The 112,900-nt window shown below is 71.8% G+C and carries 98 protein-coding genes and 3 tRNA genes (2 of these 101 cut by a window edge); 49 read left to right on the top strand and 52 right to left on the bottom strand.

All coding sequences use genetic code 11. From position 1 onward, the window contains the following. The 6 genes from trxB to ACWGSR_RS03550 form a co-directional block, all read right to left on the bottom strand. Window positions 1-503, bottom strand: partial view of a thioredoxin-disulfide reductase gene (trxB, locus tag ACWGSR_RS03575; RefSeq protein ID WP_453563274.1) — the 5' portion only. Its footprint begins 481 nt before the window's first position; the window shows 503 of its 984 coding nt (coding positions 1-503); the start codon lies at window positions 501-503; its stop codon lies off the left edge, out of view. 139 nt (window positions 504-642) lie between these two features. After that, the gene (locus tag ACWGSR_RS03570; protein ID WP_453563272.1) at window positions 643-1,575 is read right to left on the bottom strand and encodes a hypothetical protein; all 933 of its coding nucleotides are present in this window, start codon (window positions 1,573-1,575) and stop codon (window positions 643-645) included. Next, window positions 1,572-2,306: an RNA polymerase sigma factor SigM gene (gene sigM / locus ACWGSR_RS03565; protein ID WP_453563640.1), complete on the bottom strand. Its 735-nt coding sequence runs from the start codon at window positions 2,304-2,306 to the stop codon at window positions 1,572-1,574. Before sigM ends, ACWGSR_RS03570 begins: the two co-directional genes overlap by 4 nt. After that, entirely contained in the window at window positions 2,303-3,997 is a 1,695-nt protein-coding gene (locus ACWGSR_RS03560) for a protein kinase family protein (protein ID WP_453563270.1), read from the bottom strand. Before ACWGSR_RS03560 ends, sigM begins: the two co-directional genes overlap by 4 nt. 117 nt (window positions 3,998-4,114) lie before the next feature. Next, complete coding sequence (gene murJ / locus ACWGSR_RS03555) at window positions 4,115-6,367, bottom strand: murein biosynthesis integral membrane protein MurJ (protein ID WP_453563269.1); 2,253 nt, start codon at window positions 6,365-6,367, stop codon at window positions 4,115-4,117. Window positions 6,368-6,412: 45 nt separating this feature from the next. After that, complete coding sequence (locus ACWGSR_RS03550) at window positions 6,413-8,839, bottom strand: DUF6049 family protein (RefSeq protein WP_453563268.1); 2,427 nt, start codon at window positions 8,837-8,839, stop codon at window positions 6,413-6,415. A gap of 226 nt (window positions 8,840-9,065) precedes the next feature. Between ACWGSR_RS03550 and ACWGSR_RS03545 the strand changes: the two genes are divergently transcribed. Continuing rightward, window positions 9,066-10,532: a CCA tRNA nucleotidyltransferase gene (locus ACWGSR_RS03545; RefSeq protein ID WP_376230937.1), complete on the top strand. Its 1,467-nt coding sequence runs from the start codon at window positions 9,066-9,068 to the stop codon at window positions 10,530-10,532. 89 nt (window positions 10,533-10,621) lie between these two features. On the opposite strand, the gene ACWGSR_RS03540 is transcribed toward ACWGSR_RS03545, so the two are convergent. The 3 genes from ACWGSR_RS03540 to ACWGSR_RS03530 all read right to left on the bottom strand — a co-directional run bounded on the left by ACWGSR_RS03540 (window position 10,622) and on the right by ACWGSR_RS03530 (window position 13,766). Beyond that, the gene (locus ACWGSR_RS03540) at window positions 10,622-11,881 is read right to left on the bottom strand and encodes an MFS transporter (protein WP_453563265.1); all 1,260 of its coding nucleotides are present in this window, start codon (window positions 11,879-11,881) and stop codon (window positions 10,622-10,624) included. A gap of 73 nt (window positions 11,882-11,954) precedes the next feature. Beyond that, a complete protein-coding gene (locus tag ACWGSR_RS03535; protein WP_376230939.1) occupies window positions 11,955-13,037 on the bottom strand; it encodes an inositol-3-phosphate synthase in 1,083 nt (360 codons plus the stop codon). A 48-nt stretch (window positions 13,038-13,085) separates the two neighbouring features. After that, window positions 13,086-13,766: a PadR family transcriptional regulator gene (locus tag ACWGSR_RS03530; RefSeq protein ID WP_376230940.1), complete on the bottom strand. Its 681-nt coding sequence runs from the start codon at window positions 13,764-13,766 to the stop codon at window positions 13,086-13,088. Window positions 13,767-14,134: 368 nt separating this feature from the next. Here ACWGSR_RS03530 and ACWGSR_RS03525 point away from each other — a divergent pair, with 368 nt between their 5' ends. Together ACWGSR_RS03525 and ACWGSR_RS03520 are read left to right on the top strand one after the other, a co-directional pair. Further along, window positions 14,135-16,891, top strand: a complete 2,757-nt coding sequence (locus tag ACWGSR_RS03525) for a transglycosylase domain-containing protein (RefSeq protein WP_453563263.1) — start codon at window positions 14,135-14,137, stop codon at window positions 16,889-16,891. Window positions 16,892-17,061: 170 nt separating this feature from the next. Beyond that, entirely contained in the window at window positions 17,062-18,564 is a 1,503-nt protein-coding gene (locus ACWGSR_RS03520; protein ID WP_453563261.1) for a glycosyltransferase family 87 protein, read from the top strand. Window positions 18,565-18,609: 45 nt separating this feature from the next. Here ACWGSR_RS03520 and ACWGSR_RS03515 read toward each other — a convergent pair whose 3' ends face one another. The 3 genes from ACWGSR_RS03515 to ACWGSR_RS03505 all read right to left on the bottom strand — a co-directional run bounded on the left by ACWGSR_RS03515 (window position 18,610) and on the right by ACWGSR_RS03505 (window position 21,395). Continuing rightward, entirely contained in the window at window positions 18,610-19,641 is a 1,032-nt protein-coding gene (locus ACWGSR_RS03515; protein ID WP_366373192.1) for an alanine racemase, read from the bottom strand. A 122-nt stretch (window positions 19,642-19,763) separates the two neighbouring features. Continuing rightward, window positions 19,764-20,882, bottom strand: a complete 1,119-nt coding sequence (locus ACWGSR_RS03510; RefSeq protein ID WP_376230943.1) for a lipid II:glycine glycyltransferase FemX — start codon at window positions 20,880-20,882, stop codon at window positions 19,764-19,766. Between the two features lie 198 nt (window positions 20,883-21,080). After that, window positions 21,081-21,395: a hypothetical protein gene (locus tag ACWGSR_RS03505; RefSeq protein ID WP_376230944.1), complete on the bottom strand. Its 315-nt coding sequence runs from the start codon at window positions 21,393-21,395 to the stop codon at window positions 21,081-21,083. A 295-nt stretch (window positions 21,396-21,690) separates the two neighbouring features. Between ACWGSR_RS03505 and rpsF the strand changes: the two genes are divergently transcribed. From rpsF to rplI, 4 genes are all read left to right on the top strand, one after another. Continuing rightward, window positions 21,691-21,981 (top strand): 30S ribosomal protein S6, encoded by a 291-nt coding sequence (gene rpsF, locus ACWGSR_RS03500; RefSeq protein ID WP_015034882.1) that lies wholly within the window; start codon window positions 21,691-21,693, stop codon window positions 21,979-21,981. 74 nt (window positions 21,982-22,055) lie between these two features. Continuing rightward, window positions 22,056-22,646 carry a single-stranded DNA-binding protein gene (locus tag ACWGSR_RS03495; protein ID WP_376230945.1) on the top strand — a complete coding sequence of 197 codons (591 nt, stop codon included), beginning with the start codon at window positions 22,056-22,058 and terminating at the stop codon, window positions 22,644-22,646. Between the two features lie 57 nt (window positions 22,647-22,703). Further along, a complete protein-coding gene (gene rpsR, locus ACWGSR_RS03490) occupies window positions 22,704-22,940 on the top strand; it encodes a 30S ribosomal protein S18 (protein ID WP_005315025.1) in 237 nt (78 codons plus the stop codon). Between the two features lie 18 nt (window positions 22,941-22,958). Further along, on the top strand, window positions 22,959-23,405 hold the full coding sequence (gene rplI / locus ACWGSR_RS03485) for a 50S ribosomal protein L9 (protein ID WP_053640001.1): 447 nt from the start codon (window positions 22,959-22,961) through the stop codon (window positions 23,403-23,405). 184 nt (window positions 23,406-23,589) lie between these two features. Here the strand turns inward: rplI and ACWGSR_RS03480 are convergent, their stop codons facing one another. Next, window positions 23,590-24,927: an MATE family efflux transporter gene (locus ACWGSR_RS03480; RefSeq protein WP_453563258.1), complete on the bottom strand. Its 1,338-nt coding sequence runs from the start codon at window positions 24,925-24,927 to the stop codon at window positions 23,590-23,592. A gap of 439 nt (window positions 24,928-25,366) precedes the next feature. On the opposite strand from ACWGSR_RS03480, the gene dnaB reads away from it, so the two are divergent. Then, on the top strand, window positions 25,367-26,827 hold the full coding sequence (gene dnaB, locus ACWGSR_RS03475) for a replicative DNA helicase (protein WP_063885203.1): 1,461 nt from the start codon (window positions 25,367-25,369) through the stop codon (window positions 26,825-26,827). Window positions 26,828-26,839: 12 nt separating this feature from the next. On the opposite strand, the gene ACWGSR_RS03470 is transcribed toward dnaB, so the two are convergent. After that, a complete protein-coding gene (locus tag ACWGSR_RS03470; protein ID WP_453563257.1) occupies window positions 26,840-27,169 on the bottom strand; it encodes a putative quinol monooxygenase in 330 nt (109 codons plus the stop codon). A gap of 77 nt (window positions 27,170-27,246) precedes the next feature. Between ACWGSR_RS03470 and ACWGSR_RS03465 the strand changes: the two genes are divergently transcribed. After that, window positions 27,247-27,606, top strand: coding sequence for a MerR family transcriptional regulator (locus ACWGSR_RS03465; RefSeq protein WP_453563255.1), 360 nt, complete (start codon window positions 27,247-27,249; stop codon window positions 27,604-27,606). 162 nt (window positions 27,607-27,768) lie between these two features. After that, entirely contained in the window at window positions 27,769-29,151 is a 1,383-nt protein-coding gene (locus ACWGSR_RS03460) for a serine hydrolase domain-containing protein (RefSeq protein ID WP_453563254.1), read from the top strand. 69 nt (window positions 29,152-29,220) lie between these two features. Here ACWGSR_RS03460 and ACWGSR_RS03455 read toward each other — a convergent pair whose 3' ends face one another. From ACWGSR_RS03455 to ACWGSR_RS03445, 3 genes are all read right to left on the bottom strand, one after another. Then, complete coding sequence (locus tag ACWGSR_RS03455; protein WP_376230949.1) at window positions 29,221-29,673, bottom strand: GNAT family N-acetyltransferase; 453 nt, start codon at window positions 29,671-29,673, stop codon at window positions 29,221-29,223. A 71-nt stretch (window positions 29,674-29,744) separates the two neighbouring features. Further along, a complete protein-coding gene (locus ACWGSR_RS03450; protein ID WP_376230950.1) occupies window positions 29,745-30,203 on the bottom strand; it encodes a MarR family winged helix-turn-helix transcriptional regulator in 459 nt (152 codons plus the stop codon). A 226-nt stretch (window positions 30,204-30,429) separates the two neighbouring features. After that, window positions 30,430-31,293, bottom strand: coding sequence for a GNAT family N-acetyltransferase (locus ACWGSR_RS03445; protein WP_453563253.1), 864 nt, complete (start codon window positions 31,291-31,293; stop codon window positions 30,430-30,432). Between the two features lie 101 nt (window positions 31,294-31,394). Here ACWGSR_RS03445 and ACWGSR_RS03440 point away from each other — a divergent pair, with 101 nt between their 5' ends. Then, window positions 31,395-32,771 carry a globin domain-containing protein gene (locus ACWGSR_RS03440; protein WP_453563252.1) on the top strand — a complete coding sequence of 459 codons (1,377 nt, stop codon included), beginning with the start codon at window positions 31,395-31,397 and terminating at the stop codon, window positions 32,769-32,771. Between the two features lie 52 nt (window positions 32,772-32,823). Here the strand turns inward: ACWGSR_RS03440 and ACWGSR_RS03435 are convergent, their stop codons facing one another. From ACWGSR_RS03435 to ACWGSR_RS03420, 4 genes are all read right to left on the bottom strand, one after another. Further along, entirely contained in the window at window positions 32,824-33,303 is a 480-nt protein-coding gene (locus ACWGSR_RS03435; RefSeq protein ID WP_453563250.1) for an NUDIX domain-containing protein, read from the bottom strand. A 55-nt stretch (window positions 33,304-33,358) separates the two neighbouring features. Beyond that, window positions 33,359-34,255: a LysR family transcriptional regulator gene (locus tag ACWGSR_RS03430; RefSeq protein WP_453563249.1), complete on the bottom strand. Its 897-nt coding sequence runs from the start codon at window positions 34,253-34,255 to the stop codon at window positions 33,359-33,361. A gap of 236 nt (window positions 34,256-34,491) precedes the next feature. Further along, window positions 34,492-35,664, bottom strand: a complete 1,173-nt coding sequence (locus ACWGSR_RS03425; protein WP_453563247.1) for a cystathionine gamma-lyase — start codon at window positions 35,662-35,664, stop codon at window positions 34,492-34,494. 9 nt (window positions 35,665-35,673) lie between these two features. Then, the gene (locus ACWGSR_RS03420; protein WP_376230956.1) at window positions 35,674-36,051 is read right to left on the bottom strand and encodes a phage holin family protein; all 378 of its coding nucleotides are present in this window, start codon (window positions 36,049-36,051) and stop codon (window positions 35,674-35,676) included. A 50-nt stretch (window positions 36,052-36,101) separates the two neighbouring features. Between ACWGSR_RS03420 and ACWGSR_RS03415 the strand changes: the two genes are divergently transcribed. The 4 genes from ACWGSR_RS03415 to ACWGSR_RS03400 all read left to right on the top strand — a co-directional run bounded on the left by ACWGSR_RS03415 (window position 36,102) and on the right by ACWGSR_RS03400 (window position 38,569). Next, window positions 36,102-36,419 carry a cupin domain-containing protein gene (locus ACWGSR_RS03415; protein ID WP_030206848.1) on the top strand — a complete coding sequence of 106 codons (318 nt, stop codon included), beginning with the start codon at window positions 36,102-36,104 and terminating at the stop codon, window positions 36,417-36,419. A 200-nt stretch (window positions 36,420-36,619) separates the two neighbouring features. Further along, window positions 36,620-36,838 carry a DUF5326 family protein gene (locus tag ACWGSR_RS03410; protein ID WP_030206851.1) on the top strand — a complete coding sequence of 73 codons (219 nt, stop codon included), beginning with the start codon at window positions 36,620-36,622 and terminating at the stop codon, window positions 36,836-36,838. A gap of 381 nt (window positions 36,839-37,219) precedes the next feature. Next, window positions 37,220-37,990 (top strand): IclR family transcriptional regulator, encoded by a 771-nt coding sequence (locus ACWGSR_RS03405; protein ID WP_376230957.1) that lies wholly within the window; start codon window positions 37,220-37,222, stop codon window positions 37,988-37,990. A 138-nt stretch (window positions 37,991-38,128) separates the two neighbouring features. Beyond that, entirely contained in the window at window positions 38,129-38,569 is a 441-nt protein-coding gene (locus tag ACWGSR_RS03400) for an SsgA family sporulation/cell division regulator (RefSeq protein WP_030206856.1), read from the top strand. A 166-nt stretch (window positions 38,570-38,735) separates the two neighbouring features. Here the strand turns inward: ACWGSR_RS03400 and ACWGSR_RS03395 are convergent, their stop codons facing one another. After that, window positions 38,736-40,160 carry a YibE/F family protein gene (locus ACWGSR_RS03395; RefSeq protein WP_453563245.1) on the bottom strand — a complete coding sequence of 475 codons (1,425 nt, stop codon included), beginning with the start codon at window positions 40,158-40,160 and terminating at the stop codon, window positions 38,736-38,738. Window positions 40,161-40,371: 211 nt separating this feature from the next. Between ACWGSR_RS03395 and thiC the strand changes: the two genes are divergently transcribed. Next, a complete protein-coding gene (gene thiC, locus ACWGSR_RS03390) occupies window positions 40,372-42,174 on the top strand; it encodes a phosphomethylpyrimidine synthase ThiC (protein WP_453563243.1) in 1,803 nt (600 codons plus the stop codon). A gap of 424 nt (window positions 42,175-42,598) precedes the next feature. On the opposite strand, the gene ACWGSR_RS03385 is transcribed toward thiC, so the two are convergent. The 3 genes from ACWGSR_RS03385 to ACWGSR_RS03375 all read right to left on the bottom strand — a co-directional run bounded on the left by ACWGSR_RS03385 (window position 42,599) and on the right by ACWGSR_RS03375 (window position 46,383). Then, on the bottom strand, window positions 42,599-43,243 hold the full coding sequence (locus ACWGSR_RS03385) for a hypothetical protein (RefSeq protein ID WP_453563241.1): 645 nt from the start codon (window positions 43,241-43,243) through the stop codon (window positions 42,599-42,601). A gap of 173 nt (window positions 43,244-43,416) precedes the next feature. Further along, window positions 43,417-44,583: a metallophosphoesterase gene (locus ACWGSR_RS03380; RefSeq protein WP_453563637.1), complete on the bottom strand. Its 1,167-nt coding sequence runs from the start codon at window positions 44,581-44,583 to the stop codon at window positions 43,417-43,419. A 693-nt stretch (window positions 44,584-45,276) separates the two neighbouring features. Next, window positions 45,277-46,383: a LacI family DNA-binding transcriptional regulator gene (locus tag ACWGSR_RS03375; RefSeq protein ID WP_366373172.1), complete on the bottom strand. Its 1,107-nt coding sequence runs from the start codon at window positions 46,381-46,383 to the stop codon at window positions 45,277-45,279. A 451-nt stretch (window positions 46,384-46,834) separates the two neighbouring features. Between ACWGSR_RS03375 and hisC the strand changes: the two genes are divergently transcribed. The 5 genes from hisC to ACWGSR_RS03350 all read left to right on the top strand — a co-directional run bounded on the left by hisC (window position 46,835) and on the right by ACWGSR_RS03350 (window position 56,282). Beyond that, window positions 46,835-47,932 carry a histidinol-phosphate transaminase gene (gene hisC, locus ACWGSR_RS03370; RefSeq protein ID WP_453563240.1) on the top strand — a complete coding sequence of 366 codons (1,098 nt, stop codon included), beginning with the start codon at window positions 46,835-46,837 and terminating at the stop codon, window positions 47,930-47,932. Between the two features lie 360 nt (window positions 47,933-48,292). Continuing rightward, window positions 48,293-49,801 carry a cytochrome ubiquinol oxidase subunit I gene (locus ACWGSR_RS03365; protein ID WP_453563238.1) on the top strand — a complete coding sequence of 503 codons (1,509 nt, stop codon included), beginning with the start codon at window positions 48,293-48,295 and terminating at the stop codon, window positions 49,799-49,801. Between the two features lie 18 nt (window positions 49,802-49,819). Then, on the top strand, window positions 49,820-50,824 hold the full coding sequence (gene cydB / locus ACWGSR_RS03360; protein ID WP_376230964.1) for a cytochrome d ubiquinol oxidase subunit II: 1,005 nt from the start codon (window positions 49,820-49,822) through the stop codon (window positions 50,822-50,824). Between the two features lie 26 nt (window positions 50,825-50,850). Beyond that, window positions 50,851-54,546 carry a thiol reductant ABC exporter subunit CydD gene (gene cydD, locus ACWGSR_RS03355; RefSeq protein WP_453563237.1) on the top strand — a complete coding sequence of 1,232 codons (3,696 nt, stop codon included), beginning with the start codon at window positions 50,851-50,853 and terminating at the stop codon, window positions 54,544-54,546. A 23-nt stretch (window positions 54,547-54,569) separates the two neighbouring features. Continuing rightward, a complete protein-coding gene (locus ACWGSR_RS03350; protein ID WP_453563235.1) occupies window positions 54,570-56,282 on the top strand; it encodes a sensor histidine kinase in 1,713 nt (570 codons plus the stop codon). Window positions 56,283-56,513: 231 nt separating this feature from the next. On the opposite strand, the gene ACWGSR_RS03345 is transcribed toward ACWGSR_RS03350, so the two are convergent. Next, complete coding sequence (locus tag ACWGSR_RS03345) at window positions 56,514-57,404, bottom strand: Cof-type HAD-IIB family hydrolase (protein ID WP_376230967.1); 891 nt, start codon at window positions 57,402-57,404, stop codon at window positions 56,514-56,516. A gap of 322 nt (window positions 57,405-57,726) precedes the next feature. On the opposite strand from ACWGSR_RS03345, the gene ACWGSR_RS03340 reads away from it, so the two are divergent. Continuing rightward, on the top strand, window positions 57,727-57,996 hold the full coding sequence (locus tag ACWGSR_RS03340) for a hypothetical protein (RefSeq protein WP_453563234.1): 270 nt from the start codon (window positions 57,727-57,729) through the stop codon (window positions 57,994-57,996). Between the two features lie 48 nt (window positions 57,997-58,044). Here ACWGSR_RS03340 and ACWGSR_RS03335 read toward each other — a convergent pair whose 3' ends face one another. From ACWGSR_RS03335 to ACWGSR_RS03310, 6 genes are all read right to left on the bottom strand, one after another. After that, complete coding sequence (locus tag ACWGSR_RS03335) at window positions 58,045-58,941, bottom strand: LLM class flavin-dependent oxidoreductase (protein WP_376230969.1); 897 nt, start codon at window positions 58,939-58,941, stop codon at window positions 58,045-58,047. 10 nt (window positions 58,942-58,951) lie between these two features. Continuing rightward, complete coding sequence (locus ACWGSR_RS03330; protein WP_453563232.1) at window positions 58,952-59,824, bottom strand: DUF72 domain-containing protein; 873 nt, start codon at window positions 59,822-59,824, stop codon at window positions 58,952-58,954. 138 nt (window positions 59,825-59,962) lie between these two features. Further along, complete coding sequence (locus ACWGSR_RS03325; protein ID WP_376231079.1) at window positions 59,963-60,505, bottom strand: RNA 2'-phosphotransferase; 543 nt, start codon at window positions 60,503-60,505, stop codon at window positions 59,963-59,965. Window positions 60,506-60,682: 177 nt separating this feature from the next. Beyond that, the gene (locus ACWGSR_RS03320) at window positions 60,683-61,612 is read right to left on the bottom strand and encodes a MerR family transcriptional regulator (protein WP_453563231.1); all 930 of its coding nucleotides are present in this window, start codon (window positions 61,610-61,612) and stop codon (window positions 60,683-60,685) included. 117 nt (window positions 61,613-61,729) lie between these two features. Next, entirely contained in the window at window positions 61,730-63,520 is a 1,791-nt protein-coding gene (locus tag ACWGSR_RS03315) for an SDR family oxidoreductase (RefSeq protein WP_376230972.1), read from the bottom strand. After that, a complete protein-coding gene (locus ACWGSR_RS03310; RefSeq protein WP_376230973.1) occupies window positions 63,520-64,365 on the bottom strand; it encodes a M24 family metallopeptidase in 846 nt (281 codons plus the stop codon). Before ACWGSR_RS03310 ends, ACWGSR_RS03315 begins: the two co-directional genes overlap by 1 nt. Window positions 64,366-64,706: 341 nt before the next feature. Here ACWGSR_RS03310 and ACWGSR_RS03305 point away from each other — a divergent pair, with 341 nt between their 5' ends. Genes ACWGSR_RS03305 through ACWGSR_RS03290 form a run of 4 tightly spaced genes read left to right on the top strand, consistent with a single transcriptional unit; the run spans window position 64,707 to window position 68,231 of the window. Further along, a complete protein-coding gene (locus tag ACWGSR_RS03305; RefSeq protein WP_376231080.1) occupies window positions 64,707-65,681 on the top strand; it encodes an ABC transporter ATP-binding protein in 975 nt (324 codons plus the stop codon). Next, entirely contained in the window at window positions 65,678-66,589 is a 912-nt protein-coding gene (locus tag ACWGSR_RS03300; RefSeq protein WP_453563230.1) for an ABC transporter permease, read from the top strand. The genes ACWGSR_RS03305 and ACWGSR_RS03300 overlap by 4 nt, the downstream gene beginning before the upstream one ends. Beyond that, the gene (locus ACWGSR_RS03295) at window positions 66,586-67,497 is read left to right on the top strand and encodes an ABC transporter ATP-binding protein (protein ID WP_376230975.1); all 912 of its coding nucleotides are present in this window, start codon (window positions 66,586-66,588) and stop codon (window positions 67,495-67,497) included. Before ACWGSR_RS03300 ends, ACWGSR_RS03295 begins: the two co-directional genes overlap by 4 nt. Window positions 67,498-67,511: 14 nt before the next feature. Beyond that, on the top strand, window positions 67,512-68,231 hold the full coding sequence (locus ACWGSR_RS03290; protein WP_366373157.1) for an ABC transporter permease: 720 nt from the start codon (window positions 67,512-67,514) through the stop codon (window positions 68,229-68,231). A gap of 178 nt (window positions 68,232-68,409) precedes the next feature. On the opposite strand, the gene ACWGSR_RS03285 is transcribed toward ACWGSR_RS03290, so the two are convergent. Together ACWGSR_RS03285 and ACWGSR_RS03280 are read right to left on the bottom strand one after the other, a co-directional pair. Then, a complete protein-coding gene (locus ACWGSR_RS03285) occupies window positions 68,410-69,651 on the bottom strand; it encodes a CynX/NimT family MFS transporter (protein WP_453563228.1) in 1,242 nt (413 codons plus the stop codon). A 137-nt stretch (window positions 69,652-69,788) separates the two neighbouring features. Further along, window positions 69,789-70,469, bottom strand: coding sequence for a FadR/GntR family transcriptional regulator (locus ACWGSR_RS03280; protein ID WP_366373155.1), 681 nt, complete (start codon window positions 70,467-70,469; stop codon window positions 69,789-69,791). A gap of 123 nt (window positions 70,470-70,592) precedes the next feature. On the opposite strand from ACWGSR_RS03280, the gene lpdA reads away from it, so the two are divergent. Together lpdA and ACWGSR_RS03270 are read left to right on the top strand one after the other, a co-directional pair. Next, on the top strand, window positions 70,593-71,996 hold the full coding sequence (gene lpdA / locus ACWGSR_RS03275; RefSeq protein WP_453563226.1) for a dihydrolipoyl dehydrogenase: 1,404 nt from the start codon (window positions 70,593-70,595) through the stop codon (window positions 71,994-71,996). Window positions 71,997-72,125: 129 nt separating this feature from the next. Next, complete coding sequence (locus ACWGSR_RS03270) at window positions 72,126-72,731, top strand: rhomboid-like protein (RefSeq protein ID WP_376230978.1); 606 nt, start codon at window positions 72,126-72,128, stop codon at window positions 72,729-72,731. A 109-nt stretch (window positions 72,732-72,840) separates the two neighbouring features. On the opposite strand, the gene ACWGSR_RS03265 is transcribed toward ACWGSR_RS03270, so the two are convergent. The 9 genes from ACWGSR_RS03265 to ACWGSR_RS03225 form a co-directional block, all read right to left on the bottom strand. Continuing rightward, a complete protein-coding gene (locus tag ACWGSR_RS03265; protein WP_376230979.1) occupies window positions 72,841-73,647 on the bottom strand; it encodes an HAD family hydrolase in 807 nt (268 codons plus the stop codon). Further along, window positions 73,644-74,933: a serine--tRNA ligase gene (gene serS / locus ACWGSR_RS03260; protein WP_453563224.1), complete on the bottom strand. Its 1,290-nt coding sequence runs from the start codon at window positions 74,931-74,933 to the stop codon at window positions 73,644-73,646. The genes ACWGSR_RS03265 and serS overlap by 4 nt, the downstream gene beginning before the upstream one ends. 486 nt (window positions 74,934-75,419) lie before the next feature. Beyond that, entirely contained in the window at window positions 75,420-76,355 is a 936-nt protein-coding gene (pheA, locus tag ACWGSR_RS03255; protein WP_376230981.1) for a prephenate dehydratase, read from the bottom strand. A gap of 159 nt (window positions 76,356-76,514) precedes the next feature. Further along, window positions 76,515-77,786: an iron uptake transporter deferrochelatase/peroxidase subunit gene (efeB, locus tag ACWGSR_RS03250; protein ID WP_453563634.1), complete on the bottom strand. Its 1,272-nt coding sequence runs from the start codon at window positions 77,784-77,786 to the stop codon at window positions 76,515-76,517. An 81-nt stretch (window positions 77,787-77,867) separates the two neighbouring features. Next, complete coding sequence (locus ACWGSR_RS03245) at window positions 77,868-79,889, bottom strand: copper resistance CopC/CopD family protein (protein WP_453563223.1); 2,022 nt, start codon at window positions 79,887-79,889, stop codon at window positions 77,868-77,870. Window positions 79,890-79,978: 89 nt separating this feature from the next. Then, window positions 79,979-80,446, bottom strand: coding sequence for a copper chaperone PCu(A)C (locus ACWGSR_RS03240; RefSeq protein ID WP_453563222.1), 468 nt, complete (start codon window positions 80,444-80,446; stop codon window positions 79,979-79,981). Then, window positions 80,443-81,180, bottom strand: a complete 738-nt coding sequence (locus ACWGSR_RS03235) for an SCO family protein (RefSeq protein WP_376230984.1) — start codon at window positions 81,178-81,180, stop codon at window positions 80,443-80,445. The genes ACWGSR_RS03240 and ACWGSR_RS03235 overlap by 4 nt, the downstream gene beginning before the upstream one ends. 39 nt (window positions 81,181-81,219) lie before the next feature. After that, window positions 81,220-82,050, bottom strand: coding sequence for a YcnI family copper-binding membrane protein (locus ACWGSR_RS03230; RefSeq protein ID WP_376230985.1), 831 nt, complete (start codon window positions 82,048-82,050; stop codon window positions 81,220-81,222). Between the two features lie 119 nt (window positions 82,051-82,169). Further along, entirely contained in the window at window positions 82,170-82,952 is a 783-nt protein-coding gene (locus tag ACWGSR_RS03225; RefSeq protein ID WP_453563221.1) for a hypothetical protein, read from the bottom strand. 228 nt (window positions 82,953-83,180) lie between these two features. On the opposite strand from ACWGSR_RS03225, the gene ACWGSR_RS03220 reads away from it, so the two are divergent. Further along, a complete protein-coding gene (locus ACWGSR_RS03220; RefSeq protein WP_453563219.1) occupies window positions 83,181-83,651 on the top strand; it encodes an ATP-binding protein in 471 nt (156 codons plus the stop codon). 170 nt (window positions 83,652-83,821) lie between these two features. Here ACWGSR_RS03220 and ACWGSR_RS03215 read toward each other — a convergent pair whose 3' ends face one another. Next, window positions 83,822-85,282: an aminopeptidase P family protein gene (locus ACWGSR_RS03215; RefSeq protein WP_376230988.1), complete on the bottom strand. Its 1,461-nt coding sequence runs from the start codon at window positions 85,280-85,282 to the stop codon at window positions 83,822-83,824. Window positions 85,283-85,416: 134 nt separating this feature from the next. After that, window positions 85,417-86,895 (bottom strand): PP2C family protein-serine/threonine phosphatase, encoded by a 1,479-nt coding sequence (locus tag ACWGSR_RS03210; RefSeq protein ID WP_453563218.1) that lies wholly within the window; start codon window positions 86,893-86,895, stop codon window positions 85,417-85,419. Window positions 86,896-87,429: 534 nt separating this feature from the next. Between ACWGSR_RS03210 and ACWGSR_RS03205 the strand changes: the two genes are divergently transcribed. Further along, on the top strand, window positions 87,430-88,170 hold the full coding sequence (locus ACWGSR_RS03205; protein WP_376230990.1) for a bifunctional DNA primase/polymerase: 741 nt from the start codon (window positions 87,430-87,432) through the stop codon (window positions 88,168-88,170). A gap of 206 nt (window positions 88,171-88,376) precedes the next feature. Beyond that, window positions 88,377-89,009, top strand: a complete 633-nt coding sequence (locus ACWGSR_RS03200) for a hypothetical protein (RefSeq protein ID WP_453563216.1) — start codon at window positions 88,377-88,379, stop codon at window positions 89,007-89,009. 220 nt (window positions 89,010-89,229) lie between these two features. Here the strand turns inward: ACWGSR_RS03200 and ACWGSR_RS03195 are convergent, their stop codons facing one another. The 3 genes from ACWGSR_RS03195 to ACWGSR_RS03185 all read right to left on the bottom strand — a co-directional run bounded on the left by ACWGSR_RS03195 (window position 89,230) and on the right by ACWGSR_RS03185 (window position 92,026). Next, complete coding sequence (locus ACWGSR_RS03195) at window positions 89,230-90,207, bottom strand: DUF5926 family protein (protein WP_376230992.1); 978 nt, start codon at window positions 90,205-90,207, stop codon at window positions 89,230-89,232. Between the two features lie 286 nt (window positions 90,208-90,493). Beyond that, the gene (locus ACWGSR_RS03190) at window positions 90,494-91,096 is read right to left on the bottom strand and encodes an ATP-binding protein (protein ID WP_376230993.1); all 603 of its coding nucleotides are present in this window, start codon (window positions 91,094-91,096) and stop codon (window positions 90,494-90,496) included. 108 nt (window positions 91,097-91,204) lie between these two features. After that, complete coding sequence (locus ACWGSR_RS03185; protein ID WP_376230994.1) at window positions 91,205-92,026, bottom strand: glycerophosphodiester phosphodiesterase; 822 nt, start codon at window positions 92,024-92,026, stop codon at window positions 91,205-91,207. Between the two features lie 344 nt (window positions 92,027-92,370). Between ACWGSR_RS03185 and ACWGSR_RS03180 the strand changes: the two genes are divergently transcribed. Next, window positions 92,371-93,954, top strand: coding sequence for a S1C family serine protease (locus ACWGSR_RS03180; protein WP_453563214.1), 1,584 nt, complete (start codon window positions 92,371-92,373; stop codon window positions 93,952-93,954). A gap of 161 nt (window positions 93,955-94,115) precedes the next feature. Then, a tRNA-Ser gene (locus tag ACWGSR_RS03175) sits at window positions 94,116-94,202 on the top strand. A gap of 76 nt (window positions 94,203-94,278) precedes the next feature. Here ACWGSR_RS03175 and ACWGSR_RS03170 read toward each other — a convergent pair. Further along, complete coding sequence (locus ACWGSR_RS03170) at window positions 94,279-95,649, bottom strand: hypothetical protein (RefSeq protein ID WP_453563212.1); 1,371 nt, start codon at window positions 95,647-95,649, stop codon at window positions 94,279-94,281. Window positions 95,650-96,099: 450 nt separating this feature from the next. Between ACWGSR_RS03170 and ACWGSR_RS03165 the strand changes: the two genes are divergently transcribed. The 5 genes from ACWGSR_RS03165 (at window position 96,100) to ACWGSR_RS03145 (ending at window position 100,955) form a co-directional block, all read left to right on the top strand. Continuing rightward, window positions 96,100-96,633 (top strand): O-acetyl-ADP-ribose deacetylase, encoded by a 534-nt coding sequence (locus ACWGSR_RS03165; RefSeq protein WP_453563211.1) that lies wholly within the window; start codon window positions 96,100-96,102, stop codon window positions 96,631-96,633. Between the two features lie 334 nt (window positions 96,634-96,967). Further along, entirely contained in the window at window positions 96,968-97,099 is a 132-nt protein-coding gene (locus ACWGSR_RS03160; protein WP_453563210.1) for a hypothetical protein, read from the top strand. A 219-nt stretch (window positions 97,100-97,318) separates the two neighbouring features. Beyond that, complete coding sequence (locus ACWGSR_RS03155) at window positions 97,319-98,485, top strand: DUF1906 domain-containing protein (RefSeq protein ID WP_453563208.1); 1,167 nt, start codon at window positions 97,319-97,321, stop codon at window positions 98,483-98,485. Window positions 98,486-98,609: 124 nt separating this feature from the next. Then, window positions 98,610-99,155: a SigE family RNA polymerase sigma factor gene (locus tag ACWGSR_RS03150; protein ID WP_366373131.1), complete on the top strand. Its 546-nt coding sequence runs from the start codon at window positions 98,610-98,612 to the stop codon at window positions 99,153-99,155. Window positions 99,156-99,302: 147 nt separating this feature from the next. Then, entirely contained in the window at window positions 99,303-100,955 is a 1,653-nt protein-coding gene (locus ACWGSR_RS03145) for a long-chain fatty acid--CoA ligase (protein WP_453563206.1), read from the top strand. A 129-nt stretch (window positions 100,956-101,084) separates the two neighbouring features. Here the strand turns inward: ACWGSR_RS03145 and ACWGSR_RS03140 are convergent, their stop codons facing one another. Beyond that, on the bottom strand, window positions 101,085-104,912 hold the full coding sequence (locus ACWGSR_RS03140) for a PAS domain-containing protein (RefSeq protein ID WP_453563205.1): 3,828 nt from the start codon (window positions 104,910-104,912) through the stop codon (window positions 101,085-101,087). Between the two features lie 216 nt (window positions 104,913-105,128). Next, entirely contained in the window at window positions 105,129-105,557 is a 429-nt protein-coding gene (locus ACWGSR_RS03135) for an SSI family serine proteinase inhibitor (RefSeq protein ID WP_376231002.1), read from the bottom strand. A 267-nt stretch (window positions 105,558-105,824) separates the two neighbouring features. Here ACWGSR_RS03135 and ACWGSR_RS03130 point away from each other — a divergent pair. Both ACWGSR_RS03130 and ACWGSR_RS03125 read left to right on the top strand, forming a co-directional pair. Continuing rightward, window positions 105,825-105,915, top strand: a tRNA-Ser gene (locus ACWGSR_RS03130). Between the two features lie 200 nt (window positions 105,916-106,115). Next, window positions 106,116-106,188: transfer RNA gene (locus tag ACWGSR_RS03125), tRNA-Arg, on the top strand. 112 nt (window positions 106,189-106,300) lie between these two features. On the opposite strand, the gene ACWGSR_RS03120 is transcribed toward ACWGSR_RS03125, so the two are convergent. Beyond that, entirely contained in the window at window positions 106,301-107,425 is a 1,125-nt protein-coding gene (locus tag ACWGSR_RS03120) for a LuxR C-terminal-related transcriptional regulator (RefSeq protein ID WP_453563203.1), read from the bottom strand. Window positions 107,426-107,559: 134 nt separating this feature from the next. On the opposite strand from ACWGSR_RS03120, the gene ACWGSR_RS03115 reads away from it, so the two are divergent. The 9 genes from ACWGSR_RS03115 to ACWGSR_RS03075 form a co-directional block, all read left to right on the top strand. Beyond that, window positions 107,560-107,769 (top strand): hypothetical protein, encoded by a 210-nt coding sequence (locus ACWGSR_RS03115; RefSeq protein WP_376231004.1) that lies wholly within the window; start codon window positions 107,560-107,562, stop codon window positions 107,767-107,769. A 113-nt stretch (window positions 107,770-107,882) separates the two neighbouring features. Beyond that, the gene (locus tag ACWGSR_RS03110; RefSeq protein WP_453563201.1) at window positions 107,883-108,032 is read left to right on the top strand and encodes a hypothetical protein; all 150 of its coding nucleotides are present in this window, start codon (window positions 107,883-107,885) and stop codon (window positions 108,030-108,032) included. 212 nt (window positions 108,033-108,244) lie between these two features. Beyond that, on the top strand, window positions 108,245-108,865 hold the full coding sequence (locus ACWGSR_RS03105) for a stress protein (protein WP_453563200.1): 621 nt from the start codon (window positions 108,245-108,247) through the stop codon (window positions 108,863-108,865). 77 nt (window positions 108,866-108,942) lie between these two features. Beyond that, on the top strand, window positions 108,943-109,470 hold the full coding sequence (locus ACWGSR_RS03100) for a stress protein (protein WP_376231007.1): 528 nt from the start codon (window positions 108,943-108,945) through the stop codon (window positions 109,468-109,470). A 151-nt stretch (window positions 109,471-109,621) separates the two neighbouring features. Next, on the top strand, window positions 109,622-109,987 hold the full coding sequence (locus tag ACWGSR_RS03095; RefSeq protein WP_030204774.1) for a PH domain-containing protein: 366 nt from the start codon (window positions 109,622-109,624) through the stop codon (window positions 109,985-109,987). Between the two features lie 128 nt (window positions 109,988-110,115). After that, window positions 110,116-110,940: a BRO family protein gene (locus tag ACWGSR_RS03090; RefSeq protein WP_376231008.1), complete on the top strand. Its 825-nt coding sequence runs from the start codon at window positions 110,116-110,118 to the stop codon at window positions 110,938-110,940. A 65-nt stretch (window positions 110,941-111,005) separates the two neighbouring features. Continuing rightward, a complete protein-coding gene (locus tag ACWGSR_RS03085; protein WP_453563198.1) occupies window positions 111,006-111,881 on the top strand; it encodes a DUF2797 domain-containing protein in 876 nt (291 codons plus the stop codon). 303 nt (window positions 111,882-112,184) lie between these two features. Then, a complete protein-coding gene (locus tag ACWGSR_RS03080; protein WP_453563196.1) occupies window positions 112,185-112,520 on the top strand; it encodes an antibiotic biosynthesis monooxygenase family protein in 336 nt (111 codons plus the stop codon). Next, on the top strand, window positions 112,507-112,900 hold the 5' end (the start) of the coding sequence (locus ACWGSR_RS03075; protein WP_453563194.1) for an amidohydrolase family protein. Its footprint extends 518 nt past the window's final position; 394 of the gene's 912 nt are visible here — the first part of the coding sequence; its start codon is at window positions 112,507-112,509; its stop codon lies beyond the right edge, outside the window. The genes ACWGSR_RS03080 and ACWGSR_RS03075 overlap by 14 nt, the downstream gene beginning before the upstream one ends.

Raw genomic sequence — 112,900 nt, 5'->3', positions numbered from 1 at the left:
AAGCGCGAGAGGAAGGTGGCCTCCTCGATCGCGGTGTCGCCACCGCCGACGACGGCGATGTCCTGGTCCTTGAAGAAGAACCCGTCGCAGGTGGCGCACCAGGAGACGCCGCGGCCGGAGAGGGTGTCCTCGTTGGGGAGGCCGAGCTTGCGGTGCTGGGAGCCCGTGGTGACGATGACGGCCTTGGCGCGGTGCACGGTGCCGGCGGTGTCGGTGACGGTCTTGATCTCACTGGTCAGGTCCACGGCGACGACGTCGTCGGGGACGAGTTCGGCGCCGAAGCGCTCGGCCTGGGCCCGCATGTTGTCCATCAGGTCCGGGCCCATGATGCCGTCACGGAAGCCGGGGAAGTTCTCGACCTCGGTCGTGTTCATCAGGGCGCCACCGGCGGTGACCGCACCCTCGAAGACCAGAGGCTTCAGCGACGCTCGGGCCGTGTAGAGCGCAGCGGTGTATCCCGCGGGCCCCGAGCCGATGATGATCACATTACGGACGTCGCTCACGGGTTTCTTCCTCGTCTCTGCAGACTGCCACTGCCTACGGGGGTGGTTGTCTCGGTTGCTCACCCCACCCAACGGATCCTAAGGGGCGTGCATTCCCGAGACCGCCGCGCGGCACGTGACAGGGGCGGGAGAGAGGGGTTCAGGAGCGGGGGTAGGCCTTGCTGAGGAGGATCTCGGCGGCGGGGGCCCCGCTCTCCGCCCGGTCGGCGCAGGAGGCGTCGACCACATAGGCCTGGACGCGTGTGGTGTCGGTGGGGTCAGGCAGGACGAGCAGATAGGCGGCCTTCCCCTGGTACTCGCCCCGCTCGTGGCCAAGGACCGTGTCGGTGCGGCCGGTGCCGGCGAGGACACAGGCGGGGACGGCACTGTCGCCGCTCCGCCGGGGGGACGTGGCCCCGGTGTCGGAGGACATCGATTCGGGCCCGACCCCCTGGGGGGTTCTCAGCGTCTTGTCCGGGACCAGGAGGTCCTGGACCCGCTTCTCGACCGGTGATCCGGAGAAGGGGGCGGCAGCGGCCTCGACGGAGGCGTCGGCCTTCCTCGTACCGTTCGCCACGCCGTCGCCGGCCGTGTCGCCCGCCTGGCTGAGGTACAGGCTCGTTCCGAAGATCACGGCGCCGAAAGCGGCACCGACCGTGGAGAGCAGGGCGATCCGGCGGCGGTGCCGCCGGGGGCGCCCCGGGCCGGTGGCCGCGCGGGGACGTCCGGCGGGACGGTCCGGGACAGGAGAGGAGGAGGGGGACGGCTCTACGGAGGAGTGCGATGTTTCACGTGAAACGGCGGTCTCGCCGTCGTTGTCCGGGGCGGTGGCGTCGAGGAGGGCCTCGGCGGCGAGGGCGGCGTCGATCCGGCCCGCGATCTCGGCGGGCATCCGGGGCGGCCCGGGCAGGGTGCCGAGCAGACTCCGGATCTCCTCCAGGGAGGACCGCACGTCCGCACAGAGAGGACAGTCGTCCACGTGCCGGCGCACGGCCGCGGAACGGGACGGCGAGAGCAGCCCCTCGGTCAGGTCGGAGATCTCCGAGACGTCCGGGTGCTGTGTGGTGTCAGCCCTGTCGGCCGTGGAAGTCACGTGCGCCCACCTCCGCCCTTCACAGCAGCTGGATCAGTCGGTCCGGTGTCCGTCGGCCCCGGCACCGGTGGGACGGATGTCCCCGGCGTCCGGTTCCTTCCCCCTTCGGCGGCCTCGTTACCCACGGTGTCGGCACGCAGATGAGTGACCAGGGGAAGGAGGCGTGCCCGGCCCCGTGCGCAGCGGCTCTTCACGGTTCCGGCGGGAACGCCGAGGATACGGGCCGCTTCCGCGACCGGGTATCCCTGCATGTCGACCAGGACGAGGGCGGCCCGCTGGTCGGTGGGGATCGAGGCGAGCGCGGCCAGGACCTCGCGGTGGAGGTCCCGGCGCTCCACAGGTGCCTCGGCGGACTCGTGGGGGTCGAGGAGCTGTTCGAAGCGGTCGTCGTCGTTGACGGGCGAGGTCCGGCGGGAGGCGGTCTTGCGCGCCCGGTCGAGGCAGGCGTTCACCGTGATCCGGTGGAGCCAGGTCGTGACGGCCGACTGGCCGCGGAAGGTGTGGGCGGCGCGGAAGGCCGAGAGGAGCGCGTCCTGGACGGCGTCAGCGGCCTCCTCGCGGTCCCCCAGGGTCCGCAGGGCCACCGCCCACAGCCGGTCACGGTGCCGCCGCACGAGCTCACCGAAGGCATCGTGATCCCCGGCGACGTGACGGGCCAGGAGCTCCCGGTCGTCGGTGGCCTCGTCTATCGGATCGTCCAACGGTGAGCCCCCTCCCTGTGCGGTCGTCAGCCCAGGATCTTGATTTCCGTCAGCTTGCCGCGGAAGCCCCCGTCGTTGGCGGGCAGCTCGGTGAGCCAGATCAGAACGTAGCGGGTGGTGACGGGCCCGGTGGTCTTCAGCGTCATGTCGGTACCGGATGTGGATGCCCGGGTCGTGAACTGATCGGGCATGGTCGGCGCCGACACCGCGTCCGCGGGTGCGGTCCGCAGCTCCGCCGAGGTGTGTCCCAGGAACGACAGGTCGACCGAGCTGACCTTCTGGGCCTTGCCCAGGTCGAGGACGATGCCCACGCCGGACTTCAGGTTCCCGAAGCGGGCGGAGTAGTAGCTGTCGGTGTACCAGTAGGTGCCGGGGTCACCGTCGTAGGCCTTCGGTATGGCCTGAGGCTTCTCCGAACCGCCGCCCAGCGGGTCGAAGTCGTGCGCGGATTCGATGGAGATCGGCTTGGGCTGCACCGGCTTCTCGTCGGTCACGACCGTCGGGGGCGCTTCCGGTGTCTTGGGGGTGGCCTCCTTCGGGCCGAGGAGCCGGTCGGCGATCTGCCAGCTGCCCAGGCCCAGGGCGGCGATCAGCAGGGCCGAGACGGTCCACTTCAGCGCCCTGCCGGTGCGGCTCTGGAGCGGGGGCGGCGGGACGACGACCGTCTGGGTGGCCGCCGGGTGCGGCTGCGGACGCCCGTACGTGCCCTGCTGGTACGTCGTGCGCTGGTACTCGGGCGGGGCCGCGAACTCCGGCTCCGGCGGCTTCACGCGGGGCATCGTGGACACGGCCCTGGCCAGCTCGTCCGGCGTGGTGCAGGGCTGCTCCTGGCGCGAGGCGGTGGCCCCGTCGTTGGCGAGGGCGCGCATGGCGATCTCGGAGAGGCCCCGGTGGACGCCGGCGCGGACCTGGTCGGGGGGCAGCAGTCCGACGCCCTTGGGGAGCCCGGAGAGGCCGTGGGCGTCGCTCTCGTACGGCCAGCGCTGGGTGAGCGACGCGTACAGCAGGGCGCCGATGGCCTCGGTGTCGGTGCGCTGCGGACGTTCGGCCGTGATGCCGCGCAGGGCGGCGTTCACGGCGAGCCCGCGGATCCGGTACTGGCCGGTGGAGCTGCGCAGGACCGCGCTCGGGGTGAGCCGGAGGTGGGAGAGGCCTTCCCGGTGGGCGGCGGCCATGGCCTGGGAGACCTGGCTGACGAGCTGGTAGGCGTCGTGGGCCTCCAGCGGGCCGGCCGCGAGCAGCGCGGTCAGCTCGACGGAGTCGGGCAGCCACTCGTGCACGACGTACACGAGGTCGTTCTCCTCGACGGCGTCGAGGACCTGGACGAACCGGGGGTCGCCCAGGAGGGCGGCGGAGCGGGCCGCGGCCAGGACCGAACGTGCCCGGGGGTGGTCGGCGGGCAGCAGATGGACTCCGACGGCGCGCCGGAGCTTCTCGTCGACGGCCCGCCAGCTGCTGAAGCCGTCCAGACGAGTGACGCACTCCTCCAGCCGGTAGCGCCTGGCCAGTTTGTGGCCGCTGTGCAGTTCCGGAGCCGGGAGGGAGGGCTGTTCACCGCTCTGTCGTTCGACCGCCTTGTCGTCCGTGGCCTCGGCGGTCTTCCCCGCCGTTTTCTGTTCTTCCGCCACCCCGTCGGTCGCGGCCTTGTCCGCCTTGGCGGCCAGCGGGTCGTCACCGCTGTTGTCGGCCACGTCGACGGCAGCCGTGCTACGTTCCGCCACCGTCGTTCCTGCCTCCCCATCCGTTGCGCCACATCCAACAGCCAAGCCAATTGTGCCCACAGTCGGACGCTATGCACGACACGCGGTCCCCGTCGATGGTTGTGCGGGACCTCCGGTTCAGCGTCCCAGGCGGCCGCGGACCATGCCGACCAGGGTGTTCAGTTCCGTGATCCGCATGCGCTTGGCCGCGACGAAGAAGACTCCGAGGAGCACGGCCCCGCCGGCGACCAGGGCGACGAGCGAGCCGAGCGCGCCCTCGCCCAGGAGCTTCAGGAGACCGAACCCGACGGCACCGGCGACGATAGCGGCGGGCACGGAGGCCATGCAGAGCCGGGCGTAGGTCCGCAGCACGTGGGTGCCGTCCAGGTCGCCGCCCAGCCGGTTGCGGAGGCGGCGCCAGGCGACGCCGACGCCGACCGCGTAGGCGAGGCCGTACGAGGCGGCCATGCCGACGACGGCCCACTGGGCGGGCAGGACGACGTAGCAGACCGCCGAGGCGGCCGCGTTGACGGCGGCGACGATGACCGTGTTGTAGAAGGGCGTCCGGGTGTCCTCGTAGGCGTAGAAGCCGCGGAGCACGACGTACTGGACGGAGTAGGGGATCAGGCCGAGGCCGAAGGCCATCAGGATGAAGCCCATGCCCTGGGCGGCCTCGATGCCGCTGGAGGCGTAGAGCAGGGTGCACATGGGGACGCCGAGAGCCAGGAACGCGAAGGAGACCGGGACGATCGCGACGGCCGAGTTCCGCAGGCCCTGCGAGATGTCGTCGCGGACGGCGCCCGGGTCGTCGTCGTGGGCGGCGCGGGAGATGCGCGGCAGCAGCGCTGCCATCACGGAGACGGTGATGATGGCCTGCGGCATGCCCCAGATCAGCTGGGCGTTGGAGTAGGCGAGGAAGCCCGCGCCGTTCTTCCCGGACTCCTCGCCCGCGGCGGTGGCGAGCTGGGTGACGACCAGGACGCCCGCCTGGTTGGCGAGGACGAAGAGCACGGTCCACTTGGCGAGCTTGACGGTCTTGCCGAGCCCGTGGCCCTTCCAGTCGAAGCGGGGCCGGAAGCGGAAGCCCGTCTCGCGCAGGTACGGGATCATCGCCAGGGCCTGGACGACGAGGCCGAGCAGGGTGCCGATGCCGAGCAGGCGGATGCCCTCGTCCGGAATGGTCTGCACGCCCATCTGGGACTCGGCGGAGGTGCCGTAGACCCAGATGAACAGGCCGAAGGTGACGATCATGACGATGTTGTTGAGGACCGGGGTCCACATCATCGCGCCGAACTTGCCGCGGGCGTTGAGGATCTGCCCCATCACCACGTGCACGCCCATGAAGAAGATCGTGGGCAGGCAGTAGCGGGCGAAGGTGACGGCCACGCTGTTGGCCGCCGCGTCGTCGGCGATGGTGTTCGACATGAGCCGGATCAGCAGCGGCGCGGCGAAGACGGCCAGGGCGACGATCGCGGCGAGCGCCACCATGACCAGGGTGAGCAGACGGTTGGCGAAGGCCTCGCCGCCGTCCTCGTCGTTCTTCATCGAGCGGACGAGCTGCGGGACGAAGACCGAGTTGAGGCCGCCGCCGACGGTGAGGATGTAGATCATCGTCGGCAGGGTGTAGGCGATGGTGAAGGTGTCGCCGAGCAGGGCGGCGCCGAGCGCGCCGGTGATCACCAGGCTGCGGACGAAGCCGGTGAGGCGGGAGACCAGGGTGCCGGCCGCCATCACCGCGCTCGACTTGAGCAGCCCGGAGGCACGGCCGGTCTTCTTGGGGGCGGGCGCGGGCAGTGGGTCCGGCTCCGGGGTGGGCGGCGGCACCTGGCCGGGCGCCTGCTGGTCCCGGTAGAGGTGCGCGAAGGCGTCCGGCTCGGGCGCCTCCTCGCTCGCCCGGGTCACCAGGTCGTCGACGCCGGTGAACTGGACCGTGCGCGCGTCGTCGCCGTACGGAAGGTGGCGCGAGGGGCCGTCGGGCTCCGGCGCCGGGGTCTGCGCCCACACCCGGGGATCGGGGGCGTGCGGGGGCACGGCCGGCTGCTGGTAGAGCGCCTGGGGGTCCTGGTAGGTGCCGGGGGGCGGCGGCGGGTGCGCGGCACGGTCGTAGAGCGCCTCGGTCACCGGGTCCTGCGCGGAGAGGTCCTGCGCCCGGTACGGATCGTGGGCGTAGGCGTCCTGGACGTAGGGGTCCTGGGGGTAGGCGCCCTGGGCGTACGGATCCTGGGCGTAGGGGTCCTGCGCGTACGGGTTCTGCCCGGGCGAGTGCTGTGCCGGGGCACCCTGCTGAGGGGCCGGCGGGTGGCCGGGACCGGAGGGTGCCGCGGGCGTCCCACCGGACGGCGCGGTGCCGCCCGCGCCCTGGCCGCGGTCACCGTCGTACGGCGCGTTCATGGTTACCCCACCTCATCGTCCCCGGCCGACCGGCCACGACATCGCTCAACGGTCCACTTTCTCACCCGTGGCCGACGGGTCGCCGCTTTCGGGCCCGGTGTCCGGTGTCGGGTCACTCGGCTGCTCGGGTCCGTCCGCGCCGTGCTCCCCCGGCTCCGCGACCGGCCCGTCCGCCCCGGCCTCTTCCGACTCCCCGGCCTCGTCGGTCTCTTCGGTCGCCTCGGCCTCTTCGGCTTCCGCGGCCTGGGCCGCCAGTCGCTTGCGCTGGGTGTACATCCGCACACCGGCGAGGACGAGGAGGAGGACGCCTCCGGCGATCACCAGCATCACCGTGGGGGTGATCTCGGAGACCTTCACGGTGAACGACATCGGCTTCCCGTACGGGGTGCCGTCCTCGGTGTAGAGCTGGGCCGTCACCGGCACCTGGCCGTTCACGGCGGCCGTGGCGTCGAACTTCACCGACTGGCTGTGTCCGGCGCCGACCTTCACGGGCAGTTCGGCGATCCGTTCGCCGTTGATCTTCAGCCGGTTCCTGTTGTTGGAGGTGAGGCGGAGGACCAGGTGGTCCACGCCCTGCAGCAGCTTGTTCTGGACGGTGACGGGGATCGTCGCGCTGCGGCCGGAGAGCGTGAGGTCCGACTTGTCGACCAGCTGGATGCTCTTGGTGAGCCGCTGCAGATAGCCCTGGACGTTGCCCCGGTAGATCGCGGCCTCCCTGGTCCGGTCACGCCAGGACGTCGACATCTCGCGGTTGACCGCGTTGCCGAACGGGGTCACGACGCGGTCCGGGAACGTCAGGACGACCTTGAAGTCGTTCAGCTCGTCCCGGGTGGTCTTCATGTCACGGAAGGCCTCGACCGGCAGCTCACGGTCGCGCAGCTTCTTCGGGTACCGCGAGGCGGCGGGCACCGCGGTGGAGGCGTCCGGATCGGGCTTGGCCGTCGCCGCCGCGACGAGGTCGCTCGGCTGGCTCCAGCGCCGGCCGGAGAGGCCGCGCAGGGCGGTCGCCATGGTCTGCGCCTGGGCGACGGTCGGCACCCGCTGGGGGGCGACCACGACGTTCCGCTGCTTCTCCGGCTGCTCCAGGGTGATCGCGAGCGACTGGGAGAGGAACTCCTGGACGGCGAGCGTGGAGTTCTCCGCGCGGACCATGTCGCCCTCGAAGGCGGTGGACAGGAGCGCGTCGCTCACCACGGCCGTGGTGCTGCCGTCGCCCAGGGGGCGGGCCGCCGTGGGCGTGTAGGGGAGCTCGTCGCGGACGCTGTCGCTGCGGGCGATCACCTTGTCGGCGCCGGCCGAGGTCGCGACCGCCACGATGGCGGGGTCGACGGCCCCTTCGACGGGCCAGGCGAAGTCGGTGGAGGGCTGCACGTGGAGGACGGTCTCGACCGTCATCCCGGCGAGGGCGGTGGCCGACTGGAGGTGCCCCAGGGAGCCGGGGACGTCCTTGCCGCGGTGGGCCAGGGAGGCGAGGTCGGGGTCGGCGAAGGGGAGGGCGACGACCTTGTGCCCCTGCACCGCCTTCTCCAGCGCGTCCAGCCACCGCCCGGCGAGTTCCTTGTGGGTGCCGGGGACGTGCAGGGAGCCGTCCTTGATGCGGTAGCCGTTCGCCATGGCGTCGACGGTGGCCAGCAGATCGGGATCGATCACCCAGGTGACCGGCAGGTCCTTGCCCAGCGCCACCATCTGGTCGAGGCGCCCGCCCGGGCGCAGCTCGGTTACCAGGGCGTCGTCCTCGAAGACCGGGGTCTGCTGGTCGTCCGTGGCCGTCTCCGCCGAGACGTGGGCCGAGGCGATCAGCGGCCAGAGGTAGGTGATCTGGGTCTTCTTCTCGGTGGGCTCGGGCTGGTACGGCAGGAAGGTCCGCTCGATGCCGAGCACCCGGGGGTAGGAGCGGTCCGGGGTCTGCCCGGTGAGGGAGACGCCGAGCTGGTAGACGCCCGCCCCGTCGAGTCCGAGGTCGGCGACCGGGACGGAGAGGGAGAACTCCGCACTGAGACCGGCGCCCAGCTTGGGGATCTTGGCGGTGGGGGCGTCCGGCACGGGAGCGGGATCACTGTCGTCCCGGTAGCCCGTGCGCCCCGTCACCTGCTCGATCTCGCTCCGGCTGGTCATCAGGGGCCCGACGCGCAGTTCGACGGACGCGTCGGTGACGGGCTTCTTGCCCCGGTTGGTGACCGTGCCCTTGAGGGTGACGGTGTCGCCCTCGACGGGGGTGTTCGGCGTCAGGGTGTCGATCGACACGTCGACGGTCTTCGATCCGTTGGCGTCCTCGGCGGTGATCGCCGAAGGAGCGGTGACTGCGGAGGAAGCTGTGACTGCGGAGGGGGCGACTGCCGCGGGGGAGGCGGAGACCGGAGCCTGGAGCAGTCCGGCGAGAAGGGGTGCTCCTACGGTGACGGTGAGTGTGCGCCGCAGCCATCGGCGGGCAGGTGAGGGAGCGGTCCCCTTGATGTCTGCCGCCTCGGCCACGCGTTCGCCCGTCCTCGTCGTTGTCTGTGGTGTCGGGGGTTCCCGGTTGCTGTGTCCAGGCATGGTAACGAGGCATGCTGGGAGCAAGTGCCGGGGACTGCTCCAGGCGATCTTCGACCGGCCGCCGGCGCACGCGGACCGGTGTCCCGCACCCGGGAAGTGGGGCGGCCCCGCTCCCGGAAAACGAGGACGTCGGGGTGAGCCGGGGCACGTACCCTTTTCTGTTGTGCCGAACGCCAACGAAGACACCCCGACTGCACTGAGCCAGGTGCAACGCCGCGCGGTCAGTGAACTACTGCGCGTGTCCCCCGCCGCCGACGACCTCGCCCGCCGCTTCGAGGAGGCCGGGTTCAGCCTCGCGCTGGTCGGTGGCTCGGTACGGGACGCCCTGCTCGGCCGGCTCGGCAACGACCTGGACTTCACCACCGACGCGCGCCCCGAGGACGTACTGAAGATCGTCCGCCCGTGGGCCGACGCCGTGTGGGAGGTCGGCATCGCCTTCGGGACGGTCGGCTGCCAGAAGGACGCCCGCGTCGGGGACACCGTTCAGCGCTTCCAGATCGAGGTCACCACGTACCGCTCGGAGGCGTACGACCGGACCTCGCGCAAGCCCGAGGTCTCCTACGGCGACTCGATCGAGGAGGACCTCGTCCGGCGTGACTTCACCGTCAACGCCATGGCCGTGGCGCTCCCCGCGAAGGAGTTCATCGACCCGTACGGCGGCCTTGAGGACCTGGCCGCCCGGGTGCTGCGTACGCCGGGCACGCCGGAGGAGTCCTTCTCCGACGACCCGCTGCGCATGATGCGGGCCGCGCGGTTCGCCGCGCAGCTGGACTTCGAGGTCGCCCCCGAGGTCGTCACGGCCATGAAGGAGATGTCCGGCCGGCTCGAGATCGTCTCCGCCGAGCGCATCCGCGAGGAGCTCAACAAGCTCCTCCTCTCGGCGCACCCGCGGAAGGGCCTCGGCCTTCTCGTGGACACCGGTCTCGCCGAGCACGTGCTGCCCGAGCTGCCGTCGCTGCGGCTGGAGAGCGATGAGCACCACCGGCACAAGGACGTCTACGAGCACTCGCTGACCGTGCTCGACCAGGCGATCGACCTGGAGGAGGACGGCCCCGACCTGGTGCTGCGCATCGCGGCCCTGCTGCACGACATCGGCAAGCCGCGCACCCGTCGCTTCGAGAAGGACGGGCGGGTCTCCTTCCACCACCACGAAGTCGTGGGCGCGAAGATGACCAAGAAGCGCATGACCGCGCTCAAGTACTCCAACGAGATGATCAAGGACGTCTCGCGCCTCGTGGAGCTGCACCTCCGCTTCCACGGTTACGGGACCGGAGAGTGGACCGACTCGGCCGTGCGCCGCTATGTGCGGGACGCCGGTCCGCTGCTCTCGCGCCTGCACAAGCTGACCCGCTCGGACTGCACCACGCGCAACAAGCGCAAGGCCGCAGCGCTCTCCCGCGCCTACGACGGCCTGGAGGAGCGCATCGCCCAGCTTCAGGAGCAGGAGGAGCTGGACGCCATCCGTCCCGACCTCGACGGCAACCAGATCCAGGAGATCCTGGGCATCGGCCCCGGCCCGGCCATCGGGCAGGCGTACAAGTTCCTCCTTGAGCTCCGGCTGGAGAACGGCCCCATGGAACACGACCGGGCCGTCGCCGCGCTCAAGGAGTGGTGGGCGACGCAGGGTTGAACGGATCCCGACGGGTGGGCCGGTGTTTCACGTGAAACACCGGCCCACCCGTCGGGAGCGTGACGAGGGGTGGCGTTTCACGTGAAACATCACCCCTCTTTGCGTGCTCCGTGCAGGGCCACGGCGATCGATCCGTAGATCACGGCCACCAGGACGATCAGCGGGGCGGAACGCCCGTCGGACGGCAGCATCAGGGCCGCGACCCCCGCCGCGCCGACGAAGGCGACGTTGAAGAGTACGTCGTAGAGCGAGAAGACCCGGCCCCGGTAGGCGTCGTCCACGGACGTCTGCACCACCGTGTCCGTGGCGATCTTGGCTCCCTGGGTGACGAGTCCGAGCAGGAAGGCGGCGACGAGGAAGGGCACGGGGGCGAAGGTCAGGCCGAGTGCCGGTTCGAGCACGGCCGCCATCGCCGTGCACACGGTCATCCAGCCGAAGGGTCCGAACCGCCGGACCGCCCACGGGGAGAGGATCGCGGCGGCGAAGAAGCCCGCTCCCGACAGGGCGACGGCCAGTCCGAGGAGGCCGAGTCCCTCGGACTCGGTGGAGCTCCAGGTGTAGCGGCAGAGCATGAGCACGGTGACGAGCAGGGCGCCGTAGCAGAACCGCATGAGGCCGACCGCGGTGAGCGCCCGGAGGGCGGGCCGCCGTTCTGCGAGATGGCGCAGCCCCTCGGCCAGGCCGCGGGCCGTCGACCGCAGGGCCGTGGTGAGGCGCTGGGACACGAGGTCCGGATCGGGCCCGAGGAGCTCCCGGGACATCCGCAGGGAGGCGAGGGCCGCGCAGAGGTAGAGGACGGCGCCGAAGGCCACCACGGCGGCGTCGGAGCCGTCGGCGAGCAGGCGGACGCCGAAGGCGAGGCCGCCTCCGACGGTCGCGGCGAGCGTGCCGGCGGTGGGGGAGAGCGAGTTCGCCACGACCAGCCGTTCGTCGTCGACGACGCGCGGGAGCGAGGCCGAGAGCCCCGCGAGGACGAAGCGGTTGACGGCCGTGACGGAGAGCGCGGAGGCGTAGAAGAGCCAGTCGGGCACGGAGGCGAGGACGAGCAGCGCGGTCCCGCACGCGAGCAGGGCGCGCAGGAGGTTCCCGTACAGGAAGACCTGGCGGCGTTGCCAGCGGTCGAGGAGCACACCGGCGAAGGGCCCCACGAGCGAGTACGGGAGCAGGAGCACCGCCATGGCGGAGGCGATCGCCGTGGGGGAGGTCTGTTTCTCGGGGGAGAAGACGACGTACGTGGCCAGCGCCACCTGGTAGACGCCGTCGGCGCACTGGGAGAGCAGCCGGACGGCGAGCAGGCGCCGGAAGTTCGTCAGGCGCAGGAGTACGCGCAGATCACGTACGACGGACATGGCAGCAAGACTCACACACGAGGAGGGCCCCGGGCAGTGCCCGGGGCCCTCGATCGTCAGGCGTGCGGCGTGATCAGCGCTCGACCTCGCCCTTGATGAACTTCTCGACGTTGGCGAGGGCCTCGTCGTCGAAGTACTGCACCGGCGGGGACTTCATGAAGTACGAGGACGCCGAGAGGATGGGGCCACCGATGCCCCGGTCCTTGGCGATCTTCGCGGCGCGCAGGGCGTCGATGATGACACCGGCCGAGTTCGGGGAGTCCCACACCTCGAGCTTGTACTCCAGGTTCAGCGGAACGTCACCGAAGGCGCGGCCCTCGAGGCGCACGTACGCCCACTTGCGGTCGTCCAGCCAGGCCACGTAGTCCGACGGGCCGATGTGGACGTTCTTCTCGCCCAGCTCGCGGTCCGGGATCTGCGAGGTGACGGCCTGCGTCTTGGAGATCTTCTTGGACTCCAGGCGCTCGCGCTCCAGCATGTTCTTGAAGTCCATGTTGCCGCCGACGTTGAGCTGCATGGTGCGCTCGAGACGGACACCGCGGTCCTCGAACAGCTTCGCCATCACGCGGTGCGTGATGGTCGCGCCGACCTGCGACTTGATGTCGTCGCCGACGATCGGGACGCCCGCCTCGGTGAACTTGTCCGCCCACTCCTTGGTGCCGGCGATGAAGACCGGGAGGGCGTTGACGAAGGCGACCTTGGCGTCGATGGCGGCCTGCGCGTAGAACTTCGCGGCCTCCTCGGAGCCCACGGGCAGGTAGCAGACGAGAACGTCGACCTGGCGGTCCTTGAGGATCTGGACGACGTCCACCGGCTCCTCGGCGGACTCCTCGATGGTCTGGCGGTAGTACTTGCCGAGACCGTCGAGGGTGTGGCCGCGCTGGACCGTGATGCCCTTGCTCGGGACGTCGCAGATCTTGATGGTGTTGTTCTCGCTGGCGCCGATGGCGTCGGAGAGGTCGAGGCCGACCTTCTTCGCGTCGACGTCGAAGGCGGCGACGAACTCGACGTCACCGACGTGGTACTCGCCGAACTGGACGTGCATGAGGCCGGGGACCTTGGTCGCCGGGTCGGCGTCCTTGTAGTACTCGACGCCCTGGACCAGCGAGGCGGCGCAGTTGCCCACGCCGACGATGGCTACGCGAACCGAACCCATTCCGGTTGCTCCCTGTGTGATCGTGTGAAGCCCTGCTGTGCGCGGGATTCACGTGGTGGTGTCGTCGGACGGATCCGGCCGGGTACTGCCCCCGTGCCGGGGCAGGCCGCCCGTTTCTCCAGAATCGTTGTCGTGCAGAGCGGCGGTCCCGGGACCGGATCGTCGATCCCGCCCCGCCCGCTCGCTCTCGATGAGCTCGTTCAGCCAGCGCACTTCGCGCTCCACGGACTCCATGCCGTGGCGCTGCAGCTCAAGCGTGTAGTCGTCGAGGCGCTCGCTCGTCCGGGCCAGGGAGGCGCGCATCTTCTCCAGGCGCTCCTCCAGTCGGCTGCGGCGGCCTTCGAGGACGCGCATCCGCACCTCGCGCTCGGTCTGCCCGAAGAAGGCGAAGCGGGCGGCGAAGTGCTCGTCCTCCCAGGAGTCCGGCCCGGTGTGGGAGAGGAGCTCCTCGAAGTGGTCCTTACCTTCCGGGGTCAGCCGGTAGACGATCTTGGTCCGGCGTCCCGCGAGCGACGCGGCGAGGGTGTCCTCGGGAGCGCTGCCCGGTTCCTCGATCAACCAGCCGTTTGCGACCAGCGTCTTGAGGCAGGGGTACAGCGTTCCGTAGCTGAAGGCCCGGAAGACGCCCAGCGAGGTGTTGAGCCGCTTCCGCAGCTCGTATCCGTGCATCGGAGCCTCGCGCAGCAGGCCGAGGACGGCGAATTCGAGGATGCCGGAGCGTCTACTCATCCGTCGCCTCCTCCTTCTGCCGGTGTCCTTATGCCGCACTGATGTATCGACTCGATACATCAGCACGATAGAACGGTCACTCTGTGGCGACAAGTGGACCCGTCGTGACCGGCGTCACATCCTCAATTCACAGCAGGTGACTTGCCTGATTTGGGGTGAAGTCCGGCTCTAGGTGGTTTTTGGCCGTGCGTAGTCTGTGCGGATGCAGACCACCGGGAACCGAGCGACGCCGTGGGGCGTCAGTGCTGCGGGTGACCGGCTGCGGTACGGGGGGACCTCCGATGGGTCCTGGCCGTGCGCATTTCGGGGGGACCGGAACTCAACTGCCGCTTCCAGGCGTACTCGCCTGCCCGAGGAGTAGTCGTTCGATGAGCGAGCATCGTCGCAAAGCGCCGCAGCAGCAGCCACCGACGGGTGGACGCGCGGCGGCACGGCGCGCTGCCCAGCAGCCGGCGGGCCGCAGGTCGGCCCCGGTCCGAGACGCCGGTACGGGGGCCCCTTCGGCTTCCTACGGACCGCCCTCCGCCCAAGGCGGAGAACAGCGTCCCTACGGCGGACGCGCGGAGGCCCGTCGTGCCGCCCAGCGCGGCAGCCGCAGGAAGGGAGCCGGCTCCGGTCCCGGCGGCCCCGGCGGGTCCGGTGGCGGCCGGCGCGGTGGCGGCGGGGGGCGCGGCCCGGGAGACGGTCCGGAGGGACGCGGACCCGGCAAGAAGCGGATCATCGACTATCCGCGCCACAACAAGTACGGCTGGCGGCGCTGGCTGCCCTCGTGGCGGCTCGTGGCGGGCACGTTCCTGTTCTTCGCGGTGAGCCTGATGGGCGCGGCTGCCTTCGCGTACACGCAGGTGGACATCCCCAACGAGGCCGACACCGCCAAGTCGCAGAACAACATCTACCACTGGGCCGACGGCTCCGTCATGGTCGCGACGGGCGACGGCGCCAACCGCCAGATCGTCCAGCTTCCGGGCATCTCGAAGAACATGCAGAACGCCGTGGTCTCGGCGGAGAACAAGACCTTCTGGGACGACTCGGGCATCGACCCGAAGGGCATGGGACGCGCCATCTGGAACATGGCCAAGGGCGGCCAGACCCAGGGCGGTTCGACGATCACCCAGCAGTACGTGAAGAACAACCTCCTCGACGACCAGTCGCAGACCCTCACCCGCAAGGCGAAGGAATTCTTCATCGCCCTGAAGGTCGGCAACGAGGTCGACAAGGAGAAGGTCATGGCCGGCTACCTGAACACCGCGTACTACGGGCGCGGTGCCTACGGCATCCAGGCGGCCTCCCGTGCCTACTTCAACACGGACGCCGCCAAGCTCGACCCGAGCCAGGCGGCCCTGCTGGCCTCGGTGCTGAAGGGCGCGACGTACTACGACCCGGCCGGCTACCCCGAGATCGACCCCAACGCCACCGCCGAGAAGAACACCGAGCGGGCCACCAAGCGGTGGAAGTGGATCCTCGACGAGATGGAGAGGGACGGACGCATCACGTCCGCGGAGCGGGCGAAGTACACGGAGTTCCCCAAGATCCAGAAGCCCGGCCAGAGCGCCAACCTGGGCGGTCAGATCGGCTACCTCGTCAGGACCGCCAAGGCGAACATCAAGACCCAGTTCGACCTCGGTGAGGCGGAGCTGGAGCGCGGCGGCTACGAGATCTACACGACCTTCGACAAGAACAAGGTGGCCGCGCTCGAGAAGTCGGTCAAGAAGGTCTACGACGAGAACATCGATCCCAAGAAGCGCCCCGACAAGGACACGCACGTCCAGTTCGGCGGCGCCTCCGTCGACACGGCGACGGGCGAGATCGTCGCGATCTACGGCGGTGTCGACGCCACCAAGCACTTCAGCAACAACGCCGACGCCACCGGCGCCATGGTCGGCTCGACGTTCAAGCCCTTCGTGCTCGCCTCCGCGATGACGGACGGCGTGCGGGACAAGGAGCTGGGCGCGGACCAGGACGCCTCCACCCGCACGATCGTGGACCCGGACAAGAGCCGTTACTCCGGCAAGAACGGGCTGGTCGTCCGGAAGTACAACGGCGAGATCTGGCACAACGAGAAGGGCGAGGAGTGGCGCCAGACCAATGACGGTCAGGAGGACTACGGCAGCATCTCGCTGCGCAGGGCCATGATCCGGTCCGCCAACTCGCCCTACGTGCAGCTCGGCATGGACGTCGGCATCGACAAGGTCCGCGAAGCCGCCGTGAAGGCCGGTCTGCTGGAGAGCTCGCTCGTCAAGGGCGAGGTCCCCTCGTTCTCCCTCGGCATCTCCAGCCCGAGCGCCATCCGCATGGCCGGCGCCTACGCGACCTTCGCGAACGCGGGCAAGCAGAACGACCCCTATTCCGTGCGGGAGGTGAAGAAGGACGGAAAGACCCTCCACGAGCACAAGGCGGACACCGACCAGGCCTTCTCCCCGGCCGTAGCCAGCAACGTCACCGACGTCCTGCGGGACGTCGTGGACGACGACGAGGGCACCGGCAAGAAGGCGCGGCTCGCCGGCCGTGACGTGGCCGGCAAGACCGGTACGACCGACGACAACCGTTCGGCCTGGTTCGTGGGCTACACCGCGCAGCTGGCCACGGCGATCGACATGTACCGCTACGACGACGACGACACGAAGAAGGACCGCAAGTTCGAGAAGATGTACGGCACCGGTGGCCGTGACACGATCCACGGTTCGTCGTTCCCCTCGGAGATCTGGCGCGACTACATGACCGTGGCCGTCAAGGGCGACAAGAAGGTCAAGTTCCCCAAGCCGGGGAACCTGGAGGGCGCCGAGCCCGTCTTCGGCGGCGGCGCGTCGAGCCCGACGCCGACGCCGACGGTGACCGAGTCGCCGACGACCACCCCGACGCCGACCGAGACCGTGACGCCGTCGACGACCCCGCCGACCACCCCGTCGACGACTCCCCCGGCGACCAAGACGCCGAAGCCGGACAAGTCGACGTGCAGCATCTGGAACCCGGACTGCTACAACCCGGGCGATCCGGGCGGCAACACCGGACAGCCCACGGGCACGCCGACGCGGACCGACGGGCCGGACCCGACCGACACACCGACGGACGACGGAGGCGGCAGGCCGGGCGGTAACAGGCCCGGAGGCGGGGCCTGGGCCCCCTAGGCCTGTCCGACGCTGATCCCCCGCACAGGCCCCAGGGCCTGGGCGGAAAGTCCCGCCGCTCCGCCCGGGGCACTCCTCAGGGGCCGTCGCGGCCGATCCGTACCTCCCGTACGGATCCGGCCGCGGCGGCCCCCGCCGTTTTCCCGGAGACGTACGGCAGGATGTCCCCCATGCCGAGCCTCCAGAAGACGAGCGCGCCGCGGGAGCGCTCGCAGACGGTCATCCCCACCCACCGGGACGAGGTGGCCGCAGCGGGCAGCGAACTGATCGGCGGTCCCTACGGGCGGCGGGCGCTGCCCGGCACCGGACGGCTGTCCCCGGTGCGGGTGGTCGCCCTCGTGGCCATCGGCATGTTCGCCCTGGGCATGGTGCAGAAGCTGCCCTGCTACAACTGGGCCTGGTTCCGGGGGGCGACCTCCCAGTACACGCACGCCTGTTATTCGGACATCCCGCACCTCTTCTCCGGGCGGGGCTTCGCGGAGGGTCTGGTCCCCTACTTCGACCGGCTGCCCGGCGGCATACCGTTCCTGGAGTACCCCGTCCTGACCGGGCTCTTCATGGAGGTCGCGGCCTGGATGACACCGGGCGGCGGCGACCTGACGGAACGCGAGCAGACGTACTGGCTGGTCAACGCCGGTCTGCTGATGGTCTGCGCGGCCGTCCTCGCGGTCTGCGTGGCCCGGACGCACCGCCGGCGCCCCTGGGACGGGCTCCTGGTCGCCCTCGCGCCCTCGCTGGCGCTCACGGCCACGATCAACTGGGACCTGCTCGCCGTCGCGCTGACCGCCGCCGCCGTCCTGATGTGGGCGCGGAGCCGGCCACTGGCCTTCGGGATCCTGCTGGGCCTGGCCACGGCCGCCAAGCTCTACCCGGTCCTGCTGCTCCTCCCGCTGCTGCTGCTCTGCTGGCGTGCCGGGAAGTGGCGGGCGTACGGGGCCGCGGTGCTCGGTTTCGCGGGGGCCTGGCTGGTCGTGAACCTGCCGGTGATGCTGCTCGCGCCGGAGGGGTGGAAGCAGTTCTACCTCTTCAGCAGGCAGCGGAACGTCGACTTCGGCTCGGTCTGGCTGCTCGTCAGCCAGCGCACGGGCACCACGATCACGCCCGACCGGGCCAACCTGTACGCGCTGCTGCTGCTGGGCATGGCCGTGATCGCCCTCGCCTACCTGGCGTTCATGGCCCCCCGCAGGCCCCGCTTCGTCCAGCTGGCCTTCCTGGCCGTCGCCGCGTTCGTCCTCGTCAACAAGGTCTACTCGCCGCAGTACGTGCTGTGGCTGGTCCCGCTGGCGGTGCTCGCCCGGCCGCGCTGGCGCGACTTCCTGATCTGGCAGGCGTGCGAGGTCATGTACTTCCTGGGCGTCTGGACGTATCTGGCGTTCACGATGGGCGGCAACAAGCAGGGCCTGCCGGTCGAGGGCTACCAGTTCGCGATCGTCCTGCACCTGCTCGGCACCCTGTACCTGTGCGCGGTGGTCGTGCGCGACGTCCTGGCGCCCGAGAAGGACCCCGTCCGGCAGGACGGCTCGGACGACCCCTCGGGGGGCGTCCTGGACGGCGCGGAGGACGTCTTCGTGGCGGGCGGCGCGGCGCACCCGGCCCGGCACGCCGCCCCCGCCTCCGAGGAGGCGCAGCGGGTGCGGTGGGGCGCTCCCGAGGAGCAGGGCTCCCGGGGCTGAACGGCCGTCACCGGTCCGGGGCTCCGTGAGCCCCGGACCGGGTGATCAGCGCTCGACGATCCGGTCGAACTGCGTCGTGGTGTGGCGCAGGTGCGCCACGAGCTCGTCGCCGACCCGGGGCTCCTGGGCGTCGGCGGGCACGAACAGGATCGACACCTGCATGTGCGGCGGCTCGGCGAACCAGCGCTGCTTCCCCGCCCACACGAACGGCGACAGGTTCCGGTTGACGGTGGCGAGACCGGCCCGCGCCACGCCCTTGGCGCGCGGCATGACGCCGTGCATCGCCTTGGGCGCCTCCAGGCCCACGCCGTGCGAGGTGCCGCCGGCGACGACGACCAGCCAGCCGTCCGACGCGGCCTTCTGCTGGCGGTAGCCGAACCGGTCGCCCTTGGAGACCCGGGTCACGTCGAGGACCGCGCCCCGGTACTCCGTGGCCTCGTGGTCGCCCAGCCAGAGCCGGGTGCCGATGCGGGCGCGGAAACGTGTCTGCGGGAACTGCTGCTGGAGCCGGGCCTGCTCCTCGGCCCGCAGGTGGCTCACGAACATGGTGTGCAGCGGCAGCCGGGCGTTGCGCAGCCGGTCCATCCAGGCGATGACCTCCTCGACGGCGTCGGTGCCGTCCGGGCGGTCCAGCGGGAGGTGGAGGGCGAAGCCCTCGAGACGTACGTCCTCGATGGCGGCGTGGAGCTGGTGGAGCTCCTCCTCGCGCACGCCGTGCCGCTTCATCGAGCTCATGCACTCGATCACGACCCGGGCGCCCACCAGGGCGTGGACGCCGTCCACGGAGGACACGGAGCGCACCACCCGGTCGGGCAGCGGAACCGGTTCCTCGCCCCGGCGGAAGGGGGTGAGGACCAGCAGGTCGCCGCTGAACCAGTCCTTGATGCTCGCGGCCTCGTACGTGGTGCCCACGGCGAGCATGTCGGCGCCGAACCGGGCCGCCTCGTCCGCGAGCCGCTCGTGCCCGAAGCCGTAGCCGTTGCCCTTGCAGACGGGGATGAGACCGGGGAACTGGTCGATGACCGACTTCTGGTGCGCCCGCCAGCGAGCGGTGTCGACGTACAGGGAGAGCGCCATGGCCGGCCCGGAACCTTTCTGGTGGCTGCGGTGTGTCGCGGAGGTGTCGGATGACTACGAGGGTGACTACGAGGGTACGGAACCGGGGGCGGCACGTCCTGGGCCGCGCCGCCCCGTGTCGGTCAGCGCCGGGACATGTACATGTCGAGCGCCTTGTGCAGCAGCTTGTTCAGCGGGAAGTCCCACTCGCCGACGTACTCGACGGCCTCGCCGCCCGTGCCGACCTTGAACTGGATGAGGCCGAAGAGGTGGTCGGTCTCGTCGAGCGAGTCCGAGATGCCCCGCAGGTCGTAGACGGTCGCGCCCATCGCGTAGGCGTCGCGCAGCATCCGCCACTGCATCGCGTTCGAGGGCCGGACCTCGCGCCCGATGTTGTCGGAGGCGCCGTAGGAGTACCAGACGTGCCCGCCGACGACGAGCATGGTCGCGGCGGAGAGGTTCACCCCGTTGTGGCGGGCGAAGTACAGCCGCATGCGGTTGGGGTCCTCGCTGTTGAGGACGGTCCACATGCGCTGGAAGTACGAGAGCGGGCGCGGCCGGAAGTGGTCGCGGACGGCCGTGATCTCGTACAGCCGCTGCCACTCGGCCAGGTCCTCGTAGCCGCCCTGGACGACCTCGACGCCGGCCTTCTCGGCCTTCTTGATGTTGCGGCGCCAGAGCTGGTTGAAGCCCTTGAGGACGTCGTCGAGCGAGCGGTTCGCGAGCGGGACCTGGAAGACGTAGCGGGGCTGCACGTCGCCGAAGCCGGCGCCGCCGTCCTCGCCCTGCTGCCAGCCCATCTTCCGCAGCCGGTCCGCGACCTCGAAGGCGCGCGGCTCGATGTGGCTGGCCTCGACGTCCTTGAGGCGCTTGACGTCCGGGTTCTGGATGCCGGACTTGATGGCGGCCGAGTCCCAGCGGCGGATGACGACCGGCGGGCCCATCTTCACCGAGAAGGCGCCCTGCTGCTTGAGGTGCGCCAGCATCGGCTGCAGCCAGTCGTCGAGGTTGGGCGCGTACCAGTTGATGACCGGGCCCTCGGGCAGGTAGGCCAGGTAGCGCTTGATCTTCGGGAGCTGGCGGTAGAGCACCAGGCCGGCGCCGACGAGCTCGCCGTTCTTGTCGAACCAGCCGAGGTTCTCCGAGCGCCACTCCGTCTTCACATCAGCCCACGCCGGGACCTGGCAGTGGCTCGCCGCGGGCTGGCTCTGGATGTACGCCAGATGCTGCTCACGGCTGATGGTCCTCAGGGTCAGGCTCATGCGGGGCGCTCCTCGGCAGGTGTGTCCCCATCGGTCAGGGGCTCCGGCTCTCGCGCCGAAGCCTACTGTGACCGGGGAGCGCCCCGTATGTCTGTACGGGCCCTGACGTGCCGCTGGGCCGCCCGGACCGGCTCCGGTGCGGCCCTGCGGGCCTTTCGACCCGTTCGGCGGCCCAGGGGCCGGTCGGGGGACCCGGGCTCAGTTGATGACGCCGGTGAAGAGGCCGCCGTGGGCCATGCCGAGGTAGAAGCCGAACGCCGACGCGCCCAGCCCGATGATCAAGAGGAAGCGTTCGCGGGTCGTCACGGAGATGAACTGCCCGTATCCGCCGGTCAGGATCCCGATCAGCCCCGCCCAGGAGCTGAGCAGGTGGAGGCTGTGGAACTGCGCGGTGACGAAGGCGAGGACGCCGAGCACCAGCGTCACGCCGACCAGGGTGTCCTGGAGCGGGTGGGGCTTGCCGTCGGTGGCGAAGAGGGAATGGCCGGGGTCGCGTCGCATTGCCTGTGCCATGGGGCACCTCCTGGCGTGCTTGCCGGAAGGCGGCGCATCCTAGCGCCGCCCACATCCGTTGTGTACAGATTGCGTCCCTTCACCAGGGAATTTCAACCGGAAGCGGTTGTACGGGTACGCTGTACGGTCTGCACCGGTGTCTGCCCAGGTCCCTCCCGGGATCCCGGCGGTGTTCCTCGTCCGACGCGTTCGGCGAGGGGGACTGTCAGTGGCGGCGGATACCGTTGCTCACGCATCACGACCCTCCTGCCACGGAACGACCGTGGCCGCTGAGTCCAAAGGAGGTGGGTTCCACATGCGTCACTACGAGGTGATGGTCATCCTCGACCCCGATCTCGAGGAGCGCGCTGTCTCCCCGCTGATCGAGAACTTCCTCTCCGTCGTCCGTGAGGGCAACGGAAAGGTCGAGAAGGTCGACACCTGGGGCCGTCGTCGTCTCGCCTACGAGATCAAGAAGAAGCCCGAGGGCATCTACTCGGTCATCGACCTGCAGGCCGAGCCTGCGGTCGTCAAGGAGCTCGACCGCCAGCTCAACCTGAACGAGTCGGTCCTCCGGACCAAGGTCCTCCGCCCCGAGACCCACTGAGCGTCTAGCTCAGAGGTCATCGGGTTCGAGTAGCAACACAGCAGCCAGAAGCAATCCCGCCGAGAGGTTCCCCCATGGCAGGCGAGACCGTCATCACGGTCGTCGGCAATCTTGTCGACGACCCCGAGCTGCGCTTCACCCCGTCCGGTGCGGCGGTCGCGAAGTTCCGTATCGCGTCCACCCCCCGCACCTTCGACCGCCAGACCAACGAGTGGAAGGACGGCGAGAGCCTCTTCCTCACCTGCTCGGTCTGGCGTCAGGCGGCGGAGAACGTCGCCGAGTCGCTCCAGCGAGGCATGCGCGTCATCGTGCAGGGCCGGCTGAAGCAGCGGTCCTACGAGGACCGTGAGGGCGTCAAGCGCACGGTCTACGAGCTGGACGTCGAGGAAGTCGGCCCCAGCCTCAAGAACGCCACGGCCAAGGTCACCAAGACCACCGGTCGCGGCGGCCAGGGCGGATACGGCGGCGGTGGCGGCCAGCAGGGCGGCGGCGGTGGCGGCTGGGGTGGAAACTCCGGCGGTGGCCAGCAGGGTGGCGGCGGTGCTCCCGCCGACGACCCGTGGGCGACCGGCGCTCCCTCCGGCGGCGGCCAGCAGGCCGGTGGCGGCGGTGGCGGCTGGGGTGGGAACTCCGGCGGCGGCTACTCGGACGAGCCCCCCTTCTAGGGCACGCCCTGGAAGCAGCTCGTACCCAAAACTTCTTGATCACACAGGAGAAACACCATGGCGAAGCCGCCTGTGCGCAAGCCTAAGAAGAAGGTCTGCGCGTTCTGCAAGGACAAGACCGCGTACGTGGACTACAAGGACACGAACATGCTGCGGAAGTTCATTTCCGACCGCGGCAAGATCCGTGCCCGCCGCGTGACCGGCAACTGCACGCAGCACCAGCGTGACGTCGCCACGGCCGTCAAGAACAGCCGTGAGATGGCGCTGCTGCCCTACACGTCCACCGCGCGATAAGGAAAGGGTGACCGACTAATGAAGATCATCCTGACCCACGAGGTTTCCGGCCTCGGTGCCGCTGGCGACGTCGTCGACGTCAAGGACGGCTACGCTCGCAACTACCTGGTCCCGCGCGGTTTCGCGATCCGCTGGACCAAGGGCGGCGAGAAGGACGTGGCGCAGATCCGCCGCGCCCGCAAGATCCACGAGATCGCGACCATCGAGCAGGCCAACGAGATCAAGGCCCAGCTCGAGGGCACGAAGGTGCGCCTGGCCGTTCGCTCCGGCGACGCCGGCCGTCTCTTCGGCTCCGTGACCCCGGCCGACATCGCCTCGGCGATCAAGACCGCGGGTGGCCCGGACGTCGACAAGCGTCGCGTCGAGCTCGGTTCGCCGATCAAGACCCTGGGCTCGCACCAGGTGTCCGTGCGTCTGCACCCCGAGGTTGCCGCGAAGCTCGGCGTCGAGGTCGTCGCCGCGTAACGCTGCCCCCGGCAGTGCTTGTACATGGCAGTGCTTGTACATATGCGTGTGCAGGAAGGAAGGGCCGTACCCCTCGGGGTGCGGCCCTTCCGCCGTTTCACGTGAAACGGCGGCGCGAAGCCGGAAGCGCGAAGCCGGCGGTCCGAAGTCCGTGGCCCGGTTGGTCGGCAAGCGGCCCGGGTGGTCAGCGAGTGGCACCCGTGACGATCCAGCGGCCCGAGCGGGAGCGGAACCACAGCGTCAGCATCCGGACCGTCATCATCAGCGTCATCGCCCACCACACCGCGGTGAGCCCGCCACCGAGGACCGGGACCAGAAGGGCGACCGGGGCGAAGACGGCGAGGGTCAGCAGCATGGCCCAGGCCAGGAAGGGGCCGTCCCCCGCACCCATCAGGACACCGTCGAGGACGAAGACCACCCCGGCGATCGGCTGCGAGACCGCGACCACGAGCAGGGCCGGGAGCAGGGTGTCCTGGACCGCAGTGTCACCGGTGAAGAGCGGAAAGAACAGGGGGCGGGCGACGACCAGGAGCGCGCCGAGCACCACCCCGGAGACCACGCCCCACTGGACCATGCGGCGGCAGACCTGCCGGGCGCCGTCCGGGTCGTCCGCGCCGAGGTAGCGGCCGATGATGGCCTGGCCCGCGATGGCGATCGCGTCCAGGGCGAAGGCCATCAGGCTCCACAGGGACAGGATGATCTGATGCGCGGCGACCTCCGTGTCCCCCAGCCGGGCCGCGACGGCCGTGGCGATCATCAGGACGGCCCGGAGCGAGAGCGTACGGACGAGGAGCGGGACGCCGGCCCGGGCGGACGCCCGGATGCCGGACGCGTCGGGGCGCAGGGAGGCGCCGTGGCGGCGGGCGCCCCGCACGACCACGGTGAGGTACGCGGCGGCCATGCCGCACTGGGCGATGACCGTGCCCCAGGCGGAGCCCGCGATGCCGAGCCCGGCCCCGTAGACCAGGCCGAGGTTGAGCGCGCCGTTGGCCGCGAAGCCGCCGATCGCCACGTAGAGCGGGGTACGGGTGTCCTGGAGGCCGCGCAGGACGCCGGTGGCGGCCAGGACCACCAGCATGGCGGGGATGCCGAGGCTGGAGATCCGGAGGTAGGTGACGGCGTGGGGAGCGGCGGTGTCGGAGGCGCCGAAGACGCCGACGAGCCAGGGCGCGGTGGGCAGGGTGAGGACGACGACGGCGGCGCCGAGGAGGAGGGCGAGCCAGATGCCGTCCATGCCCTGCCGGAGGGCGGCCGGCAGGTCGCCCGCGCCGACGCGCCGGGCGACGGCCGCCGTGGTGGCGTAGGCGAGGAAGACGAAGACGCTGACGGCGGTGGAGAGCAGCGCCGCGGCGATCGCGAGACCCGCGAGCTGGGGCGTGCCGAGGTGGCCGACGATGGCGCTGTCGACCATGAGGAAGAGCGGCTCGGCGACGAGGGCGCCGAAGGCCGGCAGGGCGAGGGAGACGATCTCGCGGTCGTGCTGACGGCGGACGGCCTTGGAGGTCGGAGGAGCCTGGCTCATGCGAGCAATCTAATCTTCCACAGGTAAGAGATACAAGAGGAGTACGACCCTTACCTGTGGAGGGCGGGGAGCTTCACTTGTGGGCCGTTTGTTCTGATCTTGGCCCCGGAGGAAAACTTTTTCTCCCCCACAGCCGGTGGATGGCAAAAGCGCAGGTCATGCGGGTGTTGTGGAGAGCGGTATGAGTTTGTCCACAAGGCTGTCCCCCGCTCTGTGCACAGGATCCGGCAAGTTCTCCACAGCATCTGGGCGTTCACCCACAGGGCCTGTGGATAACTGGATTGGCTGGAGCTCTCCACAGGCCTACCCTGGTCCGTCGCCCGACCTCCTGGAAGCGGTCGCGAAGCCACCCTCTGAACAGGTCCGTGGCGTGAAAGAGTGGCACGGCTAGGTCCGCGGAGCGGACGGAGGAGGTGGCTTGGTGAGCGTTCCCGAGGCCCTGGACGACCCCTGGGCCGACAGCGGACCGAGCGACCGGCTGCCCACCCGTACCCGAGGCGAACGCGGTCGCGGCCGCGGGCGCGACGACCAGCACGAGCGGGGCGGCGAAGGCCCCTGGGACGGCGGACTCTCCGGGTTCGAGCGCGTTCCTCCGCAGGACCTCGACGCCGAGCAGTCCGTCCTCGGCGGCATGCTGCTCTCCAAGGACGCCATCGCGGACGTCGTGGAGATCATCAAGGGCAACGACTTCTACAAGCCCGCGCACGAGACCGTGTACGCGGCGATCCTCGACCTCTACGCCAAGGGCGAGCCGGCGGACCCGATCACGGTCGGCGCCGAGCTCACCAAGCGCGGCGAGATCACCCGGGTAGGCGGGGCCTCCTACCTCCACACCCTGGTCCAGTCGGTGCCGACCGCGGCCAACGCCTCGTACTACGCCGAGATCGTCCACGAGCGCGCCGTCCTGCGCCGTCTCGTCGAGGCGGGCACCAAGATCACGCAGATGGGGTACGCGGCCGACGGGGACGTCGACGAGATCGTGAACTCGGCCCAGGCCGAGATCTACGCGGTCACCGAGCAGCGCACCACCGAGGACTACCTGCCGCTCGGCGACATCATGGAGGGGGCGCTCGACGAGATCGAGGCGATCGGCTCCCGCAGCGGCGAGATGACGGGTGTGCCGACCGGCTTCACCGACCTCGACTCGCTGACCAACGGCCTGCACCCCGGTCAGATGATCATCATCGCGGCCCGTCCCGCCATGGGTAAGTCGACGCTCGCCCTGGACTTCGCCCGCGCGGCCTCCATCAAGCACAACCTGCCCAGCGTCATCTTCTCCCTCGAAATGGGCCGCAACGAGATCGCGATGCGCCTGCTCTCGGCCGAGGCCCGGGTCGCGCTCCACCACATGCGCTCCGGCACGATGACCGACGAGGACTGGACGCGCCTGGCCCGCCGGATGCCGGACGTCTCCCAGGCCCCGCTCTACATCGACGACTCGCCGAACCTGTCGATGATGGAGATCCGGGCGAAGTGCCGGCGGCTCAAGCAGCGCAACGGCCTCAAGCTCGTCATCATCGACTACCTCCAGCTCATGCAGTCGGGTGGTTCGAAGCGCCAGGAGAGCCGTCAGCAGGAGGTCTCCGACATGTCGCGAAACCTCAAGCTCCTCGCCAAGGAGCTGGAACTGCCGGTGATCGCGCTCTCCCAGCTGAACCGTGGACCCGAGCAGCGCACCGACAAGAAGCCGATGGTCTCCGACCTGCGCGAGTCCGGCTCGATCGAGCAGGACGCCGACATGGTGATCCTGCTGCACCGCGAGGACGCCTACGAGAAGGAGTCCCCGCGCGCGGGCGAGGCGGACATCATCGTCGGCAAGCACCGAAACGGCCCGACGGCCACGATCACCGTCGCCTTCCAGGGCCACTACTCCCGCTTCGTGGACATGGCCCAGACCTGACGGGCCTCCCCCTTACGCGGAAGCCGGTTCGGCTTCGGGGTAGGGGCTGAGCATGGTGTCGAAGTAGCCCTCCGGGTCCTCCTCCAGGAAGGTCGACAGGTTCTCCAGGAAGGCGCGCAGCGGGGGCGTCGCGTTGTGGCGGTCCAGGTCCTCCTGGGACCGCCAGACCTCGTACAGGAAGAAGCGGCCGTCCTCGTGCTCGTGGAGGTGGTACTGCAGGTTGCCGGGTTCCTGTCGGGTGGGTCCGACGAAGGAGGAGAGGATGCGGCGGACCTCGTCCGCGCGCTCCGGCCGGGGGCGGAGGAAACCGTAGAGGGAGAGGGGGCGTTCCGTGTTCGTCATGGCCGTGACCCTAAGATCTCACATGGATGTGAGGTTCAAGGGGGTGTGAGGAGCACCACGCGAAGAAGGGGCGCCGCATGAAGATCGGTGAGCTCGCCGCCGCGACGGACACGTCCGTTCGGCTGCTGCGGTACTACGAGGAGCAGGGCCTCCTGGAGTCCCACCGCCTCGACAGCGGCCACCGCCGCTACGACGGCGACGCCCCCGACGTGGTCCGCCGCATCCGCTCGCTCCTGGACGCCGGCCTGCCGACCCGGGTCATCCGGGACCTGATGCCGTGCGTTCGCCAGGACGGCACGGTCGCCGCCTGCAAGTTGGAGACCCTTCAGGAGCACCTCCAGGACCTGAACGACCGGATTTCCGCGCTCTCGGAGACCCGCACCTCGCTGACCGGCCTCATCGCCGCCACCCGGACCCTGGAGTCGGCGCCCGTGTGAAACGGCCGGCGGAACCGCGTGTTCGTACGGGCCGTCCCCCTCGCACGTCGAACTCCTGCGGGAGTTTTTGGCCGTCCCGGTCTGAGCCCCGGAGCGGTTCGAGCAGCGGGACTGTGGCCCGGGTGGGGCTTTCGGTGGGTGGGATCGCGTTGGATGGGTGCCATGACGACATCTTTCGAAGCTTTGCTGCCCAGGACCGAGCGGGCCCTGCTGCACCGGGTCGCGGTGGCCCAGGCCGAGGGGCGGGCCCCCTCCCTCGTGGGGGCGGTGGTCCGTGACGGGGCGCTGGTGTGGAGCGGTTCGCGCAGCTGCGTGGACGGTCACGCGCCGGACTCCGACACGCAGTTCAGGATCGGCTCGATCACCAAGGTGTTCACCGCCGTCCTGGTGATGCGGCTGCGGGACGAGGGGATCCTCCGGCTGGACGATCCGCTGGAGCTGCACCTCAAGGGGACGGGCGTCGGCGAGGTGACGATCGCTCAACTCCTCAGTCACAGCGGGGGACTCGCGGCCGAGACCCCCGGTGCATGGTGGGAGCGCTCGTCCGCCGCGCTGCGGCCGGAGCTCTCCGACGTCCTGGGGGAGCGGCCCTTCCTCCGGACGCCGGGACGGCGCCACCACTACTCCAACCCCGGCTACACGCTGCTCGGTTGTCTGGTCGAGGAGCTCCGTGGGCGGCCCTGGGAGGAGACGCTGCGGCGCGAGATCCTGGAGCCGCTGGGGATGGACCGCACGACGGCCGATCCGGTGGCTCCGCACGCCGGCGGCTGGGCGGTGCACCCCTGGGCCGATGTGATGCTGCCCGAACCGTCCGAGGACCTCGGTCTGATGGCACCGGCGGGCCAGCTCTGGTCCACGGCGGCCGACCTCGCCCGGTTCGCCGCGTTCCTCGCGCAGGGGGACGAGCGGGTGCTCGGCGCCGCTTCCGTGGCGGAGATGCGTGCTCCGGCCTCCCCGGGCGGCGAGGGCGAATGGGAGGGCGGCTACGGGCTCGGGCTCCAGCTCCTCCGCAGGGACGGCCGGACCCTGATCGGTCACACCGGCTCCCTGCCGGGCTTCGTCGCCTGTCTGTGGGTGAGCGTGGAGGACGGCCTCGCGGGGATCGCCCTCTCCAACGCCACCTCGGGACCGCTGGTGGGCGCCGTGGCCGCCGATCTCGTACGGATCGTGGCGGAGGCGGAGCCGAGGCTCCCGGAGCCGTGGCGCCCCCTTCCCGAGGCGGAGGTCGACGAGGAGCTGCTGTCCCTGACCGGCCCCTGGTACTGGGGCACGTACGTCTACGGGCTGAGGCTCGGTCCCGAGCGCGGTGTGGTGCTCGAACCCCTGCGGGGCGCCGGGCGGCAGGCCCGGTTCCGGGCGCTGCCCGACGGAGGCTGGGTCGGGCTGAACGGCTACTACGAGGGGGAGACGCTCCGGGTGGTGCGGCGCCCCGACGGGAGCGTGAGCCACCTCGACCTCGGCTCCTTCGTCTTCACCCGCGAGCCGTACGAGCCGGGGGACGCGGTGCCGGGAGGCGTGGACGAGGCGGGGTGGCGCGGCCTCTGAGCCCTGGTGGATCGCTGTTTCACGTGGAACCGGGCGTTTCACGTGAAACGGCGCTCCAGGGCGGGAGGGTCAGAGGGTCTTCTTGAAGCCCACGTGGGAGTCCTCGAAGCCGAGCCGCTTGTAGAAGCGATGGGCATCGGTGCGGGTGGCGTCGGAGGTCAGCTGGACGAGGCTGCAGCCCTGCCGGCCGGACTCCTCGACGGCCCACTCGATGAGCTGCGTCCCGAGGCCGCTGCCACGCTCGTCGGCGTGAATGCGTACGGCTTCGATGATCGAACGGACGGTTCCCCGGCGGGAGAGTCCCGGGATGATCGTCAGCTGGAGGGTGCCGACGACCTTGCCCCCGCGGACGGCCACGACGAGATGCTGGTTCGGGTCGTTCGCCAGCCGCTCGAAGGCGGCGAGGTACGGGGCCAGGTCGTCGGGGGATTCGCGCTGGGCGCCCAGGGGGTCGTCAGCGAGCATCGCGACGACGGCCGGGAGGTCCTCTGCGGTGGTCGGGCGTATCTCAAGATCGTTCATGGGACGCAGGGTACGCCCGGCCGCCTCCGCGTCGCGGTCGGCCCGAGGTCGGCCCGAAGTCGGGCCGGGGCTCAGGCGGGGACGCCCACGCCCTCCACGACCTGGACCAGAGGAGCCAGCTCGGGGTTCTTGGCCGCCTCGTCGAGAGCTTCGCGCAGGGCGCTGTCGTTGGTGGGGCGGGCCTCTTCGAGGAGCTTCAGACCCTCCTCGGTCACGTCGGTGTAGATGCCGCGCCGGTCGGTGGCGCAGAGGTACCGGGTGAGCAGACCGCGGTCCTCCAGGCGGGTGACGAGTCGGGTGGTGGCGCTCTGGCTGAGCACGACCGCGTCGGCGACCTGCTTCATCTGGAGGTGGCCGCCGGGGCCGTTGTGCTGGCGGCTGAGGACGTCGAGCAGCGAGTACTCCCGCACGCTCAGGCCGTGACGGGACTCCAGGGCACGTTCGAGGTGGGACTCGATCCTGCCGTGCAGCAGGGAGAGGGCGCACCAGCGCTGGGAGAGCGCGGTGAGTGCGGGGTCCGTCGCGGTCATGTTCTCTCCTCGGTCTCTCCTCGGCGCCGGGGCGGCTCAGAACCAGGGTAAAGGATGAGGCGCAATAATGAGCGTCTGCAAGTAAATCTGTTTCCGGGCAGCCGGGCAGCCGGGCAGCCGGGCAGCCGGCGCCTGCTTCCCGGAATCGGTCGCCCGAAGCCGGTTGCCCGGAGCCGGGCAGGGTTGAGCCGCCCGGCTCCCGGCCTCCGCGCCGGAACGGTCCGGACTATCCGGCCGCGACCGTCAGGGGGGCGAAGCGGCGGCGCCAGTCGCCGGGGAGGTCCGGTACCGAGCGGACCATCACCGCGTTCGTGGCGATCGGATCGAGGCCGTTCTCCTTCGCCCAGCTCAGCAGTGACGTGTGGCGCACGTCGATGTCCGTGCGCAGGGGTCGGTCGGTGGCGGTGGCCAGGGAGGCGATCAGGGCCTTGGCCGTGGCCGGGTCCCGGGCGATCAGCGGCCCGACGACATGGGTGTCCATGTTGGGCCAGGCCGCCGCGAAGCCCGTGACCTCGCCGTCCTCCTCCGCGACCCGGAGGTGGTCCGCGAAGGCGGGGAGCCGGGCGATCAGAGGGGTGCGGTCGAGACCGAGGACCTCCAGATCCAGTCGGAGGATCGCCTGGAGGTCCTCCGCCGTCGCCGGGCGGACCGGGACGGCCGGGGCGGGCGTGGTGAAGGTGAAGCGTCCGCGCACCATCTCCGCACGGCTCGCCTGCGTGAAGCCCAGCTGTTCGTAGAGGGGCTGTCCGTTCGCCGTGGCGTGCAAGGTGGTCGGGGTGTCCCCCAGCTCCTCCAGGACGTGCCGCATGAGCCGGCGTCCCACCCCTTGGCGTGCGTACCGCTCGGCGACGAGCACCATGCCGATCGCGGCGAGCTCCGGACCGTACGAGGTGACCACGCAGCAGGCGAGCAGCCCCTTGCCCTCGGGGTCGTCGATTCCGTACCCGTTGCCGGCGGTGAGCAGGAAACCCCACTTGTGTTCTTCGCGGGGCCATTGCCGGTTCTCGGAGAGATCGGCGCAGGCGAGGAGGTCCTTGTGGGTGAGGCGCCGGACGGGGAGCTGTGCGAGGGGGGCGGGAGGAATCGGCATGTCTTTCAGGCTGTCCGACGCGTTGATCTTCCGTCCACCGCTTTACCGGATTCGGACGGTGTCGGAGCGGGGTTTTCATCCCATCCCGTGGCACGCGGGCGATGTTTCACGTGAAACCCGGTTCTGGCCGGAGGAAGAGGCGTGGCCCAAAACAGTGGAGCTTAGCCAGAAACCCGGCTCTATGGACCGGAACGCCACTTTCCGTCCCCGAAGGCGGTCGGACCCCTCATGCTGCGTTTACGGAAGCCCGGCCGGACAAGGCGAGGCACATGATGGATGCTCCGACCCCCACGACGGACGTGAAGGACGCGGACGAGCACGAACCCTCGGCGGTGCACGGACAGGAACCCCCGACACCCCGAGGACCCTCCGCCGACGCGGTTCTCGTCCGCCGCACCCTGGAGGAGATCGCACCGGTGGCCGACCGGGTGACCTCGTACTTCTACGCCCTGCTCTTCGTGCGGAACCCCGAGCTGCGCGACATGTTCCCCGTCGCCATGGACACCCAGCGGGACCGGCTCCTCAAAGCCCTTCTGACGGCGGCCGAGCACCTGGACGACGCCCCGGTCCTCACCGCGTACCTGGAGAACCTCGGCAGGGGGCACCGCAAGTACGGCACCCGCTCCACCCACTACCCGGCCGTCGGTGAGGCCCTCGTCGGATCCCTCGCCCGGTACGCGACGAGGACCTGGGACGACCGGACCCAGGCGGCCTGGGTGCGCACGTACACGACGATCTCCCAGATCATGATCGACGCGGCGGCGGAGGACGAGCGGTCCGCCCCCGCCTGGTGGCACGCCGAGGTGGTCTCCCACGACCTGCGCACCCCGGACGTCGCCGTCGTCACGCTCCGACCCGACCGGCCCTATCCCTTCCTCGCCGGGCAGTACACGACGCTGGAGACCCCGTGGTGGCCGCGGATCTGGCGCCACTACTCCTTCGCGTCGGCGCCGCGGCCGGACGGACTGCTCTCCCTCCACATCAAGGCCGTCCCGGCCGGCTGGGTGTCCAATGCGCTGGTCCACCGGGCACGCCCCGGGGACGTGCTGAGGCTCGGGCCGCCGGGCGGCTCCATGACGGTCGACCACTCCACGGACACCGGGCTGCTCTGCCTAGGCGGCGGCACGGGGATAGCGCCGATCAAGGCCCTGGTCGAGGACGTCGCCGAGCACGGGGACCGGCGGCCGGTCGACGTCTTCTACGGGGCGCGCAGCGGTCACGACCTCTATGACATCGACACGATGCTGCGACTCCAGAAGACCTTCCCGTGGCTCTCCGTCCACCCGGTCACCGAGGCGCAGGGGCGCCTCCCGGACGCCGTCTGCCGCTACGGGCCCTGGGGGGAACGCGATGCCTATCTCTCGGGCCCGCTGGGCATGGTCCGGCGCGGGGTGGACGCGCTGCGGGGCGCGGGAGTCCCCTCGGAGCGCATCCGCCACGACTTCCTCGCCGAGTTGGCCCCCGCGACCTCCGGCTAGCCCGGCCCGGCCCGGGCCGTCCCGGAACGGATCGGCCCCGGCCGGGGTCCGGTCAGCCCAGGTCCGGGGCGTGCATCGCGCGGACTCCCTCGATGTTGCCGTCGAGGTAGTGGCGCAGGGAGAGCGGAACGAGGTGCACGGCCGCGATGCCGATCCGGGTGAAGGGCACCCGGACGATCTCGTACTCGCCGTCGGGCTCCTCCATCTCGGGCCCGTGCCGCAGGGAGGTGTCCATGGACCCGAGCCGGCACACGAAGAAGTGCTGGACCTTCACCCCCGAGATCCCGCCGTCGACGATGTGCTCGACGGTGTCGACGAAACAGGGCACCACGTCGGTGACCTTGGCGCCCAGCTCTTCGAGCACCTCGCGGTGCAGGGCTTCGACGACGGTGGAGTCGGTGGGCTCCACGCCCCCGCCGGGCGTGAGCCAGTAGGGATCCACCCCCGGCTTGGTCCGCTTGATGAGGATGAGGTCGTTCCCGTCGAGCAGGATGGCGCGTGCGGTGCGCTTGATCACGGGCCGTTCGTTCATGTGAAGAAAATGGCCCGTTCGGAGGGGGCTGAAACGCGACGTTCCCCGCGGGATCTCACCAGTCCCCGGCGGCGCGCAGCAGCGTCTCGTGCGCCAGGGCGAGGTGCGCGAGCGCGAGCGTTCCCGTCCGTACGACCAGGAAGTAGGTCCGCAGCGGGGGCACCGGGGGATCGAGGAGCGCCACGAGCCGTCCCTGCTCCAGGGCCTCCTCGCACAGGTAGCGCGGCAGGACGGCGAGCCCCGCCCCGGAGGCGGCGGAGTCCCGCACGGCCCGCAGGTCGGGGGCGATCACGGTGGCGGCGGCGGCCGGCCCGGTGTCGAAGACGCTCGCCCAGTAGCGGGACACGAACGGCAGCGACTCGTGCACCTCGACCACCGGAAGCTGTTCCAGGACCACGGCACCCTTGCTCAGGAGCACCTCGGGGGAGAGCCGGGCCGCCCAGCGCGGCGCCGCGACCAGGACGTGCTCCTCGTCGCAGAGCGGGGTGGAGACGAGCAGACCGCCGCGCGGGCGGGCGGTGGTGATGGCGAGGTCGTGGTGGCCGGCGGCGAGTCCGTCGAGGACCTCCTCCGTGGTGACGGGGAAGGAGGTCCGCACGGCGAGGCCCCGGCCGACCAGCGGGGTGAGGGCGGGCAGCGCGCGGAGTGCGGTGAACTCCGGCGGTCCGGCGACGTGGAGGGTCCGGATGCCGCTCTCCTCGTCGAGTCCGGTCTCGGTGATCTCGACGAGGGCGTCCAGGTGCGGGGCGGCGCGGTGGGCCAGCTCGTCGCCGATGGTGGTCGGGGTGACGCCGCGCGCCCGTCTGAGGAAGAGGGGCCGCCCCAGCTGGCGTTCGAGCGTCCGGATCTGGCTGGTGACCGCGGGCTGGGAGAGGCCCAGGAGGGCCGCGGCCCGGGTGAAGGAGCCGGCCCGGTGCACCGTGACGAACGTCCGTAGTAGGGCAAGATCCATGTCCGCCCCCTCCCGGCCGTGGGGCCGTTCGACTCAGGCGGTCGGCTGACAGCGCCTCAGGACCGTCCAACTATAAATAAGTCGATAGGTCTCTGTCGCTACCGTGATTGGACACTGACACACAGTCAATTAGCCTTGTGCAGGCGGTTTCCGCACGTGGAACCGAGGGCGTTCCGAGCCACGAGGGGGGAGGCTCGGAGCGCCCTGCTCCACGTGGGAAGACCTGTACCCGCTGTTCAGCCGGTGGAACCGGTCTCGTCGAGGGCGCGCAGCACATCGGCGATCAGGTCCTCGGGATCCTCGGCGCCGACGGAGAAGCGGATGAAGCCCTCCGCGACCGCGTCCCCGCCCCAGCGCCCGCGCCGCTCCGCCGTGGAGCGCACTCCGCCGAAGCTGGTGGCGTCGTCCACGAGCCGCAGCGCCTCCAGGAACCGGTCGGCCCGCTTCCGGTCCGCCAGCTCGAAGGAGACCACCGGTCCGAAGCGCCGCATCTGCCGGGCGGCCACCGCGTGCGAGGGGTCGCCGGGCAGTCCCGGGTAGCGCAGCCCGGTGACGTCGGCCCGTCCGGCGAGCGTCCGTGCCAGTTCCAGGGCGGTCGAGCACTGGCGGTCGATCCGCAGCTGGAGCGTGGCGAGCGAGCGGTGGGCGAGCCAGGCCTCCATGGGGCCGGGGATGGCCCCGACGATCTTGCGCCAGCGCCGCACCTCGACGGCCCGCTCGGGGTCGCGGCAGCTCACGTGGCCGAGCAGCACGTCGCCGTGGCCGGTCATGCCCTTGGTGTCGCTGGCGACGGAGAAGTCCGCGCCCAGCTCCAGGGGCCGCTGGCCGAGCGGGGTGGCGAGGGTGTTGTCGACGGCGACGAGTGCGCCCGCAGCGTGCGCCTCGCGCACCAGGAGGCGGATGTCGCAGACGTCGAGCCCGGGGTTGGACGGGGTCTCGATCCACAGCAGCCGCGCCCCTTCGAGGACGGCGAGCTGTCCGTCGCCCCCGGTCGGCGCGGTGCGGACCTCGATGCCGTACGTCCGCAGCTGCTCGTGGAGCAGGGGCAGTGCCTGGTAGCCGTCGGTCGGGAGCACCACCGCGTCGCCGGACTTCAGCTGGGAGAGGAGGACGGCGGAGATCGCGGCCATGCCGGAGGCGAAGACCAGCGTCTCGACGCCTTCCTCCCCCGGTGCCTCCAGCTCGCCGATCGCCCGCTCCAGATGGGTCCAGGTGGGGTTCTCGTCGCGGCCGTAGGTGTACGGGCCGGTCGGCTCGCCCGGCAGGTGAAAGTGTGCGGCGAACACTGGGCCCGGGAGGGTCGGCTCGTACTTCACCGGCTCGGGCAGTCCGGCCCGCACCGCGCGGGTCCCGTCGCCCAGCGCGGCGGTCTTCCGGTCGGGGCCGGAGGCGTGTTCCTGGTGCGTCACGGTGCCCACTCAGTCCTGGTCGGGGAGCACGACGTTCAGTGCCCAGGAGACGACGGAGATGATCAGGGCGCCCAGGACCGCGGTCCAGAAGCCCTCCACGTGGAAGCTGAGGTCGAGCTTGTCGGCCAGCCAGGAGGTGAGGAGCAGCATCAGGGCGTTCACCACGAGGGTGAACAGGCCGAGCGTCAGGACGAAGAGGGGAAGCGTGAACAGCTGGACGACCGGCTTCACCAGGAAGTTCACCAGACCGAAGACCAGTGCGACGAGAATGAGGGTCAGGACCTTCTTGCCGGTGCTCTCACCGGTCAGGGTGATGTCCTGGAGGAGCCAGATGGCGACTCCCAGGGCGCCCGCGTTCGCGAGCGTCTTGACTAGGAAATTCATCATGTGTCTGATCGTGGCAGACGTGATCGGGCCGAGGGCAGGGGCGACGGGCGATGAAGGCATTCCGGCTGGACGAACTGGAGGCGGAGCGTGCCGCGAACAAGGGCGCGTACCTCCAGTTCCTGCGTGAGCGGAACATGTCGGTCGGCCTGTACGCGCTCGACGCCGGGGAGCTCGACCCGCAGCAGCCGCACCGCCAGGACGAGGTGTACTTCGTGGTGAGCGGTCGGGCGGCGATCACGGTCGGGACGGAGACGACCCAGGTGGCGCGCGGCAGCGTGGTCTACGTGCCGGCCGGGGTGGAGCACAAGTTCCACCACATCAGCGAGGACCTGCGGGTCATGGTGGTCTTCTCGCCCCCGGAGGGCTGAGTCTCCGGAAGGCTGAGCGGGTCGGGGTTCGGCCCGGGTCCCGGGTCGGGGTTCGCGGGGCCGGCACACCTCTGGCCCCTAGGGGTCGGATCAGGGGAGAGCGGGGGCCCCGCGGCCTCCGACGGCCCCTTCCGACACCTAGCCTGGGGAGTGTTCGGCGCGGAGTGCGCGGGACGGATCTTCGGAAGCGAGGTAGGACGATGGCCGCACGGGAGATGCTCGCGGGAATGCCTTGGTGGGTGAAGTGGGTCGCCATACCCGCCCTCGCCCTGCTCGTCTTCGGCGGACTGATCACCAGCGTCCTGACCTTCGTGATCGGTCTCCTCTTCAAGGTGCTGCTCTTCGTGGCCCTCGTCGCCGGACTGATCTACGTCGTACGGAAGTTCAGCTCCTCCGGCCGGTCGCGCGAGGACTGGTAGAGGAGACCCGGCGCCACGGAACCGCACCGGCCGCCGGGGTCCGACCGCCGAGGGTCGACCGGCGGGGGCCGACCGGCAGGGAAACCGGCCGCCGACGCCTGATCGTCGAGGGCCGACCACGGGGGACCGGCCGCCCGGCTCCGATAGCACAAGCTACTCATCGGTATGGCGGCAAGGGAGAGCGTTAGCCCGGGCGAGGGAACGGGCCGGACTGGACGGGTGGGGGCCCAAGGGCTGCCACTACAGTGGAATCTCTCCGCCGCGATGGGGACTACAGGCGTAGACCTCCTTACTGACCAGCGGTTTCCCAGGCCCGGCGGGCGCGGGGGCGGCCCCCGCGGGCGGGTGCGACGCATCCGTCGTCACGCCTGGGGGTGACCTTTGGCCACGGCTACGCAGACGACCGCTCCTACCCTGATCGGCTCGGTGCAGCGCGCGCTGAGACTCCTGGAGGCCGTCGCCTCCCATCCGGACGGCGCTCCGGCGAAACAGCTCGCCCGCGAGACCGGCCTCCCGCTGCCCACCACGTACCACCTGCTCCGCACCCTGACGCACGAGGGCTATCTGCTCCGCGAGAAGGGTGTGTTCGTCCTGGGGGACGCCGCCATCGGTCTGGCCGCCGGCGGAGCTGTGCAGAATCGTCGCATCAAGATCGAAAACTCTCTCGCCCGCTGGCGGGACGAGATCGGGGTCCCGATCTACTTCGCCGTCTACCGGGAGGGAGAGGTCGAGCTCGTCGCCGTCGCCGACACCCCCTCCGCCCCCGCAGTGGAGGAATGGGCCGATTTCCGCGAGACGGCGCACGCCCACGCGATCGGGCAGTGCATTTTGAGCCAACTTGATCCGAAAAGTCGTCAAGACCACCTTGACCGCCACCCGGTGGAATCCATCACCCCGTACACGGTGAGTAACCGGAGTGCACTTTTGGATCGTTTGGGCGGTTTGGGGAGAATGGAGCCCCTGGTGGAGCGGCAGGAATATGCGCTCGGCACGGTCTGTGCCGCAATCCCCCTCACGGTGGGGTCCACGGCGGCCGCAATGGCCATTTCCCTCCCTCTTCACCAGCAAGAACGGTTGCTCCCAGCGATCGAGCAGCTACGCACAGAGATGGGAAGGCTCTTCGGGTCGCTCGCGTTCTCTATCAGTATCTGAAAAATCACTCCTTGTGATCTGCTAGTGCTTACAGCACGATTACGTCAAGAGGGCCACGGGGGATCATTCCTGGCCGTTTCGGTCACAGCTTTCAGCAGCTGTGTTTACACAACTGCTCCATCTACTGCGGGGTACATGATGCGAGAGTCGGTTCAGGCCGAGGTCCTGATGAGCTTCCTCGTCTCCGAGGAGCTCTCCTTCAAGATCCCGGTCGAACTGCGGTACGAGACCCGGGACCCCTACGCGGTGCGGATGACGTTCCACCTCCCCGGGGACGCGCCCGTGACCTGGGCCTTCGGCCGTGAACTGCTGCTCGACGGGATCAACCGGCCGAGCGGGGACGGCGATGTGCACATCGCCCCGACCGAGCCCGAGCGGCTCTCGGACGTCTCCATCCGGCTCCAGGTCGGCGGCGACCGCGCCCTGTTCCGGGCCAGCGCGCCACCGCTCGTCGCCTTCCTCGACCGTACGGACAAGCTGGTTCCGCTCGGTCAGGAACGGACGCTCGGCGACTTCGAGGACAACCTGGAGGCGGCGCTGGGCCGGATCCTGGCCGAGGAGAACGCCGGCCCGGCCTGAGGAACGAACGCACCGTCACCGAGCCGTCCTGACCAGGACCTTCTGCGTAGCCGACCCCCCGAGCCGGCGCGCCGACGGACCGCATGAACGGATCGCATGAACGGACCGCGTGTACGGGTCGCACGCACGGACCGTATGAACGGACCGCGTGCACGGACCGCGTGCGTCACTTGGCGCGGCGGCGCCGTCCGCCCCGCGCGGACGAGGGCTTCCGGCCGCCGGTCCCCGGGCGGTCGACGCCCTCCGCGCGGTCGGCGGAGACCACCAGCGCCGCGAGCGCCGTGGTGACCGGCACGGACGCCACCAGACCGATCGAGCCGACCAGCGTCCGGACGATCTCCTCGGCCACCAGCTCGCTGTTGGCCACCGTTCCCATGCTGCTCTGCGCGATGGAGAAGAGCAGCAGCAGCGGCAGGGCGGCGCCCGCGTAGGCGAGCACCAGCGTGTTCACGACCGAGGCGATGTGGTCGCGGCCGATCCGGATCCCCGCCCGGTACAGGCCGCGCGGCCCCATACCCGGGTCGGCCTGGTGCAGCTCCCAGACGGCCGAGGTCTGGGTGACCGTCACGTCGTCGAGCACACCGAGAGAACCGATGATCACACTGGCCAGCAGCAGACCGGACATGTCGATGTCCGGGTAGAGGCCCTTGATCAGGCCGGTGTTGTCGTCGGTGTTGCCGCTGAGCGACGCCCAGCCGATGAAGAGCGAGCCGAGCAGCCCGATGAGCAGCAGCGAGATCAGCGTGCCGAGCACCGCGACCGAGGTGCGGGCCGAGAGGCCGTGGCACATGTAGAGCGCGATCAGCATGATCGCGCTCGACCCGACCACCGCCACCACCAGCGGGTTCGACCCCTGCAGGATCGCGGGCAGGATGAAGAACATCAGCACCAGGAAACTCACGGCGAGCGCGACCAGGGCCATGAGCCCCCGCATCCGCCCGACCGCCACGACCGCGAGGGCGAAGATGCCGGCGAGCACCGCCAACGGCACCTTACGGTTCACGTCCGTCACCGAGTACTGGAGGTCGTACGGGGCGTCGGGGGCGTACGCCACCACCACGCCCTGTCCCTCCTCCAGTTGGCGCGGTGCGCCCGGCTGCACGATCTCGGTGAACTCGCGTCCCTTGTTCGCTCCTGTCGTGACCTCGATCTTCGCCCTCTTGCAGTCCCCCTGCTGGGCCTCGACCGCCTCGCGCCCCTCCGGTGTGGAGGTGTCCCCGGTCGGCGGGACCTGACCGGCGTTCACGACCTTGCAGTCGACGTGCTCGACGGAGACGACCCTGCCCTGTTCGGTCTGGCGGTCGAAACCGACGCCGGTGCGCTCGTGCGGCGGGGCGCCGCCGGGCCACAGGACCGCGAGCCCGACCAGGACGGCGGTGGCGAAGGGGACCAGGACGGCGGCGATGACCTTGCGCAGGTGCCGGGAGACGGGGGCGGCGGGCCCGTGGCTGTGGCTGTGCCCGTGTCCGGCTCCATGACCGGGGCCGTGCCCGGATCCGTGCCCTGCTCCGTTGCCGGATCCATGGCCGTGGGACGGGTCCGGGCCGTGGGAGTGGTCGTGCGGCTCGGGGGTCTGCTGGGGGGAAGTCACCGACCGATCATCGCAAGAACGGCGGGGGCCCACTGTTCAGCACGCCCGGGATGACGCTAGCGTGGTGACACCTTTGCACACGCGGGAGCTCGGAGCACCGGGCTGAGAGGGCGCTGATCACCGTACGCGCGTACCGATGTACGTACGGGAGGAGGCTGCGCCGACCGCCGAACCTGTTACCGGGTAATGCCGGCGTAGGGAGATCGGTCTCATGACCATTCAGGACGCACGCACGCCTGCCTCCGACCAGAACGACCAGTCCGCCGGGCGCACGCCGGGCTGGCACAAGGGATACGTCCAGGGCTCGCGCCCCGACCTGCGGGTACCGGTCCGTCAGGTGCACCTCACCAACGGCAAGGACGTCACGCTGTACGACACGTCCGGCCCGTACACCGATCCCACCGTCGACACCGACGTACGACGGGGGCTCCCGCCGCTGCGCGAGAACTGGATCATCGCGCGCGGCGACACCGAGGAGTACGCGGGCCGCCCGGCCCGCCCCGAGGACGACGGCATCAAGCACACCTCGCCGCGCGGCGGCGGGCTCAAGAACCTCGACGCGGTCTTCCCCGGCCGCCCCCGCCTGCCGCGCCGGGGCCGCTCCGGCCAGGCGGTGACGCAGCTCGCGTACGCCCGCCGTGGCGAGATCACGCCGGAGATGGAGTACGTCGCGATCCGCGAGAACGTCTCCCCCGAGGTCGTGCGGGAGGAGATCGCGGCGGGCCGGGCCGTGCTCCCGGTGAACGTCAACCACCCGGAGATCGAGCCGATGATCATCGGCAAGCGGTTCCTGGTGAAGGTCAACGCCAACATCGGCAACTCCGCCGTCACCTCCTCCATCGAGGAGGAGGTGGAGAAGATGACCTGGGCGACCAAGTGGGGCGCCGACACGGTCATGGACCTGTCCACCGGCCGCAACATCCACACCACCCGCGAGTGGGTGCTGCGCAACTCCCCCGTGCCGATCGGCACCGTGCCGCTCTACCAGGCCCTGGAGAAGGTCGACGGCAGGGCCGAGGAGCTGAGCTGGGAGATCTACAAGGACACGGTGATCGAGCAGGCCGAGCAGGGCGTGGACTACATGACCGTGCACGCCGGCGTGCTCCTGCCGTACGTGCCGCTCACCGCGCGCCGCAAGACCGGCATCGTCTCGCGCGGCGGCTCGATCATGGCCGCCTGGTGCCTCGCGCACCACAAGGAGAACTTCCTCTACACGCACTTCGAGGAGCTCTGCGAGATCCTGGCGGCGTACGACGTCACGTACTCGCTCGGCGACGGCCTGCGCCCCGGCTCGATCGCGGACGCCAACGACGCGGCCCAGTTCGCGGAGTTGAGGACGCTCGGCGAGCTGAACACGATCGCCAAGCGCCACAACGTGCAGACGATGATCGAGGGCCCGGGACACGTCCCGATGCACAAGATCAAGGAGAACATCGACCTCCAGCAGGAGATCTGCGAGGAGGCGCCGTTCTACACCCTCGGCCCGCTGACCACGGACGTCGCGCCCGCGTACGACCACATCACCTCCGGCATCGGCGCGGCGATGATCGCCTGGTGGGGCACGGCGATGCTCTGCTACGTGACGCCCAAGGAGCACCTGGGCCTGCCCAACCGCGACGACGTGAAGACCGGTGTCATCACGTACAAGATCGCGGCCCACGCGGCGGACCTCGCCAAGGGGCACCCGGGCGCGCAGGAGTGGGACGACGCGCTCTCGGACGCGCGCTTCGAGTTCCGCTGGGAGGACCAGTTCAACCTGGCCCTCGACCCGGACACCGCGCGCGAGTTCCACGACGAGACGCTGCCGGCGGAGCCCGCGAAGACCGCGCACTTCTGCTCGATGTGCGGTCCGAAGTTCTGCTCGATGAAGATCTCCCAGGACATCCGCCGCGAGCACGGCGGCACGGAGCAGGAGATCGAGGCCGGCATGGCGGAGAAGTCGAAGGAGTTCGCGGCGGCGGGCAACCGCGTGTACCTGCCGCTCGCGGAGACGGGCGGCGGCTCGGCCGGCTGATCCGGCCGTCTCAGCGGAGGGGGCCCGCCAGGTCACCAGTCCCGGCCGGCCCGCCTCCGCGAAGCCCACCGCGAACGGCTTGTCGCCGTCGTCCGTCACCAGGTGGATGCTGCACTCCGTCACGCTGTCGCCCGGCGGGACCATCCGGGCGACCCAGTCGGACGGGCAGCCGGGGATCTTCCTGTCGAGGACGCCGTCATCGAGGGCGTACCGGCGGACGCGGACGACGTCGCCCGGCTCCGCCAGCCCGGCGGACGCCGCCTCGAGGCCGCCCTCGACGGGTCAGGTGGCGACCGCACCGCCTTCACCGAGGTAGCCGTCGGCGCTGTGCGTCAGCGACAGCACGCCGACGCCCTCGGGCAGCACGGACGTCCCGCGCCGGTCCGCACCGGCAGGTCCGTCCGGGCGGCGGGGGGGCCTCTCGTCAGGGTTCGGAGGGGTTCGTGGCGGCGAGGGCGTTGCGCAGGAAGGGGAGGATGCCGCGTTCGAGGAGGGCGTGGCGCCAGGCCTCGCGGGCGCGGGAGAGTTCGTCGTCCGGAGCGGCGGGCGGGCCGCCCGTGCTCACCTCGACCGGGCTGTTGCGCAGGGCCGTCACGAGGATTCCGGCGGCCGCGCAGAGCAGCCCGGCGGCGGCGAGGGAGCCGAAGACCAGACCGGCCGTGAGCAGGGTCGCGCCGAACGCCACGGTGGGGGCCAGGGCGTGCAGCACCGCTCCGACCAGCAGGAAGATGACGGCGGCGGCACCCGCGAGGACGGGGACCATGACGGTGAAGATCGCGACGACGCCCGCGCCGGGGCCGGAACGGTCGTACGCGGCCGGGGGACGGGCCCCGACGGCCGCGCGGTTCTGCTCGCGGACCTTCACGAAGTGGTCGTACTCGCTCGCGGCCGCGGAGGTGACGAGCGCCGTCGCGTTCAGCGTCATCGCGCGTAGCTGCGCGACCGTGAGCCGGGTGCCGACCCCGGCGAGTTCCGGACGTGCGTGGGCGGTGTTCAGTGCGTCGTCGAGGACCCGCTCGTACTCGGCGCGGTCCTCGGTCAGCAGGTGCGGAGCCACGTTCATGTGCATCCCCCGATGCTCCGTAGGCCCGTGACGGCCGCGAAAAGGCGGCCGGGCGGGCGGAAACGGAGGAGAGCCTGCTACGGATGCACCCGATGGTATTGCGGCGACGCGGCGGGCTGACAGGGTGTTTCCGGAAATCGCCCTCCCCGGATGCGCAGGGTGATAGGCCGGGCGTCCGGTCAGCCGTTCAGGGGGAGTTGGACGACCAGCAGCTTTCCGGCCATGGTCACTCCGCCGTCCATGGCGATCGCGAGCCCGTCGGCGTACACGTGCGGTCCGTGGACGACCGGGCCGCCGCCGTCCTCGCCGTCCTCGGTGCCGACCTGGCCGAGGAGGTACGGGATCGGGCTGTGACCGTGCACGATCCGGCTGCCGCCGTAGGTGGAGAGCAGCTCCTGGACGGCCTGCGGACCCCCGTCGTCGCGGAACGCGAAGCGCTTGGTGAACTTCCGGAACACGTCCCAGACCTCGTCCGCGTCGTTCCGGTTGAGGATCTCGTGGACCGTGTCGTTGACGTCCTCGATGGTCTCGCCGTATTCGAGGTACGCGGTGGTGTCCGAGTGCACGAGGAGGTGGTCGTCCTCCCGCACCACGGCGTCGAGCCGGGACATCCACTGGAGGTGGACGTCCTGGAGCCGGTCCATGTCCTGCTTCTGGCCGCCGTTGAGCAGCCAGGCGGCCTGGAAGGTGGCGGTGCCCGCGCCGGAGTTGACCGGGGTGTCGCCGAAGCGCTTGGCGCCGATGAGCAGCAGTTCGTGGTTGCCCATCAGGGCCTTGCAGTAGCCGCCGGCGGCGGCGGCCTCGGCGGAGAGCCGCATGACCAGGTCGATCACGCCGATGCCGTCGGGGCCGCGGTCGGTGAAGTCGCCGAGGAACCAGAGGCGGGCGTTGCCCGCGGCCCAGCCGCCGTTCTCGTCGATGAGGCCCTGGGCGCGGAGGGCCGCGAGGAGTTCGTCGAGGTAGCCGTGGACGTCCCCGACGACGTAGAGGGGGCCGGGGCCGTCGCCGGCCGGGACCTCGCCGGCGGCGGGCACGGGGGAGACCTTCACCTGGACGGTGTCGCCGCGGTTGATGACGGGCAGGTCGCGCTCGGTCGGCGTGTACCCCTCGGGCAGCTCGTCCTCCGGGAACGCGTTCCCGGGGTGGCCGGAGGCGGCGGGGGCCGCAGGCCCGACCGGGGAGGCGGGGTACGGGGGCGCGACGGTGCGGTGACCGAGGTGGAGGGTCGGGTCGGCGGGCATGGGCGCGGGCGCGGGTGCCTGCGGCGGGAGCGGGGGCGTCTGGGGTGCGGGCGGCTGCGGCGCGGCTTCGGCGGCCGGGGGGTGCGCCGGGGGGTGCACCGGCATCGGCGCCGGGACCTGCACGGCCTCGACCGGGGAGGGCACGACGGGGGGCAGCGGCCCGGCGGCGGCCGGACGCGGGTCCGGAGCCGGGGCCGGCTGTTCGACCGGGGCGGAGTGCGGCTCCGGGTGTTCGACCGGGACGGAGCGCGGCTCCGGGGAGGAGTACGGCTCCGGGTGGGCGCCCGGGGCGGAGTGGTGCGCCGGGGCCGGGGGGTGCGCCGGGTGTTCGACGTGCACGTGCTCCGTCGGCGCGGACGCCGGCAGCGGCTCCGAGCCCGACGGCTCGACCGCATGGCTCTGCACGGGCACGCGTGCGTACGGCGGTACGCGGAAGTCACGCAATGTCGCCGTGCGCACCACGGGCTCCTGACCGGCCCCCTGAGTCATCGACCCCTCCACCACCGTCGCGATGCCCTGCACATCGCGGACCGGCCTGGTCGGGGTGGTCCGCGGTGTCGTCCGCCCATCATAGGAATGAGCGTCCTCCTGTGTGACGCACCAGGGGTGGTGAATCCGGGTCCACTCCGGGTTCACCGGTCGTTTCGCCCGAATTAGGAAGGTCCAGTCCAGGGTTGGGGCAGGTGCGGTGATCGGTTTGGCCGCTCCCGCCCACGGGCAGGGACGGGAACGGCGTGTTCGAAGACGCCCCTCTTCGGGTCGGTCCTTCGGGTCGGTCCTTCGGGTCGGTCCTTCGGGTCAGTCCTTCGCCGGCGAGCGCGGCGGACTGACCGTCGTGCGGGGCGGACGGCGCTGCGAGGAGGTGCGGACGATGAGCTCGGTCGGTATCACCTGCTCGACCGGCCCGTCGGTCTCGACCCCCTCGATGGCGTCGATGAGGAGCTGGACGACGGCCGTGCCGATCCGGCGCGGTTTGAGCGAGAGCGTCGTGATGGGCGGTTCGGTGGTGGCGTAGCCGGCCGACTCGCTGCAGCAGACCAGCAGGAGGTCGTCCGGGACGCGCAGGCCGTAGCGGCGCGCGGCCGCGAGGAGGTCGGTTCCGTTGGGGTCGAAGAGGCCGTACACGGCGTCGGGCCGGTCCGGGCGGGCGAGCAGCCGGTCGGCCGCGACGGCGCCCGCGCACGGGTCGTGCGCCGGATAGGCCTCGTAGACGGGGTCCTGCCCCACCCGCGCGCACCAGTTGAGGTAGGCGGTGGTGGACAGGCGGGTGTACGTGTCCGTGCTGGTGCCGGTGAGGAGGCCGATGCGGCGGGCGCCGGCGTCGGCGAGGTGGTCGAGCAGGTCGAGTACGGCGGCTTCGTGGTCGTTGTCGACCCAGGCGGTGACCGGGAGGGTGCCGGCGGGGCGCCCGTCGGAGACGACGGGGAGGCCCTGGCGGACCAGTTCGGTGACGACGGGGTCGTGGTCGGAGGGGTCGATGACGACGGTGCCGTCGAGGGCGACGTTCGACCAGACGTCGTGGCGGGAGGTGGCGGGGAGGATGACCAGGGCGTAGCCCCGGGCGAGCGCGGCCGATGTGGCCGCCCTGGCCATCTCCGCGAAGTACGCGAATTCGGTGAAGGTGAAAGGTTCATCCCCGTACGTGGTCACGGTCAGGCCGATGAGGCCCGACTTGCCGGTACGGAGCGTGCGGGCCGCCGCGGACGGGCGGTAGCCCAGTCGGTCGGCGACCTCGCGAACGTGGCGGCGGGTGGCGTCGGGGAGCCGGCCCTTCCCGTTGAGCGCGTCGGAGACAGTCGTGATGGAGACCCCGGCGGCGGCGGCCACGTCCCTGATGCCCGCCCGGCCCTGCCGGCTTCCCCGGGTCTGTGCCCGGCTCACCTGGTGCTTCCCTGCTGCTGTCATGGCGAGCCGATAGTAGGGCGATGAGGGGCGGTCGGGACGGTCGCATATGCAGACGTTGACAGGCACGTTTCTGCATGATCAAGATCTATTAAATGGCTTTGAATCAAAGGGAGTTGTCTGATTAGACCTGCGGCTTGTGGTTGCTGGGTGGCGTAGGCCTGGCGAGGGGGTGAAGTCTCGAAGAGGCCTCAACTCACCTCTACGGGGGATGCGCGCCACGGCGCCCGCCACCGGCGCGCGCCACCCGGGCGCGCGCCCCCGCTCTCCGCGTCGGCCCGGAGGACGGCCCGGAGGCCGACCCGGAAGCCGGTCGGGAAGCCGGTCGGGAAGCCGGTCCGGAGACCGGTCGGGAAGCCGTGTCCCTCCTGTTGTCCACAGCCCATTCGCAGCGGAGGCGAATCCTCTTAAGGTGAGCAGTATTGGCGGTACGGACGGTCGAGGAGGCCACACTGTGAGCGAGACCAGCGGGACGAGCACCGGCAGCCCCAAGCTGCGCGCCGAGCTGGACGGCGTCCCCACCTACAAGCCGGGCAAGCCGGCCGCCGCGGGCGGGCCCGTGGCCTTCAAGCTGTCCTCCAACGAGAACCCCTACCCGCCGCTGCCGGGGGTCCTGGAGAGCGCGCTGGCCGCCGCCCACAGCTTCAACCGGTACCCGGACATGGCCTGCACCGGTCTGATGGAGGAGCTGGCCGATCGCTTCGGCGTGCCGGTCTCGCACCTGGCCACGGGCACGGGCTCGGTCGGGGTCGCGCAGTCGCTGCTCCAGGCGACCTCGGGCCCGGGCGACGAGGTGATCTACGCCTGGCGCTCCTTCGAGGCGTACCCGATCATCACGCAGATCAGCGGGGCCACCTCGGTGCAGGTGCCGCTGACCGACGGCGAGGTGCACGACCTCGACGCGATGGCGGCGGCGATCACCGACCGGACCCGGCTGATCTTCGTCTGCAACCCCAACAACCCCACGGGCACCGCGGTGCGCCGGGCGGAGCTGGAGCGCTTCCTCGACCGGGTGCCCTCCGACGTCCTGGTCGTGCTCGACGAGGCGTACAAGGAGTTCGTGCGGGACCCCGAGATCCCGGACGGTATTGAGCTGTACCGCGACCGGCCCAACGTCGCCGTGCTGCGCACCTTCTCCAAGGCGTACGGCCTGGCCGGGCTGCGGGTCGGCTTCGCGGTCGCCCACGAGCCGGTGGCGGCGGCGCTGCGCAAGACCGCGGTGCCGTTCGGCGTGAGCCAGCTGGCGCAGGACGCGGCGGTGGCCTCGCTGCGGGCCGAGGACGAGTTGCTCGGCCGGGTGGGCTCGCTGGTGGCCGAGCGCGAGCGGGTCCGCGCCGCCCTGGTGGAGCAGGGCTGGACCGTTCCGGACACGCAGGCGAACTTCGTCTGGCTGCGGCTCGGCGAGCGGACGGCGGACTTCGCGGCGGCCTGCGAGCGGCACGGCGTCGTGGTGCGCCCGTTCGCCGGCGAGGGCGTGCGCGTCACGATCGGCGAGGGCGAGGCGAACGACCTGTTCATCCAGGCGGCGGAGGGCTTCCGCAAGGAACTCTGAGCAGAACAGAGCAGAGCAGAGCCGAGCCGGACAGAGCCGAGCCAGGTAGAGCCGAACCGGACCGGGCCAAGTCGGGCAGAGCCGGGCCGGGCCAGGCCGAGCTGGCTAGAGCCGGGCAGAGCCGAGCCGGGTCGAGAGGCGTTTCGACGGCCCCCGCGAGCAACCGCTCGCGGGGGCCGTTCGCGTGTGAGGAAAGAGACTCCCTGTAAAGGGCCCCCGGAGACAAGTACGGATTTCGTATGAGCCATAATGCTTGTGAATGTGAACGCGTTCACAAGCGCGCCCCGGTTGGTCCCCCTATGGGGTGGTTCGCCAGGGCGGACTGCCGATGTGACCACGGCGATGTAAGGAGAAAACGACGTGGACCTCGCTCTTGCGCCAGAGACCTTGGCGCGCTGGCAGTTCGGCATCACCACCGTCTACCACTTCCTCTTCGTCCCGCTGACGATCTCCCTCGCGGCGCTCACCGCCGGCCTCCAGACCGCCTGGGTGAGGACGGAGAACGAGAAGTACCTCAGGGCGACGAAGTTCTGGGGCAAGCTCTTCCTGATCAACATCGCCATGGGCGTCGTCACCGGCATCGTGCAGGAGTTCCAGTTCGGCATGAACTGGTCCGACTACTCGCGCTTCGTCGGCGACATCTTCGGTGCCCCGCTCGCGTTCGAGGCGCTCATCGCCTTCTTCTTCGAGTCGACCTTCATCGGCCTGTGGATCTTCGGCTGGGACAAGCTGCCGAAGAAGATCCACCTCGGCTGCATGTGGATGGTGTCCATCGGCACCATCCTCTCCGCGTACTTCATCCTGGCGGCCAACTCCTGGATGCAGCACCCGGTGGGCTACCGCATCAACGAGGAGCGCGGCCGGGCGGAGCTCACCGACTTCTGGCTCGTGCTCACCCAGAACACGGCCCTCACCCAGTTCTTCCACACCATCACGGCGGCCTTCCTGGTCGGCGGCGCGTTCATGGTGGGCATCTCCGCCTTCCACCTGGCCCGCAAGAAGCACATCCCCGTGATGCGGACCTCGCTGCGGCTCGGCCTGGTCACCCTGATCATCGCCGGCCTCGGCACCGCCATCAGCGGTGACCTGCTCGGCAAGGTCATGTTCAAGCAGCAGCCGATGAAGATGGCCGCCGCCGAGGCGCTCTGGGACGGCGAGGCGCCCGCCCCCTTCTCGATCTTCGCCTACGGCGACGTCGACAAGGGCCACAACAAGGTCGCCATCGAGATCCCCGGCCTGCTGTCCTTCCTCGCGAACGACGACTTCAGCTCGTACGTCCCCGGCATCAACGACATCAACAAGGCCGAGCAGGAGAAGTACGGACCCGGCGACTACCGGCCCAACATCCCCGTGGCCTACTGGGGCTTCCGCTGGATGATCGGCTTCGGCATGGCCTCCCTGACCCTGGGGTTCATCGGCCTCTGGCTGACCCGGAAGAAGTTCATGCTGGCACCGGGGCTGCGGACGGGCGAGGACGAGGTGCCGAACCTGGTCCTCTTCAAGAACAAGGCACTCAGTCCCCGGATCGGCAAGTGGTACTGGATCGTCGCGCTCTGGACGATGCTCTTCCCGCTGATCGCCAACTCCTGGGGCTGGATCTTCACCGAGATGGGCCGTCAGCCGTGGGTCGTCTACGGCGTGCTGCGCACCCGGGACGCGGTCTCCCCCGGCGTCTCCCAGGCCGAGGTCCTCACCTCGATGATCGGCTTCACCCTGCTCTACGCCGTCCTCGCGGTCATCGAGGTCAAGCTCCTCGTCAAGTACGTTAAGGCGGGGCCGCCCGAGCTGACCGACGACGACCTCAACCCGCCCACCAAGATCGGCGGGGACACCCGTGACCCCGACCGGCCCATGGCCTTCTCGTACTGAGGCTCAGGAGACCGAGGCATGGAACTTCACGACGTCTGGTTCGTACTCATCGCCGTCCTCTGGACCGGCTACTTCTTCCTGGAGGGCTTCGACTTCGGGATCGGCATCCTGACCAAGCTGCTGGCGCGCGACCGGCCCGAGAAGCGGGTCCTCATCAACACCATCGGACCCGTCTGGGACGGCAACGAGGTGTGGCTGCTCACCGCCGGCGGCGCCACCTTCGCCGCGTTCCCCGAGTGGTACGCGACGCTGTTCTCCGGCTTCTACCTGCCGCTGCTGCTCATCCTGGTCTGCCTGATCATCCGGGGCGTGGCCTTCGAGTACCGGGCGAAGCGGCCCGAGGAGAACTGGCAGCGCAACTGGGAGCAGGCCATCTTCTGGACCTCGCTGCTCCCCGCGTTCCTCTGGGGCGTGGCCTTCGGCAACATCGTCCGGGGCGTGAAGATCGACGCGGACATGGAGTACGTGGGCACCTTCTTCGACCTGCTCAACCCGTACGCGCTCCTCGGCGGACTGGTCACGCTCACCCTCTTCACCTTCCACGGCGCGGTCTTCGCCGCGCTGAAGACCGTCGGGGACATCCGGGTACGGGCCCGGGCGCTCGCGCTCAAGCTGGGTCTGGTCACGGCGGTGGTGGCGCTCGTCTTCCTGCTCTGGACCCAGGTCCACACAGGTGGCGCCGCCAGCTTCGTGGCGATGGTGGTCGCTGTGGTGGCGCTCGTCGGCGCGATCGTCGCCATAAGGGCGGGGCGCGAGGGCTGGTCGTTCGCGCTCTCGGGCATCACGATCGCCGCCTCGGTGGCGATGCTCTTCCTGGCGCTCTTCCCGGACGTCATGCCCTCTTCGCTCAACCCGGAGTGGAGCCTTACCGTGACGAACGCGTCGTCGAGCCCGTACACGCTCAAGATCATGACGTGGTGCGCCGCGATCGCGACCCCGCTGGTGCTGCTCTACCAGAGCTGGACCTACTGGGTGTTCCGCAAGCGGATCGGTACGCAGCACATCGCCGACGCCGCCCACTAGGGCCGGCCGGCGCTCAGAGAAGGGGCATGTTTCACGTGAAACCGATCGACCCGCGTCTGCTCCGGTACGCCCGTGCCACCCGTCTCTTCCTGATCGCGGTGGTCGTGCTCGGCCTCGTCGGAGCGGCGCTGGTCGTCGCCCAGGCGATGCTCATCGCCGAGATCGTGGTGGGCTCCTTCGAGGAGGGCCGGCCGGTTTCCGCCCTGGCCACGCCCCTGCTGCTGCTCGCCGGAGTGGCGGTGGCGCGGGGGCTGGTCTCCTGGCTGACCGAGCTCGCCGCCCACCGGGCGAGCGCGGCGGTCAAGTCCGAACTCCGGGGGCGGCTCCTCGGCCGTGCCGCCGCGCTCGGGCCGGGATGGCTCAGCGGGCAGCGGGCCGGTTCGCTGATCGCCCTCGCGACGCGGGGCGTGGACGCGCTCGACGACTACTTCGCCCGCTACCTGCCCCAGCTGGGCCTGGCAGTGGTCGTGCCGGTGGCGGTCCTGGCCCGGATCGTCACCGAGGACTGGGTCTCGGCGGCGATCATCGTCGTCACGCTGCCGCTCATCCCGCTCTTCATGATCCTCATCGGCTGGTACACCCAGGCCCGGATGGACCGGCAGTGGAAGCTGCTCTCGCGGCTCTCCGGCCACTTCCTGGACGTGGTGGCAGGCCTTCCCACCCTCAAGATCTTCGGCCGGGCGAAGGCCCAGGCCGAGTCGATCCGCGCGATCACCTCCGAGTACCGGCAGGCGACCATGCGCACGCTGCGGATCGCCTTCCTCTCTTCTTTCGCCCTCGAACTCCTCGCCACCCTGTCGGTCGCCCTCGTCGCCGTGACCATCGGCATGCGGCTCGTCCACGGCGACCTCGACCTTTACACCGGGCTCGTCATCCTGATCCTGGCGCCCGAGGCGTACCTCCCGCTGCGGCAGGTGGGGGCGCAGTACCACGCGGCGGCGGAGGGTCTCGCGGCGGCGGAGGAGATCTTCGACGTCCTGGAACGGCCGGTACGGGAGGGGGGAACGGGCGCGGCCCCGGACTCCGTTCGCCTCGCACTGGACGCCGTGACGGTACGGCACGCGGGGCGCGCCGAACCGTCGCTCGACGCGGCGACGCTGACGGTCGAGCCGGGCGAGACGGTGGCCCTGGTCGGACCGAGCGGTTCGGGCAAGTCGACGCTGCTCGACGTGGTCCTCGGGTTCACCGCCCCGGAGCCGGGCGGCACGGTCCGGGTCGGCGGCGAGGACCTCACGGGGCTCGACCCGGAGGCGTGGCGGTCGCGGATCGCCTGGGTGCCGCAGCGTCCGTACCTCTTCGCGGGGACGATCGCCGAGAACGTACGGCTCGCCCGCCCGGACGCCTCCGACGAGGCGGTACGGGAGGCCCTGCGGGACGCGGGGGCGGACGGGTTCGTCGCGGAGCTGCCGGACGGGATCGAGACCCCGCTCGGCGAGGACGGTGCCGGACTCTCGGCGGGGCAGCGGCAACGGCTCGCGCTCGCCCGTGCGTTCCTGGCCGACCGGCCCCTGCTGCTGCTCGACGAGCCCACGGCCGCGCTCGACGGCGAGACGGAGGCGGGCGTGGTCGACGCGGTCCGGCGCCTCGCGGCCGGCCGGACGGTCCTGCTCGTGGTCCACCGCCCGGCGCTGCTCGCGGTGGCGGACCGGGTGGTGAGGCTGGGAACGGACACCGGGACACCGGTGGCGTCGCCGCCGACCGGTGGCGCGGCCGGAGCCGGGACGCCCGGCACGGCCGAAGCGGTGGTCTGGTCCGGCACCGCGACCGCGACCGGTCCGACCGGTCCGGCCGGTCCGGCCGGTGTGGCCGGTGTGGCCGACGCGGCCGAGACGGTCGACGCCGCCGCCGCGGAGGTAAGCGCATCCGACGCCGCGGCTCCGGGCGGCGTGCTGCGGCGGGTCCGGGACATGGCCGGGGAGCTCAAGGGGCGCATGGCGCTCGCGCTGCTGCTCGGGAGCCTCGCCCTCGGGTCCGCCGTCGGACTCATGGCCGTCTCCGGCTGGCTCATCTCCCGGGCCTCCGAACAGCCCCCCGTTCTCCATCTGATGATGGCGGTCACCGCCACGCGCGCCTTCGGCATCGGCCGGGCCGTCTTCCGTTACGCCGAGCGGCTCGTCTCGCACGACGCCGTCCTGCGGATGCTCGCCGACCTGCGGGTCTCCGTCTACCGGCGCCTGGAGCGGATCGCCCCGGCCGGACTGCGGCGCACGCGGCGCGGTGACCTGCTCGCCCGGCTCGTCCAGGACGTCGACGCGCTCCAGGACTACTGGCTGCGCTGGCTGCTCCCGGTGGGCGCCGCGCTCACCGTGGGCGTCGGGGCCGCCGGGTTCACCGCCTGGCTGCTGCCCGAGGCCGGTGCCGTCCTCGCCGTGGGCCTGCTGGTCGCGGGGATCGCCGTACCGGCGGCCGGCGGGGCCCTCGCCCGCCGGGCCGAACGGCGGCTCGCCCCCGCGCGCGGCGCCCTGGCGACCTCCGTGGCCGACCTGCTGCGCGGCTGCGCCGAGCTGACGGTGGCCGGCGCCCTGCGGAGCCGTACCGAAAGGGCCCGGGAGGCCGACCGCGTCCTCACCGGCATCGCCTCCCGGCAGGCCGCCGCCACCGCGCTCGGGGCCGGGCTCTCCGCCCTGGTCTGCGGTCTGACGGTCGTGGCCGCCGCGCTCGTCGGCGTCCAGGCCGTACGGGACGGGCGGCTCGACGGGGTGTCCCTCGCCGTGGTCGTCCTGATCCCGCTCGCCGCCTTCGAGGCCGTGACCGGGCTTCCGCTCGCCGTCCAGTACCGGCAGCGGGTCAAGCACAGCGCCGAGCGGGTCTTCGAGGTGCTCGACGCTCCCGTGCCCGTGCACGAGCCGCACACGCCCGCCGCTCCCCCGGTGGGTCCGTTCCCCCTCGAACTCTCCGCGGTCTCCGCCCGGTACGCCGGGCAGGAGCGGCCGGCGCTCACCGGCTTCGGGCTCACCCTGGAGGCCGGGCGCCGGGTCGCCGTCGTCGGTGCGTCCGGCTCGGGCAAGACCACGCTCGCCCAGGTGCTGCTGAGGTTCCTGGACGTGGAGCACGGCACGTACCGGCTCGGCGGCGTGCCCGCCGGGGAACTGGACGGGGACGCGGTCCGGCGCCTGGTCGGCCTCTGCGCCCAGGACGCGCACCTCTTCGACAGCTCCGTCCGCGAGAACCTGCGGCTCGCCAAGGTCGGCGCGGACGACGGGGAGCTGCGCGAGGCGCTGCGCCGGGCCCGGCTGCTCGACTGGGTGGACGGGCTGCCCGAGGGGCTCGACACCCTCGTGGGCGAGCACGGCGCGCGGCTCTCCGGCGGTCAGCGGCAGCGGCTCGCGCTCGCGCGGGCCCTCCTCGCCGACTTCCCGGTCCTCGTCCTCGACGAACCGGCCGAGCACCTGGACCTCGCCACCGCCGACGCGCTCACCGACGACCTGCTCCGGGCCACCGAGGGCCGCACCACCGTCCTCATCACCCACCGGCTGCACGGCCTCGACGCCGTCGACGAGGTGCTCGTCCTGGACGGGGGCCGGACCGTGCAGCGCGGCGCGTACGCCGGGCTCGCGGCGGAGGACGGGCCGCTGCGCCGGATGCTGGAGCAGGAGCGGGCGACCGACCTGCTGGCGACCGCCGTCACCGCGACCACTGCCGCTGCCGCTGTTACGACCGCCACGGCCACGACCACCGCCGTCACCACCGCGACGACCAGCACAGCCGACTTTTCTCGCTAAATGGGACTTACTAGGCTCAAGCCATGACCGCCACCGAGTCCGGCCCCCCGGACCCCCTGGAAGCCGCCACCCGGGCCACCCGCAGCCTCCAGGGGCTCTCCACGGAGCTCACCGCCCGCGTACCGCAGCTCCTGGAGGCCATGCGCTCGGTCGGCACCGGGCTCGAACTCCACTCCACCCTCGACCGCATCTGCGAGACCGCCGCCGAACTCGCCGACGCCCGGTACGCGGCGATCGGCGTCGTCGACGACGAGGGCGACGGCCTCTCCGACTTCGTCACCTTCGGCGTCGACGAGGACACGGCCCGCCGGATCGGGCGCCGCCCCGACGGCCACGCGGGACTGCTCGGCGCGCTGATCCGCGATCCGCAGACCATCCGCCTCGCCGACCTCTCGAAGGATCCGCGCGCGGCGGGCTTCCCGCCGGGGCACCCGCCGATGGGGTCCTTCCTCGGCGTCCCCATCCGGGTCCAGGGCGAGATCTTCGGCAATCTGTACCTCGCGGAGAAGCGCGGCGGGGACGGGTTCAACGACTACGACGTGCACATGGTCCGGGTGCTCGCCACCGAGGCGGGCATCGCCATCGGCAACGCCCGTCTGTACGAGGCGGCCCGGCAGCGCGAGCGGTGGATCGACGGCTCGGTCGCCGTCACCACCGCCCTGCTCTCCGGCGGCGACGCCGACGACGCCCTCACGGTCGTCGCCGAGCAGGCCCGCCGGCTCGCCGAGGCGGACGCCGGCATCGTGCTGCTCCCCGCCGAGGAGGGCGGTCTGGAGGTCGTCGCCATCTCCTCGCCCCGGTCCACGAAGTGGCTGGGCGTGGTGATCCCGCCCGAGAGCGACGTGGTGGAGCTGCTCTTCGAGGGCGAGGCGGTCTTCGTCCCGGACGCCTCCTCGGACCCGCGCATGACCAGCCCGATGACCTCGGGCTACGGGCCGAGCATGATCCTTCCGCTGCAGAGCGGCGGCCGGGTGCTCGGGGCGCTCGCGATGCCGCGCGCACGGGACGGTCGTCCCTTCACGGAGATGGAGCGGACGCTCGCCACCCAGTTCGCCTCGCAGGCGGCGCTCGCCCTGATGATGGCCGACGCGCAGCGGGACCGGGAGCGCCTCGCCGTGTACGAGGACCGTGACCGGATCGCCCGTGACCTGCACGATCTGGTCATCCAGCGGCTCTTCGCCACCGGCATGATGCTGGAGAGCGCCCAGCGCAGATCGATCGTGCCGGCGGTGCGCGAGGGCGTGGGCAAGGCCGTGGACGAGCTGGACGTGACCATCCAGGAGATCCGTACGGCGATCTTCGCGCTCCAGCAGGGACCCGCCGAGGCCCCGTCGGGGCTGCGCACCCGCGTCCTGCGGGAGATCAACATGGCGGCCGTGCCGCTCGGCTTCAAGCCCGCGCACCGCTTCCTCGGCGCGCTCGACTCGACGGTCGGCGAGCTCACCGGCAAGAACCTCGTCGCCGCGCTGCGCGAGGCGCTGTCCAACGCGTTCCGGCACGCCGACGCGAGCCGGATCGAGGTCGTGGTCGACGCCGGCGTCACCCTGCCCGACGGCTCCGCCGGGGTGCGCCTGTCGGTCGCCGACGACGGCGTCGGCATCCCGGCGGGCGGGCGGCGCAGCGGCCTGCGGAACCTGGCGCGCCGGGCGGAGTCCCTGGGCGGCGCGAGCTGGTGCGGGCCGGGGCTCGGGGAGGACGGCGGGGGGACGACGGTCGTGTGGGAGGCACCGCTGTAGGGCCGGTCGGTCGTGACCGGTGCGGGGGCGCGACCAGGTCCCGGTCCCGGGGAGGCCCTGTGCGTCGAGCACCGCGGTTCACTCGACCCGGTCCGCCGGGTGCCACGGTCCACTCGACCCCGGTCCGCCGGGTACTACGGCTCACTCGATCCGGTCTGCCGAGTGCCACGGCTCACTCGATCCGGTCCGCTGGGCACCGCGGCCCGCTCGATCCGGTCCGCCGGACGGGTCCTAGTGCGGGCCCGCGCTTCCGGTGAGGGCCTCGGCGACGAGCTGCTCGATGACGACGGCCACGCCGTCCTCGTTGTTGCCGGTCGTGAGGCCGGAGGCGGCGGTGATCACGTCGGGGTGGGCATTGCCCATCGCGTACGAGCGGCCCGCCCAGGTGAGCATCTCGATGTCGTTCGGCATGTCGCCGAAGGCGACGACCTCCTCGGCCGTGATGCCGCGCTCGGCACAGCACAGGGCGAGCGTGGAGGCCTTGGAGACGCCGAGCCCGCTGATCTCGATGAGGGCGGTCGGGCTGGACCGGGTGAAGGCGGCCCGGTCGCCCGCGGTCGCCCTGGCCACCGCGAGGAACGCGTCGGGGTCCAGCTCCGGGTGCTGGGCGAGTAGCTTGAGCACGGGGGCCGCGGCGCCGGCCTCCTCCTCGAAGAGGAGCTTCTCGGCGGTGGCGACGGTGGCGCCGGGGTCGAGGAAGAAGGGCGGGTAGTGCGGCTCGTAGTGGATGCCGGTGGTGAGCTCCACGGCGAAGGAGGTCCCGGGCGCGGCGGCGCGCAGGGCCTCGACGACGTCGAGGGCGACCGGCCGCTCCAGCGGGCGGATCTCCAGGAAGGTGCCTCCGGAGTGGAGGTCGACGACGGCGGCGCCGTTGGCGCAGATCGCCATGCCGTGCCCGTGGACGTGCTCGCTGACGACGTCCATCCAGCGGGCCGGGCGGCCGGTGACGAAGAAGACCTCGATCCCTGCCCGCTCGGCCGCGGCGAGGGCGGCGACCGTGCGCTCGGAGACGGTCTTGTCGTCGCGGAGCAGCGTGCCGTCGAGGTCGGTGGCGATCAGCCGGGGCGCCGGGACGGAAGGACGCGGAGACCGCGGGGAGCGCGGAGAACGGGGAGAGTTCACCGTCCCATTCTTCCGTACGACGCGCACGGGCGTGCGGGGAGCCGCACATATGAGTGGGAGAAAGGGGGGTGGAGGGCTGGATTCGAGCCGTCGGAGCGGTTTTCCGGCCACGGTGACTCGCGACGGGCCCCGTCCTCCCCTCTCCACTTCCTCTCGCCAGGGGGAAGGGCCCCGGCCCCCGTCGCCCGCGCGCCCGCCCGGATCACCGGTCCGCAGCCGTGCCGCATCCGGCTCGTTCCGACATGGCCGTAAACATCCGTTCGTTTTCACGAGTGGCGGGGAAGACTCCGGAGGGCTGACGGCGTCTCTGAGGGGCGGGGGCATGGTCGCGGGACGGCGGAGCGAGGAGTGCGACTTCTGCGGCGCTCCCTACGGGTCGTGGGTCGCGAGCCTGGGCATGGCCCTCTGCTCCGCGTGCGAGCGGACCGGAGCGGACCGGCCCGCGCGCGAGCCGGTCCTGGTGGGCGACATCCTGGCGGGCCTGGCCGATGCCCTGGAACCACCCGACGGCATGGCCCTGCCCGCCCTGGCCCTCACCAAGCTCCCGGCCCTGCCCACCCAGAAGCGTCGCCCCACCCGGCGGGAGGCCTGACCGCGGGCCCCGATCGGGGGCGACCGACGGACACGGGGGCGCCGTGCGTCACCCCAGCCGGGACAGGGCCTCCGTGGCGATGGACTCGAAGACGGCCTGGTCGGCGGCGAAGTCGGAGTCCGGAATCGGCCAGTGGACCACGATCTCGGTGAAGCCGAGCTCGCGGTGGCGTCCGGCGAAGTCCACGAAGGCCTCCACGGACTCCAGCGGTCGGTTGCGGTCCGGGGTGAAGCCGGTGAGCAGGATCTTGCCGAGTTCGGCGACGTCCCGCCCGGACTCGGCGCAGGCCTTGCCGAGCCGGTCGATCTGGCCGCGCAGCGCCGCCACCGACTGCTCCGGGGTCCCCTCCTCGTACAGCTTCGGGTCACCGGTCGTCACCCACGCCTGCCCGTACCGTGCGGCCAGCCGCATCCCGCGCGGCCCGGTCGCGGCCACCGCGAACGGCAGCCGGGGCCGCTGGACACAGCCCGGTACGTTCCGCGCCTCGTCCGCCGCGTAGAACGTGCCCCGCTCCGTCACCGCGTCCTCGGTGAGCAGCCGGTCGAGCAGCGCCACGAACTCCCCGAACCGGTCCGCCCGCTCCTTCGGCGTCCACGCCTCCTGCCCGAGCGCGGTGGCGTCGAAGCCGTTGCCGCCCGCGCCGATGCCGAGCGTGATCCGCCCGTCGGAGACGTCGTCCAGGGTGATCAGGTCCTTGGCGAGCGTCACCGGGTGCCGGAAGTTCGGCGAGGTGACGAGCGTGCCGAGCCGGAGCCGCTCGGTGACCGCCGCGGCGGCGGAGAGCGTGGGCACCGCGCCGAACCACGGCCCGTCCCGGAAGGTCCGCCAGGAGAGGTGGTCGTAGGTGTACGCGGTGTGGAAGCCGAGTTCCTCGGCGCGCCGCCACTTGGCGCGGCCTCCCTCGTGCCAGCGGTCGATCGGCAGGATCACAGTGCTCAGTCGCATGGGGACGACCCTACGAGAGGCCGAGCAGCTGTCGCATCGACTCCGCCGCGCGGACGGCCGCGTCGCCGCAGCAGTTGTTGAAGAGGACGTGGACCTCCCGCGCCCGCTCGGACATCTCGCGGACGCGCGGGACCCACTCCGAGAGTTCCCCGGGCGTGTAGTCGTGGCGGAACCTCTCCTCCTTGGTGCCGGTGCCCCACGCGGTGTTGCGGCCGTGGAAGCGCACCAGGGCGAGGTCCCGGGAGGTGACCCGCACGACCGGAGGCACGGAGGCGGGCAGCGTCTGCGTCATGTCCACGGCCACGGCGGCCGCGTCCAGCTCCGTCAGGAGGGCGGCCGTCGCGTCGGCGTTCTCCCCGTGCCACCAGCCGGGGTTCCGGAACTCCACGGCCACCGGCCATCCGGCGGCGCGCTCGCGGCACCGGCGCAGGAACTCCACCGCCGGCCCTCCCGGTACGAGCCGGTGCGGGAACTGGAACAGCAGCGTTCCCAGGCGCCCGGCCCCGCGCAGCGGTTCGAGGGCGGCGGCGTACCGGTCCCACACCTCGTCGAGCAGCCCGGGGTCGACGCCGTCCCGTCCCCGTTGCCGCGCGAAGGCCGGTCGGAGGTCGGCGGGCAGTGCCTCCGGCCGGGTCGGGTGCCCGGTGAGCAGCGAGAACGCCTTCACGTCGAAGCGGAAGCCCTCGGGGGTGCGCTCGGCCCACAGCCGGCTGTTGCGGGTGCTGGGCAGTCCGTAGTACGTGGAGTCGACCTCCACCACCGGGAATCGGGTGGTGTAGTACCGCAGCCTGCCCTCCGCGTCACGCTGCCCCGTGGGATACCAGCCGCCGGCCACCAGCGCCTTGTCCGTCCACGAGCAGGTTCCGACCCGGATCTCTCCCATCCCGCCAGTGTTCCCCGGGACCCGTGGCGGATTCGTCCGGCACGCGGGGGTTTCCGCGCGCCCGGAGGCGTTGTCCTCCGGACACGTGGACCTTCAGTCGCGTGGGTCCGGTCGCGCCGCTCTTCGGAGGCATCGGGGTCAGGACGGGAGGCGGAGGAACTCCGGCGGGACGGCGTCGGTCAGCCAGACTCCGTTGGCGCTGACGTGGAAGACGTGTCCGGCCCGGTGCATGGCTCCGGCGTCGACGCTCAGGACGACCGGCCGCCCCCGGCGGGCGCCGACCCGGGTCGCGGTCTCCCGGTCGGGGGAGAGGTGCACGTGGTGGCGTGCCATGGGCCGCAGCCCCTCCGCCCGGATCGCGGGAAGCCGGTCCGCGACCGTGCCGTGGTAGAGGTACGCGGGCGGTTCGGCGGCCGGCAGGTCCAGGTCCACCCGCACGGTGTGGCCCTGGCTGGCGCGGATGCGGGCGCCCTCGATCGCGAAGCGCTTCTTGTCGTTGGTCGCGACGACGTGGTCGAGCTCTTCGCGGGTGATCGGGAAGCCGTGCTCGGCGGTGGCCCGGAGCAGCGCGTCGATCTCGGTCCAGCCCTGTGCGTCGAGGACGAGACCGATGCGCTCGGGCTGGTGGCGCAGGTGCTTGGAGAGGTACTTGGAGACCTTCACCGTACGGCGTTCGTCCATGGGTGGTCGTGGGGTCATCCGGTCAGGATGCCGAAGCCGGTACCGCCCCGGCCAATGATTTCCGATGATTTTCGCAGGCAGGTTTGATCCACAGCCAAGCCGAGTTATCCACAGGAGAGTTGATCTTTCTGTGGACAACGAGCACTTCATTTCAAGTCAATTGGGCGTTTTGTTGGGCTATGTCTTCTCGTGATGGCTTGCGGTAAGGGCGTCCAACGTCCTCTTGTGGAGCTCCCGTTCCGTCGCCGCCGCGACGAAGGCCGCGACCCCCTCCGCCCCGACCAGGCCCTGTACGGCCCGGACCGTCCCGGCGGGCAGCGCCACCGGGCGCGGCTCGTCGTCCTGCGCGGGCGGCGTCTCCGGAGAGAGATGGATCTGGAGGTGACGGGTGGCGAACAGGCGCATGGCACGCGCCAGTTCGGCATCCACCGTCTGCTGGGCGAGCGGCCTGAGCCGTCGCACCATCGCCGCGGCCTCGGCCGCGTCCGCGTCCGTCGGCGGCCGGTGCTCCAGATAGCGGGCGAAGACGTACTCGGTCGTGAACTCCAGGAACCGGGAGGCGATGTGCTCGACCTGCCCCCGCAGCTCCTTCAGGTGCCCGGTGATCGCCGACAACGGCACCCCGGCCGCGTACAGCTCGGCCGCCACCGCCAGCTCCTGGGGGCTCGGTACGAGGTACTCCTCCGTCTCCCGGTCCGGGATCCGCTCCAGCACGCCGAGCTCCACGGCCTCCCGGACGGCCTCCTCGTCCGGTGTGCCGCCGAAGCGGGCGTCCAGCTCCGCGCGCGATATTCGGGCCGCCTCCTCGTCCGTCCACGGCCCGTGGACCTCTGCGACCAGGCCGAGCACCCCGCCGAGCCCCCGGCCGGTGTCCCACGCCTCCAGGAGCTCCTTGATCGAGGCCAGGGTGTAGCCCCGGTCGAGGAGGTCGGCGATCCGTTGGAGCCGCGCGAGGTGCGCGTCCCCGTAGACGTTCGCCCGGCCCCGCCGCTCCGGACGGGGCAGCAGGCCGCGGTCCTGGTAGGCACGGATCGTCCGGACCGTGGCCCCGCTGAGACGGGCGAGATCCTCGATCCGGTACTCCGGCTGTGCTGACTGCTCGGACAAACCCGCTCCCACCGCCCGCTTCCACCACCCCGCCGCCGCGGGGCCCGTCCTGCGAGGGATCGTACGACCGCCGCTCCCCGCCCTGCGCCGCGCCCGCTCCCGTCCCCCGTCGGCCCCCTACGCCGGCGGCTGCCACCGCGCGAGGGCCCGCAGCGCACCCGGGCTCAGCCGGGAGAGGAAGCGGGCGCCCCGGGCCTCGGGGGTCACCGGCACGACGGCCCGGTCGTGCAGGACGGCCCCCAGGATCGCGTCCGCGACCTTCTCCGGCGGATAGTTCCGCAGCCCGTACAGCCGGGACGCCTTCTTCTGCCGCCGCTTCTCCTCCGCCGCGTCCGACACCCCGGCGAACCGCGTGGTCGCGGTGATGTTGGTGTTGACGATGCCGGGGCATATCGCGGACACCCCGATGCCCTGGTCGGCCAGCTCCGCGCGCAGGCACTCGCTGAGCATCAGCACCGCCGCCTTCGAGGTGCTGTACGCGGGCAGGGCCCGGGAGGGCTGGAAGGCCGCGGCGGAGGCGGTGTTCACGATGTGGCCGCCCTGGCCCCGCGCGACCATCCGCGCCCCGAAGTGCCGGCACCCGTGGATCACACCCCACAGGTTGACGTCCAGGACGCGCCCCCACTCCTCGCTCGACGTCTCGAAGAAGGAGCCGGCGAGCCCGATGCCCGCGTTGTTGACCAGGACGTCGACGACCCCGTACTCGTCCTCCACCTTGGCGGCCAGCTTCTCCACCGCCTGCTCGTCGGAGACGTCGACCACCTCGCCCCAGGCCTCCTGGGCGCCGATCAGCCGCGCCATCTCCGCCGTCCGGGCGGCCCCCTCGGCGTCCCGGTCCACGGCCACGACCCGGGCGCCGGCCTCCGCGAACGCGAAGGCGGTGGCCCGCCCGATGCCGCTGGCCGCCCCGGTCACCAGGACGAGCTGGCCGCCGAACCGCTCCGCGTACTCCGGCCGCACCCCGCTCTTCGCCGCCGCCGCGACCGGCTTCGACGCCCCGGCCGCCGGCTCCTCGTGGGTCCTGACGAACTCGGCGATCCAGGAGGACAGCTGGTCCGGCCGGGTGCGCGGCACCCAGTGCTTGGCGGGCAGGGTGCGCCGGGTCAGCTCCGGCACCCAGGTGCCCAGGTCGTCGTAGAGCCGGTCGGAGAGGAAGGCGTCGCCGGTCGGCACGATCAGCTGCACGGGCGCGTGCGCGTACGCGTCGGGGCGCGGCCGGGAGAGCCGGGCCCGGACGTTGTCCCGGTAGAGCCAGGCCCCGTGCGCCGCGTCGTTCGGCAGCGAGGACGTCGGGTAGTCGCCGGCCGGGACCTTCTCGACCCGCTCCAGGATCCCCGGCCAGCGCTTGCCGAGCGGGCCGCGCCAGGCCAGCTCCGGCAGCACCGGGGTGTGCAGCATGTACACGTACCAGGACTTGGCGCCCTGGCCGAGGAGCTGCCCGATCCGGCGCGGGGTGGGCCGGGTCATCCGGCGCTTGATCCAGTGCCCGAAGTGGTCGAGGGAGGGCCCCGACATCGAGGTGAAGGAGGCGATCCGGCCCTCGGTGCGCGGCACGGTGACGAACTCCCAGGACTGCACGGAGCCCCAGTCGTGGCCGACGAGGTGGACCGGCCGGTCCGGGCTGACGGCGTCGGCGACCGCGAGGAAGTCGTCCGTCAGCTTCTCCAGGGTGAAACCGCCGCGCAGCGGGGCCGGGGCCGTCGACCGGCCGTGGCCCCGGACGTCGTACAGCACCACGTGGAACTCCTCGGCCAGCCGGAGCGCGACCTCCGACCACACCTCCTTGGAGTCCGGGTAGCCGTGCACGAGCAGGACGGTCGGCCGGCCCGTCTCGCCGAGCTCGGCGACGCACAGCTCGATCCCGCCCGTACGGACCCGGCGCTCCCGGGCTCCCTTGAGCTCCGTCATCAGACCGCTCCCTCGTTCCAGCGCCGCACGTGCGGCAGATCGTCGTCCAGCCAGAACGCGCTCTGCTCGGGGTCCCGGGAGTCGGTGACGACCAGGATCTCCTCGAACTTCGCGCCCGTACCCCGGAATCCGAGGTGCGGCTCGACCGCCCACAGCCCGGGCGTGGGCGGGTGGTCGGAGAACTTGTACGGCGACCAGAGCGGCGACCAGCCGTCCCGGTGCCCGTGCAGGGCGTCGCTCGCCAGGCCCTTGAGGGCCTGGGTGCCGAAGCCGAAGAGCGTCGGCGACCAGCGGCGCTCCCCCACCCGGTCGATCTTGTGGGCGATGACGCCGAAGGGATAGGCCCGGTGCCGGTTCGCGTACCCCTGGCGGACCATGAGCCGGTCCACGTCCTCGTATATCTCGCGCAGCGTGCGGCGCTCGCGCACCTCGCGCAGGATCAGCTCGCGGTGGGCCGCCAGGTCGGCGAGCAGCCTGTCGTGCAGGGGATCGAGCCCGAGACAGCCGCTGTAGCCGATGTCGGCCGTGTATCCCTTGTACACCGGGGCCATGTCGAGGATGAACGGCATCCCCGGCTCCAGGCGCCGGTTCGTCGGGAAGAACTGGAGCGGGATCCTGAAGTCCACGAAGGCCGTGCGGTCCCCGAACCAGGCGAACGGCCGGTGGAACCAGTCCCGGACGCCCCGCTCGTACAGCCACTCCCGCTGCATCCGGGCGGCCTCGCGCTCGGTCACGCCCGGCTTCAGCTGCGCCGCGACGGCTTCCGCGCACTCGTAGGAGAGCCGCTGCACTTCCCTGAACCCCCGCAGCTCCGCCGAGAGTTCACCTGCCACTGCCGTTGCCATGCCATCCGCCGTCCCCTGTGAGCGCCCGGCTGCGCTACGCGTTCGTAACTTGACATCGATGAATGTGACAATGCTCGGCGGCTGAGTCAAGGGGTCGGACGACGGCCTGTGGAAAACTCCGGCGAACGGCCACGGCGAACAGCACCGGAACCGCGCCGGAACCACACGGGAATCGCCGGGGGCGCGGAGGGAATCCCGGAAAGGCCCGATCGGCGGACCGTAGGGAAGGAACGACTTTCGTCGTTCCTTCCCTACGGGCTTGTACTCCTGTAGTCGGACAGAGGTCGAGCCGTTGGTCTGACGACACATGTGGCGCACACCACTACCTTCGTGGTGTGACTGTGATCGCGACCGAAAGCCTCAGCAAGCGGTTCCCCCGGGTGACCGCTCTCGACCGGCTCTCCCTGGACATCGGGCCCGGTGTGACCGGACTGGTGGGTGCCAACGGAGCCGGCAAGTCCACGATGATCAAGATCCTGCTCGGACTCTCCCCCGCCACGGAGGGCCACGCGGAGGTGCTGGGCCTCGACGTCCGCACCTCCGGCGCCCAGATCCGCGAGCGCGTGGGATACATGCCCGAGCACGACTGCCTCCCCCCGGACGTCTCGGCCACCGAGTTCGTCGTCCACATGGCGCGCATGTCCGGACTGCCCGCGACCGCCGCCCGCGAGCGGACGGCCGACACCCTGCGCCACGTCGGCCTGTACGAGGAGCGCTATCGCCCCATCGGCGGGTACTCGACCGGCATGAAGCAGCGGGTGAAGCTCGCCCAGGCGCTGGTCCACGACCCGAAGCTGGTCCTCCTCGACGAGCCGACCAACGGCCTCGACCCGGTGGGCCGGGACGAGATGCTCGGACTGATCCGCCGGATCTGGACCGACTTCGGCATCTCCGTCCTCGTCACCTCCCACCTCCTCGGCGAGCTGGAGCGCACCTGCGACCACGTCGTCGTCATCGACGGCGGACGCCTCCTGCGCTCCAGTTCCACCAGCGACTTCACCCGGATCACCACGACCCTCGCGGTCGAGGTCACCGACTCCGACGCGCAGCCCGACGGCACGGCGGCCCTCCGCACGGCCCTCGCCGCCGCCGGCGTCACCATCCACCCGGGCATGGAGGACGGCCTGCCCGGCGCCGGCCACGTCCTGCTCCTGGAGGCGGCGGGCGAGGAGACGTACGACCTCGTGCGCGACACCGTCGCCGACCTCGGCCTCGGGCTCGTCCGCATGGAGCAGCGCCGCCACCACATCGCCGAGGTCTTCCGCCCGGAGGCCGCCGAGGCGTCCACGCCGCACGAGGAGGTGCCGGCCCGATGAGCACCAGGATCCCCCAGCCCTCCCAGGCCGCTCCCGACACGACCCGGATCCACAACATCGGGTACCGGTCCTACGACGGCCCGCGCCTCGGCCGGGCGTACGCGCGCCGGTCGCTCTTCTCGCAGTCCCTGCGCGGCGCGTACGGACTGGGCCGCAGCGCCAAGTCCAAGGTGCTGCCGATGCTGCTCGCCGGCGTGATGTGCGCCCCGGCGCTGATCATCGTCGCCGTCGCGGTCGCCACCAAGCAGACCAAGCTCTCGATCGAGTACACGCAGTACGCGATCTTCCTCCAGGTCGTCATCGGCATCTTCCTGGCCTCGCAGGCGCCGCAGTCCGTCTCCCGCGACCTCCGGTTCAGGACCGTGCCCCTGTACTTCTCCCGCCCGATCGAGCGCGCGGACTACGTCCTCGCCAAGTACGGGGCGATGGCGTCGGCGCTCTTCATCCTCACGGCCGTCCCGCTGCTGATCATGTGGATCGGCTCGATGCTCGCCAAGATGGACTTCGCCGAGCAGGCCAAGATGTTCGGCCAGGGGATCGTCTCCGTGGCGCTCCTCTCGCTGCTCTTCGGCGGCATCGGCCTCGTCATGGCGGCCCTGACCCCGCGCCGCGGCTTCGGCGTCGCCGCCGTCATCGGCGTCCTGACCATCTCGTACGGCGCGGTCTCGACGCTCATGGGCATCGCCTACGCAACGGAGAACCCGGGTGCCATCGAGTGGCTCGGCCTGTTCTCACCGATCACCCTCATCGACGGCGTGCAGACCGCCTTCCTGGGCGCACCGCCCATGTTCCCCGAGCTCGGAGGCCCGAGCGCCGGTGTCGGCGTGGTCTACCTGCTGGTCGTCCTCGCGCTGATCGCCGGCTCGTACGGCATCCTGATGCGCCGCTACCGAAAGGTCGGGCTGTGACAACGCTCCACATCGACCACGTCTCCCGCTGGTTCGGGAACGTCGTGGCCGTCAACGACGTCACGATGGCGGTGGGGCCCGGCGTCACCGGCCTCCTCGGCCCCAACGGCGCCGGAAAGTCCACCCTGATCAACATGATGGGCGGCTTCCTCGACCCCTCCACCGGCACCGTCACCCTCGACGGGCGGAAGATCTGGGGGAACGAGTCGGTCTACCGCGACATCGGCGTCGTGCCCGAGCGGGAGGCGATGTACGACTTCCTCACCGGCCGCGAGTTCGTCGTGGCCAACGCCGAACTCCAGGGCCTCGGCGCCAAGGAGGCCCAGCAGGCCCTGGCCACGGTCGAGATGGAGTACGCGCAGGACCGCAAGGTCTCCACGTACAGCAAGGGCATGCGGCAGCGCGTGAAGATGGCCTCGGCCCTCGTCCACGACCCGTCGGTGCTCCTGCTCGACGAGCCGTTCAACGGCATGGACCCGCGCCAGCGCATGCAGCTGATGGACCTGCTGCGGCGGATGGGCGCGGCCGGCCGCACGGTCCTTTTCTCCTCGCACATCCTGGAGGAGGTCGAGCAGCTCGCCTCCCACATCGAGGTGATCGTGGCCGGACGGCACGCGGCCTCCGGCGACTTCCGCAAGATCCGCCGCCTCATGACGGACCGGCCGCACCGCTACCTCGTCCGCTCCAGCGACGATCGGGCCCTCGCGGCCGCGCTGATCGCCGACCCGTCCACGGCCGGCATCGAGGTCGACCACGCGGACGGCGGACTGCGCATCCAGGCGGTCGACTTCGGGCGGTTCACGGAACTGCTGCCGAAGGTCGCGCGCGAGCGGGGGATCCGTCTCCTGACGGTCTCGCCCTCGGACGAGTCCCTCGAATCGGTCTTCTCGTACCTCGTAGCGGCCTGAAAGGAGCCCGACCGATGTACAACCCCACAGTCGCCCGGCTCACCTACCGGGCCCTCCTCGGCCGCCGCAGGGCCCTGATCCTCTTCCTGCTGCCCGCCATGCTGCTGGTCATCTCGGCGGCGGTCCGCATGTTCAACGGCGCGGACGACCAGGTCGCGGCCGACGTCCTCGGCGGCTTCGCCCTGGCCACGATGGTCCCGCTGATCGGTGTCATCGCCGGCACGGGCGCGATCGGCCCCGAGATCGACGACGGCTCGATCGTCTACCTGCTGTCCAAGCCGGTGAAGCGGCCCACGATCATCTTCACGAAGCTGATCGTGGCGATCGCGGTGACGATGGTCTTCTCGGCGGTGCCGACGCTGATCGCCGGGTTCATCCTCAACGGCAACGGCCAGCAGGTGGCCGTGGCGTACACGGTGGCGGCGCTCGTGGCCTCCATCGCGTACAGCGCCCTGTTCCTGCTGCTCGGCACGGTCAGCCGGCACGCCGTGGTAATCGGCCTGGTCTACGCCCTGGTGTGGGAGGCCCTCTTCGGCTCCCTGATCGCCGGCGCCCGCACCCTGAGCGTCCAGCAGTGGGCGCTCGCCCTCGCGGAGAAGGTCACCGGCGACGGCCTGGTCACCTCCGAGGTCGGACTCCCCACGGCGGTGGTCCTCCTGGTGGCGGTCACGGTCGCGGCGACCTGGTTCGCCGGCCAGAAGCTCCGCCGACTGACCCTGGCGGGCGAGGAGTAGGCCCGAGGCCGGACACGGAAGCGGTACGGCTCCGAGGGGCGTCGCCCCCGGAGCCGGGAGGCCCGCCCGGAGCCGTACCGCCACTCCTGTCCGTTTTGCCCGGCCGGATCGGCCCGGCCCGGCTCGTCTCGGCCCAGCTCGTCTCGGTCCGGCCGGATCGGCCGGCCCGGCCCGTTCCTCAGACCGTGCGGTTCCGGGCCGCGAGGAGTCCCACGGCCAGGGCCGTCGCGCAGACGCCGAGGACCGCGCAGATCGGCGGGGTCCAGGAGCCGGTGGCCTGGTGGAGGGTGCCGGCGGCCAGCGGGCCCGCGGCGGCGAGCAGGTAGCCGACCGTCTGGGACATCCCCGAGAGTCCGGCCGCGGTCACCGCGTCCCCGGAGCGCAGCACGATCAGGGTCAGGGCGAGCCCGACCGCGCCGCCCTGACCGACGCCGAGGAGCGCCGACCAGAGCCAGGCGCCCTCCACCGGCGCCACCATCAGACCGGCGTAACCGGCCGCGACCAGCGTGGTGACGAGCACGATCAGCGGGCGCTGGCTCCGCATCCGTCCGGCGAGCAGCGGCACCACGAAGGCGCCCGCCACCTGCACCAGGTTGTTGAAGGCGAAGACCACGCCGGCGGTGGAGCGGTCCATCCCGTGGTCGACGAAGATCGTCGGCATCCAGGCGATCAGCACGTACGTCCAGAGGGACTGCAGACCCATGAAGAGGGTGACCTGCCAGGCGAGCGCCGAGCGCCAGACGTTCACCGGGCGGGCGCCGCCGGCCGGGACGGCCCGTACCGCGTGACCCGTACGGCCGCGCGCTATCAGCACCTGGGGGAGCCAGGCGAGCGCCGCCACCGCGGCGAGCAGCGACCAGAAGCCGAGGGAGGCCTCCCAGCCGCCGCCCAGGGCCTTCTCCAGGGGGACGGCCGCCGCTGCGGCCACCGTGGCGCCCGCGATCATCGCGCCCGTGTAGACCGAGGTCATCGCCGCGGCCCGGTCCGGGAAGTCACGCTTGATCAGGCCCGGCATGAGCACGTTGAGCAGGGCGATCGCCGTTCCGACGAGGACCCCGCCGCCGTACAGCGCGTACACGGACGGCAGGACGCGCGCGAGGACACCGGCGCCGAGCAGCAGGAGCGCCGCGAACAGCACGCGTTCGGCGCCGAACCGGCGCCCCAGCCACGGCGCGACCGCCGCGCCCGCGCCCAGGAAGAGCACCGGCACCGAGGTGACGAGCGAACTCGCCGCCGCGGAGAGCCCGAAGGCGGCGGATATCTCGCCGGCCAGGGGCGCCACGCTCGCCAGGGCGGCCCGCATGTTGAGCGAGGCCAGCACGATCCCGACGAGGAGCAGCGCCGGATGCGCGAGCAGGGCGCGCCGGGCCGCCGCCCCCGTCACCGAGGGCCGGACCCCGGCCTCCGCGTCGACGAGCACGGGCGCCGCCGCGCCCGCCTCCGTACCGGACGTGCGGACTCCGGGGGTGCACGCTCCGGACGTACGCGCTCCGGGCGTGCGGGCTCCGGACGGACCGGCTTCGGACGGACCGGCTTCGGACGTACGCGCCCCGGTGCTCATCGGGACCGCTCCGTCAGCGCCGCGACCGTCTCCATCGGCACCCGCAGCAGTTCGCGGGCCTGGCGCTCCGCCGCCTCCGGGTCGCCCGCCTCGACGGCGGCCACCAGGGCCTCGTGGGCGTCGATGTCGACCGGCGGCATCTCCCGGTCGCCGAGCGCCTCCACCAGGACCTCGTGGACCTGGGCGGAGAAGAAGCGGTACACCTCCACGAAGGCCGCGTTGTGGGTCGCGCCGACGACCGCCAGGTGGAAGGCGAGGTCCGCGTCGGCGTCCCGGTCGCCCTCCTCCCGCAGGGTGGTCAGGGCGGCCCGCAGCCGCAGCAGGTCGTGGGTGTCGCGCCGGGCCGCCGCGAGCCGGGCGGCCTCGGCCTCCAGGGCGACCCGCAGTTCGAGCACGTCGGCCGCGCCCGCGTGCCGGACCCCGCGCAGGACGGCCGCCGGGTCCGCGGTGGACCGGACGAAGGTGCCGTTGCCCTGCCGGGACTCCAGGAGACCGGCGTGGACGAGGACCCGGACGGCCTCGCGGACGGTGTTGCGGCCCACGCCGAGCTGCTGCGCGAGTTCGTGTTCGGTGGGGATGCGGTCGCCGACCGCCCACTCCCCGTCCGCGAGCTGACCGCGGAGCTGCTCCACCGCGGAGTCCACCAGCGAGGTCCGCCCCGCCGCTCTGAGTGCCATGCCGTTCCGACCTCTCCGTTCGCCCGGTTGCCCGGTCATCCTATAACTCAGCATCCCGGGGGCACGGAGCTACTGTGGGGCCGTACGCGGACCGCACACCCTCACCACCCTCGGGAGTCAGTCATGTCAGACCGCTTCGACGTCGTCGTACTCGGAGCCGGCCCCGGCGGTTACGTCGCCGCCATCCGCGCCGCCCAGCTGGGCAAGCGGGTCGCGGTCGTCGAGGAGAAGTACTGGGGCGGCGTCTGTCTGAACGTCGGCTGCATCCCCACCAAGGCGCTGCTGCGCAACGCCGAACTCGCCCACATCTTCAACCACGAGGCCAAGACCTTCGGCATCAAGGTCGACGGCACCGTCTCCTTCGACTACACGGAGGCGTTCCGCCGCAGCCGTACGGTCGCGGACGGCCGCGTCAAGGGCGTCCACTACCTGATGAAGAAGAACGGGATCACCGAGTTCGACGGCCGGGGCACCTTCCTCGACGCGAACACCCTCCAGGTGGCCAAGTCCGACGGCACCACGCAGACGATCGCCTTCGACAACTGCATCATCGCCACCGGCGCCACCCCGCGCCTGCTGCCGGGCACCTCCCGCACCGACCGCGTCGTGACGTACGAGGAGCAGATCCTCGCCGAGGACGCCCCGAAGTCGATCGTCATCGCCGGCGCCGGCGCGATCGGCATCGAGTTCGCGTACGTCCTGAACAACTACGGCACCAAGGTCACGATCGTCGAGTTCCTCGACCGCGTCGCCCCGCTGGAGGACGAGGACGTCTCCAAGGAGCTGGCGAAGCAGTACCGCAAGCTCGGCATCGACGTCCTGACCTCGACCCGCGTCGAGACCATCGACGAGTCCGGCCCGCAGGTCCGCGTCACCGTCACCGCCAAGGACGGCTCCCAGAAGGTCCTGGAGGCCGACAAGGTCCTCCAGGCGATCGGCTTCGCCCCGAACGTCACCGGTTACGGCCTGGAGAACACCGGCGTCGCCCTGACCGAGCGCGGCGCGATCGACGTCGACGGCCGCTGCCGCACCTCCGTGCCGCACATCTACGCCATCGGCGACGTCACCGCGAAGCTGATGCTCGCGCACACCGCCGAGGCCATGGGCATCGTCGCCTCCGAGACCATCGCGGACGCCGAGACGATGGAGCTCGACTACCCGATGATCCCGCGCGCCACCTTCTGCCAGCCGCAGATCGCCAGCTTCGGCTGGACCGAGAAGCAGGCGCGCGAGAAGGGCTTCGACGTCAAGGTCGCGAAGTTCCCCTTCACCGCGAACGGCAAGGCGCACGGCCTCGGCGACGCCACCGGCTTCGTCAAGATCGTCGCGGACGCGAAGTACGGCGAGATCATCGGCGCCCATCTGATCGGCCCCGACGTCACCGAGCTGCTGCCCGAGCTGACCCTGGCCCAGCAGTGGGACCTCACGGTCCACGAGGTCGCCCGGAACGTCCACGCGCACCCGACCCTGAGCGAGGCCGTGAAGGAGGCGATCCACGGGGTCGCCGGACACATGATCAATTTCTGAGGCGCCTCCCGGGACCTGACAGGTCCGGGTGATAGGCACTGAGAGGTGCCGAGCGAACGGGCGCCGAACGAGAAGGCGCCGAGCAGGACCCCTCCGGGTGGCGAACCGTCCCGGCCGATCAGGTCGTGGGTGCGTTCGTCACCCGGCACGCACGCGTGGCTGGTGGTCATCGCGCTCACCAGCCTCGTCCTCGCACTCGCCCCCACCGCCGTGCGGGACTACTTCCTCCACGGCAACAGCAGCAACTTGCACCAGCTCGCACACCATCCGGTGCGGGCCCTGATCGGCAGCGCGTTCTGGATCGAGGACCCGGCCGACATCGTGCTGTACGCGGTGCTCTTCGAGCTGCTGCACGCGCCCGTGGAGCGGTGGCTCGGCACCGCGAAGTGGCTCTTCACCGTCGCCGCCGCGCACATCACGGCGACGCTCGTCAGCCAGCAGGTGGTCCTGGCGGCCATCCGCCTCCACGACGTGCCGCGCAGCATGGCGCACGTCGTCGACATCGGGGTCAGCTACGGGCTCGCCGCCTCGGCGGGCGTCCTCGCCCACCGGCTCGCCCGCCCCTGGCGCTGGTTCTACCTCGCGGGCGTGACCGCGTTCTTCGCCGTCCCGCTCGTCACCGACCGCACGTACACCGATCTCGGCCACGTGATCGCCCTGGCCGTCGGCGTCGCCTGCCGTCCGCTGACGCGCGGAAAACCGGTCGCACACGAACAGCGACCCGGCGCACACTAGTCGTACGGGGGACACGGGGGATCTCCCGGAGGAGAGGGGCGGCCGCTTCGAGCGCGCGGACCGAGGTCCGCGCGGGCCGCCCCCTCCTTTTCGAACGCTTCGGGCCGGTTCAGCCGGCCAGCAGTCGCTCTAGGACGATCGCGATGCCGTCCTCCTCGTTCGAGGCGGTCACCTCGTCGGCCACCGCCCGCAGCTCCGCGTGCGCGTTGCCCATGGCCACGCCGCGGGCCGCCCAGCCGAACATCGGGATGTCGTTGGGCATGTCGCCGAAGGCGATCGTCTCCGCCGCCTTCACGCCCAGCCGGCGCGCGGCGAGCGAGAGGCCCGTCGCCTTGCTGAGGCCGAGCGGGAGGATCTCCACGATGCCGGGGCCCGCCATGACGATGTCCACGAGCCCGCCGACCGTGGCGCGGGCGGCCCGGGTCAGCTCGTCGTCGGTCAGCGTCGGGTGCTGGATGTAGAGCTTGGTCAGCGGCGCCGACCACAGCTCCGACGGGTCCTCGTACGGCACGTACGGCAGCGGACCCTCGTGGACCCGGTAGCCGGGGCCCATCAGGACCTCGCCCTCCAGGCCGTCGCGGCTCGCGGCGAGGGCCAGCGGACCCACCTCGGCCTCGATCTTGGACAGGGCGAGCCCGGCGAGCTGCCGGTCCAGGGTCAGCGAGGTCAGCAGCCGGTGCTCGCCGGCGTGGTAGACCTGCGCGCCCTGCCCGCACACCGCGATCCCCTCGTAGCCGAGGTCGTCGAGGATGTGCCGGGTCCAGGGCACCGCCCGGCCGGTGACCACGATGTGGGCGGCGCCCGCCGCCGTCGCGGCGGCGAGCGCGTCCCGCGTACGGGCCGAGACGGACTCGTCGGACCGCAGCAGCGTCCCGTCGAGGTCCGTCGCGACCAGGCGGTAGGGGAAGGCGCTCACTTGGCGATCGGCTCCAGGACCTCGCGGCCGCCGAGGTAGGGCCGGAGCACCTCGGGCACCCGCACCGAACCGTCGGCGAGCTGGTGGTTCTCCAGGATCGCCACGATCGTGCGCGGTACGGCGCACAGCGTGCCGTTCAGGGTGGCCAGCGGCTGCACCGTCTTCTTGCCGCCCTGCTCGTCGCGCATCCGGACGGAGAGGCGGCGGGCCTGGAAGCTGTCGCAGTTCGACGCCGAGGTCAGCTCGCGGTACTTGCCCTGCGTCGGGATCCACGCCTCGCAGTCGAACTTGCGGGAGGCGGAGGAGCCGAGGTCACCGGTGGCGACGTCGATGACCTGGAACGGCAGCTCCAGACCGGTCAGCCACTGCTTCTCCCAGTCCAGGAGGCGCTTGTGCTCGTCCTCCGCGTCCTCGGGCGCGACGTACGAGAACATCTCGACCTTGTCGAACTGGTGAACGCGGAAGATGCCGCGGGTGTCCTTGCCGTACGTGCCGGCCTCGCGGCGGAAGCAGGGCGAGAAGCCCGCGTACCGCAGCGGCAGCTTGTCGGCGTCGATGATCTCGTCCATGTGGTACGCGGCGAGGGGGACCTCGGAGGTGCCGACGAGGTAGTAGTCGTCCTTCTCCAGGTGGTACACGTTCTCCGCGGCCTGGCCGAGGAAGCCGGTGCCCTCCATGGCGCGCGGGCGGACGAGCGCGGGGGTCAGCATGGGGATGAAGCCGGCCTCGGTGGCCTGGGCGATCGCCGCGTTGACCAGGGCCAGCTCCAGGAGGGCGCCGACGCCGGTCAGGTAGTAGAAGCGCGAACCGGAGACCTTGGCGCCCCGCTCCACGTCGATGGCGCCGAGCGCCTCGCCCAGCTCCAGGTGGTCCTTGGGCTCGAAGCCCTCGGCCGCGAAGTCGCGGATGGTGCCGTGCGTCTCCAGGACGACGAAGTCCTCCTCGCCGCCGACCGGGACGTCCGTGTGGACGATGTTCCCGAGCTGGAGCAGCAGGCGCTTGGCCGTCTCGTCGGCCTCGTTCTGCTCGGCCTCGGCGGCCTTGACGTCGGTCTTGAGCTGCTCGGCCTTCTGCAGGAGCTCGGCGCGCTCCTCCGGTGTGGCCCTGGGGATCAGCTTGCCGAGCGCCTTCTGCTCGGATCGGAGCTCGTCGAAGCGGACGCCGGACGACCTGCGCCGCTCATCGGCGGAGAGCAGGGCGTCGACGAGGGAGACGTCCTCTCCACGGGCGCGCTGGGAGGCGCGAACACGGTCGGGGTCCTCACGGAGCAGGCGAAGGTCAATCACCCCACCAGGCTACCGGTGCGCGTTCGCACGACCCCACCGGATAAGAGGGCGTGTGCCGTTTCACCCGAATTGCCACATTCGGAAATTCCGGGCGAGGGTGAACGTATTTAGTTATCCACAGGCTGTGTGGAAGATCTGTGGACTACGGAAAGAGTCCCAGGCCTTTCCCTCTCCGCGCCTGGGAAATCCGTGATCAAACAGCAACGAGACACTCATTCGGGTGGGAATCGCTCACTCCGAAGAGTGGGTCCATCGGGGGATGCTGACGAAGGCGCAGGTGGAGCGCTGTGGATGGCATCCCGGTCGAGGGGGAGTGGCTAGGGTGATTTGTCGACCTTGCCGGAGTGTGGTGTCGACTTGTCCCCAGGTCCGGTGGAATACCTGTGGATAACCTCTGTGGGTAACTGAAAAGTATGCAGGTAGGACTAGTGGTTCGCACCTGTGGACGACCGCGCACGCTTCCGGTGGCGATCCGCCATTCTCGGGTCAGGCCCGACCGTCCTGGGCCCTCGCCAACCAGTCGGAGGCCGCCATGAACTCCTCGTCCGAGGTGCCGCGCCGCAGCGCCCGCACGTCCTCGACCGCGACGCCCGCCCTCGGGTACGAGCCGAGGAACCGCACCTTGGGGCACATCCGCTTGAGCCCCATCAGCGCCTCGCCGACCCTCCGGTCCGCGATATGGCCCTCGGCGTCCACGGCGAAGCAGTAGTTCCCGATCCCCGCCCCCGTGGGACGGGACTGAATCAGCATCAGGTTCACCCCGCGCACCGCGAATTCCTGGAGCAGTTCGAGGAGGGCACCCGGATGATCGTCACCCAGCCACAGCACCACCGAGGTCTTGTCCGCGCCCGTCGGGGCCGCGGGCCGGGCCGGCCGGCCCACCAGCACGAACCGGGTCTCGGCGTTCTCCGCGTCGTGGATCTCGGTGACCAGCGCTTCGAGCCCGTACGTCGCCGCCGCGAACTCTCCCGCGAAGGCGGCGTCGAAGCGGCCCTCCCTCACCAGACGGGCCCCGTCCGCGTTGGACGCGGCCGACTCCCACACCGCTTCGGGCAGGTGCTTCCGCAGCCAGTTCCGGACCTGCGGCTGGGCCACCGGGTGGCCCGTGACCGTCTTGATCTCCGAGAGTTCGGTCCCGGGCCGCACGAGCAGCGCGAAGGCGATCGGCAGGAGCACCTCGCGGTAGATCACCAGCGGCTCGCCGGAAGCCAGTTCGTCCAGGGTCGCGGTCACCCCGCCCTCGACCGAGTTCTCGATCGGGACGAGCGCGGCGGCTGCCTCCCCGTTCCGTACGGCGTCGAGGGCGGCCGGGACCGAGACCATGGGGACGAGTTCCCGTGTCGCGGCCTCGGGCAGCGTGCGCAGCGCCGCTTCGGTGAAGGTGCCTTCGGGGCCGAGATAGGTGTACCGGGTGGCGGACATACCGTCACCCTAATGGTCGCCGGGGGCCGCCGACGGCCGTCCGCCGGACGCCGCTCCCCGTCGGCGGCCGTCCGTCGGCCCCCTGTCCTGTCACCCGTACACCGGCGCCCCGCCCGGTCGTCGCCCGGGCGCCTCGCGTCGCTCGCCGCCCGGGCGGCCTCACGCCTCCAGGAGGCGCTGGCCCACGTACTCGCCCTCGGCGGGGCCGCCCGGCACCGCGAAGAGGCCGCTCGACTCGTGGCGGATGAAGGGGGACAGCGCGTCGCCCCGGTCGAGCTTGCGCTGCACCGGGACGAAGCCCCGGAGCGGGTCCGCCTGCCAGCAGATGAAGAGCAGACCGGCGTCCGGCGTCCCGTCCGGACCGATGCCGTCGTGGAAGGAGAACGGCCTGCGCAGCATCGCCGCCCCGCCGTTCTGTTCGGGGGCGGAAATCCGGGAGTGTGCGTTGTCGGGGATGACCGTCCCGCCGTCGGGTCCGCGCTTGTCCAGATCGAGCTCGGTGGTCTCGGTGCCGCCGGTGAGCGGGGCCCCGTCGGACTTCCGGCGCCCGATCACCTTCTCCTGCCCGTCCAGTGGCAGCTTCTCCCAGTCGTCCAGGAGCATCCGGATCCGGCGCACCACCGCGTACGAACCGCCGGCCATCCACTCCTGGGCGCCGGTGGCCCCGGCCGGCACGAAGATCCGCCGGTCGAAGTCGGGGTCGGCGGGCTTCGGATTGCGGGTGCCGTCGACCTGGCCCATGAGGTTGCGGGTGGTCATCGGCCGAGCGGTGGCCCCGGCCGAGCGGTTGAAGCCGTTCATCTGCCAGCGCACCCGGGCCGCGTCTCCCGCGTCCTTCTGCACGGCGCGCAGGGCGTGGAAGGCGACGAGGGCGTCGTCGGCACCGATCTGCACCCACAGATCGCCCTCCGAGCGTCGGGGGTCCAGGGCGTCCGAGGAGAAGGCCGGCAGCGGGTCGAGCCCGGCGGGGCGCCGGGCGGCGAGACCGGTGCGGTCGAAGAAGGTGCGGCCGAAGCCGAAGGTGACCGTGAGGGAGGAGGGGCCCGCGTCGAGCGCGACCCCGGTGTCCTGGGCCGGGGCCTTGCCCGACATCAGCGTCTTCGCCGTGGCCGACCAGCGGCGCATCAGGGCGACGGCCTCCTTGCGCCCGGCGCCGGGAGCGAGGTCGAAGGCGATCAGGTGGCCGCGGGACTGGAGGGGGGTGGTGATGCCCGCCTGATGTTTCCCGTGAAACATCACCTCGGTCGAGCCGACGGTGGTCAGGGCCGCCGGGCCTCCGGAACCGTTCGCGGAGGCGTTGCCGTCACCGGACACGGCCGCCGAGATCCCGGCGCCGCCGGCCACGCCGACGGCCAGACCGGCCGCGCCCGCCGCACCGACGGTGCCGAGCAGCCGCCGCCGGGAGATCTCGACCCGGGTGGCCTCGGTCAGGGGAGCCTCGGCCTGAGGAGTCTCAGGGCTGGAGGTCTCGGGTCGGGATGCCTTGAGGTTGTCGCGCTCGCTCACGGGGGGTCAGCCGATCTTCACGTTCTTGTCGATGGTGGTCTGGTCGATGTCGGAGGTACGGACGGTCACCTGGATCCGCCACTCGCCGGGCATCGGGATCTGGACGCCGCTCGCGCTCCAGTGTCCGGCCTGGATGCGGTCGGGGGCGACGGGCAGCGGGCCCACGGCCTTGGCCTCCAGGGTGAGGGCGACCTTGATCTCGGGGACGTCCAGCGGCTTGCCGTCGGGGCGCTCGACGTAGAGGTGGAGCCCGTTGGCGCCGGTGCGGCCGGGGTCGAGGCTGAGCCGGACGACGCCCTTGCCGTCGGCGCCGCCGGTGTCGAAGGGCAGCCGGATGTCGACGGGACGGTCGGGCACGGCGGCCGGGCCGGAGGCGGCGGTGGACCGTCCGGCCTCCTCCTCGGTGCGTCCGGGCTCGGTCGCGGTGAGGACGGTGGTCACGACGAGGAGGACGACGGCGACGGCGGCCTCGGTCAGCACCGAGCGGCGCAGTCCGGACCGCTCGGGGTCGGCGTCCCGCTCCCGCTTGCGCCGGGCGGTGGCGACGGCGGCCCGCTGCCGGGCGAGCTGGGCGGCCCGCTCGGGGGCGATGTCGGGGCCGTCGTCGGGGGCGGCGCCGGAGTCGACGTCGGAGTCGATGTCAGGGTCAGGGTCGTCGTCGGGGGCGGCTTCGGAAGCCGTGTCGGCCTCTTCGGCCTCGGAAGCCTTGTCGCTCCCGGTTGCCTCCGTTCCCTCAACTCCCTCCGCTCCTTCCTCGCTCTCCTCCGTGTCCTTCTCCGTCGAGGGCAGGTCCGCGAGCCGCTGGGTCCATCGGCGGGAGATCCAGGCGATCCCGACGAGGACGCCCATCAGGCCGATCTTGACGAGCAGGAGCTGTCCGTAGCGGGTGCCGGTCAGGGCCGACCAGGAGCCGACCTGGCGCCAGGACTGGTAGATCCCGGTCGCCACGAGGACGGCCACGGAGGCGAAGGCGACCTTGGAGAAGCGTTCGACCGCGGCGCGTTCGACGGAGGGCGTCCGGTAGAGGGCGACGAGCAGCACCGTGAGGCCGCCGAGCCAGGTGGCCACGGCGAGGAGGTGCAGGATGTCCACGGGCATGGCGATGCCCGGCTGGAGCCCGGTCGAGGCGTGCTCCGCCAGGGCCCAGGTGCCGGCGATCCCGGCGGCCACCACGGTGCCGCCGATGCCGAGGCCGAAGACGAGGTCCTTCTTCTCCTTCGGGTCGGTGCGCCGGGTGTAGGAGCCGAAGAGGACGGCCACGAAGAGGGCGGCCGCGCCGAGCAGCAGCAGCCGGGAGGTGAGCGCGGCCCCGGTCTTCGTCTCCAGGACGCTCTTCAGGCCCGCCAGGTCGAAGGCGTCGGAGAGCTCGCCGGAGCCGGTGTACGGGTTGCGCAGGAGCAGCATCACCAGCGTGGCGCCGGTGAGGGTGAGCCAGGCCCGTACCACCGTCCGCTGCACCGGGCGGACGCCCGCGCCGCGCGGCCAGCAGACCAGGACGAAGGCGCCGCCGCCGACGAGGACGGCGAAACCCGCGTACGAGAGGTAGCGCGCGATGCCGTAGAGGGCGCCGACGAGCCCGCCGCCGGGCTCCTGGTCCGGCAGGGCGACGGAGGTCGCGGAGGGGGCGCCGATGGAGAAGGTGAAGGCGCCGGCGATGGGGTGGCTGTCGGCCGAGACGGTCTGCCAGGCCACGGTGTACGTGCCGTCGGGCAGTCCGGCGCGGAGCTCCACCCCGTACCGGACGATGGAGCCGCTGCACAGGTCGCGTATCTCGCCGGTGTCGGCCCGCCGCCCCGCCGGGTCGAGGACCCGGATGGAGTCGGCGCTCATGGCGACCTGCTCGGAGAAGGTGAGGTTGACCTCCTTGGGAGCGGTGGCGACCACCGCCCCGTCCTGCGGGTCGCTGCCGGTGAGCGCCGCGTGCGCGGAGGCGGGCGCGGCGCCGGCGAGCAGCGTGCCGAGGAGCGCGGCCGCGAGGATCAGCAGCCGTGCCAGGGCGGTACCGAGGCGCGGGGCGGTGGTTGTCATCTCTGGGTCACTCCGTCAGTTCTGTGCGAACCGGCTCTGTATGAACCGGCTCCGTCCGAACCGGTTCTGTGCGAACTCCGTCAACGCGTTCAGTGCTGCTGCGGGTTGTGGTTGGCGGCCTCGACGGGAAGGTCGACCTTGATCGGGTCGGACTTCTCGAAGTGGAGCTCGACGCTGACCTTGTCGCCCTGCTTGGGCTTCTCCTTCAGCGTCATGAACATGATGTGGTTGCCCCCGCGTGCCAGGGAGAGCTTCCCGTTGGCGGGGATGTCGAAGAACTTCACCTCCTGCATCTTCTGGTTCTTCGTCTCGTGGATCGTCACGTCGTCCGAGATCGGGCTGGTGACGGAGGTCAGCCGGTCGGCCGTGTCGCCGTCGTTGGTGATGGTGAGGAAGCCGCCGGCCATGTCCATCACCGGCTGCGGCATGAACGCGCCGCTGACCTTCAGATCCGGCTTCCCGTCCCCGGCCGCTTCGGACGAGGACGAGCACCCGGTCAGCGCGAGCGAGGCGGCGAGCGCCACGGCGGCGGACAGGGCGGTGGTGCGGCGGTTCACGGGTTCTCCCCCTTGACGAGCTTCGGCAGGTCCTCGGCGTACTGCTCGGCGGTCGTGTCCTCGCCGTACAGGACGTAGCCCTGGTCGGTGGTGGGCGAGAAGGCGATCACCTGGGCGCCGTGCATGGAGACGACCTTGCCGTCCTTCTCCTTCTTCGGCGGGTCGATGCCGATGCCGATCTGCCGGGCCCCCGCCTGGATGGCGGAGAACTCGCCGGTGAGACCGGTGAACGACGGGTCGCCGGCGGCGGGCAGCCACTTGGCGAGCTCGGCGGAGGTGTCCCGCTCGGGATCGGTGGTGACGAAGACGACCTGGAGCTTGTCCTGGTCGGCCTTGGGGAGCTGCTTCCTGGCGATGGCGATGTTGCTCATCGTCATGGGACAGACGTCGGGGCAGTGCGTGTAGCCGAAGTAGATGAGGGTCGGCTTGCCCTTGGTGCGCTCGCGCAGGTCGTACTTCTCGCCCTTGGTGTCGGTGAGGACGAGCGCGGGCTTGTCGTACGGCCGGTCCAGGACGGTCGCGGCCACGGTGGAGTCGGTGCCGCCGGAGACCTGGGCGACGGGACCCTTGCCCGTGCCGGAGGTCTTGCCGTCACCGAGGCCGACGGCCGCGGTGATGCCGATCGCCGCGACGATCGCTGCCGCGGCGATGACCAGCGGGGTGCGCCGGCCGGGGCGGCCCGGACGAGCCGGACCGCCCTGGGACTCGGGGGTGTGCGTCTTCTGTGCGGACATGCTGTTTCTTTCCGTGTCCTTCGGGAGGAAGTACGGCCGTCAGGCCGAGCGGCGGCGACCGGCGAGGACGCCGAAGGCCACACCGGCCACGCCGACGAGGATGCCGACGACGCCGAGGATCCGGGCGGTGGTGTCGGAGGAGGAAGAGGAGGAGGCCGACGCGGTGTTCTTCTCCGCCCGGTCGCCCGCCTTGTCGTCGTGACCGTCCTTCTCCCCCGCCGAGGCCGAGGCGGAGGCGGAGGCGGTCGCTGTGGCGGACGGAGCGGCGCCGCCGCCGTGGTGGTCGTCGGACGCGGCGGAGAGCTTCAGGACGGGGGCCGGGTTCTGCGGCTCCTCCGCGCCCTCCTTCTGCTCCTCGATCCAGCGCACGACCTCCTTGTTGGAGTACGTCTGGACCGACTTCAGGACGAGCTCGTCGGCGTTCTCGGGAAGCTGCCCGAGGGAGAGCGGGAACTGCTGGAACTGACCGGGGCCGATCCCCGCGCCCTCGGCGGTCCAGGTGACCTTGGAGACGGCCTCGTTGATCGTCCTGCCGTGCAGCTCCAGCGGCTTGTCGAGCTTGCTCTTCGTGACCTCGGCCTTCCAGCCGGGGACGGGCTGCGGCATGACGGAGGCGAGCGGGTGGTCGAGCGGGAAGTTGACCTCCAGCTTCACGGTGGAGGCGTTGTCGCGCTCGTTCGGCACCTTGATGTTGACGGTCGCGTAGCCGCCCTTGGCGGCCTCGCCCTGCGGCTGCACGCTGACGTGCGCGAAGGCGGTGCCGGAGAGGAGCGCGACGGAGGAGAGGGCGATGCCCCCGGCGAGAGCGGCGCGGACGGCGGAGACGCGGCGGACGGAGGCGCGGCGGGCGGGGGTACGGGAAACGCTCATGGCGAAGACACTCCGGTTCGGAGAGGAAGGGAACAGGACGGTGACGTCCGGCACGCCGGGGCGGAGGCCCGGGCGGGCGTGCGGACGAACGCGGTCCCGCTCCTGTCGAGCGGACCGCGTCAGGCTGCGAGGACGCAGTCGGCGGCCGGCGGGCCGCGCCTGATCACCGTGTCCCTGAGCGCCTCGGCCACCGGCGGCGAGGAGTCGAAGGCCGTGCGGAGGGTCCGCCGGGGCGCGGTGCGCGCCGCCGACGGCAGCCCGGCGAGCAGGGCCCGTACGAGACGGAGCGCGGCCCGCAGCGAGCTGACCCGGGCGTGCTCCGCGAGCTCCGCAGCGCCCTGCCCGGAGAGTTCGACGAGCCGGCCGAGGGCGCGGTCGCCGCGCCGCAGCAGCCAGCCCGTGGCCAGGGCGGCGAGCAGGTGCCCCAGGAGCATGGGCAGGCCGGGCAGCAGGTTGTCGGCCGGGACGGCCCGCGCGACGGCCGCGCCGTGCCCCGCGTGGGCGTGGGCGGCGGCCGGGTCGAGCCCGGCGTCGGTGAGGATCCTGGTGGCGTCGGTGGGGGTGAGGGACGTGGCCCCCGCCCCGCAGACCAGCCGCGCCGCCATCCTGACGAGGGCGTCGTCGGCCTGGGCGCCCAGGGCGAGCCGGTGCTGCCCGAGGCCGAAGAGGACGTGCAGGCCGAGCTGCCCGGCGGCGAGGGCGCCGACGACGGAGCCGAGGGAGCGTTCGCGTCCGCCGAAGAGGACGGCGATCCCGAAGACGCCGAGGAAACCGGCGGCCAGGGACCACGGGGCGACGCCCGCGCACGCCGCGAGGGCGTGGCCCAGTGCGGACAGCACGACGCAGACCGCGGTGAACACCGCGGCCCTCAGCAGCCGTGGAGCGAGCGCGGGGGCAGACATGGCGGGGCCATCATCGCACCACGCCCCCCATCGCGGTACGGCAGGTCCGGAAGGTCGCCCTTGGGGTTCTTCGGGGTGACATACACCGGCCCGCGGGCTCCGGGCATCCGCCGAACGAGCGCTCTTGACGCTCCCGGGGGCTTACGGAGCCGCCCGCACGGCAATAGGTATCGGTACGTCGTGCTGCTGGACCACTGGTCCGCCGAGCCGATGCCGGGAGGCTGGAGCATGAGCATCTGGTGGTCACTCCATCTGCGGCGCGAAGCCGCGAGCGTGCCGCTCGCGCGCCGGCTACTGCTGGGCACGATGGAGACGGCGGGAGTCGATCCCGACGTGTCGTACGAGCTGTCGGTGGCGCTGACCGAGGCGTGCGCGAACGCGGTCGAGCACGGCGGCGCGGGCGCGGATCCCGACGCGGGACAGGCGGGTCCGGGCGGGACGCTCCCGGGGGCGTACCGGGTGACGGCGTACCTGGACGGCGAGACCTGTCGCATCGAGGTGGCCGACTCGGGCCCCGGCTTCCCGTACGCGGAGGCTCCTGCCGCTCCCTCGGATGCCGAGCACGGGCGCGGGATGCGGCTGATCGAGGAGCTCTCCGACCACGTGCAGTTCGGCAACCGCTCGGCCCGGGGCGGCGCGGTGGTCAGCTTCGACAAGATCCTGAAGTGGAAGGACGCCCCGTCCCTCCTCATGGCGTGAGCCACCGCTCCACGGACACGCGCCTCGTGGCGTGAATCGCCGATCCGAGGAGACGGACCAGAGGACACGGATCCAAGGACACGGATCCACGGGCACGGATCCACGAACATGGAGAAGGGCCCCCGCCGGTCGGTCGGCGGAGGCCCTTCGTGTTCCAACGTACGCCGAGGTCAGCCCTTCAGCGAGGCCATCCACGCCTCGACCTCGTCGGAGCGGCGCGGCAGCGCGTCCGAGAGGTTCCGGTTGCCGTCCTCGGTGACGAGGATGTCGTCCTCGATCCGGACGCCGATGCCCCGGTACTCCTCGGGCACGGTCAGGTCGTCGGCCTGGAAGTACAGACCCGGCTCGACGGTCAGGCACATGCCCGGCTCGAGGGTCGTGTCGACGTAGGCCTCGGTGCGCGCGGCGGCGCAGTCGTGGACGTCCATGCCGAGCATGTGGCCGGTGCCGTGCAGGGTCCAGCGGCGCTGGAGGCCGAGCTCCAGGACGCGCTCGACCGGGCCCTCGACCAGGCCCCACTCGACGAGCTTCTCGGCGAGGACGCGCTGGGCGGCGTCGTGGAAGTCGCGGTAGGCGGCGCCGGGCTTCACCGCGGCGATGCCGGCCTCCTGCGCCTCGTACACGGCGTCGTAGATCTTGCGCTGGAGGTCGGTGTACCGGCCGTTGATCGGCAGGGTGCGGGTGATGTCGGCGGTGTAGAGCTCGGTGGTCTCCACGCCGGCGTCGAGCAGCAGCAGGTCGCCGGAGCGCACGTCGCCGTCGTTGCGCACCCAGTGCAGGGTGGTGGCGTGCGGGCCGGCGGCGCAGATGGAGCCGTAGCCGATGTCGTTGCCCTCGACGCGGGCGCGCAGGAAGAACGTGCCCTCGATGTAGCGCTCGCTGGTGGCCTCGGCCTTGTCGAGGACCTTGACGACGTCCTCGAAGCCGCGGGCGGTGGCGGCGCAGGCCTTCTCCAGCTCGGCGACCTCGAAGGCGTCCTTCACGAGGCGGGCCTCGGAGAGGTACACGCGCAGCTCTTCGTCGCGCTCGGCGGTGACCTTGTCGGTCAGCGCGGCCTCGATGCCGGCGTCGTGGCCGCGGACGGCGCGGACGGGGCCGGTGGCCTCCTTGAGCGCGTCGGCGAGCTCGCGCACGTCCTTCGCCGGGATGCCGAGGAGCTGCTCGGCCTCGGCGAGGGAGTGGCGGCGGCCGACCCACAGCTCGCCCTGGCCGTCGAGCCAGAACTCGCCGTTCTCGCGGTCGGAGCGCGGCAGCAGGTAGACGGTGGCCTCGTGGCCGTCCTCGGTCGGCTCCAGGACGAGGACGCCGTCCTGCGTCTGGTCGCCGGTGAGGTACGCGTACTCGGTGGAGGCGCGGAAGGCGTACTCGGTGTCGTTCGACCGGGTCTTCAGCTTGCCGGCCGGGATCACCAGGCGCTCACCCGGGAAGCGGGCGGAGAGCGCGGCGCGGCGCTCGGCGGTCCGGTCGGCCTGGGCGATCGGCTCCAGGCCGTGCAGCTCGGTGTCGGCCCAGCCGGACTTCATGTTCTCGGCCAGCTCGTCGGACACGCCCGGGTAAAGGCCGTTCTTGCGCTGCTTGATCGGCTGGTCTTCGGTCTCTTCCGGGGTCTCCGGGGTGAGCTCCTCGGCCACGGGTCTGCCTCCTCTGGTACGACACTGAACCCCCACCATCGTACGGTCGTGCGGAAGGGGGCCCAGGGCCGGAAGACCCATTACCGGAACGTCACGGTCCGCTTACTCGGCGGACCCGGCACGCGTGCGCGTCCTCAGTCGAAACGGGCCGCGAGCAGCACCACGTCCTCGCCCTCCACGGCCGGGTCGATCCCCTCGGGCAGCAGGGTCCGCAGGACGTGGTCGGCGACGGCGCCCGGGTCGGACCGGTCCGCCCTCGGCACGCTCGCGGCCGCCGCGTGGAGCCGGGCGAAGGCCCGGTCGGTGGCGTCGCCGGTACGGCGCAGCAACCCGTCCGTGTAGAGCAGCACCGTTTCTCCCGGCGCGGGGGACAGCTCCACGCTCGGCGCCTCCCAGCACGTCAGCATCCCGAGCGGGGCCGACAGCGAGGTCTCGACGAACTCCGTGCGCCGGTCGCCGACGACCAGCGGCGGAGCGTGCCCGGCCCCGGCGAGGACGATCCGGCGCTGCGCGGGCTCGGCGTAGGCGAAGAGCGCGGTCGCGGAACGGGCGGGTTCGGTGAGTCGCAGCAGGAGTTCCAGATCGGAGAGGACGGCGACCGGGTCCTCACCCTCCATCACCGCGTACGCCCGCAGGGAGGCGCGCAGCCGGCCCATGGCGGCGAGCGCGCTGGGGCCGGTCCCGGAGACGGAGCCGACGGCGAGCCCGAGGGCGCCCTCGGGCAGCGGCAGCGCGTCGTACCAGTCGCCGCCGCCCTGGGGGCCGGTGCGGTGGCGGACGGCGAGCCGGACGCCGGGCACGCGGGGGAGCCGGCTCGGGAGCAGCTCCTCGGCGACGGTGGCGACCCGCACCCGGGCGCGTTCGACCTGGAGGAGGCGGGCCAGGTGCTCGGTGGCGAAGCGGCCGTAGAGGCCGATGAGGTGGCGTCGGCGCTCGTCCGGTTCGGCGGGCTCGTCGTAGAGCCAGACGACCGCGCCGAGCCGGCCGGCCTCCTCGGTGGCGAAGGGCAGGGCGTAGCTGGCGGCGTAGCCGAGGCGGGCGGCGACCTCGCGGTGGCGCGGGTCGAGCCCCTCCTCGGTGCGCACGTCGCGGATGGCGATCGGCTCGGGCACGCGCGCGGGGCGGGCGGATGAGGGGCCGGGGGCCGTGGGGCCGGCTTCGGGCAGGCCGTCGAGGAGGCGGCCGTAACTCCCCGAGCCGCGCGGGACGGTCTCGATGGTGCCGAGGTCGGCGTGGGCGAGACCGAGTCCGATGGTGCTGGTGGGGCCGAGGCCGTCGGCGGGTTCGAGGACGGCCATGCCGCGACGGGCGCCGACGAGGGCGGCCCCGGCTCCGAGCGTTTCGCGCAGGGCCCCGTCGAGGGAGTCGGTCTTGATCAGGCGCTCGGTGAGTTCGTGGAGGGTGGTGAGGTCGGAGACCCAGGAGGCCAGCCGGTCCTGGATCAGGACTCCGGGAGGGAGGGCCGCGTCGGAGGGGGACGCGGCCGAGGGGACCCCGGGGAGGGGTGTCGCAGTGTGCGGTGGTGCGGGAACCGTTGAATCGATTCCAGCCACTTTCGGCGGACGTGGGGCGCTCATGTCGGCCGGCTTTCCGACCGGTGCGTTTGACGCCATAGCATCGCAAACCCCCATGTCATTCTGCGCCGCTCGATGTACCCACATGTACACGCACAAGAGGAGCGATGTCCAGCATTGTCCCCACGGGAAAAGTGGTGTCCGTGAGGTTGTGCGAGAGGGTTGAAGTAAGCGGGAAGTTGGCTGAAAATTGCCCCCGGTGTGCACCTTTTGCGGTCGACTGGCGTCGTTTGAAAGCGCGTCATCCCGAGCGTGCGGGGTACGTAAACGGTGACTGGCGGGGGCAGTTGAAGCTGCCCCGGAACGTGATGCGGGACCCCGGCGTCTTCCACGCCGCAGGCCGCTGCCCGCCACCGACTGGCGGGGAACGTGTTCTGAACCGCTCTGGCTCTGACCTGGCTCCACTGGGCTCCATCCGGCTCCACCGGGTAGTACGCGGTTTTTCCGGCCCGACCGGCCCCGCTTCCCTGCGGTCCGGCACCCGCCGACCCGGTATGCGTTGATGCGCACGGTGAACGAATCTGCACGTGTTGTGATGGGAATTCGGCGTTCAACGGAAAGGAACGAGCGCTCATGCGCGAGATCCTCGGAAGGCGACGCAGGCTCCGGTTCCGGAGCAGGGCGAGGACCGCGCGCCTCGACGCGGCGGTCACCTTCGCCGTCGAATGGAACTGGCCCGTCCTGCCGGGCGCGGACCTGAGAACGACGACCCGCGCGGCCACGGGCCTGAGGACGCTGGCCCGCACGGCCGCGGGCCTGATGACGGCGACCCGTACGGACGCGGAGCCCGCCTGCTCCTGTCCCGACCCCGACTGCGTCGTGCCCGGCGCGCACCCCTACGATCCCGGGCTGCTCGCCGCCACCACGGACGAGCGCATGGTTCGCTGGTGGTGGACCACGCGCCCGGACGCCCCGGTCGTCCTCGCCACGGGCGGCGGCGCGCCCTGCGCGGTCAGCCTCCCCGCGCCGGCGGGCGCCCGGGCCCTCGCCGCGCTCGACGCGACGGGCATGCGCCTCGGGCCGGTGGTCGCCACCCCCACCCGGTGGTCGATCCTCGTCGCCCCGTACGACCTGGAGCGGCTGGGCGAGCTGTTGTACGCGAAGGACAGCGTGCCCAGTTCGCTGCGGTTCCACAGTGAGGGCGGCTATCTACTGCTGCCGCCCTCGGTCGCGGGTTCCGGGCAGGTCCGCTGGGAGCGGGCCCCCCTCGCGGGCTCTGCCCGGCCGTGGCTGCCGGACGTCGAGGCGGTGGTCGACGCCCTGGTGGAGGCGAGCACGAGCACACCGGGCGGCGGGAGCCGACTGGCGTACTGAGGACGGGGCGCCGCCACCCTGTCGTGGAAGAACGCCGAGCACGTACCGCCCTTCGTCGTGGCGGGTGGCGGGCGTTCACCCGAACGGGTGCGTCCCGGCCCGACTCGTACGGGAAACGGGTGCGCGGCCGTCCGGGCGCCCGCCGTCCGCCGCTATGTTCGCCCCACCGTTCAGGATCTCCAGCCGAGCAGGAGCAGGTGGGCCCGATGACTCCGGTGAACCTCCGCGTGGTCGCACTCGGGGCCGCCGTCACGGTCGCCGTGCTGCTGCCGCTCGTCGCGACGGCGGGACCGGCCGGGGAGGCCGTACGACCTCTCGGCGCCCGGAGCGAGGGCGACGGGAAGGCCGGGGACGGTGTAGGGGACGGGGAGCTGTGGAAGGCCCTCGGCCTCGGGCCCCGTACGCCGGAACCGACCTCTTCCGAGACCTCCGCAGCCCCTCCCGCTCCTTCCGTCCCTCCGGTCGCCGTCGCGCCGGTCGCCCCCGAGCGGGTCGCGCGCTGTGGGCCGGAACTCGCCTCTCCCGGAGGCGCGGAGGCCCAGACGTGTGTCCTGAACGAGGGGGGCGATGTCTGGGCGCGTACGTACTACCGCAACGCCACGGGGCGGGAACTCGACGCGTTTCTGACCCTCATGGCCCCCGGCGGGCGGACCGTTCACGTGCGTTGCGCGGTTCCGGCACAGGATGAACCGGGCACCTGCGAAACGCCCCGGGAGCGCGGCGCGGGCGCGGTCACGGCGTATACGGCGGTGGCGGAATTCGCCGGCGCGGGCGGGGACGGCGGCACTCCGCTGCTGCTGCGAGCAGGAAGCAACACGGCGGAGCGCGAAGGAAGTTGAGCGTCGGACGCCCCGGCCGGGCCGGAAGCGGACATGGAAAGGCCCGATCGCTGGCGACGGGGGATGCACCAGCGACCGGGCTTCCAGAACGGTAACAAGAGATCTGCTGTTCGCAAATTCGATCTCGGTTATTCGGACAGGGATTTACCTGTCCGAAGACCGGGTTGTGGTGGAAGTCACCGACTGGTCGGTCTGTCAGTCACCGATACCACCTGGGGTATCAGCTGAGAGTGACCTGACGGTTCGTGAGGCCGCCGCGCGCCCGCCGCTCCTCCGCCGTGAGCGGAGCGTCCGAGGCGAGCGCTCCGGTCAGCCGCTCGAAGAACTCGGCGGCCGGCTTCTCGCAGTCCTCGGCGGTCATGGACGTCGGCAGGTCCCACACCGGCACCACGAGGCCGTGGGCGCGGAAGGAGCCGACGAGCCGGGTGTCCGGGCCGAGGGAGGTGCCGCCGGCGGCCTGGAGCCGGGCGAGCGCGTCGAGGAGCTTCTCCTCCGGGTACGGCATGACCCAGCGCAGGTGGTTCTTGTCGGGGGTCTCGCACCAGTACGCGGAGTCGACGCCCGTCAGGCGGACGGTCGGGATCGCGGCCGCGTTGGCCCGCTCCAGGGAGGCGGCGACCTCCGGGTCGGCGCCGTCCGCCGACTGCGGGATCCAGAACTCGAAGCCCGTGTGCACCTCGGGGGCGAACGCGGCGTCGGCGTCCAGCAGGTCCTGGAGGCGCGGGCCCTCGGCCGGCACGCGGCGCGCGGGGACGGGGGTGCCCGGCTCGGCCTCCAGGGCGCGCTGGAGGGTGTCGGCGAGGTCGCGGGCCAGGTCGCCGGAGGTGGAGTCGTTCTGCAGGGCGAGCAGGACGGAGCCGTCGTCGCGGCGGAGCGCCGGCCACGCCATCGGCAGCACGGTCGCGAGCGTCACGGACGGCACGCCCTCGGGCAGCCCGTCCTTCAGGGTGAGCGGCACGGTGGCGGCGGGCACCAGCTCGCGCAGCGCGACCCAGTCGCACTCGCCGGGCAGGCCCTCGAAGGGGCGCTGGACGAGCTCGGTCACGGCGTGCGCGGCGGCCCGGCCGTGACACGCCTTGTAGCGGCGGCCCGAACCGCACGGGCACGGCTCGCGCGCGCCGACGACCGGGATCTCCCCGCTCGTGACCTGTGCCTGGCCGGCCTTGCCGGCCTTCGTCTGGGGGCGCTTCTTGGCCATGGTGTGGCTTTCTCCCGATCGCGGCGGTGCTTGTCAGCGGTGCTGTTTCGGGCGCGAGCCTAGCCGCCCCGGCCGCCACCGCCCCTCAGGCGGGCCGCACGCCCGACGGAGGCGGCCGCCCCGGAGAACCCGGAACGCCCGCCCTCCCACGGGACCGGATCGGGACGGCGCGGCCGCGGGGCCGCAGGGGTTGCGGACGGGTTCGTGCCCGTGGGACCGGTCCGGGTCCGTGGGACCAATCCGGGTCCGGCCGCGAGGCCACGCGGCCGGTCCGATTCGTGGGCGATCAGTCCAGGTCGTCGTACGCGTCCAGGAAGTCGAAGCTCGAACCGCCGCCCACGTGCGTCGCGAAGTCCTCGCGGCGGTGCCCCTCGGTGACGACCACCCAGACGGTGACCTCGCCGGTCGCGCTGTCGCGCACGCCCCAGTCCTGGGCCAGCGCACTGATGATGTTCAGCCCGCGGCCGCCCCGTGCCGTGACCGAGGGCGTCGACGGGACGGGTCGCGTCGGACCGCCGCCGTCGGTGACCTCGACCCGCAGGCCGCCTCCCGGGTCGACCCGCCAGGCCGCCCGTACGTCCCCGTCGCCACGATCCGCCCGTCCCAGCGGCCTGCCGTACCGACAGGCATTGCTGAGCAGCTCGGAAAGGATCAGCACCGCGTCGTCGACGACCGATTCCGCGATCCCGCTGCGGTACAGCTCGTCCCGCATCCGGTGTCGCGCCTCACCCACGCCCGCAGGGCCATGGGGTACGGCCATGCTCGACGACGTGGGCACCTCCTGTGCCACCACCAACGCCACCCCCGAGACCTCCTTTGCCCCACGCCACGGTGTGAATGCCCCGATGACCTGGACCGGAAACCGGCCAATCGGCGTGGGATGAGGCACTCGTGACGATCGCGTACGGACGGAACGCGCCGGTGCACTCCCTGTAACCCGTGATGCTCCCTTTGTCCCCTGTGACGGATGGGACGGAAGTGAGGAAAACGGAAGGGATCAGTCGCGGCCCAGCTGGGTCAGCACCTGCTTCGGACGGTTGGTGATGATCGCGTCCACGCCAAGACGCTCGCAGAGTTCGACGTCCTCGGGCTCGTCCACCGTCCACACGTGGACCCGGTGCCCCGCCTTCTGGAGCCGCAGGATCACCGCCGGGTGGTGCCGGACGATCCGGATGGAGGGGCCCGCGATGCGCGCGCCCGCGGGGAGCCGCCCGTCGCGCAGCCGGGGCGAGACGAACTGGGCGAGGGAGACGGTGGGCAGCGTCGGCGCGGCGGCGGCGATCCGGTGCAGGGAGCGGGCCGAGAAGCTCATGATCCGTACGGGGGAGTCCTCGGGGGACGCGGGCGCGTGGAGGTCGAACCTCTTCAGGAGCTGGAGCAGCCGCTCCTCGACCTGGCCCGCCCAGCGCGTGGGGTGCTTGGTCTCGATCGCCAGCTCGACCCGGCGCCCGGTGTCGGAGACCAGCTCCAGGAGGCGTTCCAGGGTGAGGACGGAGGTGGAGCCGGAGGCCCGCCGGTCGGGGCTCTCCGCCGACTCGCCCCGGCCCTTCCAGGTGCCGAAGTCGAGCTCGGCGAGGGCGGCCAGTTCGAGGGTGGAGACGGCCCCGCGGCCGTTGGAGGTACGGTCGACGCGCCGGTCGTGCACACAGACGAGGTGCCCGTCGGCGGTGAGCCGGACGTCGCACTCCAGGGCGTCGGCGCCGTCCTCGATGGCCTTCACATAGGCGGCCAGGGTGTGTTCCGGTACGTCCTCGGACGCTCCGCGGTGGGCGACGACCTGGACGGGGACGCGGTTCGGTTGCTGCCGTGCGTGAGTCACCGCGTCATGGTGCCATTGGCGGGGCGTGGCGGGCACACCGAGACTGTCCGTTCTGTCCTTTATAAAGGATGGAGAGAGAACGCACAGCTCCGCCTTACAGCGGCCTGACGTCCGGTGGGAAAAGCTGGTCGCAGCACCCTGGAGCCGGAGCGACCACAACCTCACGCGGTCGACGACAGTCACACGCAGGGCACGCGTGGTCGGACGGCGGATACTCACGGGTATCCACGGACGAACGCGGGCAGGCGGTCGAAGTAGTCCAGTAGTCCGCGCGGTCCCGTCCGCGCAGTGCCGGAAGACCCGGCAGACCCGGCAGTCAACGCAGTCAACGAGGAGAGCGAGCTGTGAGCACCGAGAACGAGGGCAAGGCGGTTCAGGGGGATCCGGCTGCCCCGTCCGCCCCTCCGACGCCTCCCGTACCCCCGTCGGCCCCTCCGGCCCAGGCCCCGGACGCGGGCCAGGCCCCGGACGCGACCCAGGCCCCGGGCACGGGCCCGAGCCCGGCCCCCGAGCCGCCCGCCGCACATCCGGCGGACGCGGCGCATCCGCCCGCGGCGCACCCGCCCGCCGCACATCCGGCGGACGCGAACGCCCAGGAAGTGCCGGCGACCCAGGAAGTGCCGGTGACCCAGGCGGCCCCGACGGTCCAGGCGGCCCACGTGGGTCCCGAGGCCCACCACGCGGCCCCCGGGACCCACGCCGCCCACGCCGCTCCGGCCGGAGGCTGGCCGCCGCCCCCGCCCCCGCCGGCCGTGCCCTCCTGGGGCGCCCAGCACGCGCACGTACCCCCGGCTCCCGCCGCGCCGCGCAAGCGGACCGGCGGGCTCGTGGCGGCCGTCCTGGCGGCGGCGCTCCTCGCGGGCGGCATCGGCGGCGGCGTCGGTTACTGGGCGGCCCAGCGCGGCGACAACGACGTCAGCTCGACCACGGTCTCCTCGGGCGAGGCCCCGGCCTCCTTCAAGCGCGACCCGGGGACGGTCGCGGCGGTCGCGGGGCAGGCGCTGCCGAGCGTGGTCACCATCCAGGCGAAGTCGGGCGGTTCCCAGGGCGAGGGCGGCACGGGCACGGGCTTCGTGTACGACCAGGAGGGCCACATCGTCACCAACAACCACGTGGTGGCGTCGGCGGCGGACGGCGGCACGCTCTCCGTGACCTTCTCCGACGGCAAGTCGTACGACGCGGAGGTCGTCGGCCGGGCCGAGGGCTACGACGTGGCGGTACTGAAGCTCACGAACGCCCCGAAGAACCTCAAGCCGCTCCCGCTGGGCGACTCGGACAAGGTGGCGGTCGGGGACTCGACGATCGCGATCGGCGCCCCGTTCGGCCTGTCCAACACCGTGACGACGGGCATCATCAGCGCCAAGAACCGCCCGGTCGCCTCGGGCGACGGCTCCGGCGCCAGCAACTCGTACATGAGCGCGCTGCAGACGGACGCCTCGATCAATCCGGGCAACTCCGGCGGCCCGCTGCTCGACGCGAGCGGCGCGGTGATCGGCATCAACTCGGCCATCCAGTCGGCCGGCAGCGGCTTCGGCCAGTCCCAGGCGGGCTCGATCGGCCTCGGCTTCGCGATCCCGGTCAACCAGGCGAAGAACGTCGCCCAGCAGCTGATCAAGACGGGCAAGCCGGTCTACCCGGTGATCGGCGCGACCGTGAACATGAACGAGAAGGGCGAGGGCGCCGAGATCGCCGCCCGGGGCACCGGCGGCACGCCCTCGGTCACCCCGAACGGTCCCGCGGCGAAGGCGGGCCTGAAGCCGGGCGACGTGATCACCGCCTTCGGCGGCCACCAGATCGACAGCGGGCCCTCCCTCATCAGCGAGATCTGGACCCACAAGCCGGGCGACTCGGTGGAGATCACCTACGAGCGCGACGGCAGGACCGCCACGACCACCGTCGTCCTGGGCGAGCGCACCGGCGACAGCTGACGCGTCCGCGCACGGCACGCGGCGGCTTCGAGCCGGGCTCCGGGCGGCGGGTACGACCCCGCCGCCCGGCGGCTCGTGGCCGGCCCGCGGTCGGGTTTCCGCGGGCAGGTCGTCCAGCCGGTACGCTGTAGCCCGCTCCACCCCGGGTGGTCCGGAGCGGAGGTGGGTTGCCCGAGCGGCCTAAGGGAACGGTCTTGAAAACCGTCGAGGCAGCGATGTCTCCGTGGGTTCAAATCCCACACCCACCGCCGACGCCACGGCCCCCGACCGGGAGAAACCGGTCGGGGGCCGTCGTGCGTCCCGTGGAGCCGGGCCGCGGCGCGATCAGGAGTGGTTGCGGGCCGGGGGGTTGTTGAGGCAGAGCGCGATGTTGCGCACGGCCGCCGTGAGTTCCTCGATGACGCGGGCCGCCTGCTCCGCGTTGTGGAAGGCCGGGCGGTCGGTCAGGGTACGGCTCAGCTCCTCCGCGGCCCGGACCGCGTGCCCCGCGGGACCCTGGTCCGTGGTCGGGGTCGGGGTCGGGACCGGATAGGCGTCGGCCGTCGGGTAGGGGTCGACTGCCTGGTAGGCGTCGGCCGTCGGGTACGCGTCGGCCGTCGGGTAGAGGTCGGGGTACGGCTCGGGGTCCTGGCGGTAGCCCTCGAAGGAGGGCGAGAAGGTGCCGGAGCCCATCGTGAGGGCGGCGGCGTGCGCCTCCTCCCCCGGGCGGGGGCCCGTGGCCGACAGGAGGACGTGCGAGGCCGGGAGCGGAGCCTGGGGGGCCGGTGAGGCGTGGGCCTGCGGCATCGCCTGCGCGTGCAGGGCCTGTGCGTGCGGGGGTTGGGGCTGCGCGGCCTGTCCCGCCTGCCCCGCGTGTCCGGCCTGCCCCGCCTGTGCGGCCTGCGAGGGCTGCGGGGCCTGGAGCTGTGCCACCGGGGCCTGCTGGGCCTGCGGTGCGGACTGGCGGGCCCGGGGGAGCACGAAGTGGTCGAAGCCCGGGAACGCGGAGGTGTCGGGGCGCGCGGTCGGCGGCTCGTACTCCTGCTGCCACCGCGCGCGGTAGCACTCCACCTGGTCCTCGCAGGAGGAGCGCGCGTGGAAGACCGCCGTGTCCTCGCCCAGGTCCGGGTACCAGAGGTTGGGTCCCGGGAAACGGACCGTCCTCATACGGGGCTTGATCTGCTCGGCGCACCCCATGCAGCAGCCCTTCGGCACCAGGAACGGGATGCCGCCGCTCTGTTCGGGCCTGCGCGGGCCCTCCTCGCGCGGGTACTCCCCGTGGTGGCAGGGCGGCAGTTCGCCGCAGGCGCGGCAGACCGCGTAGTGCTCGGGGAGCACCTGCCAGTCCTGGCTGGCGGGGGCGCACCAGTGCTTCGGCGCGGACCGGGGCAGGTTGTCGTTGCGCAGGACGAGCACCACCGGGCGCTTGTAGAACTCGGCGCGTTCCGGGGCGGGTTTGACCGCCTGGTTGTTGGCCCGCCGCAGCTCGTTGGCGTGCCACCACAGCTCCACGTGGTCCCGCCAGGCCTTCTCGTAGGACTCCGGCCAGTGGTCGCCGGGGTACCCGGTGATCTCCAGGACGCGCCAGGCCTGTCGGTCGAGTACGACGATGGAGCCGGCCCGCAGTCGCAGATGAGTTCCCTCGCCGCCCTCGTCCGGCCAGTCATGGCGGCCGATGCTGGTGGGCTGGTCAGGGAGCCACCTGCGAACCTGCATGACACGCTCCTCGGCAACGAAACTTCGTAGTTTCAACTGGGGCAGTAAGTGACATTCTGAACAATTTAGGCGTCGGCTTGGGGTTAGACACGCGCACGCCGCTGATCCATGAGGGCCGGAAACGCCTTTCCCACCGGCTATTTCACCCGCAGTGACCGACCTCGCCCGGATTCGCGGTCTTCGTCGTCACGGCGGCCCCGTACCCGCTCCGGGGGCTCCTGATACCCACCCGTACGTGTGACGCCGCTTCGGCCCGTGACATCCCGTACGTATGCATCTGTTCACGCGCGCGCGTGCGCATCGCTTCGTACGGCGGGCCGTTCACCGGCTCCCGGGGGCCGTTCGGTGCCGGCCGTGGGCCGGTTCCGGGCCGGGGAGGTGGTAATGGCGATGCCGCTCGGTGAGGGGCGGCGTAGGGTCCGGAGGACTTCGGGAGAAGAGGAGCGTGGGATGCGGATCGTGCTCGTCCGGGGCGACATCACCGCCGAGGCGGCGGACGCGGTGGTCAACGCCGCGAACTCCTCGTTGCTCGGGGGCGGCGGGGTCGACGGGGCCATCCATCGCAAGGGCGGGCCGGAGATCCTGGAGGCCTGCCGCGCGCTGCGCCGCTCGCACTACGGCAAGGGGTTGCCGACCGGGCGGGCCGTGGCGACCACGGCAGGGCGGCTGCCCGCCCGGCACGTGATCCACACGGTGGGCCCGGTCTGGTCGCGGGACGAGGACCGCTCGGAGCTGCTGGCCTCCTGCTACCGGGAATCCCTGCGGGTGGCCGACGAGTTGGGGGCCCGTACGGTCGCGTTCCCGGCCGTCTCCACCGGGGTCTACGGCTGGCCGATGGCGGACGGCGCCCGGATCGCCGTCGAGACGGTGCGGTCGGCCCGCACCGGGGTCGAGGAGGTGCGGTTCGTGCTCTTCGACGAGACGGCGTACCAGGCCTTCGAGGAGGCCGCAGGGGGCGCGGGGGACGCGGGGGACGTCTCCTAGGGGTCCGGGAGCCCCGATCGCGCCGAAACGCGAATTCCGCCGTCCCCGCGAGCTGCTTCTTTTCTCGTCTCGACCGGGTTTATACGGCTGTCCTCACGCTTGAGAGGGAACGTCCGCTCCGGGACGGTTCGCCGGGGATTCCGTGGGCAACTCTGCATTTGCGACGTCGAGCACAACAGTCGGGGCGGCGGGCCAACTGCCCCGGAAACAGAGTTGTTTCAGTCCCGCTCCACGCTTCAGGTATTCGGCGGCTCCCAGGAGCTCCCGGTTCTCGGTTCGCAGTTCTCGGTTCGCAGTTCTCGGTTCTCGGTTCTCGTTTCCCGGAGGAAGACCCATGGCAGGCATCCGCACCGACTTCACCCGCACCGGCCCCGCCCGCCCCGCCTCCGTAGGCGCCGCCCTCACCCACGCCGCCTCCACCCGCGCCGCCCGGTCCCTCCCGGTGCTCGACTTTCCGCCGTGGTGACGGCCGGGGGAGGGCCGGCCCGAGGGGGGCCGTACGGCGGTGTGAAGGACGGCCCGCGCGGCGGTACTTCGGTACCGGTGCGCGGGCGTCCGCGCCGCCGGACGCGGGGTCGGGGCTCTCGCGCCGGGGTTCCCACGTACGGGTCGTTCCCCGGTGCGTACGGCGGAGGCGGCGGCCCCAGCGGTGGCCGGGCGCGGCGGGCGGACCTTCACTCGCGTCATGAGCACAAGCACGCCGCCCCTGCCCCGGCCCGCCTCGACCTCCGCACCGGTGCGTTCACGGTCCGCGCCTCCCTTCGCAGGGGCGCGGGCCGTGGTCGCCGTCCTGATGGCGGCGGTGGCCGGGACGGCGCTCCTCGACGCGCCCGCACCGACCGCCGCCCTGCCTCCGCCGCCGACCCCGGCCACAGCCCCGGCCACGGCCACAGCCCCGGCCTCGGCCACACCCCCGGCCTCGGCCTCGGCCACAGCCCCGACCTCGGCCGTCACGGCGGCAGCCGTGAGCAGGACCGCCGCTCCCGCTGTCCCTCCCGCTCCCGCTACCCCTCCTCCTCCCGCCGCCGCTCCTGCCGCTCCCGGAGCCCCCACCTCCACCACCCCCGTCCACTTCACCGGCAAGGCCTTCGACATCTGCGAGGCGCCCTCCGTCGAGACCATGAGGGCCTGGCGCGGTTCGCCGTACGGGGCCGTCGGGATCTACTTCGCCGGGCGGGGCCGGGGCTGCCCCGGCCAGCGGGAGCTGGACTCCGGCTGGGTCGCCTCGGTGCAGGCGATGGGCTGGCGGCTGCTGCCCCTCTTCGTCGGCTCCCAGGCGCCGTGCGTCGAGGCCCCCGCCAAGAAGCCCTTCGCCATCGGCTCCGACCCCTGGGGCCAGGGCACCCGGGAGGCGGGCGACGCGGTGCGGGCCGCGCGGGCCCTCGGTCTGGGCACGAGCAGCCCGCTCTACCTCGACATCGAGGCCTACCGGCGCGGTGACGCCCAGTGCGCCGCGACCACCCTCTCCTTCGTCCGGGGCTGGAACCGCGAGGTGCGCCGCCTCGGCTACCTTCCCGGCTTCTACAGCAGCGCGGACACGGGCGTGCGGGACATCGAGGCGCAGCGGAAGGCCGGCACGGCGGACCTGCCGGCCGTGATGTGGTTCGCGCGCTGGCTGGGGACGCCCGCCCTCGCCACCGAGGCCACCCTGGCCCCGGCGGCCTGGACGCCGCACGCCCGGATCCACCAGTACGCGGGCAACGTCACCGAGACGTACGGCGGCCACCGCCTGGTGATCGACCGCAACGCGGTGGACGCCCCGGTCGCCCGCCCCACCACGGCCCGCGCGGGTTCCTCCCCCTCCAACCCCGTCTCCCCGCTCGACGGGACACGGGCCCTGCCCCGACCCTGAGCCGGGCCTCGGGGGCCTCCACCCAGAGGAGGTCCGGGCGTCCCCGCCCCTACAACCTGAGGCGGACGGTGGTTCGGGACCTGGGGCCGATCCGCCGGACCCCCGCCGCTCCTAGCGTGGAGTCATGACTCCGCCACCCTCTGGCCCCGTCTGCGCCGGTGCCTCGCAGTACGCGTCGTACACGAGCTTCTCCTCGTACGTACGGGCGCGTGGGCCCGTACTCCTGCGCACCGCCCGCTCCCTGACCGCCAACCCCTCGGACGCGGAGGACCTCCTCCAGACCGCGCTCGCCAAGACCTTCGTGGCCTGGGAGCGGATCGAGGACCACCGCGCCCTGGACGGCTACGTCCGCCGGGCGCTGCTGAACACCCGCACGTCGCAGTGGCGCAAGCGCAAGGTCGACGAGTTCGTGTGCGAGGAGCTGCCCGAGCCGGTCGGCCTTCCGTCGCCCGACCCGGCCGAGCGGCAGGCGCTGCACGACGCCATGTGGCGCGCGGTGCTCAAGCTGCCGGAGCGGCAGCGCCAGATGGTGGTCCTGCGGTACTACGAGGACCTCAGCGAGGCCCAGACCGCCGAGGTGCTCGGGGTGTCGGTCGGCACGGTCAAGAGCGCGGTGTCCAGAGCGCTCGGCAAGCTCCGCGAGGACCCGGAGCTGACCCCGGTGAGGTGAGAAACCGCCGCATACCCGCCCGACCCTCCTCCCGTCGCCAGTGATCACTGGCAATTTCCGTACTCCCAGGTAGTGACATACCGCGCGGTACGTGCGCAGAATCTCCACACCCTTACTGCCACGTAGCGCCCACCGGGAGGACGCCCCGTGTACAGCACCATGCAGGACGTACAGCTGACCGTGAGCCGCATCCTCGAGCACGGGATGAGGATCCACGGACAGTCCACCATCACCACCTGGACGGGCGAGTCCGAGCCGCAGCGCCGTACGTTCGCTGAGACCGGGGCCCGCGCGCACCAGCTGGCCCACGCCCTGCGCGACGAACTCGGCGTCACCGGCGACCAGCGGGTCGCCACCCTGATGTGGAACAACGCCGAGCACGTCGAGGCGTACTTCGCGATCCCCTCCATGGGTGCCGTCCTCCACACCCTCAACCTCCGGCTTCCCCCCGAGCAGCTGGTGTGGATCGTCAACCACGCCGCCGACCGGGTCGTGATCGTCAACGGCTCGCTGCTCCCCCTCCTCGCCCCGCTGCTCCCGCACCTGCCGACGATCGAGCACGTCGTCGTCGCGGGCCCCGGCGACCGCTCCGTCCTGGACGGCGCGGCCCCGCGCGTGCACGACTACGAGGAGCTGATCGCCGGCCGCCCGACCACGTACGCGTGGCCGGAGCTCGACGAGCGCACGGCCGCGGCCATGTGCTACACCTCCGGCACCACGGGCGACCCGAAGGGCGTCGTCTACTCCCACCGGTCGATCTACCTGCACTCGATGCAGGTGAACATGGCCGAGTCGATGGGCCTCACCGCCAAGGACACGACCCTGGTCGTGGTGCCCCAGTTCCACGTGAACGCGTGGGGGCTGCCGCACGCCACCTTCATGACCGGCATCAACATGCTCATGCCGGACCGCTTCCTCCAGCCGGCCCCGCTCGCCGACATGATCGAGCGCGAGAAGCCGACCCACGCCGCGGCCGTCCCCACCATCTGGCAGGGCCTGCTCGCCGAGGTCACCGCCAACCCGCGCGACCTCTCCTCCATGGCCCAGGTCACCATCGGCGGCGCGGCCTGTCCGCCCTCCCTCATGGAGGCGTACGACAAGCTCGGCGTCCGCCTCTGCCACGCCTGGGGCATGACCGAGACCTCCCCGCTCGGCACGATGGCCCACCCGCCGGCCGGCCTCACCGCCGACGAGGAGTGGCCCTACCGCGTCACGCAGGGACGCTTCCCCGCCGGCGTCGAGGCGCGGCTCGTCGGCCCCGGCGGCGAGCACCTGCCCTGGGACGGCGAGTCGGCCGGCGAGCTGGAGGTGCGCGGCACCTGGATCGCGGGCGCGTACTACAGCGGCGTCGACGGCGAACCGCTCCGCCCCGAGGACAAGTTCAGCGAGGACGGCTGGCTCAAGACCGGCGACGTCGGCGTGATCAGCGCCGACGGCTTCCTCACCCTCACCGACCGCGCCAAGGACGTCATCAAGTCCGGCGGCGAGTGGATCTCCAGCGTCGAGCTGGAGAACGCGCTGATGGCGCACCCGGAGGTCGCCGAGGCCGCCGTCGTCGCCGTGCCCGACGAGAAGTGGGGCGAGCGCCCGCTCGCGACCGTCGTCCTCAAGGAGGGCTCGACGGCGGACTACGAGACGCTGAAGGCCTTCCTCGCCACGGAGGGCGGCATCGCCAAGTGGCAGCTCCCGGAGCGCTGGGCGGTCGTGCCCGCGGTGCCTAAGACGAGCGTCGGCAAGTTCGACAAGAAGGTCATCCGCAAGCAGTACGCGGAGGGCGAGCTGGACGTGACCCAGCTGTAGGGACCCAGCTGTAGGGACCCAGCTGTAGGGACCCAGCTGTAGTGACCCGCGAACCGACCGGGAAACCGGCCGGGAAGCGAGGAGGGGGAGGGCGCCCGGCGCCCTCCCCCTCCTTCGTTCCGTTCCGTACTAGTTGGTGCCGATCTTCGCGAGCAGGTCGACGATCCGGGCCTGGACCTCGGCGCTGTTCGCGCGCTCGGCGAGGAAGAGGACCGTCTCGCCGGAGGACAGCTTCGGCAGCTCCTCCTCGACGAGGTCGGCGGAGGTGTAGACGACGAGCGGGGTGCGGTTGAGCTGCCCGTTCGCCCGCAGCCAGTCGATGATCCCGGCCCGGCGGCGGCGCACCTGCATCAGGTCCATCACCACCAGGTTCGGCTGCGTCTGCGTGGCGAGCGTGACCGCCTCCGAGTCCGTGGCCGCCCGCGCCACCTGCATCCCGCGCCGCTCCAGGGTGGCCGCGAGCGCCTCCGCGATGTCCTCGTTCTCCTCGATCAGCAGGACCCGGGACGGGTGCTGCTCGCTGTCGCGCGGCGCGAGCGCCTTGAGGAGCACGGCCGGATCGGCGCCGTACGCCGCCTCGCGGGTCGCCTGTCCGAGCCCGGCCGCGAGCAGCACCGGCACCTCGGCGGCGACGGCCGCCTGGCGCAGCGACTGGAGCGCGGTGCGGGTGATGGGGCCGGTCAGCGGGTCGACGAAGAGCGCGGCCGGGAAGGCGGCGATCTGCGCGTCGACCTCCTCGCGGGAGTGCACGATCACCGGCCGGTAGCCGCGGTCGCTCAGCGCCTGCTGCGTGGAGACGTCGGGCGCGGGCCAGACGAGCAGCCGGCGCGGGTTGTCGAGGGGCTCCGGGGGCAGCTCGTCGTCGACGGGGCGCGGGGCGGGCCGGTTGGCGACCTCGACCGCGCCGCCGGGGCCGTCGAGCGGCTCGGGACCCTCCGCGGAGCCCTCGGCGGGCGCTCCTATGGCGTACGCCCGGCCTTCGGACGCGGAGGACACGGAGGGCGCGGAAGGCGTGGCGGGAGCCGGGGAGACGGAGGGCGGGGCGAGGGGCGTGAGCCCCGGCGCGACCTCCGCCTCCGGCCGCGGCTGCGGATGGGGCCTGGCCTCGGTCCCGGCCGGTGCGGGGAGCGCCGCCGGGGCCGGCGGGTCGACCTCGGGCGGGGTGGCGAGCCTGCGCCGCCGCCCGGATCCGTTGGAGGGCGCGGCGGGAGCGCCGGAAGCGGCGGGGACGGGCGCCGGAGCCGGAGCCGTCGGAGCCGGGGCGGTCGGGGGGACGAAGGGCACGCCCTGCCCGAGGGTCCGGACGCTGAACGCCCGTCCCTGGGTCGACTCCCTCGACATGGGCAGCTCGGGCGGCAGCGGTACGGAGCCGGTGCCGGTCCCGTTGCCGGGCTGCGACGGGGGCTGGGACTGCGACGGCGGCTGGGACTGCGGTGCCTGCTGGGGCTCCGGTTCCCGCTCCGGCGGCGGGGGCGCGACGGCCCGGCGCCGCCCGGTCGGCTCGACGGACGCGGGCACGGGCGCGCCCGCGGAGGCGTCGGGCGCCTGGGCCGGCAGCGGCGTCCGGACGTGCGGGTGCGGCTGCGGCGGCGTGTGGTCCGCCCCCGGGACACCCCGTACGGCCTCGTGCCGGTCCTCGTCGGAGACCGGCAGCGGACCGGCGGACGGACCGGCCGGCGGACCGGCCACGGGCGCGGTGGGCAGGGGCACTTCGCGGTCGGCGTCGGCGGGCGGCAGCGCGAACGGGGTCCGGGGACCGGCCTCGGCCGCGGCCGCCCGCTCCTGCGCGGCGGCCAGCGCGCGCCGGCGGCGCCCGCTCGGCTGCGCCGGGTTCTCCTCGGAGGCGACGGCCGGCAGGGCCAGGGCGGCGGGGGAGGGCTCGGGGGCGGGTCCGGGGATGCCCGAGGGGCCGACGGGAACGCCCTGCGGCGGTACGGCCGCGCCGAGCGCGGCACGTCCCTGCGCCCCTTCGGCGGCGGTCACGACGGAGCCTTCGGCGGGCCGTCCCCGACGGCGCCCGGTAGGCTCGACGGGCGGGCCGGCCGGGACGACGGGGGCGGAGGGCGTGGGAGGAGCGAGCGCGTTCTGCTGGGCCGGGATCAGGTCCGCCGCGGCGGTCCCTCCCGTACGGGCACGGCGGCGCCCGCTGGGCTCGGCGCCGGACGGGGCGTCGCCCCCGGCCGGGACCGCGCTCTCCAGGAAGGCGTCCGTCGAGCCGCGCCGGGCCCGCCGCCGCCCGCCGCCGGGCGCCTCCGCGTCCGGTCCCGCGCCCGGGGCGGGGACGGGGACAGGGGCGGCCGGAGCCCCGTCGACCGGGCCCGAGGCCTGCGCGGGCAGCGCGAGGGCCTCCCGGCCGCCCGCCCGCCCGTCGTTCCGGGGCGCGGGCTCCTGCGCGGGGACCGTGCCCCGGCCCGCGCCGACCGGCACTTCGAGGACGTACGCGCCGCCGCTCGTGCCCGGCACCTCGTGGGTCTGCACGACACCGCCGTGCGCCGCCACGATCCCGCGCACGACGGGCCCGTGGACCGGGTCGCCGCCCGCGTACGGGCCGCGGACCTCGATCCGTACGACGTCGCCGCGCTGTGCGGCCGCCACGACGACGGTGGAATCGGCGGGCGCGGCGCCCGGGACGGCGGCCCGGTTCCGGCCGGTCGCGTCGACGCCCGCGACGTCCGCGACGAGGTGCGCGAGGGCGGTCGCGAGCCGGGACGGGTCCACCTCGGCCTCGATGGGCGGGGTGTGCACGGCGAACTGCGCGCGGCCGGGCCCGATCAGCTCGACGGCCCCGTCGATGCCGGCGGACACGACCCCGTCGAGGAGCGTGACGTGCTTGTCGAGTTCCTCGGCGCCCGCGTCGAGGCGCTGGTAGCCCAGGACGTTGTCCACGAGCGCCGTCATCCGGGCGTACCCGGCGGCGAGGTGGTGGAGGATCTGGTTGGCCTCGGGCCAGAGCTGCCCGGCGTCGTCGGCGGCGAGGGTGCCGAGCTGGGTGCGCAGCTCCTCCAGGGGGCCGCGCAGCGACTCGGCGAGGACGGCCGTGAGCTGCTCGTGGCGGGCGGCGAGCGAGGCGTACCGCTCCTGCTGCGCCTCCCGTTCCGCCGCCGCGCGCTCGGCGCGGTCGGCCAGCTCGGCGGCGTGCTGCTCGGCGAGCTGCTCGTACGGCCTGCGGTCGGCGAAGGTCATCACCGCGCCGACGAGCTGGTCCCCGTCCCGCACCGGAGCGGTCGTCAGGTCGACCGGGACCCGCTCGCCCTTCTTCGTCCACAGGACCTGGCCGCGCACGCGGTGCTTCCGCCCGGACTTGAGGGTGTCCGCGAGCGGCGACTCCTCGTACGGGAAGGGCTCGCCGTCGGCGCGCTTGGCGAGGATCAGCGGGTGCAGCTCCCGGCCGCCGAGCTCGCCGGCGCGGTGGCCGAGGATCTGCGCGGCGGCGGGGTTCACGAGGACGACCCGGCCGTCGGTGTCCGTGCCGACGACGCCCTCGGAGGCGGCGCGCAGGATCATCTCGGTCTGCCGCTGCGAGCGGGCGAGTTCGGCCTCGGTGTCGAGGGTGCCGGTCAGGTCCCGCACGACCAGCATGAGCAGCTCGTCGCCGGTGTAGCCGCCGTACGAGTCGTAGGCCTCGCGGCCGTCCTCCAGGCTGGCGCTGGTCACCTCGACGGGGAACTCGCTGCCGTCGGTGCGGCGGGCGACCATCCGGGTCGGCTTGGTGCGGCCGCGCTCGTCGGTGTTGTCCGGACGGCGCATGGAGCCGGGGATGAGGCGCGAGTCGAAGTCGGGCAGCAGGTCGAGGAGGCCGCGCCCGACGAGGGCGGTGCCGGGGGTCTCGAACATGCCGAGGGCGATGGTGTTGGCGTTGACGACCGTGCCGTTGCAGTTGACGAGCACGAGGCCGTCGGGGAGGGCGTCGAGTATGGCTGCGAGGCGAGCAGCGCCTCGGGATGGCCTGCTGCTCACGACGACGCTTCCTCCCTGACGCACTGCACGCGCTTGGCCTGTGGACCGGCCGGCCCCATCTTGCCCCTCGGGCCGTGGCCTGTCACTGAAGGGAGTCTAAGGGAGCCTCCGGCCGGCACTCCCGGACGCCGCCCCCGAGCGCCGTCCCCACACGGCATCTCCCCACGTCATCCCCGTACGCCGCCTCCGGGAGGCGGTGCGCGGAACGGGCGGTCGTCAGCGCCGGACGAACGGAAGAAGGGGCTCCAGATTCTCCCAGCGGTCGATCTCGCAGCCGTTCGCGCGGGAGAAGCGGGCGTCGACCTCGTGGCCCCGCCAGGTGCCGGTCACCCGTGCGAGGACGGATCCGCCGTACACCTGTGCGCACACCTGGCCCTCGGGGACGGGCCGGAACGGGTCCTCGTCCGCCGCCGCGAGCCGCTCCAGGCGCTCACAGGCGCGCTCGGCGGCCGGGTGGTCGCCCCCGGGCCGGTCGCCGCACGTCAGCTCGAAGGTGCCGTCGGCCTCGGGGTACCCGCTCCCGGAGATCGCCACGGTCAGGGCGTCGGGCGCCGGAGCGGGGAACAGCGGCAGCGGCGGCAGGGGGCCGAGGCCGGCGGTTCCGGCGGCGGTGGCGAGGGACGCGAGGGCGATACGGCGCAGCATGCGGATCTCCAGGAACGCGGGTGCACGGCGGACTCGGCGGGCACGGGCACACGGTGCGCCCGTCCGGTCTAACGCTCCGGACGCGGCGGCGTTGCGCGGACGGTTGCGCGGGCGGGGGAGTGCGCCCGGCGGGCGCGCGGGTCCATGCGCGCGCCGGTGGGCTTTGCCCTGGACCCCGGAGGACTAGTACGGTGAGAATCGATTGGTGACAGCCGGTTCGCCTGTGTCATCATCTGCACGCACCACCCGCGTATGCGCGAGGTGCATGGAGGCGTCGCCTAGTCCGGTCTATGGCGCCGCACTGCTAATGCGGTTTGGGTCTTAAAGCCCATCGAGGGTTCAAATCCCTCCGCCTCCGCCCCACACCGAAGCCCCGGCCCCAAGGCCGGGGCTTCGGCCGTTCCCGGACCTGCCCTCACACCGCCCGCCGCGACGTTTCCGCAGGTCACAAGGGGTGAGGCAATCGGATTTCACATGGCGGCGGCAGTCATGTAATGTTCTTCCTGTCGCCGCGAGCGGGTCGAAAGACCGGGGAGCGAAGACAAGAACTGAAAACAAGCACTCGTAGCTTAACGGATAGAGCATCTGACTACGGATCAGAAGGTTGCAGGTTCGAATCCTGCCGAGTGCACAGAGTCGAGAGGCCCCGGACGTCGAGTCCGGGGCCTCTCGCGTTGTCGGGATGTGGAATCGGGCGGGGCCCGGTCGCTTCCGGGCCCCTTCGGATCGTGGGCCCGGTCGGGTCACGGGCCCGTCGAGGTTTCCGGAGGGGTGGGGCGGGCGGGGTCGCGGGTCTGGAGGGCCAGGAGGTAGCCCGCCTGGAAGCGGCTCTCGGCGCCGAGTTCCTCCATCAGCTGGGCGATGTGGCGGCGGCAGGTGCGCAGGGACATGCCGAGTTTGCGGGCGATCTGCTCGTCCTTGGCGCCGGTGACCAGGCGGGCCGCGATGGAGTCGCGGAGCTGGATCGAGGTCGCCGTGGTGTACGAGGTCGAGAACGGTTCGGCCAGGTTCCAGACGTGGGTGAAGACCGAGCAGAGGAACGCGACGGCCGAGGGCTCGCGGAGGACGACGGCCGAGTCCGGGTCGTCCCAGACGGGCAGGAAGGCCAGGGACCGGTCGAAGACGACCATCTTGCCGAAGAGTTCGCCCAGCGTCCGCACCTCGGCGCCGGCCTCGACGACCGCGGCGACGTACTCCTGGGTGCCGGGGTTGTAGCGCGCGGTGTGCTGGTAGAGGGTGTGCAGCCGTACGCCGCGGCGCAGCATCTCCAGGTCGCGCGGGAGCGCCCGTTCCAGGTGGCCCGCGGGGCGTCCGCCGCCGGGCTGCACGGTGAGGACCTCCTCGGTGCAGCGGGCCGCCGCGTCGGAGATGAGGAGCATCACGCGGTCGCGGGACGAGACCGTCTCGACGGCCGCCGAGTCCGTTCCGCCGCGCCGGGCGTCCTCGTACAGGGGCGCGAGGGAGTCGAGCCGGGCCCGGGTGCGTTCCAGGTCCTCCAGGCGGCGGCGCAGCCTGCTCTCCTCCGGGCCGACGATCTCGGCGGCCGCGGCGTAGGGGCTGATGGCGTGACAGGGGCCGTCGGGGTCGTCGGGCGCGTGGGTGAGGAGACGGTGCCGGGACAGTTCCCGGGACGCCTTCCGGACGCCCTCCGGAGTCAGGCCGAGCGCGTCGGCGAGAGCGGTGAGCGGGGCCGGGCCGTGGCGGAGGAGGTGGGTGTACAGCCCGATCGCCGTGGGGGCGAAGCCTTCCGCCTCGTCGGTGGTGGTCACCGCAGGGGAAGCGGCCGAAGCGGGCCCGGGTGAGGCGGAGTCGGGCTCCTCGCCGGGTCGCACCTCGATCAGGGTGCCTGTTTCTGAGTGGTTGTCCATCTTTGCCCCCTCCCTTTCGTGCCATGCACGTTGCTGACGCCCCGGAAGCCTGGTCCGGGCATTCCTGCCGGGCGATCCTTGAATCACCGAAGGGGGAACCCCCGAAAACGGGAATCCGGACCAGGGAGAACACCATGAAGCTTTTTCGATTCATGTGCGCCGCGGCTTTGACGGCGAGCATGGTCGGGGCCGGCGTCGGCGCGCTTTCCCCGGCTCCGGCCCCGTCCGTGGCCGCGGACGGGAAATCCGTTCGGATCTCGGCGGAGAGCACCGAGCGGTGCGAGAAGCCGGGCGACACCGAGTGGAGCGCCCCCGCCTCCACCTGCCCGAAAGACCTCCTGTGACAGCCGGAACGACCGGGGCCCACCGGAACCGCCGGGTTCCCGCCGGCCTTCCCGCCCCACGCTCACGCCCACGTGACCGCCGTACGAACGGGGCGCGCCGGCTCCTTCGCCTCGTGGCGCTCCTCGGCGTCGGCGCCGGATGCGCCGTCGTCCTGGTGGCCGGGCGGTCCGCCGGACGCCGGGCTCCCGAGCCCCCGAAGGCCCGCCCGGCCGGGCGCCCGCTCCCCGACGACGCACTCGACCACCTCACCACCTCCTGGTGACCCGCGTCCCGCCTTCCGGAAAAGCCGCCGCACGTCGGGACGGCACGGAGGCCGGTATTCGCGACTTCTCCGCCGGTCCCGTACGGGATCCCATCATCCCGGCCGCCGCGAACGACGCGGCACGGCCGAAAGGGCAATTCTTTCTGCCCGAAAGAACATTTCCCGCTCGACGGAAAACGTCGAAACCCGCCACGCAAGGAAGTGAATCAGAGATGAAGAACAACAAGCGCGCCGCCTACGCCGTCATCAGCGCGATCGTCGCCGCGGGCGTCCTGCTGCCCTCCACCGCCTCGTACGCCGCCTCCGTCGCTCCCGTATCCCCCGCCTCTTCGGTCTCCTCGGTCTCCTCGATCTCCTCGGCCCCGAAGCCCCTGGCCTCGTACGCCACCCCCGCTCCCGTCCACGTCCCGGGCGCCGGGCAGGTCCGGGCCGCCGGGCTCGCCGCGCCGCCGAAGACGCAGGGCTTCGCCGTCGCGGTCGAGGTGATCGTCGCGGTCGCCGGCATCGCGGAGAAGATCTACAACATCACCGTCGACGCCCTGGCGAGGAAGCAGAACCGCGACGGGTACGTGAAGTCCCTGATGGAGGGGAACTTCTACGAGCACAACCAGCGCTACAACGTCATGGTCATCAACGACGCCAACCGCTACTCGATGAACCTCCAGGGCATCGTGTCCAACGTCAAGGTCACGAGCGACTACGGCACCTACCGGGTCATCGTCTTCGAGTCCGGGACCTTCACCAACCACGGTGACGGCGGCTGGATCAACTGGGGCTTCAAGGGCTGGTTCGACCGCAACGGCGGCTCCGTGACCTTCTACCGGTCCTGGTGACGCCCGAGCCCCTCCCGCCCTCCCCGCTCGTTTCCTTCGCCCTTCCCTTCCCTTTCATTCGAACAGGAGTTCCCCTCATGCGTCGCATGACCTCGCTCGCCGGTGTCGCCCTCGCCTCCCTCGCCCTCACCGCGGTCGCCGCGCTCCCCGCCCAGGCCGCCGAGCGCTCCCCGGCTCCCGCCCCCGCCAAGCTCTCCGCCCCCGCCGCCGTCGGGGCGCAGGCGGCGAAGCCCGGTGAGGCGGGTGCCCTCGGCACCGCCCCGATCGTCTCCGTGCACGGCAACGCCTCGTTCAAGGGCGCCGTCGAGAGCGCGCTGAAGAACATCGACACCGACGACCGCGGGTCCTACGTCCAGCAGGCGGTGGACAGGGTCTTCGACGCGGCCGGCGGCCAGTACAACGTCATGGTGTTCAACCTGAGCCAGGGGTACGAGAACGGCCTCGGCGACGTGAAGCTCTACGCCAACGTCCAGTTCGGAAAGGTCTACTACGGCGTGTGGATCTTCGGAGCGGGCGGCACCTTCAAGAACACCGGTGACGGCGGCTGGATCAACTGGGGCTTCAAGGGCTGGTTCAACCGCAACGGCGGCACCGTGACCTTCTGATCCGGCTCGCCGCTAACGCCTTCCCGCCCTCCCGCCCTTCCCGCCGCTCCCGCGCCCCGGTGCCCCCGCGTCCGCCGGTGGCGCGAACGGCTAGGGTCGACGGACCGTTCTTTCATCGCACAGGGGCTTCCATCGCCCAGGGGGTTGGACCATGGCACTCTTCGGGAACGCGCACGCGATCGACCCGGCGCAGGCGCAGCAGGACTTCGCGCGGCTGCTCGGACCGGGGGAGCAGGTGCACGCCGCGTACTTGCTGATACGGGACACGATCTTCTTCACCGACCGGCGGCTCGTGCTGGTCGACAAGCAGGGGATCACCGGCAAGAAGGTCGAGTACCACTCGATCCCGTACCGGAGCATCACCCACTTCGCCGTCGAGACCGCCGGCACCTTCGACCTCGACGCCGAGCTGAAGATCTGGATCTCGGGCAGCCAGCTGCCCGTGCAGAAGACCTTCACCAAGGGGGTCGACATCTACGAAGTGCAGGCGATCCTCACGCAGTTCGTCGCCAAGTAGGCGGTACGGAAAAGGGGAGGGTCCCCGGGGAAATCCCCGGGGACCCTCCCCTTTTGGGTGAACCTGTCTTATTTGCATGTCAGTTGAATATGCCTTCGGACTAACTTGCGAGGCGGAGGTGATGATCGATGGACGCGATCGACATCGATGACGTGGTGTACGCCGCCACCGGGGAGCGCCTGCGGAGGCTGACCGCGCCGGACGGGGCCCACTGGTTCCCGGTGGCCGAGGTGGCGAAGCGGCTGGGGTACGCGGGGACGAGGGAGGCCCTGCGGACGGTGGCGCTGCCCGGGGAGTGCCTGGCGTCCGCGCGGGAGATCGCCGGCGACGACGCGTACCTCCGCCGGAGCGGGATCCGCGCGTCGGCGCGGATGGTGAGCCTCCAGGGGCTCGTCCAGCTCGTCGGCGCCTGCCGCAGGCCGGAGGCCGGGCCGTTCCGGGCGTGGGTGGCCGAGGTCGTGGCAGCGGTCCAGCGGTACGGCGGGTACGGGCTCGAACCCTCCCCGGTGCACGCCGGGTTCCTGCTGCCGCCGGAGCTCGTCGACGTCCTCGTGCGCCTGGAGGGACGGATCGACGAGCGCGCCCTCGCGCACACCGGGCAGGTCGAGTACGCGGAGCTGCTCCGCGAGACCCGGCAGAGCCTCTCAAGGGTCGCCGAATCCCTTGAGCGGCTCGCCGTGCCCCGCCAGCGCAGCGGCTCCGCCGTCGCGCTCAGCCCGCAGGAGCTCGTCGAGTCCTGGGCCATCACCGGGGACGTGCGGACGGTCGCCGACTGCCTCGCCCCCGGGCTCGTCCGGGGCGGGGTGCGCTACCGGGCCCAGGACGTCACCCGCCGCACCGGGCTCTCCGGCGAGCGCGTCCGCGACTGCGTACGGCTCCTCCTCGAACGCGGCTGCATGCGGCAGGTCGGAGAGCCCGACCCGGACGGGACCAGGATCTACGTGCTGCCCTGATCCGGGTGCCGCCGGCCGTGGGTGGCGGAGACTGGAGGTCCGGGGCGGTCGGGAGTGCGGGAGGCATGGACGTGGAGTGGCGGTGCCGGGGGATCACCTGGAGCGGCGGAGTGCCGGGGCTGAGGTGGCAGGGCGGTAAGGTCAGCCCGCTCGCGTACGGGGGGCCGCTCGCCTTCCGTGCCGTGGGGGAGCGGCGCTGCCCCGGGGCCCGGGGCAACCCCTGCCCCCTGGCGGCCGCCGTCCCCGGCCGGGCCACCGGAGGGCGGTGCGCGGAGTGCGCGCGGCTCGACCGGGCCCACTCGGTCGCGGCCGACACCGTCGCTGACGACCCCCAGCCGTACCGCGTCTACCTGGCCTGGTTCGGGCCCGGCATGACCAAGGTGGGCATCACCGCCGAGGCCCGGGGCGAGGCCAGGCTCCTGGAGCAGGGGGCCGTCGCGTTCAGCTGGCTCGGCCGGGGACCGCTGATGGCGGCCCGCCGCACCGAGGAGGTCCTGCGGCAGGCGCTCGGCGTGCCCGACCGGGTCGCGTACGAGCGCAAGCGGGCCGCCCGGCACGCCCTGCCGCCCGCCGCCGACCGGGCCCGGGAGGTCGAGGAGCTGTACCGGCGGGCCCGCGAGGTGGGGGGCTGGACCGAGACCCTGGAGCCGCTGGAGTTCGCCCCGCGCGACCACGCCGGGGCCTTCCGCCTCGACGGTCTGCCGCCGCTCGCCGGCACGGTCACCGAGCTGACCGACGGCGGCACCGTCACCGGACGCCTGCTCGCCGCCGCCGGGCCCGACCTGCACCTCCTCGCCCCCGACGGACGCTGCCTCGCCCTCGACACCCGGCTCATGGGCGGATGGGTCCTCGGGAAGGCCGGAGCGGAGGACGGTTTCTCGGTGCCGGTGACGGCGGCGGCCCCCGCGAGCGACCCGAACGAGCAGGGGGAGCTCTTCTGAAGCGGCTTCCGGAGCGGCGCCTCCGGCTGTTTCCCGAGCGGTCTCCCGAGTGACGTTCCGGACGCCTTTCGGGACGGCTTCCCGGGTGACGTTCCGGGCGGACGGCTTCCCCGGCTGCTTTCCGAACGGTCTCCCGAACCACGCCCCCAACCACGTCCCGGACGACTCCCGGGGCGGCTTCCCGGACACCTTCCCGAAGGCTCCCCCCAGCGCTTTTCGTCGCCGAACGCGCTTCGTAAAGTCTTGGATCCCTTTGGCCGGGGGCCGTGGACATCCCGGCCCGCCCCCGGCGAGGGTGATCGCATGACCCCGAAACTGGTGGCGGGCATCGAACCGCCCTACTACACCGCTGTCTTCACCTCGGTCCGCCCCGACGCGCCCGAGGGGTACGCCGAGACCGCCTCCCGGATGCAGGAGATCGTCCAGGAGATCCCCGGCTACCTCGGATACGAGTCCGCCCGCACCCCCGGCGGCATCGGCATCACCGTCGCCTACTTCCGCGACCTGGAGTCCCTCGACGCCTGGCGTCTCCACGCCGAGCACCGGGAGGCCAAGGCGTACGGGCGGAAGCACTGGTACGACAGCTACAGCGTCCACATCGGCAGGGTCGAGCGGAGTTACGGTCATGAGCGCGAGTGACGGCACGGACGGGGCGGTCGGCGTCGTCGAGATTCCCGCGCTCCTCGCGCGGCTCGGAATCCCCGGACTCGTCGACGTGCACACCCACTTCATGCCGAAGAACGTCCTCGACAAGGTCTGGGCCTACTTCGACGCCGTCGGCCCGCTGACCGGCCTGGACTGGCCCATCACCTACCGCGAGGAGGAGGACCGCAGGCTCGCCCTCCTGCGCGGGTTCGGGGCGGTCGCCTTCACCGCGATGCTCTACCCGCACAAGCCCGGCATGGGCGCCTGGCTGAACTCCTGGGCCGCCGACTTCGCCGCCCGTACCCCCAACTGCCTGCACACCGCGACCTTCTTCCCCGAGCCGGGAGTCGACGGCTACGTCCACGCGGCTCTCG

The organism is Streptomyces sp. NPDC055632 (assembly GCF_053618675.1).
The sequence above is the reverse complement of the archived record's forward strand: the minus strand, read 5'-3'. Positions and strand labels throughout refer to the sequence as shown.

Excerpts from the sequence above, each read along its gene's own strand:
- ACWGSR_RS03200 (WP_453563216.1), top strand. The coding sequence starts at position 88,377 with ATGACTCCGGTGAACCTCCGCGTGGTCGCACTCGGGGCCGCCGTCACG.
- ACWGSR_RS03505 (WP_376230944.1), bottom strand. The coding sequence starts at position 21,395 with ATGGCACAGGCAATGCGACGCGACCCCGGCCATTCCCTCTTCGCCACC.
- ACWGSR_RS03340 (WP_453563234.1), top strand. The coding sequence starts at position 57,727 with ATGGTCGCGGGACGGCGGAGCGAGGAGTGCGACTTCTGCGGCGCTCCC.
- ACWGSR_RS03245 (WP_453563223.1), bottom strand. The coding sequence starts at position 79,889 with ATGACAACCACCGCCCCGCGCCTCGGTACCGCCCTGGCACGGCTGCTG.
- ACWGSR_RS03150 (WP_366373131.1), top strand. The coding sequence starts at position 98,610 with ATGACTCCGCCACCCTCTGGCCCCGTCTGCGCCGGTGCCTCGCAGTAC.
- ACWGSR_RS03495 (WP_376230945.1), top strand. The coding sequence starts at position 22,056 with ATGGCAGGCGAGACCGTCATCACGGTCGTCGGCAATCTTGTCGACGAC.
- ACWGSR_RS03290 (WP_366373157.1), top strand. The coding sequence starts at position 67,512 with ATGTACAACCCCACAGTCGCCCGGCTCACCTACCGGGCCCTCCTCGGC.
- ACWGSR_RS03450 (WP_376230950.1), bottom strand. The coding sequence starts at position 30,203 with ATGACCGCGACGGACCCCGCACTCACCGCGCTCTCCCAGCGCTGGTGC.
- ACWGSR_RS03420 (WP_376230956.1), bottom strand. The coding sequence starts at position 36,051 with ATGATGAATTTCCTAGTCAAGACGCTCGCGAACGCGGGCGCCCTGGGA.
- lpdA (WP_453563226.1), top strand. The coding sequence starts at position 70,593 with ATGTCAGACCGCTTCGACGTCGTCGTACTCGGAGCCGGCCCCGGCGGT.
- ACWGSR_RS03400 (WP_030206856.1), top strand. The coding sequence starts at position 38,129 with ATGCGAGAGTCGGTTCAGGCCGAGGTCCTGATGAGCTTCCTCGTCTCC.
- ACWGSR_RS03535 (WP_376230939.1), bottom strand. The coding sequence starts at position 13,037 with ATGGGTTCGGTTCGCGTAGCCATCGTCGGCGTGGGCAACTGCGCCGCC.
- ACWGSR_RS03160 (WP_453563210.1), top strand. The coding sequence starts at position 96,968 with ATGGCAGGCATCCGCACCGACTTCACCCGCACCGGCCCCGCCCGCCCC.
- ACWGSR_RS03135 (WP_376231002.1), bottom strand. The coding sequence starts at position 105,557 with ATGCTGCGCCGTATCGCCCTCGCGTCCCTCGCCACCGCCGCCGGAACC.
- ACWGSR_RS03430 (WP_453563249.1), bottom strand. The coding sequence starts at position 34,255 with ATGGATCTTGCCCTACTACGGACGTTCGTCACGGTGCACCGGGCCGGC.
- ACWGSR_RS03230 (WP_376230985.1), bottom strand. The coding sequence starts at position 82,050 with ATGAGCGTTTCCCGTACCCCCGCCCGCCGCGCCTCCGTCCGCCGCGTC.
- ACWGSR_RS03510 (WP_376230943.1), bottom strand. The coding sequence starts at position 20,882 with ATGAGCCTGACCCTGAGGACCATCAGCCGTGAGCAGCATCTGGCGTAC.
- ACWGSR_RS03455 (WP_376230949.1), bottom strand. The coding sequence starts at position 29,673 with ATGAACGATCTTGAGATACGCCCGACCACCGCAGAGGACCTCCCGGCC.
- cydD (WP_453563237.1), top strand. The coding sequence starts at position 50,851 with ATGTTTCACGTGAAACCGATCGACCCGCGTCTGCTCCGGTACGCCCGT.
- ACWGSR_RS03350 (WP_453563235.1), top strand. The coding sequence starts at position 54,570 with ATGACCGCCACCGAGTCCGGCCCCCCGGACCCCCTGGAAGCCGCCACC.
- rpsF (WP_015034882.1), top strand. The coding sequence starts at position 21,691 with ATGCGTCACTACGAGGTGATGGTCATCCTCGACCCCGATCTCGAGGAG.
- rpsR (WP_005315025.1), top strand. The coding sequence starts at position 22,704 with ATGGCGAAGCCGCCTGTGCGCAAGCCTAAGAAGAAGGTCTGCGCGTTC.
- ACWGSR_RS03330 (WP_453563232.1), bottom strand. The coding sequence starts at position 59,824 with ATGGGAGAGATCCGGGTCGGAACCTGCTCGTGGACGGACAAGGCGCTG.
- ACWGSR_RS03115 (WP_376231004.1), top strand. The coding sequence starts at position 107,560 with ATGAAGCTTTTTCGATTCATGTGCGCCGCGGCTTTGACGGCGAGCATG.
- ACWGSR_RS03415 (WP_030206848.1), top strand. The coding sequence starts at position 36,102 with ATGAAGGCATTCCGGCTGGACGAACTGGAGGCGGAGCGTGCCGCGAAC.
- ACWGSR_RS03300 (WP_453563230.1), top strand. The coding sequence starts at position 65,678 with ATGAGCACCAGGATCCCCCAGCCCTCCCAGGCCGCTCCCGACACGACC.
- ACWGSR_RS03335 (WP_376230969.1), bottom strand. The coding sequence starts at position 58,941 with ATGCGACTGAGCACTGTGATCCTGCCGATCGACCGCTGGCACGAGGGA.
- ACWGSR_RS03385 (WP_453563241.1), bottom strand. The coding sequence starts at position 43,243 with ATGCACATGAACGTGGCTCCGCACCTGCTGACCGAGGACCGCGCCGAG.
- ACWGSR_RS03470 (WP_453563257.1), bottom strand. The coding sequence starts at position 27,169 with ATGACGAACACGGAACGCCCCCTCTCCCTCTACGGTTTCCTCCGCCCC.
- ACWGSR_RS03220 (WP_453563219.1), top strand. The coding sequence starts at position 83,181 with ATGAGCATCTGGTGGTCACTCCATCTGCGGCGCGAAGCCGCGAGCGTG.
- ACWGSR_RS03235 (WP_376230984.1), bottom strand. The coding sequence starts at position 81,180 with ATGTCCGCACAGAAGACGCACACCCCCGAGTCCCAGGGCGGTCCGGCT.
- ACWGSR_RS03105 (WP_453563200.1), top strand. The coding sequence starts at position 108,245 with ATGAAGAACAACAAGCGCGCCGCCTACGCCGTCATCAGCGCGATCGTC.
- ACWGSR_RS03165 (WP_453563211.1), top strand. The coding sequence starts at position 96,100 with ATGCGGATCGTGCTCGTCCGGGGCGACATCACCGCCGAGGCGGCGGAC.
- pheA (WP_376230981.1), bottom strand. The coding sequence starts at position 76,355 with ATGTCCGCCACCCGGTACACCTATCTCGGCCCCGAAGGCACCTTCACC.
- ACWGSR_RS03095 (WP_030204774.1), top strand. The coding sequence starts at position 109,622 with ATGGCACTCTTCGGGAACGCGCACGCGATCGACCCGGCGCAGGCGCAG.
- ACWGSR_RS03520 (WP_453563261.1), top strand. The coding sequence starts at position 17,062 with ATGCCGAGCCTCCAGAAGACGAGCGCGCCGCGGGAGCGCTCGCAGACG.
- ACWGSR_RS03380 (WP_453563637.1), bottom strand. The coding sequence starts at position 44,583 with ATGCCGGTGCACCCCCCGGCGCACCCCCCGGCCGCCGAAGCCGCGCCG.
- ACWGSR_RS03530 (WP_376230940.1), bottom strand. The coding sequence starts at position 13,766 with ATGAGTAGACGCTCCGGCATCCTCGAATTCGCCGTCCTCGGCCTGCTG.
- ACWGSR_RS03515 (WP_366373192.1), bottom strand. The coding sequence starts at position 19,641 with ATGGCGCTCTCCCTGTACGTCGACACCGCTCGCTGGCGGGCGCACCAG.
- ACWGSR_RS03090 (WP_376231008.1), top strand. The coding sequence starts at position 110,116 with ATGGACGCGATCGACATCGATGACGTGGTGTACGCCGCCACCGGGGAG.
- ACWGSR_RS03120 (WP_453563203.1), bottom strand. The coding sequence starts at position 107,425 with ATGGACAACCACTCAGAAACAGGCACCCTGATCGAGGTGCGACCCGGC.
- ACWGSR_RS03085 (WP_453563198.1), top strand. The coding sequence starts at position 111,006 with ATGGACGTGGAGTGGCGGTGCCGGGGGATCACCTGGAGCGGCGGAGTG.
- ACWGSR_RS03280 (WP_366373155.1), bottom strand. The coding sequence starts at position 70,469 with ATGGCACTCAGAGCGGCGGGGCGGACCTCGCTGGTGGACTCCGCGGTG.
- ACWGSR_RS03210 (WP_453563218.1), bottom strand. The coding sequence starts at position 86,895 with ATGGCGTCAAACGCACCGGTCGGAAAGCCGGCCGACATGAGCGCCCCA.
- rplI (WP_053640001.1), top strand. The coding sequence starts at position 22,959 with ATGAAGATCATCCTGACCCACGAGGTTTCCGGCCTCGGTGCCGCTGGC.
- ACWGSR_RS03225 (WP_453563221.1), bottom strand. The coding sequence starts at position 82,952 with ATGTCTGCCCCCGCGCTCGCTCCACGGCTGCTGAGGGCCGCGGTGTTC.
- ACWGSR_RS03440 (WP_453563252.1), top strand. The coding sequence starts at position 31,395 with ATGTTTCACGTGAAACCCGGTTCTGGCCGGAGGAAGAGGCGTGGCCCA.
- ACWGSR_RS03465 (WP_453563255.1), top strand. The coding sequence starts at position 27,247 with ATGAAGATCGGTGAGCTCGCCGCCGCGACGGACACGTCCGTTCGGCTG.
- ACWGSR_RS03205 (WP_376230990.1), top strand. The coding sequence starts at position 87,430 with ATGCGCGAGATCCTCGGAAGGCGACGCAGGCTCCGGTTCCGGAGCAGG.
- ACWGSR_RS03460 (WP_453563254.1), top strand. The coding sequence starts at position 27,769 with ATGACGACATCTTTCGAAGCTTTGCTGCCCAGGACCGAGCGGGCCCTG.
- ACWGSR_RS03435 (WP_453563250.1), bottom strand. The coding sequence starts at position 33,303 with ATGAACGAACGGCCCGTGATCAAGCGCACCGCACGCGCCATCCTGCTC.
- ACWGSR_RS03325 (WP_376231079.1), bottom strand. The coding sequence starts at position 60,505 with ATGGACGAACGCCGTACGGTGAAGGTCTCCAAGTACCTCTCCAAGCAC.
- ACWGSR_RS03195 (WP_376230992.1), bottom strand. The coding sequence starts at position 90,207 with ATGGCCAAGAAGCGCCCCCAGACGAAGGCCGGCAAGGCCGGCCAGGCA.
- ACWGSR_RS03100 (WP_376231007.1), top strand. The coding sequence starts at position 108,943 with ATGCGTCGCATGACCTCGCTCGCCGGTGTCGCCCTCGCCTCCCTCGCC.
- ACWGSR_RS03170 (WP_453563212.1), bottom strand. The coding sequence starts at position 95,649 with ATGCAGGTTCGCAGGTGGCTCCCTGACCAGCCCACCAGCATCGGCCGC.
- ACWGSR_RS03540 (WP_453563265.1), bottom strand. The coding sequence starts at position 11,881 with ATGTCCGTCGTACGTGATCTGCGCGTACTCCTGCGCCTGACGAACTTC.
- ACWGSR_RS03080 (WP_453563196.1), top strand. The coding sequence starts at position 112,185 with ATGACCCCGAAACTGGTGGCGGGCATCGAACCGCCCTACTACACCGCT.
- ACWGSR_RS03315 (WP_376230972.1), bottom strand. The coding sequence starts at position 63,520 with ATGACGGAGCTCAAGGGAGCCCGGGAGCGCCGGGTCCGTACGGGCGGG.
- ACWGSR_RS03410 (WP_030206851.1), top strand. The coding sequence starts at position 36,620 with ATGGCCGCACGGGAGATGCTCGCGGGAATGCCTTGGTGGGTGAAGTGG.
- ACWGSR_RS03310 (WP_376230973.1), bottom strand. The coding sequence starts at position 64,365 with ATGGCAACGGCAGTGGCAGGTGAACTCTCGGCGGAGCTGCGGGGGTTC.
- ACWGSR_RS03525 (WP_453563263.1), top strand. The coding sequence starts at position 14,135 with ATGAGCGAGCATCGTCGCAAAGCGCCGCAGCAGCAGCCACCGACGGGT.
- ACWGSR_RS03375 (WP_366373172.1), bottom strand. The coding sequence starts at position 46,383 with ATGACAGCAGCAGGGAAGCACCAGGTGAGCCGGGCACAGACCCGGGGA.
- ACWGSR_RS03480 (WP_453563258.1), bottom strand. The coding sequence starts at position 24,927 with ATGAGCCAGGCTCCTCCGACCTCCAAGGCCGTCCGCCGTCAGCACGAC.
- murJ (WP_453563269.1), bottom strand. The coding sequence starts at position 6,367 with ATGAACGCGCCGTACGACGGTGACCGCGGCCAGGGCGCGGGCGGCACC.
- ACWGSR_RS03155 (WP_453563208.1), top strand. The coding sequence starts at position 97,319 with ATGAGCACAAGCACGCCGCCCCTGCCCCGGCCCGCCTCGACCTCCGCA.
- thiC (WP_453563243.1), top strand. The coding sequence starts at position 40,372 with ATGACCATTCAGGACGCACGCACGCCTGCCTCCGACCAGAACGACCAG.
- ACWGSR_RS03445 (WP_453563253.1), bottom strand. The coding sequence starts at position 31,293 with ATGCCGATTCCTCCCGCCCCCCTCGCACAGCTCCCCGTCCGGCGCCTC.
- cydB (WP_376230964.1), top strand. The coding sequence starts at position 49,820 with ATGGAACTTCACGACGTCTGGTTCGTACTCATCGCCGTCCTCTGGACC.